Annotated in this window: 111 protein-coding genes, 1 tRNA gene, 1 pseudogene and 2 riboswitches (2 of these 115 cut by a window edge); of the genes and pseudogenes, 59 read left to right on the top strand and 54 right to left on the bottom strand. The window is 62.4% G+C overall.

Annotated elements, in window-relative coordinates; all coding sequences use genetic code 11:
* The 5 genes from rlmH to ASD02_RS34315 form a co-directional block, all read left to right on the top strand.
* Positions 1–32: the 3' end of a 23S rRNA (pseudouridine(1915)-N(3))-methyltransferase RlmH gene (gene rlmH, locus ASD02_RS34295; protein WP_025425128.1), read on the top strand. Its footprint begins 451 nt before the window's first position; 32 of the gene's 483 nt are visible here — the last part of the coding sequence; its start codon lies beyond the left edge, outside the window; its stop codon occupies positions 30–32.
* 222 nt (positions 33–254) lie between these two features.
* On the top strand, positions 255–1,673 hold the full coding sequence (locus ASD02_RS34300) for a murein hydrolase activator EnvC (RefSeq protein ID WP_025425129.1): 1,419 nt from the start codon (positions 255–257) through the stop codon (positions 1,671–1,673).
* Complete coding sequence (locus ASD02_RS34305; protein WP_025425130.1) at positions 1,663–2,985, top strand: S41 family peptidase; 1,323 nt, start codon at positions 1,663–1,665, stop codon at positions 2,983–2,985. The genes ASD02_RS34300 and ASD02_RS34305 overlap by 11 nt, the downstream gene beginning before the upstream one ends.
* A 137-nt stretch (positions 2,986–3,122) precedes the next feature.
* The gene (locus ASD02_RS34310; protein ID WP_057210852.1) at positions 3,123–4,340 is read left to right on the top strand and encodes a divergent polysaccharide deacetylase family protein; all 1,218 of its coding nucleotides are present in this window, start codon (positions 3,123–3,125) and stop codon (positions 4,338–4,340) included.
* A 238-nt stretch (positions 4,341–4,578) separates the two neighbouring features.
* Positions 4,579–5,106 (top strand): RNA pyrophosphohydrolase, encoded by a 528-nt coding sequence (locus ASD02_RS34315; protein ID WP_025425132.1) that lies wholly within the window; start codon positions 4,579–4,581, stop codon positions 5,104–5,106.
* A 634-nt stretch (positions 5,107–5,740) separates the two neighbouring features.
* On the opposite strand, the gene bfr is transcribed toward ASD02_RS34315, so the two are convergent.
* From bfr to ASD02_RS40270, 5 genes are all read right to left on the bottom strand, one after another.
* Positions 5,741–6,232 (bottom strand): bacterioferritin, encoded by a 492-nt coding sequence (gene bfr, locus ASD02_RS34320; protein ID WP_025425133.1) that lies wholly within the window; start codon positions 6,230–6,232, stop codon positions 5,741–5,743.
* Entirely contained in the window at positions 6,198–6,611 is a 414-nt protein-coding gene (locus tag ASD02_RS37855) for a (2Fe-2S)-binding protein (RefSeq protein WP_239637581.1), read from the bottom strand. Before ASD02_RS37855 ends, bfr begins: the two co-directional genes overlap by 35 nt.
* A 242-nt stretch (positions 6,612–6,853) precedes the next feature.
* Positions 6,854–10,210 (bottom strand): error-prone DNA polymerase, encoded by a 3,357-nt coding sequence (locus tag ASD02_RS34330; RefSeq protein ID WP_038575756.1) that lies wholly within the window; start codon positions 10,208–10,210, stop codon positions 6,854–6,856.
* A complete protein-coding gene (locus ASD02_RS34335) occupies positions 10,207–11,724 on the bottom strand; it encodes a DNA polymerase Y family protein (RefSeq protein WP_239637582.1) in 1,518 nt (505 codons plus the stop codon). Before ASD02_RS34335 ends, ASD02_RS34330 begins: the two co-directional genes overlap by 4 nt.
* Positions 11,675–12,634: a hypothetical protein gene (locus ASD02_RS40270; protein WP_025425136.1), complete on the bottom strand. Its 960-nt coding sequence runs from the start codon at positions 12,632–12,634 to the stop codon at positions 11,675–11,677. Before ASD02_RS40270 ends, ASD02_RS34335 begins: the two co-directional genes overlap by 50 nt.
* 170 nt (positions 12,635–12,804) lie before the next feature.
* On the opposite strand from ASD02_RS40270, the gene ASD02_RS34345 reads away from it, so the two are divergent.
* Positions 12,805–13,239, top strand: a complete 435-nt coding sequence (locus ASD02_RS34345; protein ID WP_025425137.1) for a metallopeptidase family protein — start codon at positions 12,805–12,807, stop codon at positions 13,237–13,239.
* Between the two features lie 88 nt (positions 13,240–13,327).
* On the opposite strand, the gene ASD02_RS34350 is transcribed toward ASD02_RS34345, so the two are convergent.
* A complete protein-coding gene (locus ASD02_RS34350; protein WP_025425138.1) occupies positions 13,328–13,534 on the bottom strand; it encodes a DUF1737 domain-containing protein in 207 nt (68 codons plus the stop codon).
* Positions 13,531–14,436, bottom strand: a complete 906-nt coding sequence (locus tag ASD02_RS34355) for a CoA ester lyase (protein WP_025425139.1) — start codon at positions 14,434–14,436, stop codon at positions 13,531–13,533. The genes ASD02_RS34350 and ASD02_RS34355 overlap by 4 nt, the downstream gene beginning before the upstream one ends.
* Before the next feature lie 111 nt (positions 14,437–14,547).
* Here ASD02_RS34355 and ASD02_RS34360 point away from each other — a divergent pair, with 111 nt between their 5' ends.
* The 9 genes from ASD02_RS34360 (at position 14,548) to ASD02_RS34400 (ending at position 21,865) form a co-directional block, all read left to right on the top strand.
* Positions 14,548–14,793 (top strand): hypothetical protein, encoded by a 246-nt coding sequence (locus ASD02_RS34360; protein ID WP_025425140.1) that lies wholly within the window; start codon positions 14,548–14,550, stop codon positions 14,791–14,793.
* 249 nt (positions 14,794–15,042) lie between these two features.
* On the top strand, positions 15,043–15,474 hold the full coding sequence (locus ASD02_RS34365) for a glyoxalase/bleomycin resistance/extradiol dioxygenase family protein (RefSeq protein ID WP_025425141.1): 432 nt from the start codon (positions 15,043–15,045) through the stop codon (positions 15,472–15,474).
* A gap of 215 nt (positions 15,475–15,689) precedes the next feature.
* Entirely contained in the window at positions 15,690–16,295 is a 606-nt protein-coding gene (gene leuD, locus ASD02_RS34370) for a 3-isopropylmalate dehydratase small subunit (protein WP_025425142.1), read from the top strand.
* 8 nt (positions 16,296–16,303) lie between these two features.
* The gene (locus tag ASD02_RS34375) at positions 16,304–16,684 is read left to right on the top strand and encodes a RidA family protein (protein WP_025425143.1); all 381 of its coding nucleotides are present in this window, start codon (positions 16,304–16,306) and stop codon (positions 16,682–16,684) included.
* 121 nt (positions 16,685–16,805) lie between these two features.
* Positions 16,806–17,645: a MoxR family ATPase gene (locus ASD02_RS34380; RefSeq protein WP_025425144.1), complete on the top strand. Its 840-nt coding sequence runs from the start codon at positions 16,806–16,808 to the stop codon at positions 17,643–17,645.
* Positions 17,642–18,094 (top strand): NUDIX domain-containing protein, encoded by a 453-nt coding sequence (locus ASD02_RS34385; RefSeq protein WP_025425145.1) that lies wholly within the window; start codon positions 17,642–17,644, stop codon positions 18,092–18,094. The genes ASD02_RS34380 and ASD02_RS34385 overlap by 4 nt, the downstream gene beginning before the upstream one ends.
* 192 nt (positions 18,095–18,286) lie before the next feature.
* A riboswitch (SAM riboswitch) is annotated at positions 18,287–18,364 on the top strand.
* Between the two features lie 63 nt (positions 18,365–18,427).
* Positions 18,428–19,354 carry a homoserine O-succinyltransferase gene (metA, locus tag ASD02_RS34390; RefSeq protein ID WP_025425146.1) on the top strand — a complete coding sequence of 309 codons (927 nt, stop codon included), beginning with the start codon at positions 18,428–18,430 and terminating at the stop codon, positions 19,352–19,354.
* A 14-nt stretch (positions 19,355–19,368) separates the two neighbouring features.
* On the top strand, positions 19,369–20,553 hold the full coding sequence (locus ASD02_RS34395) for a VWA domain-containing protein (protein WP_025425147.1): 1,185 nt from the start codon (positions 19,369–19,371) through the stop codon (positions 20,551–20,553).
* A 289-nt stretch (positions 20,554–20,842) separates the two neighbouring features.
* Entirely contained in the window at positions 20,843–21,865 is a 1,023-nt protein-coding gene (locus tag ASD02_RS34400; RefSeq protein WP_025425148.1) for an aldose epimerase family protein, read from the top strand.
* Between the two features lie 112 nt (positions 21,866–21,977).
* Here the strand turns inward: ASD02_RS34400 and ASD02_RS34405 are convergent.
* Positions 21,978–22,052, bottom strand: a tRNA-Gly gene (locus ASD02_RS34405).
* 255 nt (positions 22,053–22,307) lie between these two features.
* On the opposite strand from ASD02_RS34405, the gene ASD02_RS34410 reads away from it, so the two are divergent.
* The 5 genes from ASD02_RS34410 to ASD02_RS34430 all read left to right on the top strand — a co-directional run bounded on the left by ASD02_RS34410 (position 22,308) and on the right by ASD02_RS34430 (position 25,337).
* On the top strand, positions 22,308–22,817 hold the full coding sequence (locus tag ASD02_RS34410; protein WP_057221805.1) for a prolyl-tRNA synthetase associated domain-containing protein: 510 nt from the start codon (positions 22,308–22,310) through the stop codon (positions 22,815–22,817).
* 58 nt (positions 22,818–22,875) lie between these two features.
* The gene (gene trxA / locus ASD02_RS34415; protein WP_025425150.1) at positions 22,876–23,853 is read left to right on the top strand and encodes a thioredoxin; all 978 of its coding nucleotides are present in this window, start codon (positions 22,876–22,878) and stop codon (positions 23,851–23,853) included.
* Between the two features lie 124 nt (positions 23,854–23,977).
* Positions 23,978–24,658, top strand: a complete 681-nt coding sequence (locus ASD02_RS34420) for an LON peptidase substrate-binding domain-containing protein (RefSeq protein WP_025425151.1) — start codon at positions 23,978–23,980, stop codon at positions 24,656–24,658.
* Positions 24,659–24,668: 10 nt separating this feature from the next.
* On the top strand, positions 24,669–24,857 hold the full coding sequence (locus tag ASD02_RS34425) for a Trm112 family protein (protein ID WP_025425152.1): 189 nt from the start codon (positions 24,669–24,671) through the stop codon (positions 24,855–24,857).
* 87 nt (positions 24,858–24,944) lie between these two features.
* The gene (locus ASD02_RS34430) at positions 24,945–25,337 is read left to right on the top strand and encodes a hypothetical protein (RefSeq protein WP_025425153.1); all 393 of its coding nucleotides are present in this window, start codon (positions 24,945–24,947) and stop codon (positions 25,335–25,337) included.
* A 4-nt stretch (positions 25,338–25,341) separates the two neighbouring features.
* On the opposite strand, the gene ASD02_RS34435 is transcribed toward ASD02_RS34430, so the two are convergent.
* Positions 25,342–26,556 carry a ubiquinone biosynthesis hydroxylase gene (locus ASD02_RS34435; protein ID WP_057210855.1) on the bottom strand — a complete coding sequence of 405 codons (1,215 nt, stop codon included), beginning with the start codon at positions 26,554–26,556 and terminating at the stop codon, positions 25,342–25,344.
* Positions 26,557–26,641: 85 nt separating this feature from the next.
* Here ASD02_RS34435 and tesB point away from each other — a divergent pair, with 85 nt between their 5' ends.
* From tesB to ASD02_RS34470, 7 genes are all read left to right on the top strand, one after another.
* Entirely contained in the window at positions 26,642–27,532 is an 891-nt protein-coding gene (gene tesB, locus ASD02_RS34440; protein ID WP_025425155.1) for an acyl-CoA thioesterase II, read from the top strand.
* A gap of 231 nt (positions 27,533–27,763) precedes the next feature.
* Entirely contained in the window at positions 27,764–28,102 is a 339-nt protein-coding gene (locus ASD02_RS34445) for a P-II family nitrogen regulator (protein WP_025425156.1), read from the top strand.
* 27 nt (positions 28,103–28,129) lie between these two features.
* Complete coding sequence (locus ASD02_RS34450) at positions 28,130–29,494, top strand: ammonium transporter (RefSeq protein WP_057210857.1); 1,365 nt, start codon at positions 28,130–28,132, stop codon at positions 29,492–29,494.
* Positions 29,495–29,736: 242 nt separating this feature from the next.
* The gene (locus tag ASD02_RS34455) at positions 29,737–32,409 is read left to right on the top strand and encodes a DNA translocase FtsK (RefSeq protein WP_025425157.1); all 2,673 of its coding nucleotides are present in this window, start codon (positions 29,737–29,739) and stop codon (positions 32,407–32,409) included.
* Between the two features lie 136 nt (positions 32,410–32,545).
* Positions 32,546–33,208 (top strand): outer membrane lipoprotein carrier protein LolA, encoded by a 663-nt coding sequence (locus ASD02_RS34460; RefSeq protein ID WP_025425158.1) that lies wholly within the window; start codon positions 32,546–32,548, stop codon positions 33,206–33,208.
* A 231-nt stretch (positions 33,209–33,439) separates the two neighbouring features.
* Positions 33,440–34,246, top strand: a complete 807-nt coding sequence (locus ASD02_RS34465; protein ID WP_025425159.1) for an exodeoxyribonuclease III — start codon at positions 33,440–33,442, stop codon at positions 34,244–34,246.
* A 315-nt stretch (positions 34,247–34,561) separates the two neighbouring features.
* Positions 34,562–36,736 carry a TonB-dependent siderophore receptor gene (locus ASD02_RS34470; RefSeq protein WP_057221806.1) on the top strand — a complete coding sequence of 725 codons (2,175 nt, stop codon included), beginning with the start codon at positions 34,562–34,564 and terminating at the stop codon, positions 36,734–36,736.
* A gap of 39 nt (positions 36,737–36,775) precedes the next feature.
* On the opposite strand, the gene ASD02_RS34475 is transcribed toward ASD02_RS34470, so the two are convergent.
* Together ASD02_RS34475 and ASD02_RS34480 are read right to left on the bottom strand one after the other, a co-directional pair.
* Entirely contained in the window at positions 36,776–37,231 is a 456-nt protein-coding gene (locus tag ASD02_RS34475; RefSeq protein WP_025425161.1) for a cyclic nucleotide-binding domain-containing protein, read from the bottom strand.
* 114 nt (positions 37,232–37,345) lie between these two features.
* Positions 37,346–38,029 carry a response regulator transcription factor gene (locus ASD02_RS34480; protein ID WP_025425162.1) on the bottom strand — a complete coding sequence of 228 codons (684 nt, stop codon included), beginning with the start codon at positions 38,027–38,029 and terminating at the stop codon, positions 37,346–37,348.
* A gap of 143 nt (positions 38,030–38,172) precedes the next feature.
* Here ASD02_RS34480 and ASD02_RS34485 point away from each other — a divergent pair, with 143 nt between their 5' ends.
* From ASD02_RS34485 to ASD02_RS34495, 3 genes are all read left to right on the top strand, one after another.
* Positions 38,173–38,721, top strand: a complete 549-nt coding sequence (locus ASD02_RS34485) for a L,D-transpeptidase family protein (RefSeq protein ID WP_025425163.1) — start codon at positions 38,173–38,175, stop codon at positions 38,719–38,721.
* A 156-nt stretch (positions 38,722–38,877) separates the two neighbouring features.
* Positions 38,878–39,528 carry a DUF6875 domain-containing protein gene (locus ASD02_RS34490; RefSeq protein WP_128090482.1) on the top strand — a complete coding sequence of 217 codons (651 nt, stop codon included), beginning with the start codon at positions 38,878–38,880 and terminating at the stop codon, positions 39,526–39,528.
* Positions 39,529–39,594: 66 nt separating this feature from the next.
* Positions 39,595–40,719 carry a GNAT family N-acetyltransferase gene (locus ASD02_RS34495; protein WP_025425165.1) on the top strand — a complete coding sequence of 375 codons (1,125 nt, stop codon included), beginning with the start codon at positions 39,595–39,597 and terminating at the stop codon, positions 40,717–40,719.
* A 25-nt stretch (positions 40,720–40,744) separates the two neighbouring features.
* Here the strand turns inward: ASD02_RS34495 and ASD02_RS34500 are convergent, their stop codons facing one another.
* From ASD02_RS34500 to rplS, 5 genes are all read right to left on the bottom strand, one after another.
* On the bottom strand, positions 40,745–41,281 hold the full coding sequence (locus tag ASD02_RS34500; protein ID WP_025425166.1) for a histidine phosphatase family protein: 537 nt from the start codon (positions 41,279–41,281) through the stop codon (positions 40,745–40,747).
* A 271-nt stretch (positions 41,282–41,552) separates the two neighbouring features.
* The gene (gene leuC, locus ASD02_RS34505) at positions 41,553–42,962 is read right to left on the bottom strand and encodes a 3-isopropylmalate dehydratase large subunit (RefSeq protein ID WP_025425167.1); all 1,410 of its coding nucleotides are present in this window, start codon (positions 42,960–42,962) and stop codon (positions 41,553–41,555) included.
* A gap of 243 nt (positions 42,963–43,205) precedes the next feature.
* On the bottom strand, positions 43,206–44,027 hold the full coding sequence (locus tag ASD02_RS34510) for an amino acid ABC transporter permease (RefSeq protein ID WP_025425168.1): 822 nt from the start codon (positions 44,025–44,027) through the stop codon (positions 43,206–43,208).
* A gap of 9 nt (positions 44,028–44,036) precedes the next feature.
* Positions 44,037–44,846: a transporter substrate-binding domain-containing protein gene (locus ASD02_RS34515; RefSeq protein ID WP_057221807.1), complete on the bottom strand. Its 810-nt coding sequence runs from the start codon at positions 44,844–44,846 to the stop codon at positions 44,037–44,039.
* A gap of 127 nt (positions 44,847–44,973) precedes the next feature.
* On the bottom strand, positions 44,974–45,516 hold the full coding sequence (gene rplS / locus ASD02_RS34520) for a 50S ribosomal protein L19 (RefSeq protein ID WP_025425170.1): 543 nt from the start codon (positions 45,514–45,516) through the stop codon (positions 44,974–44,976).
* Positions 45,517–45,843: 327 nt separating this feature from the next.
* Here rplS and ASD02_RS34525 point away from each other — a divergent pair, with 327 nt between their 5' ends.
* Complete coding sequence (locus ASD02_RS34525) at positions 45,844–46,590, top strand: sulfite exporter TauE/SafE family protein (RefSeq protein ID WP_025425171.1); 747 nt, start codon at positions 45,844–45,846, stop codon at positions 46,588–46,590.
* Here the strand turns inward: ASD02_RS34525 and trmD are convergent.
* The 6 genes from trmD to ASD02_RS34555 all read right to left on the bottom strand — a co-directional run bounded on the left by trmD (position 46,572) and on the right by ASD02_RS34555 (position 51,038).
* Positions 46,572–47,264, bottom strand: coding sequence for a tRNA (guanosine(37)-N1)-methyltransferase TrmD (gene trmD / locus ASD02_RS34530; protein WP_025425172.1), 693 nt, complete (start codon positions 47,262–47,264; stop codon positions 46,572–46,574). The two genes, ASD02_RS34525 and trmD, sit on opposite strands and share 19 nt — an antisense overlap.
* Positions 47,265–47,275: 11 nt before the next feature.
* Positions 47,276–47,836, bottom strand: a complete 561-nt coding sequence (gene rimM / locus ASD02_RS34535; RefSeq protein WP_025425173.1) for a ribosome maturation factor RimM — start codon at positions 47,834–47,836, stop codon at positions 47,276–47,278.
* Between the two features lie 92 nt (positions 47,837–47,928).
* Complete coding sequence (gene rpsP, locus ASD02_RS34540) at positions 47,929–48,303, bottom strand: 30S ribosomal protein S16 (protein ID WP_025425174.1); 375 nt, start codon at positions 48,301–48,303, stop codon at positions 47,929–47,931.
* Positions 48,304–48,340: 37 nt separating this feature from the next.
* Positions 48,341–48,676 carry a chorismate mutase gene (locus ASD02_RS34545; protein ID WP_025425175.1) on the bottom strand — a complete coding sequence of 112 codons (336 nt, stop codon included), beginning with the start codon at positions 48,674–48,676 and terminating at the stop codon, positions 48,341–48,343.
* 13 nt (positions 48,677–48,689) lie between these two features.
* Entirely contained in the window at positions 48,690–50,252 is a 1,563-nt protein-coding gene (gene ffh / locus ASD02_RS34550) for a signal recognition particle protein (protein ID WP_025425176.1), read from the bottom strand.
* 303 nt (positions 50,253–50,555) lie between these two features.
* Entirely contained in the window at positions 50,556–51,038 is a 483-nt protein-coding gene (locus tag ASD02_RS34555; protein WP_025425177.1) for a MarR family transcriptional regulator, read from the bottom strand.
* A 129-nt stretch (positions 51,039–51,167) separates the two neighbouring features.
* Between ASD02_RS34555 and ASD02_RS34560 the strand changes: the two genes are divergently transcribed.
* The 6 genes from ASD02_RS34560 (at position 51,168) to ASD02_RS34585 (ending at position 57,595) form a co-directional block, all read left to right on the top strand.
* Positions 51,168–52,181, top strand: a complete 1,014-nt coding sequence (locus ASD02_RS34560) for an MBL fold metallo-hydrolase (RefSeq protein ID WP_057210863.1) — start codon at positions 51,168–51,170, stop codon at positions 52,179–52,181.
* A 106-nt stretch (positions 52,182–52,287) separates the two neighbouring features.
* The gene (gene dapF / locus ASD02_RS34565) at positions 52,288–53,193 is read left to right on the top strand and encodes a diaminopimelate epimerase (RefSeq protein ID WP_171520372.1); all 906 of its coding nucleotides are present in this window, start codon (positions 52,288–52,290) and stop codon (positions 53,191–53,193) included.
* Positions 53,190–54,464, top strand: coding sequence for a tRNA (N(6)-L-threonylcarbamoyladenosine(37)-C(2))-methylthiotransferase MtaB (mtaB, locus tag ASD02_RS34570; protein WP_025425180.1), 1,275 nt, complete (start codon positions 53,190–53,192; stop codon positions 54,462–54,464). The genes dapF and mtaB overlap by 4 nt, the downstream gene beginning before the upstream one ends.
* A gap of 18 nt (positions 54,465–54,482) precedes the next feature.
* Complete coding sequence (ftsY, locus tag ASD02_RS34575; protein WP_025425181.1) at positions 54,483–56,174, top strand: signal recognition particle-docking protein FtsY; 1,692 nt, start codon at positions 54,483–54,485, stop codon at positions 56,172–56,174.
* 198 nt (positions 56,175–56,372) lie between these two features.
* Positions 56,373–57,005 carry a septation protein A gene (locus ASD02_RS34580; protein WP_025425182.1) on the top strand — a complete coding sequence of 211 codons (633 nt, stop codon included), beginning with the start codon at positions 56,373–56,375 and terminating at the stop codon, positions 57,003–57,005.
* Entirely contained in the window at positions 57,002–57,595 is a 594-nt protein-coding gene (locus tag ASD02_RS34585) for a DUF2585 domain-containing protein (protein WP_025425183.1), read from the top strand. The genes ASD02_RS34580 and ASD02_RS34585 overlap by 4 nt, the downstream gene beginning before the upstream one ends.
* Positions 57,596–57,879: 284 nt before the next feature.
* Here ASD02_RS34585 and ASD02_RS34590 read toward each other — a convergent pair whose 3' ends face one another.
* From ASD02_RS34590 to ccmA, 5 genes are all read right to left on the bottom strand, one after another.
* A complete protein-coding gene (locus ASD02_RS34590) occupies positions 57,880–58,488 on the bottom strand; it encodes a DsbE family thiol:disulfide interchange protein (protein WP_025425184.1) in 609 nt (202 codons plus the stop codon).
* The gene (gene ccmD, locus ASD02_RS36605) at positions 58,485–58,661 is read right to left on the bottom strand and encodes a heme exporter protein CcmD (RefSeq protein ID WP_171520373.1); all 177 of its coding nucleotides are present in this window, start codon (positions 58,659–58,661) and stop codon (positions 58,485–58,487) included. The genes ASD02_RS34590 and ccmD overlap by 4 nt, the downstream gene beginning before the upstream one ends.
* Positions 58,662–58,666: 5 nt before the next feature.
* Positions 58,667–59,428 carry a heme ABC transporter permease gene (locus ASD02_RS34595; protein ID WP_025425185.1) on the bottom strand — a complete coding sequence of 254 codons (762 nt, stop codon included), beginning with the start codon at positions 59,426–59,428 and terminating at the stop codon, positions 58,667–58,669.
* Positions 59,429–59,605: 177 nt separating this feature from the next.
* Positions 59,606–60,265, bottom strand: coding sequence for a heme exporter protein CcmB (gene ccmB, locus ASD02_RS34600; RefSeq protein ID WP_025425186.1), 660 nt, complete (start codon positions 60,263–60,265; stop codon positions 59,606–59,608).
* A gap of 39 nt (positions 60,266–60,304) precedes the next feature.
* Positions 60,305–60,955 carry a heme ABC exporter ATP-binding protein CcmA gene (gene ccmA / locus ASD02_RS34605; protein WP_025425187.1) on the bottom strand — a complete coding sequence of 217 codons (651 nt, stop codon included), beginning with the start codon at positions 60,953–60,955 and terminating at the stop codon, positions 60,305–60,307.
* Positions 60,956–61,225: 270 nt separating this feature from the next.
* On the opposite strand from ccmA, the gene acnA reads away from it, so the two are divergent.
* From acnA to ASD02_RS34620, 3 genes are all read left to right on the top strand, one after another.
* A complete protein-coding gene (gene acnA, locus ASD02_RS34610; protein ID WP_025425188.1) occupies positions 61,226–63,916 on the top strand; it encodes an aconitate hydratase AcnA in 2,691 nt (896 codons plus the stop codon).
* Positions 63,917–64,099: 183 nt separating this feature from the next.
* The gene (locus tag ASD02_RS34615; RefSeq protein WP_025425189.1) at positions 64,100–64,873 is read left to right on the top strand and encodes a thioredoxin family protein; all 774 of its coding nucleotides are present in this window, start codon (positions 64,100–64,102) and stop codon (positions 64,871–64,873) included.
* A 413-nt stretch (positions 64,874–65,286) separates the two neighbouring features.
* Positions 65,287–65,691 carry a DUF2794 domain-containing protein gene (locus ASD02_RS34620; protein ID WP_038576579.1) on the top strand — a complete coding sequence of 135 codons (405 nt, stop codon included), beginning with the start codon at positions 65,287–65,289 and terminating at the stop codon, positions 65,689–65,691.
* Positions 65,692–65,758: 67 nt separating this feature from the next.
* Here the strand turns inward: ASD02_RS34620 and ASD02_RS34625 are convergent, their stop codons facing one another.
* From ASD02_RS34625 to ASD02_RS34640, 4 genes are all read right to left on the bottom strand, one after another.
* The gene (locus ASD02_RS34625) at positions 65,759–66,316 is read right to left on the bottom strand and encodes a GNAT family N-acetyltransferase (protein WP_025425191.1); all 558 of its coding nucleotides are present in this window, start codon (positions 66,314–66,316) and stop codon (positions 65,759–65,761) included.
* Between the two features lie 121 nt (positions 66,317–66,437).
* On the bottom strand, positions 66,438–67,175 hold the full coding sequence (locus tag ASD02_RS34630) for a Bax inhibitor-1/YccA family protein (RefSeq protein ID WP_025425192.1): 738 nt from the start codon (positions 67,173–67,175) through the stop codon (positions 66,438–66,440).
* A gap of 221 nt (positions 67,176–67,396) precedes the next feature.
* A complete protein-coding gene (locus ASD02_RS34635; protein ID WP_025425193.1) occupies positions 67,397–69,949 on the bottom strand; it encodes an ABC transporter permease in 2,553 nt (850 codons plus the stop codon).
* A complete protein-coding gene (locus ASD02_RS34640) occupies positions 69,946–70,671 on the bottom strand; it encodes an ABC transporter ATP-binding protein (protein ID WP_025425194.1) in 726 nt (241 codons plus the stop codon). Before ASD02_RS34640 ends, ASD02_RS34635 begins: the two co-directional genes overlap by 4 nt.
* A 67-nt stretch (positions 70,672–70,738) precedes the next feature.
* On the opposite strand from ASD02_RS34640, the gene ASD02_RS34645 reads away from it, so the two are divergent.
* Together ASD02_RS34645 and thpR are read left to right on the top strand one after the other, a co-directional pair.
* Entirely contained in the window at positions 70,739–71,380 is a 642-nt protein-coding gene (locus ASD02_RS34645; RefSeq protein WP_025425195.1) for an arylesterase, read from the top strand.
* 114 nt (positions 71,381–71,494) lie between these two features.
* Positions 71,495–72,085, top strand: a complete 591-nt coding sequence (gene thpR / locus ASD02_RS34650) for an RNA 2',3'-cyclic phosphodiesterase (protein ID WP_025425196.1) — start codon at positions 71,495–71,497, stop codon at positions 72,083–72,085.
* On the opposite strand, the gene ASD02_RS34655 is transcribed toward thpR, so the two are convergent.
* Positions 72,022–72,498, bottom strand: coding sequence for a low molecular weight protein-tyrosine-phosphatase (locus ASD02_RS34655; RefSeq protein ID WP_025425197.1), 477 nt, complete (start codon positions 72,496–72,498; stop codon positions 72,022–72,024). The two genes, thpR and ASD02_RS34655, sit on opposite strands and share 64 nt — an antisense overlap.
* Before the next feature lie 86 nt (positions 72,499–72,584).
* On the opposite strand from ASD02_RS34655, the gene ASD02_RS34660 reads away from it, so the two are divergent.
* From ASD02_RS34660 to ASD02_RS34690, 7 genes are all read left to right on the top strand, one after another.
* Positions 72,585–72,902 (top strand): 4a-hydroxytetrahydrobiopterin dehydratase, encoded by a 318-nt coding sequence (locus ASD02_RS34660; RefSeq protein ID WP_025425198.1) that lies wholly within the window; start codon positions 72,585–72,587, stop codon positions 72,900–72,902.
* Between the two features lie 61 nt (positions 72,903–72,963).
* On the top strand, positions 72,964–73,341 hold the full coding sequence (locus ASD02_RS34665) for a YkvA family protein (RefSeq protein WP_025425199.1): 378 nt from the start codon (positions 72,964–72,966) through the stop codon (positions 73,339–73,341).
* A 408-nt stretch (positions 73,342–73,749) separates the two neighbouring features.
* A complete protein-coding gene (locus tag ASD02_RS34670; RefSeq protein WP_025425200.1) occupies positions 73,750–74,253 on the top strand; it encodes an invasion associated locus B family protein in 504 nt (167 codons plus the stop codon).
* A 234-nt stretch (positions 74,254–74,487) separates the two neighbouring features.
* A complete protein-coding gene (gene rlmN / locus ASD02_RS34675) occupies positions 74,488–75,723 on the top strand; it encodes a 23S rRNA (adenine(2503)-C(2))-methyltransferase RlmN (RefSeq protein WP_025425201.1) in 1,236 nt (411 codons plus the stop codon).
* 215 nt (positions 75,724–75,938) lie between these two features.
* On the top strand, positions 75,939–76,892 hold the full coding sequence (locus ASD02_RS34680) for an ABC transporter substrate-binding protein (RefSeq protein ID WP_025425202.1): 954 nt from the start codon (positions 75,939–75,941) through the stop codon (positions 76,890–76,892).
* Between the two features lie 224 nt (positions 76,893–77,116).
* Positions 77,117–77,995, top strand: a complete 879-nt coding sequence (locus ASD02_RS34685; protein ID WP_025425203.1) for an ABC transporter permease — start codon at positions 77,117–77,119, stop codon at positions 77,993–77,995.
* Positions 77,992–78,786: an ABC transporter ATP-binding protein gene (locus tag ASD02_RS34690; RefSeq protein WP_025425204.1), complete on the top strand. Its 795-nt coding sequence runs from the start codon at positions 77,992–77,994 to the stop codon at positions 78,784–78,786. The genes ASD02_RS34685 and ASD02_RS34690 overlap by 4 nt, the downstream gene beginning before the upstream one ends.
* 266 nt (positions 78,787–79,052) lie before the next feature.
* Here ASD02_RS34690 and ASD02_RS34695 read toward each other — a convergent pair whose 3' ends face one another.
* Positions 79,053–79,694, bottom strand: coding sequence for a LysE family translocator (locus ASD02_RS34695; protein WP_025425205.1), 642 nt, complete (start codon positions 79,692–79,694; stop codon positions 79,053–79,055).
* Positions 79,695–79,869: 175 nt separating this feature from the next.
* Here ASD02_RS34695 and ASD02_RS34700 point away from each other — a divergent pair, with 175 nt between their 5' ends.
* Complete coding sequence (locus ASD02_RS34700) at positions 79,870–81,087, top strand: argininosuccinate synthase (protein WP_025425206.1); 1,218 nt, start codon at positions 79,870–79,872, stop codon at positions 81,085–81,087.
* A gap of 66 nt (positions 81,088–81,153) precedes the next feature.
* Here ASD02_RS34700 and ASD02_RS34705 read toward each other — a convergent pair whose 3' ends face one another.
* The 5 genes and pseudogenes from ASD02_RS34705 to ASD02_RS34725 all read right to left on the bottom strand — a co-directional run bounded on the left by ASD02_RS34705 (position 81,154) and on the right by ASD02_RS34725 (position 85,996).
* On the bottom strand, positions 81,154–82,392 hold the full coding sequence (locus tag ASD02_RS34705; RefSeq protein WP_025425207.1) for a multidrug effflux MFS transporter: 1,239 nt from the start codon (positions 82,390–82,392) through the stop codon (positions 81,154–81,156).
* Positions 82,389–82,868 carry a MarR family transcriptional regulator gene (locus ASD02_RS34710; RefSeq protein WP_025425208.1) on the bottom strand — a complete coding sequence of 160 codons (480 nt, stop codon included), beginning with the start codon at positions 82,866–82,868 and terminating at the stop codon, positions 82,389–82,391. The genes ASD02_RS34705 and ASD02_RS34710 overlap by 4 nt, the downstream gene beginning before the upstream one ends.
* 77 nt (positions 82,869–82,945) lie before the next feature.
* On the bottom strand, positions 82,946–84,772 hold the full coding sequence (locus tag ASD02_RS34715; RefSeq protein ID WP_025425209.1) for an ABC-F family ATP-binding cassette domain-containing protein: 1,827 nt from the start codon (positions 84,770–84,772) through the stop codon (positions 82,946–82,948).
* 3 nt (positions 84,773–84,775) lie between these two features.
* Positions 84,776–85,426 carry a thiamine diphosphokinase gene (locus tag ASD02_RS34720; RefSeq protein WP_025425210.1) on the bottom strand — a complete coding sequence of 217 codons (651 nt, stop codon included), beginning with the start codon at positions 85,424–85,426 and terminating at the stop codon, positions 84,776–84,778.
* An 86-nt stretch (positions 85,427–85,512) separates the two neighbouring features.
* Positions 85,513–85,996: pseudogene (locus ASD02_RS34725) on the bottom strand (GNAT family N-acetyltransferase).
* A gap of 134 nt (positions 85,997–86,130) precedes the next feature.
* A riboswitch (TPP riboswitch) is annotated at positions 86,131–86,248 on the top strand.
* A gap of 49 nt (positions 86,249–86,297) precedes the next feature.
* Here ASD02_RS34725 and thiB point away from each other — a divergent pair.
* The 4 genes from thiB to ASD02_RS34745 all read left to right on the top strand — a co-directional run bounded on the left by thiB (position 86,298) and on the right by ASD02_RS34745 (position 91,584).
* Positions 86,298–87,326 (top strand): thiamine ABC transporter substrate binding subunit, encoded by a 1,029-nt coding sequence (gene thiB / locus ASD02_RS34730; protein ID WP_057221808.1) that lies wholly within the window; start codon positions 86,298–86,300, stop codon positions 87,324–87,326.
* Positions 87,327–87,357: 31 nt separating this feature from the next.
* The gene (gene thiP, locus ASD02_RS34735) at positions 87,358–88,962 is read left to right on the top strand and encodes a thiamine/thiamine pyrophosphate ABC transporter permease ThiP (protein ID WP_025425212.1); all 1,605 of its coding nucleotides are present in this window, start codon (positions 87,358–87,360) and stop codon (positions 88,960–88,962) included.
* Positions 88,959–89,675: an ATP-binding cassette domain-containing protein gene (locus ASD02_RS34740; RefSeq protein WP_025425213.1), complete on the top strand. Its 717-nt coding sequence runs from the start codon at positions 88,959–88,961 to the stop codon at positions 89,673–89,675. The genes thiP and ASD02_RS34740 overlap by 4 nt, the downstream gene beginning before the upstream one ends.
* 397 nt (positions 89,676–90,072) lie before the next feature.
* Positions 90,073–91,584, top strand: a complete 1,512-nt coding sequence (locus ASD02_RS34745) for a M48 family metalloprotease (protein ID WP_025425214.1) — start codon at positions 90,073–90,075, stop codon at positions 91,582–91,584.
* A 293-nt stretch (positions 91,585–91,877) separates the two neighbouring features.
* Here ASD02_RS34745 and ASD02_RS34750 read toward each other — a convergent pair whose 3' ends face one another.
* The 8 genes from ASD02_RS34750 to ASD02_RS34785 form a co-directional block, all read right to left on the bottom strand.
* Positions 91,878–92,744, bottom strand: coding sequence for an RNA polymerase factor sigma-32 (locus tag ASD02_RS34750; protein ID WP_025425215.1), 867 nt, complete (start codon positions 92,742–92,744; stop codon positions 91,878–91,880).
* Between the two features lie 348 nt (positions 92,745–93,092).
* Positions 93,093–93,662, bottom strand: a complete 570-nt coding sequence (locus ASD02_RS34755) for a CarD family transcriptional regulator (RefSeq protein ID WP_025425216.1) — start codon at positions 93,660–93,662, stop codon at positions 93,093–93,095.
* A 412-nt stretch (positions 93,663–94,074) separates the two neighbouring features.
* Entirely contained in the window at positions 94,075–94,413 is a 339-nt protein-coding gene (gene fdxA, locus ASD02_RS34760) for a ferredoxin FdxA (RefSeq protein WP_025425217.1), read from the bottom strand.
* Between the two features lie 201 nt (positions 94,414–94,614).
* A complete protein-coding gene (locus ASD02_RS34765; protein ID WP_057210875.1) occupies positions 94,615–95,028 on the bottom strand; it encodes an RNA-binding S4 domain-containing protein in 414 nt (137 codons plus the stop codon).
* Positions 95,029–95,035: 7 nt separating this feature from the next.
* A complete protein-coding gene (locus tag ASD02_RS34770; RefSeq protein ID WP_057221816.1) occupies positions 95,036–98,044 on the bottom strand; it encodes a DEAD/DEAH box helicase in 3,009 nt (1,002 codons plus the stop codon).
* A gap of 685 nt (positions 98,045–98,729) precedes the next feature.
* Entirely contained in the window at positions 98,730–99,455 is a 726-nt protein-coding gene (locus tag ASD02_RS34775) for a beta-ketoacyl-ACP reductase (RefSeq protein WP_025425220.1), read from the bottom strand.
* 17 nt (positions 99,456–99,472) lie between these two features.
* Positions 99,473–99,832: a hypothetical protein gene (locus ASD02_RS34780; protein ID WP_025425221.1), complete on the bottom strand. Its 360-nt coding sequence runs from the start codon at positions 99,830–99,832 to the stop codon at positions 99,473–99,475.
* Between the two features lie 13 nt (positions 99,833–99,845).
* Positions 99,846–101,027, bottom strand: coding sequence for an acetyl-CoA C-acetyltransferase (locus ASD02_RS34785; RefSeq protein WP_025425222.1), 1,182 nt, complete (start codon positions 101,025–101,027; stop codon positions 99,846–99,848).
* A 223-nt stretch (positions 101,028–101,250) separates the two neighbouring features.
* On the opposite strand from ASD02_RS34785, the gene phaR reads away from it, so the two are divergent.
* Complete coding sequence (gene phaR / locus ASD02_RS34790; protein WP_025425223.1) at positions 101,251–101,829, top strand: polyhydroxyalkanoate synthesis repressor PhaR; 579 nt, start codon at positions 101,251–101,253, stop codon at positions 101,827–101,829.
* Between the two features lie 67 nt (positions 101,830–101,896).
* Here the strand turns inward: phaR and ASD02_RS34795 are convergent, their stop codons facing one another.
* The 4 genes from ASD02_RS34795 to mtgA all read right to left on the bottom strand — a co-directional run bounded on the left by ASD02_RS34795 (position 101,897) and on the right by mtgA (position 104,382).
* Complete coding sequence (locus ASD02_RS34795) at positions 101,897–102,298, bottom strand: hypothetical protein (protein WP_025425224.1); 402 nt, start codon at positions 102,296–102,298, stop codon at positions 101,897–101,899.
* Between the two features lie 166 nt (positions 102,299–102,464).
* Positions 102,465–102,650 carry a 50S ribosomal protein L32 gene (gene rpmF, locus ASD02_RS34800; RefSeq protein ID WP_025425225.1) on the bottom strand — a complete coding sequence of 62 codons (186 nt, stop codon included), beginning with the start codon at positions 102,648–102,650 and terminating at the stop codon, positions 102,465–102,467.
* 159 nt (positions 102,651–102,809) lie between these two features.
* Complete coding sequence (locus ASD02_RS34805) at positions 102,810–103,457, bottom strand: glutathione S-transferase family protein (protein WP_025425226.1); 648 nt, start codon at positions 103,455–103,457, stop codon at positions 102,810–102,812.
* 178 nt (positions 103,458–103,635) lie between these two features.
* Complete coding sequence (gene mtgA, locus ASD02_RS34810; protein WP_025425227.1) at positions 103,636–104,382, bottom strand: monofunctional biosynthetic peptidoglycan transglycosylase; 747 nt, start codon at positions 104,380–104,382, stop codon at positions 103,636–103,638.
* 172 nt (positions 104,383–104,554) lie between these two features.
* Between mtgA and ASD02_RS34815 the strand changes: the two genes are divergently transcribed.
* The 3 genes from ASD02_RS34815 (at position 104,555) to ASD02_RS34825 (ending at position 107,269) form a co-directional block, all read left to right on the top strand.
* Positions 104,555–105,469 carry a polyprenyl synthetase family protein gene (locus ASD02_RS34815; protein ID WP_025425228.1) on the top strand — a complete coding sequence of 305 codons (915 nt, stop codon included), beginning with the start codon at positions 104,555–104,557 and terminating at the stop codon, positions 105,467–105,469.
* Between the two features lie 3 nt (positions 105,470–105,472).
* Positions 105,473–106,528, top strand: a complete 1,056-nt coding sequence (hisC, locus tag ASD02_RS34820; RefSeq protein WP_025425229.1) for a histidinol-phosphate transaminase — start codon at positions 105,473–105,475, stop codon at positions 106,526–106,528.
* A gap of 99 nt (positions 106,529–106,627) precedes the next feature.
* The gene (locus tag ASD02_RS34825) at positions 106,628–107,269 is read left to right on the top strand and encodes a LysE family translocator (RefSeq protein WP_025425230.1); all 642 of its coding nucleotides are present in this window, start codon (positions 106,628–106,630) and stop codon (positions 107,267–107,269) included.
* Positions 107,270–107,372: 103 nt separating this feature from the next.
* Here the strand turns inward: ASD02_RS34825 and ispG are convergent, their stop codons facing one another.
* From ispG to ASD02_RS34845, 4 genes are all read right to left on the bottom strand, one after another.
* Positions 107,373–108,626 carry a flavodoxin-dependent (E)-4-hydroxy-3-methylbut-2-enyl-diphosphate synthase gene (gene ispG, locus ASD02_RS34830; protein WP_025425231.1) on the bottom strand — a complete coding sequence of 418 codons (1,254 nt, stop codon included), beginning with the start codon at positions 108,624–108,626 and terminating at the stop codon, positions 107,373–107,375.
* A gap of 188 nt (positions 108,627–108,814) precedes the next feature.
* On the bottom strand, positions 108,815–109,999 hold the full coding sequence (locus ASD02_RS34835) for an MFS transporter (protein WP_025425232.1): 1,185 nt from the start codon (positions 109,997–109,999) through the stop codon (positions 108,815–108,817).
* 30 nt (positions 110,000–110,029) lie between these two features.
* A complete protein-coding gene (locus tag ASD02_RS34840) occupies positions 110,030–110,416 on the bottom strand; it encodes a glyoxalase/bleomycin resistance/extradiol dioxygenase family protein (protein ID WP_057221809.1) in 387 nt (128 codons plus the stop codon).
* A complete protein-coding gene (locus ASD02_RS34845; RefSeq protein ID WP_057210877.1) occupies positions 110,413–111,195 on the bottom strand; it encodes a DeoR/GlpR family DNA-binding transcription regulator in 783 nt (260 codons plus the stop codon). The genes ASD02_RS34840 and ASD02_RS34845 overlap by 4 nt, the downstream gene beginning before the upstream one ends.
* Before the next feature lie 272 nt (positions 111,196–111,467).
* Between ASD02_RS34845 and ASD02_RS34850 the strand changes: the two genes are divergently transcribed.
* On the top strand, positions 111,468–112,161 hold the 5' portion of the coding sequence (locus ASD02_RS34850; RefSeq protein WP_025425235.1) for an amino acid ABC transporter substrate-binding protein. The gene runs 80 nt beyond the window's last position; the window shows 694 of its 774 coding nt (coding positions 1–694); the start codon lies at positions 111,468–111,470; the stop codon falls past the right edge of the window.

Genomic DNA, 112,161 nt, shown 5'->3' on the forward strand with positions numbered 1-112,161 from the left:
TCCTTTCCGGACATCCCTATCACCGTGTCTGAGACGCGCCATGCACCGGCGATAACGAGAATATGTGTTGGTCGCATCCGCCAAATCAGATTAGGCTTTTTGAGGAGAGCGTCACGCACCGGGGAAAGATGCCCGGCGAGCGCTCAGAAACGTTGAAACTGCGCATGACGCTTTCCGAAAATCGGTTCCGGTTGGCGGAAGTAAGCGCGAAGCATTTCCAGTTGGATGCATAGGGACGAATGACGCGCCGAAGCATGATGAGCGCTTTCAGCAAGATCGGTGGCGAAGCATGGCGGCCCGGCCGCAGTGCGGCGCTGCTGGCGCTTGTGCTTGTTGCTGCGCTTCCGGCAGCCGCCCAGGATGCACCGGCGACGCCAGCGGCATCAGCGGCGGACCAGCAGCAGGGGCCGCCCGATCCGGCGGCAAACCTGACGCTTCGTCGAGACAGCACCCGCAGCGAGCTCGATGCGCTGTCGAAAACCATCACGCTGTCGCAGGAGCGCGCCGACGAGCTGGCGGCGACCATCGCCGAGATCGACAAAAACAATGAGGCATTGCGCGCCGCCATCGTCGATTCTGCCAGGAAGCGGCAGGGTCTGGAGCAGCAGATCGTCGATGGAGAGAAGAAGCTGAGCGAGTTGCGCTCCAAGGAAGATACCGTGCGCCGATCGCTGCGCGCCCGGCGTGGGGTGCTTGCCGAAGTGCTCGCCGCACTTCAGCGCATGGGCCGCAACCCGCCGCCGGCGATCCTGGTGACGCCTGAGGATGCGCTCGGCTCCGTTCGCAGCGCCATTCTGCTCGGCGCTGTCGTACCCGGAATTCGCGAGGAAACGGACAACCTCGTCGCCGACCTGAAGGCGCTCGCCGATATCAGAACCGGCATCGGCAAGCAGCGCGAAGAGCTGACGGCAGCGATGACGGCCAATGCCGAGGAAGAGCGTCGCATGTCGATGCTCGTGGCCGAAAAGGAAAAACTGCGCCAGAAAAGTGCGGCCGAACTCGCCGCCGAACAGCGCAAGGCGCAGGAACTCGCCTCGCAGGCGACCAATCTCGAAGGCCTCATCGGTTCGCTCGAAAATGACATCGCTTCGGTGCGCGACGCGGCTGCCGCCGCACGCGCGCAGGAAGAGGAACGCCTGCGCATGAGCGAGGCCGAGCGCGAAGCGGCGCGGGAGCTCGCCCGGAGCGCCGTGCCCGACAAAAACCGCATTGCGCCAGCATACGTGTTCTCGGAGCTGAGGAATAAGCTTGCCTATCCGGCCGCGGGATCGCTTTTGCGAAAGTTCGGTGATGCCGATGGTACAGGGCACTCCCTGCAAGGGATCATGTTGGAAACCAACCCCGGCGCGCTGGTGACTGCGCCGTCAGATGGCTGGATCGTCTATGCAGGCAATTTCCGCAGTTATGGGCAGATGATCATTCTCAATCCGGGCGACGGCTACCATGTTGTGCTGTCGGGCATGGAGAAGGTGAGCGTACAGACCGGACAATTTGTCGTGGCGGGTGAACCGCTTGCGACGATGGGTGCGAAAAGAGTCGCAAGTGCTGCGGCCTTGGCGCTGGAAACCGACCGGCCGACGCTTTACATTGAATTCCGAAAAGACGGAAAACCGGTTGATTCCCGACCATGGTGGACCGCAGCAGAGGTTGGAAAGGCGCGAAATGATACGTAGGGCTTCACTTGTTCTGGTCGGGGCGCTGATGGGTGCGACCGCTATGGGCGTCATTTATTCGGCTGTCGTTCCGGCCGTCGCGGCCAATACCTCGACTTATCGCGAGCTGGCGATTTTTGGTGACGTGTTTGAGCGCGTGCGCGCGCAGTACGTCACCCCTCCGCAGGATGACAAGCTGATCGAGAATGCCATCAATGGCATGCTCTCTTCGCTTGATCCGCACTCGAGCTACATGAACTCGACCGACGCCGAGGACATGCGCACCCAGACCCGCGGCGAATTCGGCGGCCTCGGCATCGAAGTGACGATGGAAGACGACCTCGTCAAGGTCACGAGCCCGATCGACGACACGCCCGCGGCCCGCGCCGGCGTTCTCGCCGGTGACTTCATTTCCAAGATCGACGGCCAGGACGTTCGTGGCCTGAAGCTTGAAGATGCGGTCGAGAAGATGCGTGGCGCCGTCGGCACCCCGATCAAGTTGACGATCCTGCGCAAGGGCGCCGACAAGCCGATCGAACTGTCGATCGTGCGTGACGTGATCGCCGTTCGCGCCGTCAAGTTCCGCACCGAAGGCGACGTCGGCTATCTTCGCGTGATCTCGTTCACCGAGAAGACCTACGACGACCTGAAGAAGGGCATCGAGAAGATCAAGTCCGAAGTACCGGCCGACAAGCTGAAGGGCTATGTCCTTGACCTGCGCCTCAACCCGGGCGGTCTGCTCGACCAGGCGATCAACGTTTCCGACGCCTTCCTGGAGCGTGGCGAGGTCGTTTCGACCCGCGGCCGCAATCCGGACGAGACCCGCCGCTTCAACGCGACGCCTGGCGATCTGACCGACGGCAAGCCGGTGGTCGTTCTCGTCAATGGCGGCTCGGCTTCCGCATCGGAAATCGTTGCCGGCGCCCTGCAGGACCTGAAGCGCGCGACCGTGCTCGGCACGCGCTCCTTCGGCAAGGGCTCGGTACAGACGATCATTCCGCTCGGCGAAGCAGGCGCTCTGCGCCTGACGACGGCGCTCTACTACACGCCGTCGGGCAAATCGATCCAGGGAACGGGCATCACGCCCGACATCAAGGTCGAACAGCCACTGCCGCCGGAACTGCTTGGCAGGGTCGAAGCCCAGGGCGAATCCGATCTGCGTGGCCACATCCAGGGACAGAGCGAAACCGACGAAGGTTCCGGCTCGGTCGCCTATGTACCGCCGGAAACCAAGGACGACCTGCAGCTCAACTACGCGCTTGACCTCTTGCGCGGCAAGAAGACCGATCCGGCCTTCCCGGCAAGCCCGGAGCAGGCAGAGCTCAAGAAGTAAGCCATTGAAGGCGCCGGGCTGGTCAACCCGGCGCCTTTATACTATGTGGGCTGCAGGTGCTGCCGGAAACCGCCGATTCTCTTAAAAACGGCGCATCCCTCACCGGCAACTCTCCTTCAGGTCGACCGAGGCTCCGTTTGGGAACAGATCTCAATGCCCCCCTTGGCCAGAACCGCCGGGAAAAGACCGCGCCAAGACGCGACCGTCGTCGCCTTCTCAGCTATTCCCTTGTCGGCATCTTTGCCCTTTCCATAATCGGCCTTTCCGTCTGGAACGCCGTCGCTCCGGATGGGTTGCGCAGGCAGGCGTCCGAACCGGGTATGGTTGGGCCGGAACCGGCCGAAACGGCACAAAAGACACCCAATTCCACAAGCGGGCAAGCATCGAACACCAGCGGCGGCACGCTGAAGCCGGGCACCGCCTTCTCCGGCGCTCATGTCGAGGAAACCCTGACAAACGACGGCGCGACCGTCACCAAGTTCACGCCGCGCCAACGCGACGGCAGCGGGCCTGCGCTGATCAATGTCGGCCCGATCCGCGGCCAGGACCCGCGCATGGCCGCCCTTCCGAATGACGACCTGCTGGAAGACAGCGCTGAGGGCCGGCTACCGATCACCGCCGCCGACGGGCTGCGGCCGATGGATCAATATGCCCGACCCTGGTCGGGTGCACGCGGCACCCGTATCGCGCTTGTGATCGGCGGCCTTGGCCTCAGCCAGACCGGCACGCAGAAGGCCATCCGCGACCTGCCGCCCGACGTCACCCTCGCCTTTGCCGCCGCCGGCAACAGCCTGCAGCGCTGGATGCAGGAGGCAAGACGCAGCGGCCATGAGATCCTGCTGCAGATCCCGATGGAGCCTTTCGATTACCCCGACAACGATCCGGGACCGCGCGCGCTCCGCCTCTCGCTTGGTTCGACGAAGAACCTGGCCGAACTGCACAAGAACATGGCGCAGATCACCAACTACACCGGCATCATGAACTATCTCGGTGGGCGCTTTCTCTCCGATGCCGATGCTCTCGAACCGGTGATGCGCGATCTCGGCAAACGCGGCGTGCTTTTCCTCGACGACGGCACGTCGGCGCAATCGCTGTCCGGCAAGCTTGCCGATGCCTTTGACGTTCCGCATGGCTTCGCCGACATGACCGTCGACAGCGAGCTCAGCCGCAGCGCCATCCTGAAAAAACTCGACGAGCTGGAACGCATCGCCCGGCGCAACGGTACAGCCATCGGTGTCGCCTCCGCATTCGACGAGAGCGTGGCCGCCATCGCCCAGTGGGCCGGCGAGGCGGAAGGGCGCGGCATCGAGATCGTCGGCGTTTCAGCACTCGTCAAGGACCCGCAGCAGAGATAGGTCAAGCGTGCCTTGAGCGCCGCGCGTCTTATTGGACGCGCAAAGGTCGCTGTAGCACTTTGAATTGCTGCATGTAGGGCGCCATGTCAGAAGCCCAGCGCCTCAGGCGAGGCGCACGAAATCATTGCGAACCCGAAAGATGGGTGCGATGAGACTTCACAAAGGTTCGAACACTTCAGGGCCATACGCTGCCGTGCGCGAGCAGTGGGTCACGCCTTGAGCCAGGAGAGGACAGCGGATGAGCAAGCATAACGACAAGAACCTACGGGCCGAAGACCTGCCCTATCGCCCCTGTGTCGGCGTCATGGTGCTGAACCGCGCCGGCCTCGTCTGGGCCGGCCACCGGATCGCCGTCGGCAATTCCGAATATGACGGCTCGCCGCAGCAATGGCAGATGCCGCAGGGCGGCATCGACAAGGGCGAGGATCCGCTGAAGGCCGCCTATCGCGAGCTCTATGAAGAGACCGGCATGCGCACGGTTTCGCTGCTCGCCGAGGCACCGGGCTGGATCAACTATGACCTGCCTTCACACCTGATCGGCATCGGCCTCAAGGGCAAATTTCGTGGCCAGACGCAGCGCTGGTATGCCTTCCGCTTCGAGGGCGACGAGAACGAGATCGCCATCAACCCACCGCCGGGCGGCCACGAACCGGAATTCGACGCCTGGGATTGGAAGCCGATGCGCGACCTGCCGGAGATGATCGTACCGTTCAAGCGCAAGGTCTATGAGGAGGTCGTTGCCGCCTTCGCCCACCTGGCGCCGTAACTACGCCTTTCGCAACAGGGGCCGGGTCTGCGCTGACATCGACCTTTCGCGGGGGACCCAGCCGACAACACGCACACCGCAAAGCGATGCCCTGGCATCCGTCGCAGATTGCGAGCTGCCAGCGGACGATAGGCGGCCGCTCGCAGCGCGCGCTTTTGGTCTTGCGATTGCCGCGGCAACCCTCACCGACCGCCTGGTTCCGGTTGAGGTTTTAACCTGCCCGGCAGCAATGCCACTCTGGGGCCGATCGCCAATATCCGGCAGGTTGGTATCGAGCAGGCGCCGGCCGGCCCGATACCAATTCGGTGCAGGGCGCATCGCCGTTTGAAGACGCATGGAGAAATGCGCTCGAGCCTGAGGGTTCACAGACCCCCACCGGGCTCTTTGAGGGTCTGCATGCGGGCGAACCGTCAGCCCGCGCGCCCATTCTTTAGAGCGTTTCCGATTTAGACGGAACCGCACAAACGCTCTATCTCTTTGTTTTTACGCATTTCCTGACGGAAAACCGCTTCGCACTTTTCCTGGAAATGCTCTAAGCGCGTCAGGCAACGGGGCGCCATAGATCGTCTTGGCCCGAAAACCAGAAAGCCGCCGAGGTGATCGGCGGCTTTCTCGTGTGAATGGTGCGAGACGCTCAGTCGATCTCGGCTTCGTTGGCCGGTGCTGCGTTGAGCTGGCCGTATTTCGCTTCGCCGATGGTTTCGAGCAGTTCGAGTTGGGTCTCGAGGAAGTCGATATGACCTTCCTCATCAGCAAGCAGCTCTTCGAACAGCTTCATGGAGACGTAGTCTCCGGCGTCATGACAGATGTCGCGTGATTTCTTGTAGGCCGTGCGGGCATCGTATTCGCCGGCGAGATCCGCCTTCAGCACTTCCTTGACGTTCTGGCCGATGCGCAGCGGTCCGACCGTCTGCAGGTTCGGATGACCTTCGAGGAAGATGATGCGCGCGACGAGCTTGTCGGCATGATGCATTTCTTCAATCGACTCGGCACGTTCCTTCTTGGCAAGGAGCGTGTAGCCCCAATCTTCGAGAAGGCGGAAATGCAGCCAGTATTGGTTGACGGCGCCGAGTTCGAGATAGAGCGCTTCGTTAAGCTGCTCGATGACCTTTTTGTCGCCTTTCAAAATCCGCCCTCCGGTTGTCTTCATGGAATTGTTTGAGGCGGGCCATGAAATCAAATATCTCGACATCCGTCGAGTCGCGACGGCCGTGATATTGCTCGGTGGTGCGGATGATGATGTCGACGACGTTGGGGAAACAGCCGCAGCAGCGACCGCGTTTTTCCATCGCGTGATAGACTTTCGCCGGCACGATCAGCTGCCAACAGTCTTCATCGAGAAGGCTGACAATCATGTCCTCGATCTCTTTTTCCGTGATGAAATTGCAGCTGCAAACCAGCATGTCGTCTTGCCTGTGAAACGCAACGTCCTGAATTCGCTCATAAAGCAAAAGAGGACATTTATTGTCAACAAAAAACTCCACAAGCGGAACTTGCACGCAGATTAGAACGAATCTAAACATGACAAAAAACATCGTATTTTCAGAATATTAGCGTAGCATTGATGACCTTTCTTTCTGTGGATTTCCCGGCGATTGCCGCAGGATACTGCGACATTTTTACGCAGGAAGACCAACGTGAGTGGCCGAAATCCGGTACGGCAAGCCCAGCTCCGGAAGGACGGGTCATGAAACGGCTGTGAGGGACCGAGCCTTCGAAGCCAAGCCGAGCCCATCGTGTCTGTTCATCAATGGAAGTTGCGGCCTTTCGGCATGACGTCGGCAATTTCGGTCGCGACGGCCTGATGATCGGCGCCGGCGGCACGGCGGGCAGCCGCAAGGCGCAGTTCCTTCAGCACCTTCTTATCGCGCGCGTCGGCCGTCGGTCGCAGCACCTCGTCGGCACGATCGTTGGCGCCGAAGCGGCGCTCCTCCTTGCGCAACAGCCCGAGCATCGGGGTCATATCCTCGATATACTCCGCCACCACGTGGATGACCTCGCTTTCACGCTGGAGCCGGCCGCGGATCTTGACGAGACGCGCACCCATGATCACCGGCCGGTATTTTTCAAAAACCTTCGGCCAGACGATGGCATTGGCGACGCCGGTCTCGTCCTCGATCGTCATGAAGATCACGCCCTTGGCCGAGCCTGGACGCTGGCGAACGAGCACCAGCCCGGCAACCGTCACTCTTCGGCCGACGGGTGCCGTGGCAAGCGCGCGGTTTTCGACCAGCCCCTGCCCCGAAAACTCCGCCCGGAGGAAAGAAACCGGATGCGCCTTCAGCGAGAAGGAGAGATAGCGGTAATCGTTGATGACCTGCTCGCCCTCCAGCATCACCGGCAGCGAAACTGCCGGCTCCAGCTGGAATTCGTCCTGCGTCGCCTGCTCGAAGAGCGGCAACCGCTCGGCAGCACTTTTCTCATCCAGCGCCTTTACCGCCCAAAGCGCGTTGCGGCGATCGAGCCCGATCGAACGGAACGCATCCGCATCGGCAAGCTTCTCCAGCACGGAGCGCGGCAATCCCGAGCGCAGCCAGAGATCGCGAACCGAGGTATAGCCCCGGCCGCGATGGGCGATAAGCTTGTCCACGATCTCCATCTCTCTCAGCCCCTTGACCTGGTTGAAGCCGAGGCGGATGGCCTTTTCCGTCTTGATCACACCCAGCATGTCCCGATGGCGCGGCTCCACCGCACCACGATCATGCCCGCCCCTCTCGAGGTCCGCATCCCAATTCGAATGGTTGATATCGACAGGCAGCACCCGCACGCCATGTTCGCGCGCGTCCCGCACCAATTGGGCGGGAGCGTAAAAGCCCATCGGCTGTGAGTTCAGAAGTGCTGCGCAGAAGACATCGGGATAATAGGTCTTCAGCCATGAAGAGACATAGACGAGCAGCGCGAAGGACGCAGCATGGCTTTCGGGAAAGCCGTATTCGCCAAAGCCTTCGATCTGCTTGAAGCAACGTACGGCGAAATCTCTGTCGTAGCCATTGTTGACCATGCCCTCGACCATCCTTTGCTCGAAGGTGTGGATGGTGCCGGTTCGCTTGAAGGTCGCCATTGCCCGCCTGAGCTGATCGGCCTGGCCCGGCGTGAAATTTGCCGCGGTAATAGCGATCTGCATCGCCTGTTCCTGGAACAAAGGCACACCAAGGGTCCGCTCCAGAACCACTTCCAGCTCCTTGCTCGGATATTCGATGGGTATGTTGCGATTGCGCTGCTCCCGCCGCTTCAGATAGGGATGCACCATGTTGCCCTGGATCGGTCCGGGCCGCACGATCGCCACCTCGATGACGAGATCATAGAAGACACGAGGCCTGAGCCGCGGCAGCATGCTCATCTGAGCCCGGCTCTCGATCTGGAAGACGCCGATCGTATCGGCCCGGCAGATCATGTCGTAGACGTCATCCTGCTCATCCTTGAACAGCGTGTGCAGGTCTTTCCTCACGCCGTAATGCCGCTCCATCAGCTTGAACGCCCGGGCGATGCAGGTCAGCATGCCGAGCGCCAGCACGTCGATCTTCAGGATCTTCAGCGTATCGAGGTCGTCCTTGTCCCACTCGATCATGTAGCGGTCGGGCATCGCCGTGTTCATGATCGGCACCACCTCGTCGAGCCGATCGCGGGTGATGACGAAACCGCCGACATGCTGAGAGAGATGGCGGGGAAAGCTCATCAGCGCGGTGGCATAGTCGAGCACTCGCACCGTCGTTGGATCCTTGACATCGAGACCGGCGGCCTTGGCCTCCCGTTCCGACAGGTCGGCGGCCGACCAACCCCAGACCGAACCGGCAAGCGCCGATTGCACGTCCTCGGAAAAGCCGAAGGCTTTGGCCGTTTCGCGACCGGCCGACCGCGCCCGGTAGCTGATGACGGCGGCCGTAAGCCCCGCATGCTCCTTGCCGTACGTCCTATAGATATGCTGGATCACCTCTTCCCGCTTCTCGTGCTCGAAATCGACATCGATATCCGGCGGCTCGTCACGCTCCGTCGACAGGAACCGGTCGAAAAGCAGCGTCGTCGAAAGCGGATCGACCTCGGTGATGGCAAGGCAGTAGCAGACCGTCGAATTTGCCGCCGAGCCGCGGCCCTGGCAGAGAATGTCGACGCTTCGCGCATATTCCATGATGTTGCGCACGGTGAGGAAGTAGGGCTCATAGCGCTTGCTGGCGATCAGCTCGAGCTCGTATTCGATCTGGGTCGAGACCTTCGCGGGAATGCCTTCGGGATAACGCACATGGGCGCCTTCCATCGTCAGCCGCCTGAGGGTCTGTGTCGTCGTCTCGCCTGCAAAACTCTCATCGGGATATTGGTATTCGAGTTCCGCCAAAGTGAAATTCAGCCGGCGGAAAAAATGCCCGGTATTGGCGATCGCCTCGGGGTAGTCGCGAAAGATGCGCGCCATTTCCGCCGGTGGTTTCAGATGGCGTTCGGCATTCGCCTGAAGCCGGAACCCCGCCTGCGCCACCGTCACATGCTCGCGTATGGCGGTGACGATATCGGCCAGCGGCCGGCGCGCCGGCGCGTGAAACAGCGGACTGTTGGTGGCGATCAGCCTCGTGCCCACGTTGCGGGCGATGGTCGCCAGCCCGGCAAAGACAAGCTGATCGAAACCGTCATAGCGCGGCACCAGCGCCAGATAGAGCCGGTCGGCAAAATGCGGCTTCAGCCGCTTGAGAAATTCCGCAAGGTTTTTAGCCTCCGACGCCCCGATCACCGGGTCGGGCAGGACGGCAATCAGGATATCCTCGCCCCATTCGACAAGGTCGGTCTCGTAGAGCGTACAGGTGCCTTTCTTCGCCCGCAGGTTTCCAGCACTCAGCATGCGGCAGAGATTGCCCCAGCCCCGACGGTTGCGCGGATAGGCGAGCACATCCGGGATGTCTTCGGCAAAGGAAAGCCGGGCGCCGGGCTGGAAGGAAAACGCCTCCACCTTGGCCTGCGCATGAGCGCGCACCACGCCCGCCACCGTATTGCGATCGGCAACGCCAAGGCCGGAAATACCAAGGCGGCTGGCGGCAACGATCATTTCGCCCGGATGGGAGGCTCCTTCGAGGAAGGAGAAATTCGACCAGGCGCCGATCTCGAAATAGGGCGTGCTCATGCGAAGACCCCATGCATGAACCAGCGCGGCTGTGCGGGCCCGCCATAATGCCCTTCTCGAAACAGCCAGAAGCGCCGGCCTTTTTCATCCTCCACCCGGAAATAATCCCGCTCGGCCGCCTTTTCGCCATCGACCCACCATTCGGCCGCGATCCGTTCAGGACCCTCGGCGCGCGCTATGCGATGAAGGCTCCGCCGCCAGCGAAAGCTTCTGGGCGGGCCCTCCGGCACCTCGGCCACCGCCTCCACCGGCTCCGGACTTTGGAACAGCCGCTGCGGTCGAACGGAAGCCATCCTAAGGCAGGCCGGAACAGTGGAAGCGGCTTCCTCGACCGTCTTCAGCATTTCCACATCCGCAAGCGGCTGAAAGGCGGCGGCACGCTCCGGCACGTGGCTCTGCGACAGGACGGGCAGAAACAGGCTTTCTGCGCCCAGCCGCGCCATGACCCTGTCGGCAAAGGCCGCAAGCGGCTGCTGCCGATCCGGCGTGCCGGAAAAATCCTCCTGCATCACCTCGTATTTTTCGCTTTTGGGAACCGACAGCCGCAGGATCTCGAAACCGAAACCGGCATCGAGATCCTCGTGCACCGCCTGCAGCCGCTCGCGGAAAAGGCCGGCAATGCGGCTCGGTTCAATCAGCGGCGAAGACGTTCCGGCAGCGATGCGAAAGACCCGGCCGTCGACGCGAAACAGCAGCAGTTCGAACAGCCGTCCGCCTTCGCCGCGCTTTTCCAGCTCCGGCTTCAGCCTTGCTGCCAGCTCCTGCGTCAGGCCGAGAATATCGTCCTCACCCTGGACCGGCTCGGAAAGCCGCCGCTCGGCCGAGAGGCTGGCAACGGGGAGCCGCGGCGAGAGCGGCTCGTCCTCCAGCCCCATGGCCTGATCGAGGCGCAGGAGCAGAATGGATCCGAAGCGGCGGGCAAGCGGCGCCCGCGGCGCCTCGATGATATCGCCGACCTGCTTGAGCCCGACCCGGCCGAGCGTTTCGATCATGTCGACTGGAAGCCTGAGGGCAGCCATCGGCAGTGGCGCAAGCACGCGTACGGCCTCCTCCGGAGCGATCACGCTTTGCGAGCCGAAGCGCGCCACCGCCCAGGAAAGCCCTGCCGAAGACGAGATCGCCGCACGCGCCTCGATGCCGAGATGAAAGAGCCGGGCGAGCAGGTCGTCGAGAAGCGATTTCTCGCCGCCGAGAAGATGGGCGCAGCCGGTAATGTCGAGATAAAGGCCGCTTTCGCCGTCGAGCGCCACCAGCGGCGTGTAGCGGCTGCACCAGTCCGCAAGCCCTTCCAGAAGGGCGCGATCCGCCGCCCGGTCGGCGGGCAGCACATCGACCTCGGGACACATGGCCCGCGCCTCGGCAACGCCCTGGCCCAACTGGAATCCTGATTTCTCGGCAAGGCCATCGAGCGCGACGAGGCGCATCGCATTCCTGACCCGGTCGGCAAAGACGACAGGCGGATGATCAGGACGCCCGCGGGAAAGCCAGGAGGTTCCCCAGCGGCTCCGCGCCACCCGGTCGGCCGGAAGATGCGGAAAGTCGAGCGACAGAATGCGCTGGTTGTGGGTCTGCCGCAGCAGCGGCTGGTAGGGGCTCGACGGGGTAAAAGCGGCGGTCATGGGGGTTCCACTCCAGGAAGAGGCCGACGGGAGCAGGAGACCTGCTTTTTTCGGCAATGACGTGAAAGACGGGATGGCCGATGCTGCCGCAAAGCATCGAACCGTCAGGGAGGGCGCGCTCGCGGGCGGGCGCCGGTTCGATATGAAGCCGGAAGAAGGCGCTGCTCGCCTCCTCGTGACCGGACTGACGCAGAAGAAGAAGAGGAATGCGTCCGGCGCGCGCGCGAACATGCAGGCGCCGGCTTTCGCTCAAGGCCAGCGATGCCGGATTGCCGCGAATTTCGAGAATGACGGCACAGAAGGCCGGGACGGAAAGCGCCGTCTCGGCGATCCACAGCGCGTCCTTCACCGTGCGCGGCAGGCTGAGGATCAGGCTTCGAATGTCGAGCCCGTAAGCCTTGAGACCAAGACCGTAGGGCAGGCCGGCCTCGGTCGAGGCCAGCGACTGGCTGACCCACAGAACCGGTGCCCCGGCATCGCCCTTTTGCTGGCGCGCCTGCTGACAAAGGGCGCTGAGCGCGGTTGCAAAACCGGCCGCAGCGCCGGCATCGCGCGTCTCGGAATTGCGGATCTCGGTCATACCCTCGAGCGGCAGGCCGCCCTCGAGGATATCGTCGAGTTCGGGAATGCCGAGCGGCAGGACCTTGCGGCCGGAGGACTGGTGACCTTCTTCCTTGCGCCGAAAGCCTGCGGGATCGGCCGCCTTGACCGCCTTCACGACGCCCGCAAGCCTGCGATTTTCGATCCTGGCTATGGTTTCGCGAAGCGAAAGAACGGTCTCCCGCTGCACGGCGTTCTCGGCCATGACGGTCAACTCCCATTTAAGATGTTCCTGTTATGTTCTTATAGATTCCAGAGCTGACCACATGAGTCAACAGCCAAGTTTAAGAATTTATTCCTCGCCCACCCCAGCCGGAATTCAACACTCGAAAAACAAAGGCAAAATCGCTATATGGAGGGCAACAAGGAGTGCCTATGGCCCGCATTGACCAGACCGATGATTGGCGGGAACGCCACGCACCGACGCTCACGACATTCGAACAACTCGCAGTGGAAGCCTACAGCCACCTGCCGCAGGAGTTCCGCCAACTGACGACCGACCTCATCATCGAGGTTGCCGATTTTCCAAGCGACGACGTCTTCGAGGACATGGCGCTGGAGACGCCGTTCGACCTGCTCGGCCTGTTCGAAGGCCGTGGCATCAGCGAACGTTTCACCATGGAGACAGGTGAGTTTCCGAACCGGATCATCCTTTATCGCCGCCCGATCATCGACTATTGGGCGGAAAACGAGGAAACGCTGGGCGACATCATCACCCATGTGCTGATCCACGAGATCGGCCACCATTTCGGCCTCTCCGACGACGATATGGAACGGATCGAGGCGAGCGTGGAGCACGTGGGCAACTAAGCCCCCATCCGCTCCGAGGCAGAGCCCCCGAAAAACAATCGGAAAACAAAAAAACGCTCCGGCCGGAAAGTCGAAGCGTTCCTGCTTTTTACTGTTCCGACAGCTTGATGTCGGGGTGGTAGTCCTTGCCTTCGACTTCCTTGAATACGGCCTGTCCGCATTGCATGTGCTGCGTATCCGCATTGAAGGCGTAGGTCGGTGAGCCGTGCAGGGACCAACCCTGGTTCAGTGCCGCCGTCACCTTATGGCAGAAGGACGCATCGTCGGGGCCGGTGAGGAAGCGGTAAAGTTTCAAAATCTTGCCTTTCGTTTTTCAATCATCTCCGCCTTGGCGGCGAGCTTCAGGGCCTGATCGAGATGCAGCCGCTCGATCATTCGGCCATGAAGATTGATGACACCTTTTTCCGCGTTCTCCGGCAGCGCGAAGGCGGCGATGATGGCGCGCGCCTCGTCGACGGCCGCCTGCTCGACGCCGAAGCGTTCGTTGGCCGGGCCGATCTGCAGCGGGTGGATCAGCATCTTGCCGTCATAGCCCATGTCGCGCCCCTGCCGGCACTCCTCGTCGAAACCGTCGGCGTCACGGAAATCGTTGAACACCGCATCGATGACGTCGAGACCGCTCCCGCGTGCGGCCAAAAGGATCTGCATCAGCCAGGGGATGAGGTACGGACGGCCGGGCCGGTCGGGAACACCGGTTTCCTTGCGCAGGTCGTTGAGGCCGACGACGAAACAATCGAGCCTGCCGCCGAAGGTGCGGCCGGTCTCGGCGATAACAGGCGCATTGACGACACCGCGCGGCGTTTCGATCATCGCCCAGAGACGCAACGCCTCCGGCGCATCGTTATCGGCCAGCCAGTCGGCGACGATCTGGATATCGGCCGGACTTTCGACCTTGGGCAGCAGGATTGCGTCAGGCTTTGCCGAAACGGCCGCCGCCAGATCCTGCTGGCCGAAGCCCGATCCGAGCGCATTGATGCGGATGATGACCTCACAATCCGGCCTGTTTTCGACGAGGTGGCGAACGAGGCCGTCCCGCGCCTCGGCCTTGCGCTCCGGCGCCACCGCATCCTCAAGGTCGAAGATCGCGGCATCGGCCGCAAGTTCCGCAACCTTGGCCAGTGCGCGGGCATTGTCGGCCGGCACTGAAAGCACCGAACGGCGCAGGCGAACGGGGTGATGTTCGATCGATTTTGTCATGCGGCCAGTTGTGCCCGCCTTTCCTTTTTTCCGCAAGACGAGGCGAACGGCCGCACCCCTCTTGCAAGCGGCGGCGGCAACACCCACATCCCGAGCAGAAAGGTGACGATCATGCAAAGCATACGTTCTGTTCTTTTTACGGCTCTCGCCATCACCATTACGCTGGCAGCCTTCGTCTTCACCGCATCGCTTGCGCTTGCGCTCGCCGGCATCGCCGCCGTTGTCGCGATCGGCAGCGCCATTGCCGCCCGGCTGAACCTGAAGCAGGCTCGAGCAACGGCCCGCCCGACCTCCGGCGCCGCCCCGCGCGAAATGCGCATCTGGAACGACGGTCGCGGCACGATCATCGATCTCTAGGCATCGATCTCCAGAGCGTTTCCGGTTTAGACGACGTCGCGGAAGCGCTCTATCTCCTTGTTTCTACGCACTTCCTGACGGGAACCGCTTCGCATTTTTCCCGAAATGCTTGAGTCTGCCCGACGCGGCAGCCCAATCTCGCTCGATTTTTTTGCGACACCCGTGTCGGCAAGACCCGCTTGCGTTCGTCCTTGGGTCAGGCCAGCAAAGGTCATGGCCACTGCATCATTCCCTCAACAGGAGCATGACATGGACAGCACGACGCAGAAAACAGACGCAAACCAGCTGCCGAAGGCCCTCAACGGCCTGGTGCCTTATCTCCAGGTCGACGGCGCGGCCAAGGCGGCGGAATTCTACAAGCACGCCTTCGGCGCAAAGGAAGCCTATCGGCAACCGGTCGACGACCAGGGCCGGACGATGCATATCCATCTCCACATCAACGGCAGCTCGCTGATGCTCAGTGACGCCTATCCGGAATACGGCCATGCCCTGGAAAAGCCGCAGGCCTTCAGCCTGATGCTGCCGGTCGACGACATCGACGCGTGGTGGAGCCAGGCGGTCGCCGCCGGCGCCGAAGTCGTGATGCCGATCGAATTGATGTTCTGGGGCGATCGCTACGGGCAGCTGCGCGACCCCTTCGGCGTGCTCTGGGCGCTGAACGCCCCAGTAAAAGCAGGCTAGAGTCAAGACAGGCTGAGACCGAAGCCAGACACCGGCCGATTTCGGCAAAACCCTCGGGCAAGGCGCCCAACGGATAAAACAACCGCGACAACACTTGCCGGGCAGGCGATTTCACCCGCCCGGCAAGCATCTTCGGGATAGATTTTCCTTCATTTCGGCGCAAAACTGATCTAAACGCTTACGCAACATTTCGCTGAAATCGAAGGCCTGAAGTTATGGAAAAGTTCGTCAAGCTCACCGGCGTCGCCGCTCCCCTCCCCGTCGTCAACGTCGACACGGACATGATCATTCCGAAGGATTACCTGAAGACGATCAAGCGCACCGGCCTCGGCACCGGACTTTTCGCCGAAGCGCGCTACAACGAGGACGGCTCGGTCAACCCGGATTTCGTGCTCAACAAGCCCGCCTACCAGAACGCCAAGATCCTGGTCGCCGGCGACAACTTCGGCTGCGGCTCCTCGCGCGAGCACGCACCGTGGGCGCTTCTCGACTTCGGCATCCGCTGCGTGATCTCGACCTCGTTCGCCGACATCTTCTACAACAACTGTTTCAAGAACGGCATCCTGCCGATCGTCGTCAGCCCGGAGAACCTGGACAAGCTGATGGACGACGCCTCGCGCGGCTCCAACGCCATCCTCTCGGTCGACCTGGAATCCCAGGAAATTACTGGTCCGGACGGCGGCACGGTCAAGTTCGAGGTCGATGCCTTCAAGCGCCACTGCCTGCTGAACGGCCTCGACGACATCGGCCTGACGCTGGAGAAGGCAACGGCCATCGACAGCTTCGAAAAGTCGACCACCGCCTCGCGCCCCTGGGCGTGAGCGACGGGATGACGCGCAAGCTCATCTCTTCCGGTTCGCCCTTCGAGAAGACGGCAGGCTATTCGCGTGCCGTCGCCAAGGGCGACTGGTGTTTCGTCTCCGGCACCACCGGCTACGACTACGCCACCATGACCATGCCGGAAACGGTGGAAGAGCAGGCGCACAATTGCCTGAAGACGATCGAGGGCGCGCTGAAAGAGGCGGGCTTCTCGCTCTTAGACGTGGTGCGCAATCACTACTACGTCACCGATGCCAGTTTCGCCGACCGGGTTTTTCCGATCTTCGGCGAGATGTTCGGCGAAATCCGCCCTGCCGCCACCATGATCGTCTGCGATCTCATCCGCCCGGAAATGCTGATCGAGATCGAGGTTACCGCCTTCCGCGGCTGACGTCTGACGGGTCGCAGCCAGCGGCAGTGACACCTGCACCGCTTATGCGCTACTGCAGAAGCATGACGACGGCCCTCGCCCGCAGGACCGTTTTCCGCATCACTATGACCGGAAGAAGCCCATGCAATTCGAAGGCACCGCCGACTATATCGCCGACAAGGACCTGATGATCGCCGTCAACGCCGCGATCCGGCTGGAACGGCCACTGCTCGTCAAGGGCGAGCCCGGCACCGGCAAGACCGAGCTTGCGCGGCAGGTTGCAGCTGCTCTGGGACTCGACCTGATCGAATGGAACGTCAAGTCGACGACCAAGGCGCAGCAGGGACTTTACGAATATGACGCCGTCTCGCGCCTGCGCGACAGCCAGCTCGGCGACGAGCGCGTCAACGACGTCAAGAACTACATCCGCAAGGGCAAGCTTTGGCAGGCCTTCGAGGCCGGGAAGCGTGTGGTGCTCTTGATCGACGAAATCGACAAGGCCGACATCGAGTTTCCGAACGACCTGCTGCAGGAACTCGACCGGATGGAGTTCCACGTCTACGAGACCAACGAGACGATCCACGCCCGCCAGCGGCCGATCGTCGTCATCACCTCCAACAACGAGAAGGAACTGCCGGACGCTTTTCTGCGCCGCTGCTTCTTCCACTATATCCGCTTTCCCGACGCAGACACGCTCGCCCGCATCGTCGAGGTGCACTATCCCGGCATCCGCAAGACGCTGCTTTCGGCAGCCCTTGCCGCCTTCTACGATATCCGCCAGGTGCCGGGGCTGAAGAAGAAGCCCTCGACCTCCGAAGCGCTCGACTGGATCCGCCTGCTCGTCGCCGACGAGATCGACCCGGCCGACCTGCGCGCCGATCCAAAGACCATGCTGCCGAAGCTGCACGGCGCGCTTCTCAAGAATGAGCAGGACGTCCACCTTTTCGAGCGCCTGGCCTTCATGGCACGCCGCGACGGATGAGACCGGACGCCAACAAGGTCCTGATCTACGCCACCTGGCGAGGGCATCTGCTCGTCTTCGACGAGCCGGACTTTCCCGATGTAGATCTGCAGGTCCCGGGCGGCACGATAGAACCGGGAGAAAGCCCTGAAGCGGCGGCCTTCCGCGAATTTGTCGAGGAGACCGGGCTGACGCCGCCGCCGGCATTATTGCCATTTAAAACGCAGGACTATCACTTCACGCAGAACGGCCGGAAAATCTGCCATCGCCGGCACTATTTCCATGGGCCGTTAGCCGGCGAACAAAAGGAACCCTGGCTGCACCGCGAAATGACGCCGGAGAGCGGTGGCCCGCCGATCCGCTTTCGCTTCTTCTGGCTCAGTCAGAGCGAGGCCGGCAAGCGGCTGGGATATGGCATGCAGAACGGTCTGGACTTGCTGCACCTAGCAACAGATTGCCCCTCACCCTAACCCTCTCCCCGCAAGCGGGGCGGGGGAACGCGGCGACCGCAACCTCATCACCTGCTGTAAGCCTGAAAGGGAGCCGAACGGCCGCGGCAATGTCCCTTCTCCCCGCCTGCGGGGAGAAGGTGGCGGCAGCCGGATGAGGGGCCAACCCACACGAATCGTTTTTCATTGACCCCCGCGGCCTTGCCGCGCTATCAAACAATCCGTGGTGATTTGGCCGGCCGGCTTGCAGCCACGTTAAACAAATCGCTAAAGGGCCGAGGAAACGTGGATTTTCCGAGGACCGGTCGCGATCAATCGCCGCCGGTTTTTTTGTATTGATCGAGTGGAAGCCCCATGCCCATCAAGATACCCGATACGCTGCCCGCATTCGAGACCCTCGCGACCGAGGGCGTGCGGGTGATGACCGAGACCGTGGCGATCCGTCAGGATATCCGCCCGCTCCAGATCGGGCTGCTGAACCTCATGCCGAACAAGGTCAAGACCGAGATCCAGATGGCGCGCCTCATCGGCGCCTCGCCGCTGCAGGTCGAGCTGTCGCTGATCCGCATCGGCGCGCACCGCGCGAAGAACACCTCCGAGGAACACCTGCTTGCCTTCTACGAGACCTGGGAGGAGGTGAAGGCCCGCAAGTTCGACGGCTTCATCATCACCGGCGCCCCGGTCGAAACGCTGGAATACGAGGACGTCACCTATTGGGACGAACTCAAGCGCATCCTCGACTGGACGACGACCAACGTGCATTCGACGCTGAACGTCTGCTGGGGCGCGATGGCGGCGATCTATCATTTCCATGGCGTGCCGAAATATCCGCTGAAGGAGAAGGCTTTCGGCGTCTACCGCCACCAGAACCTGCAGCCCTCCTCCGTCTATCTCAACGGCTTTTCCGACGATTTCGCCGTGCCGGTGTCGCGCTGGACCGAAGTGCGCCGCGCCGACATCGATGCGGTGCCCGACCTTGAGATCCTGATGGAATCGAAGGAGATGGGTGTGTGCCTCGTGCACGAGAAGAAGGGCAAGCGCCTCTACATGTTCAATCACGTAGAGTATGATTCCACTTCGCTATCGGACGAATATTTCCGGGATGTGGATGCGGGCGTACCGATCAAGATGCCGCATGACTACTTCCCGCACAATGATTCAACCCTGCCGCCGCAGAACCGCTGGCGCAGCCATGCGCATCTTTTCTTCGGCAACTGGATCAACGAGATGTACCAGACGACGCCCTACGAAATGGACCTGATCGGCAGGAACGAAAGCTAGGGCCGGAGCCGCGGATGTTCATCCCCTTCTTCCTCGAATTGAAGGCCGCGAAGATCCCGGTGACGCTCCGGGAATTCCTGTCCTTGATCGAGGGCATGGAGGCGGGCATTGCCACCTTCGATATCGAGGCGTTCTATTTTCTCGCACGCACGGCATTGGTGAAGGATGAGCGCCATATCGACCGCTTCGACGGCGTATTCCGGCATTGTTTTTCCGGCCTTGAGGCCATCAATCCGCCAGACGAGTTCGCGCAGGGTGAAATCCCCGAAGAGTGGTTGCGCAAGCTTGCCGAAAAATATCTGACCGAGGAAGAGAAGCGCCTGGTCGAAAGCCTTGGCGGCTTCGAGACCCTGATGGAGACCTTGCGCCAGCGGCTCAGCGAACAGGAAGGGCGCCACCAGGGCGGCGCCAAATGGATCGGCACCGCCGGCACCTCACCCTTCGGCGCCTATGGCTACAATCCCGAAGGTGTGCGCATCGGCCAGGACGGCTCGCGGCACCGGCGCGCGGTCAAGGTGTGGGACCGGCGCGAATTCAGGGATTACGACGACACGGTCGAACTCGGCACGCGCAACATCAAGGTGGCGCTCAAACGGCTCAGGCGCTGGGTGCGCCAGGGTGCTGCCGACGAACTCGACCTCTCCGGCACGATCCGCGCCACCGCCGAGCACGGCTATCTCGATGTCGTCACCCGGCCGGAACGGCGCAATGCTATCAAGCTCTTGATGTTCTTCGACGTCGGCGGTTCGATGGACGACCATATCCGCATCGTTGAGGAGCTGTTTTCGGCGGCACGCGGCGAATTCCGCCACATGGAGCACTTCTACTTCCACAATTGCGTCTACGAAGGCCTGTGGAAGGACAATCGCCGCCGGCGCGCCGACATCACCCGCACGGCGGAGCTGCTGCGCACCTTCGGCAGCGACTACCGCGCGATCTTCGTCGGCGACGCATCGATGAGCCCCTATGAGATCAGCCACCCCGGCGGTTCGGTCGAGCATTGGAACGACGAGGCCGGCGGGCTCTGGCTCTCGCGTATCGCCGCCCATTTTCCCCGGTCTATCTGGCTCAATCCGGTTGCCGAGCAGCATTGGGGCTACACTCAGTCGATCGGCATGATCAGGAGCCTCGTAGGCGGACGGATGTTTCCCTTGACGCTTGCCGGACTGCAGGACGCGACGAAACAACTATCACGCTGAATCTACCGCAGAAAATCTCGATTTCCGGTTGCCGATCCACCTGAAATGACGCAGGTTGCTTGTCGTGAGGACTGCATGTTTCCGTAAATCGTAGAGCATCCCGCTTTCAAGTGGAATCACTGAAAGCGGATAAGATGCTCTAGAATCAAAGTGCTAGAGCGTCCTTTGTGTGTTCATCTGAACGCACGGCGCTCTAGCCGATTTAAGGATACAACATGCAGCAGTTCTAGAGTGTACAGCGACCTTTGCGCGTCTGCTAAGACGCGCGGCGCTGTGGGGGAGCCAGGCGATGGACAAGCATGCGGATACGGAAATCTTCGGACACCTGCCATCGGGTGAGCCGGTTCATCGTGTCGTGCTCTCCGGTGGTGGCCTTACTGCCTATATCCTCACCTGGGGCAGCGTGATCCAGGATCTGCGGCTGGATGGCCATGAGCCGCCGCTGGTGCTCGGGTTCACCGATCTCGAAAGCTATCTCGACCATTCCCCCTATTTTGGCGCGACGCCCGGCCGCTGCGCCAACCGTATTGGCGACGGTCGCTTCACGCTCGACGGCAAAACCTACCAGCTCGAATGCAATGAAAAAGGTGTGACCCACCTGCATGGCGGCAGCGACAACATCGGCAAGCGCAACTGGACGATCGTCAGCCACACACCGGACAGCGTCACGTTGGCGATCACCGACCCGGACGGCCGCGCCGGCTATCCCGGCAGCTGCCAGATCCGCTGCACCTACCAGCTCAAAGCCGGCGGCGTGCTCAGTGTCGTCTACGAGACGGAGACCGATCGGCCGACACTCGCCAATGTCTGCCAGCACAGCTATTTCAATCTCGATGGCGGCACGGACGCGCTTGGCCACGACATCATGATCGCCGCCGACCATTATCTGCCGACCAACGAGTTCCAGGTCCCGACGGGCGAAATCCGCCCGGTCGAAGGCACCGCCTTCGATCTCAGGGAAATGACCTCGCTCAAGCGCCAGACCGAGGGCGAACGCATCGCCTACGACCACAATTTCTGCCTTTCGCCGGAGCGCATGGCAAAACACTCAGTCGCCTTTGCCCGCAGCCTCAATTCCGGCGTGACGATGGAAGTGCTGACGACCGAGGCTGGCGTCCAGCTCTATACCGGCTTCAAGCTCGACGTGCCGGTGCCCGGCCTCGAAGGACGCCGCTACGGCGCCTTTGCCGGTTTCTGCCTTGAAACCCAGGTGTGGCCGGACGCGGTCAATCACGAGGGCTTTCCGAACGCGGTTCTGCGCCCCGGCGAACTCCGCCGCCAGGAAACCGACTATGTCTTCATGAAGAGCTGACAGGCGAGCGCATCGGCGCTGACAGCAGAGACAAGACGGCTGCTGCGTTTCGCCCGGGGCGAATGCATTGGCCGAAGCCAAAAGCATTTACAAGTAAAATGGTTGGGAAAATTGGAGCGGGTGAGGCGATTCGAACGCCCGACCCCAACCTTGGCAAGGTTGTGCTCTACCCCTGAGCTACACCCGCTCATTACCTCGGTCCGGGGGTAGTCGGTGGACCGTGGGTGCCGCGCTGTCTTGCGGCGACGGGCGCTATATGGCCTAAGCGATTTTGGAATGCAACAGGGAAATGTCGAGAAAGCGAATATTTTTTGGAAGCCTCCCCGGGAAGCCCGCAAATGCCGCGTTTTCGCGCCGCGCCGCCGTCTCTGAGATTGCACGCCGCGGCCGTTCTCCCCTAAAGCAGACTGGAAAAAAACGGAGCGGCAGGAGAATCACCCTCATGAACGAAGCGCAGCCGAAGACCGCGGACGAACTTTTCCGCTTTCTCGACGACCTCGGCATCGAATACAGCACCAAAAAACACGAGCCGGTGTTCACCGTGGCCGAATCGGTGGCATTGCGCGACGAAATCCCCGGCGGTCACACCAAGAACCTGTTCGTGAAGGACAAGAAGGACAACTACTTCCTTTTGACCGTAGAGGAACACGCGACCGTGGATCTGAAGACGGTACACCAGGTCATCGGTGCTGCGAGCAAGGTTTCCTTCGGCAAGCCGGAGAAGCTGATGGAATATCTCGGCGTCATCCCGGGAGCGGTGACCGCACTCGGCGCCATCAACGACACCGGCGGCAACGTCAAGGTGATCATCGACGAGGAATTGATGAAGTTCGATGTGATCAACTGCCACCCGCTTTCCAACGACGCGACGACCTCGATCGGCTCGAACGACCTGTTGCGCTTCATGGAAGCGACGGGACATGAACCGCTTGTCTTGAAAGTGACAGCCTGACATACGATCTTTGGCGCGAATGCAGGAAGCCGGATCACGAGCCGGCGAGGAGAGAAGAATGACGGGCAACGACAATCCCTATGCAGGGTCCTTCGGCAACCAGATGACCGCTTCGGCTTCCTTCGGCGGCCAGCCGGCCGCGGCCGCCGCACCGGGCGGCGACCTGATCAAGGAAACGACGACCGCCAACTTCAGCAAGGACGTGCTGGACGCCTCGCGCCAGCAGCCTGTTCTCGTCGATTTCTGGGCGCCCTGGTGCGGACCGTGCAAGCAGCTGACCCCCGTGATCGAAAAGGTCGTGACGGAAGCCGCCGGCCGCGTGAAGCTCGTCAAGATGAACATCGACGACCATCCGTCGATCGCCGGCCAGCTCGGCATCCAGTCGATCCCCGCCGTCATCGCCTTCGTCGGTGGGCGACCGGTCGACGGTTTCATGGGTGCCGTGCCTGAAAGCCAGATCAAGCAATTCATCGAAAAGATCGCCGGCCCCGCCGTCGACGACAGCAAGGCCGAGATCGAGGCAGCACTTGCCGACGCCAAGGGGTTGCTCGAAGCGGGCGATGCCGAGAACGCCGCCGGGCTCTTCGGCGCCGTGCTGCAGGCAGACCCGGAGAATGTGGTGGCTATTGCCGGCATGGTCGATTGCATGATCACGCTTGGCCAGATCGCCGAAGCGCGCGAAGCGCTTACGAGCCTGCCGGAAGATCTTGCCAAGGATGCCGGCATCAGCGCGATCGCCAAGAAGCTTGACCAGATCGAAGAAGCCCGCAAGCTCGGCGATCCGAACGCCCTGGAACAGCGGTTGGCGGCAAACCCTGACGACCATGAGGCGCGCATGATGCTCGCCAAGATCCGCAACGTGGAAGGCGACCGCAATGGCGCGGCCGACCACCTGCTGACGGTCATGAAGCGCGACCGGGCTTTCGACGACGATGGCGCACGGCGCGAGCTCGTCTCGTTCTTCGAAGTCTGGGGCCCGAAAGACCCGGCGACGATCGCCGCCCGCCGCAAGCTGTCGTCGATCCTCTTTTCCTGAGCAGAGCAGCAAGATCGGTGCGTTTTTCCCTTGAGATTTTCGAAGGGCGCACCATTTCTTGGTCTGGTTGGCTATGCCTATGGGCGTGGCGGGGCAGAACCGGACATCTGCAAGGTCAATTGGAATGCATGTCGGAAATGCACGTTATCTTGGTCCGCAGGACTTGCCGGAGATCATTCCGGTGTTTCCGCTGACCGGTGCGCTGCTGCTCCCGGGTGCCCAGCTGCCGCTCAACATCTTCGAGCCACGCTACCTGGCGATGCTCGACGACGCTCTTTCCGGCAATCGGCTGGTCGGGATTGTCCAGCCCTCCTTCTGCGAAGGCCGCAACGACATCGGCGTCGGGCCGGTGCCCGCGCTCTGCGAGGTCGGCTGCATCGGCCGCATCACCTCCTTTGCCGAAACCGGCGACGGCCGCTACATCACCTCGCTGACCGGCGTATGCCGCTACCGACTGTTTAACGAGGTGGCCGGCACACGCGGCTATCGCCGCTTCCGTATCGGGCCCTTCACGGCCGATCTCGAAAATCGCGACGATGAAAGCCTTGTCGATCGCTCGGCGCTGCTGGCAGCCTTCAGGGCCTATCTGGAGGCCAACAAGCTGAAGGCCGACTGGGAGAGTGTCGAGCGCGCCAGCAACCGCACGCTGGTCAACTCCATGGCGATGATGTCGCCCTACGGACCGGCAGAAAAACAGGCGCTGCTGGAGGCCCCCGACCTCAAGACCCGCGCCGAGACGCTGATTGCCATTACCGAGATCGTGCTTGCGCGCAATTTCGGCGATGTCGACAACATTCTGCAGTAAGCGAGGGGTCATGGACGTCAACGCCAGCAAGGTCGATCCGAAACTGCTCGAACTGCTCGTCTGCCCGTTGACCAAGGGCCGGCTCAGCTATCGCGCCGAAGCCAATGAGTTGATCTCGGAAAAGGCACGGCTCGCCTATCCCATCCGCGACGGTGTGCCGATCATGCTGATCTCCGAGGCACGCAAGATCGAGGACTGACGCCAGCGGCCGATCCCACATCCTTTGACGATCAGTCAAGGAATAGCCCGTAAGTTGCCTGGACTATCGGTAGCTCGGCGGGACACGATGAACATCTGGCACTACGTCGTCGCGATCGTGACTCTGACCGCGCTTGGCGCGGCGGTCCATGTCTTCCGCTCGTCGTTCAATTTCATTCCCGATCGCTTCAATGCCGCGCCCGGCCAGTTCTGGCGCAATCACGCCATCGACGACATGCTGAGTGCGAACTACGGTTTCTGGGACATGGTCGCCGGGACCGAATACGACGAGGACGGATTTTACGAGTTCTTCAGCCGCAGAAATCTACGCATCTGCTTCACGTGGACGATCGCGATCGGCATGACATTGCTGTTGTCGTACCAGGATCTGCAAGACAAATTCACTGCCGTCGTCGATGTCGCGCCCGGCTGGCTCTGGGCGCTTTTCGTCTACCGGATCGAGAATCTCACCATCTTCTGACCCCTCAGATCGGCTGGCCGGAAAGCAGCCGCGGGTCCGCGTCGCCGGCAACGCCGGCCGCCTGGCGGATGAAGAAGCTTTTGAGGGACGGCAGCCGATCGACAAGACCGAGACCGAAGTCGCGGGCGATCCTGACGGGTGTAATGTCGTTCGAAAACAGTCGGTTGAGCACATCCGTGGTCACCCCCATGCGGAAGGTGTCGAACCGGCGCCAGCTCTGGTAGCGCTCGAGGATAGCAAGCGAACCGATATCGAGCCCGAGACGATCCGCCTCGACGATCGTCTCGGCCAGCGCCGCCACGTCCTTGAAGCCGAGATTGAGGCCCTGGCCGGAGATCGGGTGGATCCCGTGGGCGGCATCGCCCGCAAGCGCAAACCGCGGTTTTACGAAATCGCGCGCAAGGGTCAGGCCGAGCGGAAAGGCGCGACGGCCGCCGACAACCTTGAGATGGCCAAGCCTGTGGCCGAAGCGGCGCTCCAGCTCTTCTTCGAAGAGGAAATCGTCGCCCTTGACCAGGCGCTCCGCGTCCGCAGTGCGCTCGGTCCACACCAGCGACGAGCGATTGTTCTTGAGCGGCAGGGTGGCAAAGGGGCCGGCCGGCAGGAAATGCTCCTCGGCCGTGCCTTCGTGCGGGCGCTCATGCTCGACGGTGGTAACGATGCCCGACTGGCCATAGTCGAATTCGACCGTCTTGATGCCGGCCGCATCGCGCAGCTTCGAGCGCACGCCATCGCAGGCAACCAGCAGACGGGCCTCCAACTGCTCGCCGCCGGTAAGCGTCACCGCAACCGCATGATCGCCGCTCTCGAAGGTTTCGACCATGGTCGACTGCCGCACGGTTACACCAAACTCCTCGCAGGCGGCGCGCAGCGCGCCGACCATGGCCGTGTTCGGCACCATATGGGCAAAGGGCCGCCCCTCCTCCCCCTCGCCGTCGAAGGTGAGGAAAACCGGGCGCACCGGATCGGATGTCTTCGAATCGGTGATGACCATGCGCCGGATCGGCTCGGCCTCCGGCACAATCGCCTGCCACACGCCGAGAACATCGAGCATGCGCTCAGCTGCCGAGGCGACGGCAGAGGCGCGCTCGTCGCGCTTCCAGGCGCCTTCCGGCGCACCGTCTATGACGGAAACTTCGAGATGCGGTGCCGCCTTCTTCAGCGATACCGCGAGCGAAAGGCCGACATAGCCGCCACCGGCAATCAACACATCGATCATCCGCTTTCTCCCGTCGCACTTGAGCATCGTTTCATGCCTATATAGATCAATGCCATCGCCGTTCCTACCATCGGAGACAGCCGAAATGTCGCGCCCCACTGAGACCGCAACGCCCATGGATGCGCTGCTTGCCACACTCGACCTCGAAAAGCTCGAGGAGAACCTGTTCCGTGGCCGCAGTCCCCAGGTCGGCTGGCAGCGCGTGTTCGGCGGCCAGGTGATCGGGCAGGCGCTGGTCGCAGCCCAGCGCACTGTCGACGAAGGCCGCTACGTGCACTCGCTGCACGCCTATTTCATGCGCCCAGGCGATCCGTCCGTGCCGATCATCTACGAGGTGGACCGCATCCGCGACGGCTCGAGCTTCGCCACGCGGCGTGTCGTCGCCATCCAGCACGGCAAGGCGATCTTCTCAATGTCGGCGTCGTTCCAATATGACGAGGACGGCTTCGAACATCAGATCGACATCCCCAACGTGGCGATGCCGGAAACCCTGCCGGGCGAGCAGGAGCTGAAGGACAAGTTCCTGGCGCACGCCCCCGAAGCGATCCGCCGCTACTGGGAGCGGCCACGGCCGATCGAGATCCGGCCGGTCTCGCTCACCCACTATTTCGCCCGCAACGATGGTAAGCCGACCCAGGACGTCTGGGTCAAGGCCGTCGGCCATGTGCCCGACGAGCGCCACCTGCAGGCGGCCGTGCTTGCCTACCTCTCGGACATGACGCTGCTCGACACGTCGCTCTATGCCCATGGCACGTCGGTGTTCGATCGCAACCTGCAGGTTGCAAGCCTCGATCACGCCATGTGGTTCCATCGCCCCTGCAAGATGGACGACTGGCTGCTCTATACCCAGGACAGCCCCAGTGCCCATGGTGCCCGCGGCATGACCCGCGGCAGCCTTTTTGACCGTTCCGGCGTGCTGATTGCCTCGGTGGCGCAGGAAGGCCTGATCCGGAAAAAGGCAGCTGAACAGGAATAGGGCACTTATTCTTTTCTGCCTATTTTTTAATCTTCTAAAGTGACGATTTTTTAGCGCGTCGCGGCACCGTCGCTGTGCGTGATAATTTTCCCATGCCTTTTCATAGGTTTAGCGTGCCACGACGAATCTGGCACGCCCCTTGAATGTAGCTGTCCGGTTGCACGGCGCTTTCAGCGTTCCGCAGCGAGGAGAGATGGCCTCCGACCGGAGGCGAACAAGGATGGGAAACCGATGAAAATTGTGATGGCCATTATCAAGCCGTTCAAGCTCGATGAGGTTCGCGAAGCCCTCACTGCTGTTGGCATCCAGGGCCTGACCGTAACCGAGGTTAAAGGCTACGGCCGCCAGAAGGGACATACTGAAATCTATCGCGGCACCGAATACGCCGTGAGCTTCCTGCCAAAGCTGAAGATCGAGATCGCGGTCGCCTCGGAGGTCGTCGACAAGGCCGTGGAAGCGATCGCCGTTGCCGCCAAGACCGGCCAGATCGGCGACGGCAAGATCTTTGTCTACTCCATTGACCATGCCGTGCGCATCCGCACCGGCGAAACCGATTCAGAAGCGTTGTAAGCCACGCCGTTCAGGGAGCACTACTCGATGTCGTCAAGCAAACTTTCCACCTCTCTGGTCAGGATCGGCGCAGCCTCTGCCGCCCTTCTTGCACCGGTCGTCGCCTTTGCCCAGGAAGCCGCACCGGCAGCCGCCGCTGCCACCACCGCAGCACCCGTTCCCGACAAGGCCGACACGGCCTTCATGTTCATCTCCACGCTGCTCGTCTTCTTCATGCTGATCCCAGGCCTCGCGCTGTTCTACGGCGGCCTCGTTCGCGCCAAGAACATGCTGTCGGTCCTGATGCAGTGCACCGTCATCGGCGCAACGATGATGATCGTCTGGGTCGTCTATGGCTATTCGTTCGCCTTCGGCGGCTCGACCAACCCCTATTTCGGCGGCTTCGCCAAGATGTTCCTCGCAGGCGTCTCGGTTGACAGCACGTCGGCCACCTTCTCCCAAGGCGTGGTCATTCCGGAATACATCTTCATGCTGTTCCAGATGACGTTTGCAGCGCTGACGCCGGCCCTCATCATCGGCGCCTTTGCCGAGCGCATCAAATTCTCGGCGGCCGTGCTCTTCTCCGTCCTCTGGGCAACCTTCGTCTACTTCCCGATCGCCCACATGGTCTGGGACGGCAACGGCCTGCTCTTCGGCATGGGCGCCCTCGACTTCGCCGGCGGCACCGTCGTGCACATCAATGCCGGTGTTGCGGGCCTCATCGGCGCGATCATGGTCGGCAAGCGCACCGGTTTCGGCAAGGACATGATGGCACCGCATTCGATGACGCTGACGCTCGTCGGCGCAGCGATGCTGTGGTTCGGCTGGTTCGGTTTCAACGCCGGCTCCAACCTCGAGGCATCAGGCGGCGCGATGCTCGCAACCGTCAACACCTTCCTCGCGACCGCAGCAGCCATCCTTTCCTGGTCGGTCGTCGAAACCTTCACCCGCGGCAAGGCCTCGATGCTCGGTGCAGCCTCGGGCATGATCGCCGGCCTCGTCGCCATTACGCCTGCCGCCGGCATCGCCGGCCCGATGGGCGCGATCGTCATGGGCCTGATCGTTTCGCCGCTGTGCTACTTCTTCGTCTCGGTGGTGAAGAACAAGTTCGGCTACGACGACACCGCTGACGTCTTCGGCGTTCACGGCGTCGGCGGCTTCTTCGGTGCGCTGGCGACCGGCATCTTCGCATCGTCATCGCTCGGCGGCATCGGCTATGCCGACGGCGTCACCATGGGCGGCCAGTTCATGACCCAGCTCACCGCCGTCGCCATCACCATCATCTGGTGCGGCGTGGTCTCGGCCATCCTCTACAAGGTGGTCGACGCGATCGTCGGGCTCCGGGTCTCGGTCGAAGCCGAACGCGAAGGTCTCGACCTCTCGTCCCACGGCGAAGCCGCCTACCACAGCTAAGCCAATCGCGGCGCCGTCAACAGGCGCCGCTCAACGTCCCGTCGCGGTCCGTCTGATACGGATCGCCTTTGGCCCGGATCGACTGATCCGGGCTTTTTTTCCCTTTCATGCGGATTGCACGCCTCGCCCACCGGTATTTTAGCGGCATACACGCATGGTTAATGTCGCATTAACCGTGCTTCGCTTAGGTTGATTCCATGGCACGCAATGTGTCTTGAAGATCGAGACGGGCAGCAGGCAACATGAGCAGAAGCAATCCGGCAACGCTTGACAGCCGTTCCAACCGGTTCGTGCTAACCACATTCGTATGGCGACAGATCGCGTCGCTGGCGGGCTTTGCGCTGTTTGGCGCACTGGCGCTGGCAATCGCGGCGCTATCGACATGGAACGTTGCCGACCCGAGCTTCTCCTACGCCACCTCCGACGAGCCGACCAACGTGCTCGGTTATGCCGGCGCGGCCTTTGCCGACATCTTCATGCAGTTTTTCGGGCTTGCAAGCGTCGTCGCCCTGCTTCCGGCCGTTGCCTGGGCGCTGGTGCTGATCGGCGGCAAGCGCTTCGACAAGATCTTCAAGCGCCTCGGCCTCTGGTTCGTCGGATCGGTGCTTGCAGGCGCGGCCTTGAGCTGCGTCCCGGCGCCGATCACCTGGCCGCTGCCCAACGGCCTCGGCGGCGTCTTCGGCGACATGATCCTGCGGTTTCCCGCGCTGTTCACCGGCGCCTTCCCGACCGGCACCTTCGCTACCGTGCTTGCCTGCATCTTCGCCGCTCCTGCCGCCTGGTGCCTGATCTACAGCGCCGGCCTGATCGGTGTCGGCGAGGAGGAGGACGAAGACGAGATCGAGGCGCCGACGCCGAGCAAGGCGCGCACCGTGCGCGACGAACTGGACGAAGACGACAGCGAAGGCCCCTTCACCCTGCTGATGGGCTCTTTCGCCCACTTGCGCTACACCGTGCAGGCACGCGTCCGCCGCATCTTCGGCATGAGCGGTACCCGCACGCCGACGAAGCGCCAGTACGATGAGCCCTACGATTTCAACAATGACGAATTCGGCACGCTGAACGAGCCGGTCCGGCCGAAGCCGATGGCCGGCGACCGCATCGAACCTTCGCTCGACCGTTCCGAGCGCCGCATCGTCACGCCACCGCCGATCATGGCTGATGACGATGACGACATGCCCTTCGACATGGACGAGCGCCGCCCCGCCGGCATTCTGTCCGATGACGAGGACGACGATCTTGACGCAGCAGCCGACTGGGCGCCGAAAGCAGCACCGCCGAAGCAGGGTCTGCCGAAGGCCGGCTCGCGTGTTGCCACCCCGCCGCCTCGCCCGAAGACCAGCCAGCGGCTCGAGCGCGAGGCGCAGCGCTCCTTCGTCGAGGACGATGACGGCGATTTCGCGCTGCCGCCAATGCATTTCCTCGCCGAGCCGAAGAACGTCACCCGCGACGCTTCGCTCTCCGCCGACGCGCTGGAGCAGAACGCCCGCATGCTCGAAGGTGTGCTTGAGGACTTCGGCGTCAAGGGTGAGATCATCCACGTCCGCCCGGGCCCGGTCGTTACCCTTTATGAACTGGAGCCGGCGCCGGGCATCAAATCCTCCCGGGTCATCGGCCTTGCCGACGACATCGCCCGCTCGATGAGCGCCATTGCTGCCCGCGTCGCCGTCGTGCCGGGCCGCAACGCCATCGGCATCGAATTGCCCAACCAGCGCCGCGAAACCGTTTATCTGCGCGAACTGATCGGCTCGCGCGACTTCGAGACCAGCAAGGCGCGCCTGGCCATGGCGCTCGGTAAGACCATCGGCGGCGAACCGGTGGTCGCCGATCTCGCCAAGATGCCGCATCTGCTCGTCGCCGGCACCACCGGCTCGGGCAAGTCAGTGGCGATCAACACCATGATCCTGTCGCTGCTCTACCGCCTGCGTCCCGACCAGTGCCGCCTGATCATGATCGACCCGAAGATGCTCGAACTCTCCGTCTATGACGGCATCCCGCACCTGCTTTCGCCCGTCGTGACCGACCCGAAGAAGGCGGTCGTCGCGCTCAAGTGGACGGTGCGCGAGATGGAAGAGCGCTACAAGAAGATGTCGAAGATCGGCGTGCGCAACATCGACGGCTTCAACACCCGCGTCGAGCAGGCGCTGGCCAAGGGCGATGCGATCACCCGCACGGTGCAGACCGGCTTCGACCGCCAGACCGGCGAGGCGATCTACGAGACCGAGGAATTCGATCTGTCGCCGATGCCCTATATCGTCGTCATCATCGACGAAATGGCCGACCTGATGATGGTCGCCGGCAAGGACATCGAAGGCGCGGTGCAGCGGCTGGCGCAGATGGCGCGCGCTGCCGGCATTCATGTGATCATGGCGACGCAGCGCCCGTCGGTCGACGTCATCACCGGTACGATCAAGGCCAACTTCCCGACCCGCATCTCCTTCCAGGTGACGTCGAAGATCGACAGCCGCACCATCCTTGGCGAACAGGGTGCCGAACAGCTGCTCGGCATGGGCGACATGCTCTACATGGCCGGTGGCGGACGCATCCAGCGCGTCCACGGTCCCTTCGTCTCCGACACCGAAGTCGAGGAAGTCGTCGCCTATCTCAAGACCCAGGGCACACCGCAATATCTCGACGCGATCACCGAAGATGACGACGAGGACAATGACGGCGGCGGCCCCGCCGGCACGTCCAATCTTGCCGATTCCGACGACCCCTACGACCAGGCGGTGGCGATCGTTCTGCGCGACGGCAAGGCCTCCACATCCTATGTGCAACGTCGCCTCGGGATAGGCTATAATAGGGCCGCTTCACTGATCGAGCGCATGGAACAGGAAGGCATCATCGGCCCGGCAAACCATGCCGGCAAACGGGAAATCCTCGTGCCGACCGAAGCGGAAATCACTGGCCGGTAAACCCGGCTTTCGTCCCGGGCGATGATCCATGCCCGGTAACGGTCATGTGAGAGCGCGGCCCGCCGAAGGCCATGAAAAACGCCTTGAAGGTGCCGCACTTGCGCTCCAGATGATTCAGGAAATGAAGGAGACTGTGATGACAGAGACGAAAACCACCCTGGGCAGCAATCCGGCGATGTCGCGCCGTGTATTCGTTTGCGGCCTCGCGGCGCTCGCGGGCATGGGTGGCGCCGGTCTTGACGTCACCAAGGCCTTTGCCCAGGCCCCGGCCTCCGCCCAGAAGATCGCCGATCATTTCTCGTCGGTGAAGACCATGTCCGGCGAATTCGTGCAGTTCGGCCCGCGCGGCGAGCAGACCGGTGGCAAGTTCTACATCCGCCGCCCCGGCCGCATCCGCTTCAACTACGAGGCGCCTTCGCCGATGCGCGTGATTTCCGACGGCAAGTCGGTGGTCATCGGCAATATGAAGCTGAAGACCTGGGATATCTACCCGCTCTCCAAGACGCCGCTGAACCTGTTGCTCAGCGAGCGGATCGACCTGACCGGCAAGATGGTGCGCGACGTCAAGGAAGAATCAGACCTCATCACCATCGTTCTCGGGGATCGCTCGATCTTCGGCGATTCGACCATCACCATGATGTTCGATCCGAAGACCTACGACCTGCGCCAGTGGACGATCACCGATGCGCAGAAGAAGGACACGTCGGTGATGATCTTCAACGTCCGGACCGGCATCGCGCTCGACGACAAGGTGTTCAAGATTCCTTACGACGAGGTTCGCAACAAACGGGGCGGCTAAGACCGCCTCAGCATAGGCATTGTGGACATCGGCCGCCCACTGCATGTGTCCTCGGATCCGATCTAAGGATAAAACATGCAGCGCGTCAAAGTGCGCAGCGACCTTTTCATGCATTCCTTGTCCCGACGCGCCAGACCTGCTTAAACCTCCCCGACATCGAAAACATATCCGTCCTGAGCCGGCTTTCCATTCGTCGAACGCCCGGACCTACCCAATCATGGGGAATGAGCAATGGCCCTTTCCGTCGCCACGTGGAATATCAACTCCGTTCGCCTGCGCATGCCGCTGATCGAACATCTGCTGAAGACCTGGCAGCCCGACATTCTCTGCCTGCAGGAAACCAAGTGCCCGAACGACCAGTTTCCGTCAAAGCCACTCAAGGCACTCGGCTACAACCATATCGAGATGCACGGCCAGAAGGGCTATCACGGCGTCGCGACGATCTCGCGTCTGCCCCTGCACGAGCTTAGCGACCGCCGCGACTATTGCGGCGTCGGCGATGCGCGCCACCTTTCGGTGGTGTTCGAGGCGGGCGGCAAGAAGATCCGCCTGCACAATTTCTACGTTCCCGCCGGCGGCGACGAACCGGACAGGTCGATCAACCCGAAGTTCGGCCACAAGCTCGATTTCGTCGATGAGATGAAGCTGCTGCACGCCGAAGCCGAGGCGGGCATCTCCTCCATCCTCGTCGGCGACCTCAACATCGCGCCGCTCGAGGACGACGTCTGGTCGCACAAGCAACTCCTGAAGATCGTCAGCCATACGCCGATCGAAACCGAGGGCCTCAACACGGTGATGAACGGCGGCGCCTGGGTCGACCTGATGCGCCAGCATGCGCCGGCGCCGACCAAGCTCTATACCTGGTGGAGCTACCGCGCGAAGGATTGGGAAGCGGCCGACCGCGGCCGACGCCTCGACCACATCTGGTCGTCGGCCGACCTCGCGCCGAAGCTGACGCAGGTGGATATCCTGCGGGAAGCGCGCGGCTGGGAGCGGCCGTCGGACCATGTGCCGGTGATCGCGCATTTCGATATTTAGAGCGGCAACGCTCTACTGCGTGTTTCCTTAAATCCTATTCGATTTAAGGATAAAAACATGCAGCAATTCAAAGTGCTACAGCGCCGCGCGTCTAATAAGACGCGCGGCGCTGTAGCACGATCAGCTGCATCAAGAAAAGATGAGTAAAAATCTCATATTTTTCTTGATCCTGTTTTTCGAAGCGATTATCCCTTTTTGCGAGCGGCGGGGACACCGCCTCCGGCGGCTAAGCAGCCGTCGTTTCCATTGATTTTCGGGTGCTTCGCTCCGGGCCAGTCCGGAGGGCTTTCGTGCGCCCGCAAAAGGGGCCAGATCATGCGCAAGATTTTTCCGAACAGACCCGTTCGCACCTCGCTTCGTTCCCTTTCGGCAACAACGGCACTACTCGCGATCACGATCGGACTGCTATCAAATTCCGCCACCGCGCAGACGGCCACGAGTGAGAAGACGACGCGGCTGCAGAAGATCGAGGTTTCGGCCGCACAGGCGGCCACCAGCATCGCCGAGGACAATGATACCATCGCACCGTCGCGCAATATCACGGCGCTGAAGACCGACACGCCACTGGTCGAGACCCCGCGCTCGGTCTCCGTCGTCACCCGCAAGGAACTGGAGGAGCGTGGCGCCCAGGACATGATCCAGGCAACCCGCTATGCCGCCGGTGTTACCACCGGCGCCTTCGGCTTCGACCCGCGCTTCGACCAGATCTACATTCGCGGCTTCGAGACGACCACAACCGGCGACTTCCGCGACGGCCTGCGCCAGCCCTATATGAACTACGGCACCTTCCCGACCGAGATCTACGGTCTCGACCGCATCGAGATCATCAAGGGACCGGTGTCGGTGCTGTACGGCGCCGCCGGTGTCGGCGGCATCGTCAACCGCATTTCCAAGATGCCGCAGGACGACACGCACCGCGAGGTCGAAGTTCAATACGGCACGATCGGCCGCGCCCAGACGGCCTTCGATTTCGGCGGCCCGGCGACCGCCGAAGGCGACTTTCTCTATCGTATCGTCGGTCTGCTGCGGAACGGCGAAACCAGCTACGACGTTGCCGACGACCGCTACCTGCTGCAGCCCTCCTTCACCTGGAAGCCGGACGAGGCAACGTCGCTGACCGTCTACGGCCTCGGACAGAAGGGCGAGAGCGATGCCAGCCCGCGGGTGTTCGAATATGGCGGCAAGCTGCTGCGCTACAGCGATCCGGAATACGATCACCAGAAGGTGCGGCAGTATCAGGCTGGCTTCAAGCTCGAGCACGAATTCGACAATGGCCTGATCTTCCGTCAGCACGCCCGCGTCAGCGACATGGATTTGGACGCCCGCTATCTCGAGTTCGGCACGGCAACTGGCAATGTCTACGAGCGGTCGCCGGTCGCGATTACCGACAATCAGCGCGCCTACCAGATCGACAACCAGTTGCTGGCGACCTTCGATACCGGCGCCATCTCGCACACACTGCTGACCGGCCTCGACTATACCTGGATCACGTCAGACTTCGGGCTCGGCTTTGGCGCCAGCGATCCGGCCTATCGCTTCGACCTCGACAATCCGACCTTCGGCATCACCGGCCCGACGCCCGCGCTCACCAGCTTCAGTGGCCGCGATCTGCGCCAGACCGGCATCTATGCTGAGGACCAGGCGGAATTCGGCAACTGGCGCGCCGTCGCCGGCCTGCGCCACGACTGGGTGGACCAGACGAGCACCAACAAGAACACCGGTGCAGTCGACCGCAAGGACGACGGTGAAGTCACCGGCCAGGTGGGCCTGCTCTACCTCTTCGACAACGATATTGCGCCCTACGCCAGCTACGGCACGTCCTTCGTGCCGAGCACGCAGCTCTCGGCAGATGGTACGGTTCTGGATCCGACGACGGGCGAGCAGATCGAACTGGGCATCAAATACCAGCCGGAAGGCGAGGCCTATTCGCTGAGCGCCGCCGTCTACCGGATCGTCGAAACCGGGGCGCCGCAATATGTCGCGGACGCGTCGCTGCCCGTCGGCTACTACTACAAATCTTCGGGCGAGGTGACCACCAAGGGCTTCGAGGTCGAGGCGCGACGCGAATTCGACAATGGCTTCAGCCTGATCGCCGCCTACACCTACAACGACGCCGAGATCACCGGGAACGTCAATCCCGCACTGATCGGCAACGTGCCCTCGACCAAGCCGCGCAACATCGCATCCCTCTGGGTGAACTACCTCGTGCCAGACGATACGCAGCTCGCCGGTCTCAGCCTTGGCGGCGGTATCCGCGCCACCTCCAAGTCCTTCACCTCCGACGACAATACGGCGGAAAACGGCGGCGCCGTCTACTTCGACGCGTCGATCGCCTATGATTTCGGCGTGAAAAATCCCGATCTGAACGGATTGTCGCTGGCCGTCAGCGCAACCAACATTGGCGACCGGCGCGAAGAAGTCTGCACCGACGGTTACTGCTACTTCGGCCAGGGCCGCACCGTGCTCGGCACGCTCAAGTACAAATGGTAGGTGAAAACGCCTGGCGTGCGACCGTCTATCGGGAGTGCGTCAGGCGAAACGGCCGGCCAGTGCGCCTGCGCGGCGGATCATCGCCTGCAGGTTCTCGCGGATGCGCGCCTCCACGAGGGCGGCAACTTCCGGGTATTCTTCCAGCATGCGCCGGAACAGCGGGCGATTGATGCGGATCACTTCGCTGTCTTCGTCCGCGGTCGCGGTAAACTTGCGTTCCACCATCGAGATCAGCGCCAGTTCCGAGAGAAGCGCGCCGCGGCCGACGGTGGTGACATCCTCCATCGCGCCGTCGGCATTGGCTTTCGAAAGCGAGAGGCTGCCGCTGGCAATGGCAAAGGCGCAATCGGCCGGAGCGCCCTCGCGAAACAGCTCCTGCCCTTTGAACACGCGTCGACGTTCGGCGCCAAAGGCAATCAGCCTCAGCTTGTCCTCGCTGATATCGGCAAAAAGCGGCACATTGGACAGAAGAACGATGTCGTCGTTGAGCGCCAAACGGCTAACCTCCCTGAATCACGATGCTCCGGGGTTCGAAACCCAAGAGCATAGCAATCGATGCAAATAGTCCGAAGCAGCTGACGTGCGGAGAAATCATCGGACGTCGCCGCCTCACGGAACGATCTTGTAGCCGCCGTTCTCTGTCACCAAAATCTCGGCATTGGAAGGGTCTCGCTCGATTTTCTGGCGGAGCCGATAGACATGTGTTTCGAGCGTATGCGTCGTCACGCCGGAATTGTAACCCCAGACTTCTTCGAGCAGCACGTCGCGCGTCACCACCTTCTGGTCGGCGCGATAGAGATAGCGGATGATCGCCGCTTCCTTTTCGGTCAGCCGGATCTTCTGGCCGTTTTCGAGCGTCAGCAGCTTCTGGCTCGGCTTGAACGTGTAGGGACCGACACTGAAGGTCGCATCTTCGCTCTGTTCGTGCTGGCGCAGCTGCGCGCGGATACGGGCGAGGAGGACGGCGAAGCGGAACGGCTTGGTGACATAGTCGTTCGCGCCGGCTTCCAGACCGAGGATCGTATCCGAATCCGTGTCATGACCGGTGAGCATGATGATCGGCGCCTTGAAGCCGCCCTTGCGCAAGAGCTTGACCGCCTCGCGCCCGTCCATGTCGGGCAGACCGACATCCATGATCAGCAGATCGACCTGCTGGGCGCGCGCCGCCTGTATCCCCTTGCCGGCAGTCGCTTCCTGAAGAAGATCGAACTCCTCGTACAGCGAAAGCTGTTCGACCAACGTTTCGCGCAGGTCATTGTCGTCGTCGACAAGAAGAATGGTACGGGTCGCCATGGGACAATTCCTGTTTGCTTCCGGTTTCAAACTAGCTCAAATGCCCGTGTTGGCAAGCGAACCGGTTTTGGAACCTCGTTATATATGCAACCGTGCTTATGGTGCCCGCCAAATCACGGACAATTCAAAAATCTGTGAGAGAGATGCGCAAGAAAACGTCGGGAAGAAGGCCAGTCAAATCCGTCATCACCGTCCGGCCTGCCCCGCTTGATCGCAGGCGTGCACTGGTTACCTTCGATGGCCGCACGGAGCAAGCGGCCATCGGCCGCAGCGGCATTACCAGCCGCAAGCGCGAGGGCGACGGTGCCACGCCGCGCGCCGCGATGAAACTCATCGGCGGCTATGTCAGGCGCGACCGCATCCTGCTGCCGCCGACGCCGCTGCCGATGCGGGCCACGCGTAACGGCATGCTCTGGTGCGACGCTCCCAGTCATGCCCGCTACAACCGTCCAGCCAATGCGCCCTTCGCGCCGAGCCACGAGGACATGATGCGCACGGACAGGCTCTACGACATCTGCCTGGTGATGGACTGGAACCTGACCAGCCGGCGCCGTTATGCCGGGTCGGCAATATTCTTTCACCTCATCCGCCCCGGATACGAGCCGACCGAGGGCTGCGTCGCCATAAGCCTTGCCGCCATGCGCCGGCTGATCCCGCATCTGCGTCGCGGCACCGTCGTCAAAGTTGTCTAATGTCGACGCTGCAATATGAGGCATGACCGGCGATCGAAAGAAGAATTCGGAAAGCATAGATCACGCGAGAAACCTCACCGGCCACAACCATCAACACTTCCGCAAGCTCTGGTGTCTATGTAGCCTCAAGCGAGATTTGCAGGACGAGTGCTGCCGATGCTGACCAAGACGGCCAAAGCGATACCGGCGACCGACGGACGGTTCTTCGGGATAAAAGAGGTTCGTGATAGCGCGGACGGCGTCTCGCAAGGTTCCGACATTGCGCAGCTGCTCGACTGGGTCGAATCCTATCTGATGGCCGGCCATTCCGATCTCGGACGAACCGGCGCTGTCTGCCCCTTTACCCGCCAGGCCGCCAAGATCGATACCGTCCGGTTGGCGATTTCTGACGCGCGCGCCGAGGACGAAGACACGGTCTTTGCGCTCATCCGTGGCGCATTCGGCGAACTCGAAGCCATCCCCTGCAAACCCGCGATGAAGCATTTCCGCACGGTGATCGTTGGCTTTCCTGACTGCGCCGATGCGGATGGGATCGCGATGTTGAAGCGCATCCAGCGGCGGCATCGGTTCTATTCACTCGCCCGCGCCCGGATGATCGGCATGATGCATGCAGGCTCCGAGGATCGCGGCCTGTGGAACCCGGACTTCCGACCACTGCGCTCGCCGATGCCGGTTCTCGCGATCCGGCATCTGGTCGAGAACGATGCCCCGTTCGCCGCTCTCCACCCCGCCCTCATGGTTGCCTATCTTGCCCGTTTCCCGATCAGAGGAACGCGGCGGCTCGTCAATCACTTCCGAAGCGGCTGAGCCATGCCCGGCCGAGCGACGTCGCCGATCGCCGACGCAGTTGAGATAACTCCGAGCTCTCAGCTTTTGGGCGACAATCTCCAAATCAGTTGCGTCACAAGTCTCGAAGGCTTCGAGGCCCTGCACAAGGAATGGGACGACCTGTTCGAGCGGACGGCGGAGCCTCAGCAGGTGTTCCAGCGTCATATCTTCCTGCGACACTGGGCGCGGCACTATCTCGATCCAAAGACGCAGCTCTGCATCCTCATCGGTCGTATCGACGGGCGTCTCGTCACCCTCTGGCCACTGGTGCGCCGGCGCAAGCTTGGTTTTGATGTGCTTGGTTTCATGGGAGCGCCGGTGACCCAATTCGGCGACGTGCTCGTCGAGGCCGGCGAGAACAGACACGCCTTGCTCGAAGCCGGCTGGAACGCCGTCGCATCGCTCGGCGCCGATCTCTTCGAAGCACGGCGGGTAAGAGCGGATGCTGCCCTATGCGGATCGGTGATCCCAAGCGGCGCCTCCTTGCCTGGCGACGTGCAGGCGCCTTTCGCAAGCCTGTCACGGCGGGTGACAGCCGATGGCCCCGGCATCGCCTATTCCGCACGCGAGCGCTCGAACTATCGGCGCCGGCTGCGAAGGCTGCGAGAGCACGGCGACATCACCTTTACCGAGCCGGAGCCGGGGTCAACAGCCGCAACGGCCGCAGCCGCTGCCATCACCATCAAGAAGAACTGGCTGCTCGAAAACGCGATCCTGTCGCCGACCGTCATGGACAGCCGCTTCCAAGCGTTCTTCGAGGACCTGGCCGGCGATCCCGGCGCCGGCCTCTGCGCCTCGACGATCGCCTGCGATGGGCGGCCGATCGGCGTCGATCTGTCCTTCGATTGCAAGGGCCACACCTTCGGACACGTGCTGGCAACCGACCCTGGCTATGACCGCGAGGGCCTCGGGCGGCTGCTGATCCACCGGACATTCGCGGCCGCCGCCGATCGCGGCAGCCGTGTCTTCGACCTGCTGGCGCCAGCGGATGGCTACAAGATGCAGCACGCCGACGGGCTGGTTGCCGTCAGCGACTATGCTTTCGCGTTCTCCTGGCGCGGCTGGCTGCTGCGCGAGCTTGTCATGGCGCGGCTGCAACCGGCGGCCAAGGTCTTGGCAAAGCGCCTTCCGTCCGCCCTTGTGCGCAGGCTGGCAAAACACAAGATCTGATCCAATCAGGCAAGCCGGCGCGGCCTCAGGCGAGTTGGCGCGGCGTGACGAAATCGATGAGACGGCACCGGCCCGATGCCAGGTCCTCCCAACTGGAGCCGTCGAACGCGAGTACGGCAAGCGCCGCTGTCGGAAACTTCTCCCGCATGCGCGCGAGCGCCTCCTGCCTGCCCGATCCGGCCAGCAGATGCGCAAGTTCCTCCATGCCCGGATTGTGGCCAACGACAAGCAGGTTACGGATATCAGGGTCAACGGCGCGAATGGTCGCCAGAATGGCGGGTGCCCCAACTTCGTAGATGTCGCGCGTCTCACGGGTGGGGATTGGCGGCGGCAGGTTATCCCGAACCAGCGCCCAGGTTTCCCGCGCACGTCGCGCAGTGGAAACGATCGCGAGCCCCGGGATCAGCCCTTTGCGCTTCATATCTGCGCCGATCAGTGGCGCCGCCTTGCGGCCGCGCTCGCCGAGCGGCCGGTCGTGATCCGGCACGCCGTCCGGCCATGCGGACTTGGCATGGCGCAACAGCATCAGGCGGTATGTTTTCGCCCCGCGATCCCCGGCCATCACGTCCTCCTTCGCAGCGAAGTACGATCTACTCCGTCAGGTCCATTCTGGCATCGCTTCGACGTTTTGTCCCCGTACTGCATAATTCCTTAAATCGGAATCGATTTAAGGAGGAAATTATGCAGCAGGTTTAATGCGCTACAGCGTCCTTTGCGCCTCATATCTGACGCGCAAAGGACGCTGTAGGAGTGAACCACAAAAAAGGCCGCCCCGAAGGGCGGCCATCAACGCCGGAAAGCTCAGGAACCGGCTTATTTCCACTCGCGCCAGCTTACTTCCACTCACGAATGTCGACGAAATGTCCGGCGACCGCTGCGGCCGCCGCCATTGCCGGCGATACCAGATGTGTGCGTCCCTTGAAGCCCTGGCGGCCTTCGAAGTTACGGTTGGAGGTCGAGGCACAGCGCTCGCCCGGCTTCAGCCGGTCGTCGTTCATCGCCAGGCACATCGAGCAGCCCGGCTCGCGCCAGTCGAAGCCCGCTTCCCGGAAGATCTTGTCGAGGCCTTCGGCTTCCGCCTGCTCCTTGACGAGGCCGGAGCCCGGAACAATCATCGCCGAAACGGTCGGCGCAACCTTGCGGCCTTCGACGACAGCGGCAACGGCGCGCAGATCCTCGATGCGGCCGTTGGTGCACGAGCCGATGAAGACGCGGTCGATGGCGATGTCAGTGATCTTGGTGCCGGGCTTCAGGCCCATGTAGTCAAGCGCGCGCCACTTGGAGGTGCGCTTGTTTTCTTCCGGGATCTCGTCCGGGTTCGGGACGATGCCCTGAACCGAGATGACGTCCTCAGGCGACGAACCCCAGGAGACGATCGGCGGCAGATCGGCAGCGTCGAGCACGACGACGCGATCGTAATGCGCGCCTTCGTCGGTGTGCAGCGTCTTCCAATAGTCGAGCGCCATTTCCCAGGCCTTGCCCTTCGGCGCGCGCGGCTTGTCCTTGATGTATTCGAAGGTCGTTTCGTCGGGCGCGATCAGGCCGGCGCGGGCACCGCCTTCGATCGTCATGTTGCAGATGGTCATGCGGCCTTCCATCGACAGCGAGCGGATCGCTTCGCCGGCAAACTCGATGACGTGTCCGGTGCCACCGGCGGTACCGATCTCACCGATGATGGCAAGGATGATGTCCTTGGCGGTCACACCTGGCGGCAGCTGGCCGTCGACGCGCACCAGCATGTTCTTGGCCTTCTGCTGGATCAGCGTCTGGGTCGCAAGCACGTGCTCGACTTCCGACGTGCCGATGCCATGCGCCAGCGCGCCGAAGGCACCATGCGTCGAGGTGTGGCTGTCGCCGCAAACGATGGTCATGCCCGGCAGCGTGAAGCCCTGCTCCGGGCCGACGATGTGCACGATGCCCTGGCGCTTGTCGTTTTCCGAGTAGTATTCGACACCGAACTCGGCTGCGTTCGTGGCGAGCGCCTCGACCTGGATGCGGCTCTCCTCGTTCTTGATGCCGAGATGGCGATCAGGTGAGGTCGGCACGTTGTGGTCGACGACGGCGAGCGTCTTTTCCGGAGCGCGGACCTTGCGGCCAGCCATGCGCAGGCCCTCGAAAGCCTGCGGGCTCGTCACCTCATGAACGAGATGACGATCGATGTAGAGAAGACAGGTGCCATCGTCCTGGCTGTTGACCAGATGGTCGTCCCAGATCTTGTCATAGAGAGTACGCGGTGCGCTCATGGCGATATATCCATCGAATTTTCAGAAGTAAGGGAAAAGCCGGCAGCAAGGCAGCCGGAAACACTGATCAAGGGATCAGGATAGGAGGCTTGTCAGCGCCCCGGATACGCGCGCAAAAAAGCGTGCCGGCAGACGCTTGTGGTCCTGCAGCACGACGATTTTTTGCTCTCGACATCCGAACTTGGATTCCATGAGGCCGTACATATCAATTTTTTGACACTTCGGCAATCGGTGGAAGCAGCCTCAACGCTGCTCGGCGCGCCGCAACCGCCGCTCGATCCCCCGCAAGCCCAGCGACAGGCCAATGGTCAGGACGAGATAGACATAGGCAACGATCGAATAGGTCTCGAAGAAGCGAAAGGAACCGGAGGCGTAGACCTTGCCCATCTGGGTGATGTCGGCGACGCCGAGCACCGAGACCAGCGAGGAGTCCTTGACCATGGCGACGAAGTCGTTGCCGAGCGGCGGCAGGATCACGCGGATCGCCTGCGGGAAGATCACCAGGCGAAACCGCTGGTAGCGCGTCAGGCCCAGCGCCTTGGCTGCCTCGACCTGACCCTTGTCGACCGAGAGGATGCCGGCCCGAAAGACTTCGGCGATGAAGGCGGAATAGCCGATCATCAGCGCCATGATCGCCCGCCACATCAGCGAGATGTCGCGCACCACCACCGGCTCCATCCAGCCGGCCGATATCAGCGGCGCGGTGATGAAGTTGGCGACCGTGACGAGCGTCGGCGCGCCGACGAAGGCGATGTAGAACAACAGGACGAGGATCGGCACGCCGCGGATGACCTCGGTGTAGAAGCGTGCGATCTGGCGAAGTGCCGCGTGCTCCGACAGCGCCATCAGCGCAATGCCGAGACCGAGCGTCGTCGCCAGCACGAAGCCCATCAGGGTCACGAAAATGGTGACGCCAATGCCCTTGAGGACGACGTTGAAGACTTCGGTGTAGATGTCATTGGTGACGATAACAGCGGCGAGCGCCACGGCAATCACCAGAAGGGCGACCAGCCACCAGGGATAGTCGCCCTTTCCGGACTTATCAGTCGATTGTGGGGAGGCCATGGCCTGCGATCAGCCGCCCATCTTGTAGTCGAGGAACCACTTCTTATCCAAGGCGTCGAAGGTTCCATCTTCCTTCAGCGCCTTGATCGCGGCGTTCACCGGGCCGACCAGGTCCGAACCCTTGGGATAGATGAAGCCGAAATCCTCGGTGCCGAGCGGGCCGCCGACGACCTTCAGCTTGCCTTCGGACGAATCGACATACCCCTTGGCGGCAACGCTGTCGGTCAGGACGACGTCGACGTCGCCGGCCTTGAGCGCCTGCACGGTGGCACCGAAGGTTTCGAACAGCTTGATGCGCGGGTTCTGCTCGTTGCCATCGAGCATTTCGTAGACGGCGGTGTAGAACGGCGAGGTGCCCGGCTGTGCGCCGACCAGACCGTCGGCGAAGGCGCCGAAGCTCTTGCCGTCGTTGAAGCGGTTCTCGTCGCCGCGCACCAGCATGAACTGCTGCGAGCGCATGTACGGATCGGAGAAGTCGACCTTCTCCTTGCGGTCGTCCTTGATGGTAATGCCGGTCATGCCGATCTGGTACTGGCCGTCGTGAACAGCCTGGATCATCGCGTCCCAGCTGGTGTTCTGGTACTCGACCTTGAAGTTCAGACGCTTGGCGATCTCGTTCATCGCATCATATTCCCAGCCGATCGCCTCACCGGTCTTCGGATCGACGAACTGCAGCGGCGGGTAGGCATTTTCCGTGACGACGACAACCGCCTTGCCACCGAGATCCGGCAGGTCGCTGGCGAAAGCCGGTGCAGAAAAAGCAAATGGAACGGCAAGTGCGGCTGCGATGCCCGCAAGCACATGGCGACGGATTGTCATTGGAAGAGCTCCCGAAAAGTGTGGCAGCGAAAAATGTCACGGATTGCTAAGAAAAGACAAGCGCATAGTACCAAAAAAGAAAGGCGGCCCGAGGCCGCCTTCCCTACAATCCCAAAGGATTGAAATCTTATTCCGCTGCGGCTTCAGCTGCCTTGGCTTCGGCGGCTTCTGCTGCTGCCTTGGCTTCTGCGGCTTCGGCTGCTGCCTTTTCGGCTGCAAGAGCCTGAGCTGCTGCGATCTTTTCAGCTTCGATCCGTGCCTTTTCCTCGACAACGGCCTGGCGCTCGGCGTCGTTCAGCTTGCGGGCGCGCGTACCGGTGTTTTCAACGATACGAGCCGACTTGCCGCGACGATCGCGCAGGTAGTAGAGCTTGGCGCGACGGACCTTACCGCGGCGAACCACTTCAACGCTCTCGACGAGCGGCGAGTAAACCGGGAATACGCGCTCAACGCCTTCGCCGTAGGAGATCTTGCGAACGGTGAAGCTTTCGTTGATGCCGCCGCCCGAACGAGCGATGCAAACGCCTTCATAGGCCTGAACGCGGGTACGCGTGCCTTCGACAACGCGGACGTTGACGCGCAGCGTGTCGCCTGCGGAGAAATCGGGGAGCGTGCGCTTGGCGGCAATCTTGGCGGCCTGTTCGGCTTCCAGCTGCTGGATGATGTTCATCGGGTTAACCTTTCAAGTTCTTCTGAAACAGCCAGAGCGCTCTCGATCGACCTGTCGGACGTACCTTCAGATGTTGCCGGACCCCGGCAGGAGCGGATTCACCATTCTTTGTTGGTGGTCGACGGGCAAACAACCCGAACCGGGGCGGCACTTACACGAAGAAAACCCGCTTGTCATCCCCGCAAGCCATATTTTCCGGGCCATGGAGGCGTTCGGCGCGAATTCTATCAGAGATTTCGAAATAACGCGCATTGAAATGCATTCAATCGCGGGCTTGCGGCTGCAAAGCCCGCGGGCTATGCCGAGCTGGGGGCGATGGGGGAGACCATGCATTTCTTCGAAGTACTTCTGCTTTTCGTCGCCGGTTTCCTGTCGGGCGTGGTCAATGCGATTGCCGGTGGCGGAACCTTCCTCACCTTCGGCGCCATGACCCTTGGCGGGTTGCCGCCGATTGTCGCCAATGCCACGTCGTCGATCATCCAGCTTCCCGGCTATATCACCTCGACCCTTGCCTATGCCAAGGAGATCCGCGCGGACCGCCGCCAGGCGATCCTGCTTGGCGTCATTTCGGCGGTCGGCGGACTTGCCGGCGCGGTGTTGCTGATCTCCCTGTCGAACGCCTCGTTTCGTGCGCTCGTCCCCTGGCTGCTGATCGCCGCGACGGCGATCTTCGCCGCCGGGCCGCTCCTGAAGCCCAAGGCCCGCATCGACGAGCATGCGATCAGCCCGGCCGGTGTCGTCAGCCAGTTCGCAACCTCGATCTATGGCGGCTTCTTCGGCGCCGGCATGGGCATCATGATGCTGGCGGTGTTGGGACTTGCCACCGGTGGCGGCTATCACCGCCTGAATGCGCTGAAGAACTTCATCTCGATCGTCATCGCCACCATCGCCATCGTGGTCTTCGCCGCCGGCGGGGTCGTGTCGTGGCTGCATGCGGCGATCATGGTTCCCGGTGCCGCCCTCGGCGGTTATCTCGGCGTCTGGGCGGCACGGCGCGTGCCGCAGGCGGTGATCCGCGCCTTGGTCGTCGCGGTCGGCTTGCTGCTCGCCGCCTATTACTTCTTCACGGGTTGAGGAAGCAGGTCCGGCCGACGCGCCTCGGTCAGCCGACGGGCTTCCGCCTCGCGCCACTTGGCGATGGCGCCGTGATTGCCCGAGGTCAGCACGGCCGGGATCTCCCTGCCCTCGAAGACCTGCGGACGGGTATAGTGCGGATGCTCCAGCAACCCGCCTTCGAAGCTTTCGTGAACGCCCGACAGCTCGTTGCCCATCACCCCGGGCAGGATGCGCACGACGGCATCGAGCAGCGTCAGCGCTGCCGGCTCGCCGCCCGAGAGGATATAGTCGCCGATCGACACTTCCTCGAGCGCGCGCCCGTCGATGACGCGCTGGTCGACACCTTCGAACCGCCCGCAGACGATGACCACGCCGGGACCGTCGGCAAGTTCGCGCACGCGCTTCTGCGTCAAGGGCCTACCGCGCGGGCTCATCAGCAGCCGCGGGCGATGATCGTCCTGCGACACCGCGTCGATCGCACGGGCGAGGACGTCGGGCCTCAGCACCATGCCGGCGCCGCCGCCGGCCGGCGTATCGTCGACGGTCCGGTGCTTGTCCTCCGCAAAGTCACGGATCTGCACGGCATCGATCGACCATTGGCCGCGCTCCAGCGCCCGGCCGGAGAGCGAGGCGCCGAGATGGCCGGGAAACATTTCGGGATAGAGCGTGAGAACCGTTGCGCGGAAGGACATTGCCTTGGCGCTCACTTGCGCTTGGCCGAAAACGGGCTGCCGGGCTCGTCCTTGTCGTCGATGAGGCCGGCGGCCAGCGGATCGACCAGCAGCTTGCCGCCTTCCAAATCGATCTCCAGAACGGACCATTCAGTAAAGGGAATGAGCACGGGGCGCTTGCCCGGCCCCTTGAGCTCCAGCAGGTCGCCCGCGCCGAAATCGAACACGCCCGTCACGGTGCCGTAGCTCTTGCCGCTGCCGTCGATGGCCTCGAGGCCCTCGAGGTCGGCATAGAAGAATTCGTCTTCGTCGAGATCGTCGTCGGGCAGATTGTCGCGATCGACGAACAGTTCGAGGCCATTCAGCGCCTCGGCGGCCGTGCGGTCGTTGACGCCGCGAAAGCGGACGACGACCACGTTCTTGGCCTCGCGGATTTCCAGCACCTCGAACACGCGCCCATCGGCGCTATGGAGATGGCCATAATCGCCGAGTGCCGTCGGGTCGTCGGTGAAAGACTTGACCCTGACCTCGCCGCGCAAACCTTGCGCCGCGCCGACAGTCGCCATCAGAACCGGGTTTTCGAGTTTGCTCATCATCCGTATCCGTTTGGGGATTTCAGGGTGCACATAACGGAAAACGGGCGGCATGGAAATGCCGCCCGTCTCCTTCATCCGTTTGCCGGATATTATTCCGCGGCACCTTCGGCAGCGGCAGCAGCGGCGTCTTCGGCCTTCTGCTTGGCTTCAGCAGCGCGCTCCTGAGCCTTCTTGCCCGGCAGACCCTTGTTCGGGTTGCTGCGAGCCGGACGCTGAGCGATACCGGCCTGGTCGAGGAAGCGCATGACGCGGTCGGTCGGCTGGGCGCCCTGGGCGATCCAGTGGCTGATGCGCTCGGCGTTCAGCTCGACGCGCTTTTCGTCGTCCTTGCCGAGCATCGGGTTCCAGGAACCGATCTTCTCGAGGAAGCGGCCGTCACGCGGGCTGCGGGCGTCGGCAACGACGATCTGGTAGTAAGGACGCTTCTTGGAACCGCCACGGGCGAGACGAATTTTCAGTGCCATTTGAGTAACTCCTTGCAGGCTTTCTTGACCGCTTCGTTCAAGCGGAATGGGTGGTGCCGACGGTGCCCGCGGAATGCGTGCGATCGGCGGCGATGGCTTCATGATGCCGGATGACTTCCTTGATGATGAAGTTCAGGAACTTCTCGGCGAAATCCGGATCCAGATTGGCATCCTTCGCCAGGTGGCGAAGACGTTCGATCTGGTATTCTTCGCGCGCCGCATCGGCCGGCGGCAGATTGTGCTTGGCCTTGAGAACGCCGACCGCCTGGGTGCAGCGGAACCGTTCGGCCAGCATGTGGACGAGCGCGGCATCGATGTTGTCGATCGACTGCCGGTAACCCGCCAATTCCTTTTTGATTTCGGGATCAATCATCTCTCACCGATCCTCACTTCTTCTTGGGTAGGCCCGGAAGGCCGGGGAAACCGCCAAGGCCCGGAAGCTTGGCGCCGCCGAGACCGGGCAGGCCGCCGCCGCCAAGGCCCGGCATGCCGCCGGGCTTGAGGCCGGCTGCTTCCGCCTGCTTCTGCAACGCTTCGAGCTGCTTGGGGTCGAGGCTCGACAGATCGGGCATGCCGCCGCCACCAAGGCCGCCGAGGCCCATCTTGCTGGCAAGGCCGCCCATCATCTGCTTCATCATGCCGCCTTTGCCCTTGCCGCCCATCATCTTCATCATGTCCGCCATCTGGCGGTGCATCTTCAGAAGCTTGTTGATGTCGGCAGCATCGGTGCCGGAACCGGCGGCGATGCGCTTCTTGCGGGAATGCTTCAGCATGTCCGGGTTGGCGCGCTCGGCCCTGGTCATCGAGGAGATGATGGCGATCTGGCGTCCGAACAGCTTGTCGTCGAGACCGGCCGAGGCCATCTTGTCCTTCATGCCGGCCATGCCGGGCATCAGGCCCATGATACCGCCCATGCCGCCCATCTTCTGCATCTGACGCAATTGGTCGGCGAGGTCGTTCAGGTCGAACTTGCCCTTGGCCATCTTGGCGGCCATTGCGGCCGCCTTTTCGGCGTCGATGTTCTCGGCAGCCTTTTCGACCAGCGAGATGATGTCGCCCATGCCGAGGATACGGTCGGCAACGCGGCGCGGATGGAACTCTTCGAGTTCGCCCATCTTTTCGCCGACGCCGATGAGCTTGATCGGCTTGCCGGTAACGGCGCGCATCGAAAGTGCTGCACCGCCGCGGCCGTCGCCGTCCATACGGGTGAGCACGAGGCCGGTGATGCCGACGCGTTCGTCGAAGTTGCGGGCGAGGTTGACGGCATCCTGACCGGTCAGCGCATCGGCGACCAGCAGGATCTCATGCGGATTGGACTTCCGCTTGATTTCCGCCATCTCGATCATCAGCGGCTCGTCGATATGCGTACGGCCGGCGGTGTCGAGGATGACGATGTCGTGGCCGCCGAGCTTGGCGGCCTGCACGGCGCGCGCGGCGATATCGGTCGGCGACTGGCCGGCGATGATTGGCAGCGTATCGACGCCGGCCTGAACGCCGAGCTGGCGAAGCTGCTCCTGGGCGGCCGGACGACGGGTGTCGAGCGAAGCCATCAGGACCTTCTTTTTGTCCCGCGTCTTCATCCGGCTGGCGATCTTGCCGGTGGTCGTCGTCTTGCCCGAGCCCTGCAGACCGACCATCATGATGACGACCGGTGCCGGCGCATTGAGGTCGATAGTGACGCCCTCGGAGCCCAGCATCTCGACCAGCTCGTCATGGACGAGCTTGACGACCATCTGCCCGGGCTTGATCGATTTCAGGATCTCGGCGCCAACGGCCTTCTCGCGAACCTTTTCAGTAAAGGAGCGCACGACGTCGAGGGCGACATCGGCTTCGAGCAACGCACGGCGAACCTCGCGAAGCGCCGCGGAAACATCTGCTTCCGACAATGCGCCGCGGCCGGTCAGTCCATTCAATATGGAACCAAGGCGGTCCTGGAGGCTCTCGAACATTCTCACTTCCTTCTGGTTTCCGGTGGCATGGAGACTAGCCGGAAACGTGGGTTCCTTCGCCTGAAAAACAAGGCGCAAAGCCAAAAACCACCCGAGGGCGCAACGCGCTGTCGGATGTTGACCTCCGGGCTCTCTTTATACCTTTACGGGGCCTGGTCGGTGGCTTCGAAGTCATCAACTTGCGAAGGAATTTGCCGCGATAAACAGGAAAGCGGCCGAAAAGTCAAGAACGGCCGGCAAATCCGGCAGCAGGGATTTCAGGCACGGACTGCGCCGCGACGCTCACAGCACCAATCCCGGCGGTCAAGAGCCTTCCTTGTCATCCGCTGCGCCAAGTTCACGTGCCAGCTCATCGAACGCCGTCGCGACGCGGGTCATGACCCTGAGTGCCGCAACCACTTCGGTCTGGTTGATATCGCCCAGAACCGCGTGCAGCAATTCGAGTTCGCGCCGGTGGATGGCCTCGAACAGGTCGCGACCGACAACGCTCGGCGCACAGAAATAGGCGCGTCGATGTTCCGGGTTGGGTTGCTTTTCCAGAAGTCCCTTTTCCAGCAGTCCGACGACGACGCGCAGCACGAACTGCCGTTTCATCGACAACCGCCGCGCCGCCTCCGGCACTGTCAATGGCTCCACGCAGAGAAGCTCGAGCACCGCCCTTTCGGCGACGGATATGCCCGAACCTTCCAGCATGTGCTCGATCGAACGATGCACATTGAGATGGATCGGCCGGACCAGTTTGATGGCCTTGTACAGACGTTCCTGTTTGTCGAAGCGAACCAGCATGAGGCACGATAGCAATCAAGTTGCTATTTTCAAGAATTTCTTAAACCTTGTCCCCTCACCCTGTCACGACGCATCGCAAGCGCCTATCTTTTTCAGACACCGCCACCAAACAATCGCCGGAAAGCGACGATGCCGAAGGTCAATCCTTATTATCGGGGGCCCGCCTCCGACCACTTCGACGGAACGCGGTTCTTCAACCCCAATGGCCGGCAGCCGCGGGGCATGGGCGACCTTCTGCGCTGGCAGCTCGGTCGAGGCAAGGTGAGGTGGCCGACGCATTATCCAAGCCCGTTTCAGCAGGCAAAGCCGGAGCTGAGCATCGAGGCCGACCGCCTGCGGGTGACGATGATCGGCCACGCGAGCCTTTTGATCCAGGTGCATGGCTTCAACATACTGACCGACCCGGTCTGGGCACACAGGGTGAGCCCGTTTTCCTTCGTCGGCCCAGCACGGCGCAATGCGCCAGGCATCGAGATGGACGATCTGCCGCCGATCGACCTCGTGCTCGTCACCCACAACCACTACGACCATCTCGATCTCGATACGCTGGCAGCCCTCAACGAAGAGCACAGTCCGCTGATCGTCACGCCGCTCGGCAACGACACAATCATCCGCCGCGCCGTGCCGGACGCGACCATATCCGTTCTCGACTGGGGCGACCGGCTGGACCTTGAAGACGAACTGGTGATCCATGCCGAGCCCTGCCATCACTGGTCGGCGCGCGGCTCCGGCGATCGCCGCATGGCGCTCTGGGCGGCCTTCGTCATCGAAACCCCTGTTGGCAAGATTTACCACGTCGGCGACACCGGCTTTCACGGCGGCATCAACTATCGCGCCGCCCGCGAAAAACATGGCGGCTTCCGCCTCGCCAACCTGCCCTTCGGCGCCTACGAGCCGCGCTGGTTCATGCAGGATCATCACCAGAACCCGGAAGAGGCGGTGCAGGGCATGATCGACTGCGCCGCCGACCACGTGGCTGGGCACCACTGGGGAACCTTCCGCTTGACCGATGAAGGCGTCGATGCACCGGTCAAGGCGCTCGAACAGGCGCTTGACGAGGCCGAGATTGCCCGCACGCGCTTCAGGGCCATGCGCCCGGGCGAAATCTTCGATGTGCCGCCTTCGTCGTCGACGCGCCAATGAAGCCGGCACTGGGAAGCCGGCACTGGTAATTTCCGGGCTTTTCCGCCATATACAGCCCAAATGAAGGGTGCCTCCGCTTGGCGAGGCTGGTTTGGACAATCGCGACATGGTCGACAACGTGCAATTTGCCAGAATGAACGGGCTTGGAAACAAGATCCTGGTCGTCGACATGCGCGGCCGCCGCGACCGCGTGACGCCGCAGGCTGCCATATCGCTCAACGCCGATCCGGCCACCGCCTTCGACCAGATCATGGCGATCCACGATCCGAAGGCCGCCGGCACCGACGCGTGGATCGATATCGTCAATTCCGACGGCTCGATGGCCCAGGCCTGCGGTAACGGCACGCGCTGCGTCGTCCAGGCGCTTGCCGCCGAAACCGGTAAGAAGGCCTTTCTCTTCCATACGGTTGCTGGCCTGCTCGAAGCCAAGGAGCACGACGACGGCACGATCTCCGTCGACATGGGAAGCCCGCGCTTCGGCTGGGACGAAATCCCGCTGTCGGAAGAGTTTCACGACACGCGCCGGATCGAGCTGCAGATCGGCCCGATCGACAATCCCGTGCTGCATTCGCCGTCGGTTGCCTCGATGGGCAATCCGCACGCGATCTTCTGGGTCGACAACGACGTCTGGTCCTATGACCTCGAACGCTTCGGGCCGCTGCTCGAAAACCACCCGATGTTCCCGGAGCGGGCCAACATCTCGATTGCGCGCGTGCTTTCGCGAAATGAACTGGACCTCAGAACCTGGGAACGCGGGGCCGGCCTGACGCTTGCCTGCGGTTCTGCTGCCTGTGCTGCGGCCGTCAGCGCCGCCCGGACCGACCGCACCGACCGCAGGGTGATCGTCAACGTGCCCGGTGGCCCACTGTCGATCGAGTGGCGTGAAGCGGACGACCATGTCGTCATGACCGGCCCGGCCGAATGGGAATGGTCGGGAACCGTCGACCCTGCGACCGGCGCCTGGCAGCGCGATGAAACCCAACCGGGAACCGCCGAGGCCCGGGCGCTTTGAGCGGCGTCGAGGTCATAACCTTCGGCTGCCGTCTCAATACCTACGAATCCGAAGTGATGCGGGCGGAAGCCGAAAAGGCGGGGTTGAACAACGCCATCCTCGTCAACACCTGTGCGGTGACCGGCGAGGCCGTGCGCCAGGCGCGCCAGGCGATCCGCCGCGCCCGCCGCGACAACCCGCATGCCCGCATCATTGTCACCGGCTGCGCCGCCCAGACGGAGAAGGAAACCTTCGCCGGTATGGCCGAGGTCGACGCCGTGCTCGGCAACGAGGAGAAGCTGAAAAGCGCCTCCTACCGATCGCTGCCCGATTTCGGCGTCTCGGCGGAAGAAAAGCTGCGCGTCAACGACATCATGAGCGTGCGGGCCACAGCACCACAGATGGTCAAGCATATCGACGGTCACGTACGCGCCTTCATCCAGGTGCAGAACGGCTGCGATCACCGCTGTACCTTCTGCATCATCCCTTATGGACGCGGCAATTCCCGCTCGGTACCGATGGGTGCGGTGGTCGACCAGGCACGCAGGCTCGTCGAGGGCGGCTACAGCGAGATCGTGCTCACCGGCGTCGATGCGACGAGCTACGGCGCCGATCTGCCGGGAACCCCGACGCTGGGACTGTTGGCAAAGACGCTTCTCAAACAGGTGCCGGATATCCGCCGCCTGCGCCTTTCCTCGATCGACGGCATCGAGGCCGACGGCCATCTGTTCGATTTGATTGCCGACGAAGCGCGCTTCATGCCGCATCTGCATCTGTCGCTGCAGCATGGCGACGACATGATCCTGAAGCGCATGAAACGTCGCCATTCGAGCGCCGACGCCCTCGCCTTCACGGACAAGGTCCGGCGCTTGCGCCCCGATATCAGTCTCGGCGCCGACATGATCGCCGGCTTCCCGACGGAAACCGAAGAGATGTTTGAAAATGCCGTGCGGCTTGCCAAGGATTGCGGCATCGCCCATCTGCACGTCTTTCCCTATAGCCCCCGTCCCGGCACGCCGGCAGCGCGTATGCCGCAGCTTGACCGGGCGCTGGTCAAGGATCGCGCCGCCCGCCTTCGCGCGACGGGCGCGGCCCTTTATGCCCGCCATCTCGAAGGCATGGTCGGCAGCGCGCAGACGCTGCTGGTCGAAAACAACGGCCTCGCTCACACCGAAAACTTCACGCTCGTCGACGCCGCCGGCCTCAAACCCCGTGCGCTTGTGCCGGTCACGATCACCGGCCACAATGGCAAGCATCTGACGATGCAGGTAAAACAGATGGCTGCGGCCTGACTCATGCGGAATCCCTGAATGGCAATCGGTTTCATCAAGAAGATCTTCTCCTTCGGCAAGGGCACTGTCGAGGAAACCAAGCCGCAGGATGCCGCGCCGGAAGCGGACGTCGCAGCAGCGGTACCGGCCGAAGTGCCGCCGGCGCCGGAGCCCGTTATCCCCGAGGCGATCGCCCCGGTCGACGTAGAAATCGACGAGCCCGTTGCCGAGCAGTCCGCGGCCGAAGAAGCCTCTGAAGAACTGCTTGAGCCGCTGTCTGATATCGAAGCCCTGCCGCTTGCCGTCGAGGACCCGATCCTGCCGGCCGAGATCGAGACCGCGGGCGGACCGGCATCGGACGAGGCGCGCAACGACGAGAATACCTCTGTCAGCGAAGACGCGGTCGTGCCCGTGGATGCAGCGGCAGAACAGGGAGAACTGTCGCCCACAACGCAAGAGGCGCTTGAGGCCTACGCCGCGCTTCAGGAAACAGCACCGGAAGAGCCGCCTGTCGAGCCAGAGGATCTGGCCGAGCAGGAGGAAATCGCAGCCGTCGAAGATCAGCCGATCGGCGACGATGCGAGCGATGAACTGGCTGCAGATGCGGCACCTGTCGAGGATGTCGTCGAACAAGACGACAGTGTTTTCGAGGCGCCAGTTTCAGAGGCAGCGGTCCCCGAGGAGCCGGTCCTCGGAACGCCGCTGCCCGAAGCACCTGCCCCCGAAGCTGTTATTGCCGCCAGCCTGCCGAAGGGTTTTGCCAGCGCTGCCGAGCGCGCGCAGGAAGAGCCCGTTGCCGCGCCACAGCCCAAGCTTACCTGGTATCAGCGCCTGCGCCGCGGGCTTGCCCGCACCTCGTCGCAACTGACCGGCCAGATCGCCAGCCTCTTTACCAAGCGCAAGCTCGACGAGGCGACGCTGCAGGACCTGGAGGATCTGCTGATCCAGGCCGATCTCGGCGTCGAGACTGCCATGCGCATCACCGATACGCTCGCCTCCGAGCGCTACGGCAAGGACGTGTCCGGCGAGGACGTGTCGCGGATCATGGCCGGCGAAATCACCAAGGTGCTTTCGCCCGTCGCCAAGCCGCTGGAACTCGACCTCAGCCACAAGCCGCATGTCATCCTGGTCGTCGGCGTCAACGGCACGGGCAAGACCACGACGATCGGCAAGCTCGCGGCCAAGTTGTCGGGCGCCGGCCTCAAGGTGATGCTCGCCGCCGGCGACACCTTCCGCGCCGCCGCCATCGAGCAGCTGAAGATCTGGGCCGATCGCACCAAGTCCGACATCGTTTCATCGAAGCTCGGCGCCGATGCCGCCGGCCTTGCTTATGAGGCCTTCCAGCAGGCGCGCGAAAAGAAGGCCGACGTGCTGATCATCGACACCGCGGGTCGGCTGCAGAACAAGGCCGAGCTGATGGCCGAACTGGAAAAGATCGTGCGCGTGCTCGGCAAGCTCGACCCGGACGCACCGCACACGGTGCTGCAGACGCTTGACGCCACCACCGGCCAGAACGCGCTGCAGCAGGTGGAGATCTTCCGCAACGTCGCCGGCGTCAGCGGGCTGATCATGACCAAGCTCGACGGCACGGCCCGCGGCGGCATTCTCGTCGCCATCTCCGCCAAGCACAAGCTGCCGGTCTATTTCATCGGCGTCGGCGAAGGCATCGACGATCTCGAACCATTCGAGGCCAAGGATTTCGCCGAGGCGATCGCGGGCGTCGCCGCGTGACGGCGGATGTCCGCCACGTCTTGTTCGAGGCAATGCGCCATAAGAGGCAATCTTTGATCGGCAGCATGATTTGCCCGTAAATCGGTTCCGATTTACGGAAATGTCCGGTGGCGTTTGCGCAAGCCGGCTGCCTTGATATGGTTTTGCCGCAAAGCTGGTGTTATGAGCGGCAGGCACATGCAAAAACAGGATCCCGAAATGTCGACGATCGAGGCTACCAAGCCGCAGAAGGAAGTCAGCCCGCTGTTGAAGCTGGTGCTGGAGCTCGGACCCCTGATGGTCTTCTTCTTCGCCAATTCCCGCGGCGAGTGGCTGGCCGGACATTTCCCGACGCTCTCCGAACTCGGCGGCCCGATCTTCATCGCGACCGGCCTGTTCATGGCCGCCACCGCGATTGCGCTCGTGGTCTCCTGGATGCTGACGCGCACGCTGCCTATGATGCCACTGATCTCCGGCATCGTCGTCTTCGTCTTCGGCGCGCTGACCCTCTGGCTGCAGAACGATACCTTCATCAAGATGAAACCGACGATCGTCAACACGCTGTTCGGCACGATCCTGCTCGGCGGGCTTCTCTTCGGCAAGTCGTTGCTCGGCTACGTCTTCCACTCCGCCTTCAAGCTCGATGAAGACGGCTGGCGCAAGCTGACGGTGCGGTGGGGCATTTTCTTCCTGGTGCTGGCCGTACTCAACGAGGTCATCTGGCGTTCGTTCTCCACCGATTTCTGGGTGGCGTTCAAGGTCTGGGGCACGATGCCCATCACCATCCTGTTTACACTGGCGCAAATGCCGTTGATCATGAAGCATTCGCTGGATCAGGATAGCGCCAAGTGAGCACAGCCATCGACGGCAATGACAGTCAGAACCGGCGGGCGCTGCTCTGGTTCGTGGCCTGTGTCGGCGTTCTCGCGATCCAGGTCATCACCCAGCATCTGATGGGTCGCATCTGGATCTGCGACTGCGGCTACGTCAAAATCTTCGAACCCGTCGTCAAATCGAGCGGCAATTCCCAGCACATTGCTGACTGGTACACGCCGTCGCACATCATCCACGGCTTCCTGTTCTATGGCCTCGGCCACCTGCTTCTGCGCGGCAAGCCACTGACCGCCAAGCTGTTCCTGGCGATGGTCATCGAATCCGCCTGGGAGATCGCCGAAAACACCCCAATGGTGATCGACCGCTACCGCTCGGCGACGATCTCGCTCGACTATTTCGGCGACAGCATCCTCAATTCGACGATGGACACGCTGGCCATGGTCGCCGGCTTCCTGTTTGCCGCCCGCATGCCCGTCTGGCTGACCGTTTTGATCGCCATCGGCTTCGAACTCTTCACCGGCTGGCTGATCCGCGACAACCTCACCCTCAATGTGCTGATGCTGGTCTGGCCGCTGGATGCAATTCGCGAGTGGCAGGCGGCGATTTAAGGCGGCGGTTCGCTCATCCCCGCCCCCGGAAAGTTGGCTGGAGGCGAACAATCAACCTCCTTCATCCCTGTGCTTGTCACAGGGATCCAGCAGCGCCGCGTCGGCGGCGCGCGAGACTCCGCCCTGACTGCAAGGCGAACTTTCTTGGAAAATTAAGCAGCCCATGGTCATTCACGGTGCGGACGCACCGTGGCTGGATCCCTGTGACGAGCACAGGATGAGGCGCGAATCGTAGCCGTTGCACGAAACGTTACGAGGTCAATTGCGGACTTGGCCTGAACCGCTCAAGAACCAGCGGCAGCCTTCTCGATCGCCGGCATCAGCCCTTCCTTCACGCTCTTCTCGTCGAACGGACCGACGCGCTTGTAAAGGATCGTGCCGTCGGCGCCGACGAGATAGGATTCGGGAATACCGTAGACGCCCCAGTCGATCGCCGCCTTGCCGCGCGGATCAACACCGACGGCTGCAAAGGGATTGCCGAGTTCGCCCAGGAACCGGAGGGCGTTTTCGTTCTGGTCCTTGTAGTTGATGCCGACGACCGTCAGACGCTCGTCCTTCGACAGTTCGAGAATGAACGGATGCTCCTGCCGGCACGGCACACACCAGGAAGCCCAGACATTGACCAGCGTCAGCTTGCCCTTGATGGCAGCGTCGGTCAGCGCCGGCATCGGCTGGCCGTCCCGGGTCGCGCCTTCGAGCGGCGACATGTCGAGCATCGGCGCCTTGGTGCCGATCAGCGCCGAGGGGATTTCGCTGACATCCTTGCCGGAATTGAGCTGGCTCCAGAAGATGGCGGCAAGCGCCGCGAAGATCGCCAGCGGCAGCAGCGCAAGGCCGACACGCAGGGCTCCGGGCTTGCGCTCCTCGCTACCGGGTGCGGGGCTGCTTGTCATCGCGGCTCTCCGGTTGCTGCTTCCGCCGAACGCCGGCGTACCCCTGCCGCTTCGAGTTCGCGCAGCTCACGCTGGCGCGCGCGCCCGTCGGCGATCACCCAGAGACAGAGGCCGACGACGGTCAGCGTCGCGATCCCGTAGCTGGCAAAAACATAGGCAGCGTGGCTCATCATTTGGATCAGACCTCCCGGCCGGCACTTCGGGCCGCCAGACGGCGAAGCGACGTCACACGCCGGCGCCAGATCTCGTTGCGCATGGCGGCGATGTGCAGCGTGAAGAACAGAAGCGTGAAGGCGATGGCCATGACGACGAGCGGGCGGAGAAACTCCGGGTCGATCGTCGGGCCATCAAGCCTGAGTACGCTCGCCGGCTGATGCAGCGTGTTCCACCATTCGACCGAAAACTTGATGATCGGAATGTTGACGAAGCCGACCAGCACCAGCACGGCCGAGACGCGCGACGAACGCGCCGGGTCGTCGATGGCGCGGTTGAGCGCCATCAGCCCGAGATACATCAGAAACAGCACGAAGACCGACGTCAGTCGTGCATCCCAAACCCACCAGGCGCCCCACATCGGTTTGCCCCACAGCGAGCCGGTGACGAGCGCCAGGAAGGTGAAACAGGCGCCGATCGGCGCTGCGGCCCGCGACGACACGTCGGCCAGCGGATGCCGCCAGACGAGCGTGCCAATGGCAGCGAGCGCCATCACCGAGTAACACATCATCGACAGCCAGGCGGCCGGCACATGCACATACATGATGCGCACCGTCTCGCCTTGCTGATAGTCGCCTTCCGTCGTGAACGACAGCCAGAGGCCGAGGACGAAGAAAAGCGCCGTCAGCGCCGCAAACCACGGCAGGACGCGATCGGCCAGCGCCAGAAACCGCGTCGGGTTGGCGAGATCGCTGAATTTGCGGATAGCAAGGCTGTTTTCGCTCATGATGGCTCTTTAACGCCTAAGGCCCTTTGCTGCAATTGATCCCCGTCAATCACGAGATCACGATGGTTCTTCTGTCGCATCAACCCAACGATCATAAACGTCATCGATTTTAACAGGTTAGAGCGGGAGACAGACGGAAAACCGCAAACAGTTTATCGGTTTCCCGCACCATCCGCGTCAGTCGGACGCATGGCGAAGCGCCGCGGCGGCGGCAACCGGCCCGATGACGGCAAAAAACAGGGTGATTGCCATCAATATCATCAAGGGCGGCAGAAACGGGGCCGGGTCCTCGATCGCCGCATAGACGGCGCTGACGCCGAAGATCAGCACCGGAATGGCAAGCGGCAGCACCAGGATCGACACCAGCAGACCACCGCGCGGCAGCGACACGGCAACGGCCGCACCGACGGCACCGATGAAGGTGATCGCCGGCGTTCCGACAAGCAGCGTCAGCATGGTGGCGCCGATTGCAAGCTCGTCCATGTTCATGAACAGGCCGAGCAGCGGTGCAGCGATCACCAGCGGCAGGCCGGTGGCGGCCCAGTGGGCCGCGCATTTGACGAACACGGTGGCGAGCAGCGGCGTTTCCTGCATCAGCATCAGATCGAGCGACCCGTCTTCGCGCTCCGCCTGGAACAGCCGGTCGAGACCGAGCAGCGACGCGAGCAGCGCCCCGATCCACAGGATGGCAGGCCCGATCCGCGCGAGAAGATTAAGGTCAGGGCCGACACCGAAGGGGATGACGGCGACGACCGTCATGAAGAACAAAACGCCGATCATCGCGCCGCCGCCGGCGCGGATGGAAAGCTTGAGGTCGCGGAGGAAGAGCGCGATCACCTGCACGCCCCTTTCATCTCTTTGCCCGCGATCGCCAGATTACGCGTCATGCCACATGCCTCCGCCGACTCCGGCAAAGCCGGTCATCCGCAATTCCCCAGTGCGCTCGAGCCCGAGCGGCTGATGCGTGGCCGCAACGACGATGCCGCCCTGATCCAGATGCGCGTTGACCAATCCGGCAAAAAGCCTGTCGGCACCGGCGTCGAGCGCCGCCGTCGGCTCGTCGAGGATCCAGATCGGACGGTGGGCGACAAGCAGCTTGGCCATCGCCATGCGCCTCTGCTGGCCGGCCGAAAGATAGCCGAAGGGTAGGTGCGCGATCCCAGGAAGGCCGACGGCTTCCACCGCTTCGACCAGGTCCCTGCCCGAGCCACCGGGCGAATCACCCATGAAGTTTTTCCAGAAGGAAAGATTTTCCGCGACGGTCAGCTCGCGTTTCATCGCATTTCGGTGGCCGAGATAGTGGCTGAGCTCTGACGGATGGCGCATTTCAGGAGGGCCATTCTCAAGTTTGAGACTGCCCTTTTCAGCCATGAGAAGACCGGCCAGAACACGCAGCAAAGTCGATTTTCCCGACCCGTTCGGACCCGTCACCACAAGGGCTTCGCCGGCACTAAGAGCAAAGGAAATATCGTTAAAAATCAGATCCTCGCCTCGCCTCGCACTCAGACCTTCAGCCAGCAGGCGCATGAATTTTCAGTTTCCCTTTACACTCTTTGCCGCAGGGCAAAAAAAAGTCCCGATTGGACCTTGGTTGGTCTGGCACGATTTGGAGAAATTATCTATAAGGCGGCCAACACGCCAGCGGTCGGCGTGAATTTCATCCTAGCGCCGAACATGGAATGAATTTCCACGTACGGACAGCGGAAATGGCCGCACCCGCATCCCAATTCGCGCTTCATTGCGCTCGGGCGTTCGTACGTCAGTTTTTGGCGATCAGACGGAACGGGGTATTATCCAGTGTCCAAGTCCCTAGACAGTTTCAATTGTCGCTCCACGCTCACCGTCAACGGTGTCGACTACGTCTATTACAGCCTGCCCAAGGCTGAGGCGAACGGTCTTGCCGGCGTTTCGAAGCTCCCCTACTCGATGAAGGTGCTGCTCGAAAACCTGCTGCGCAACGAAGACGGCCGCTCCGTCACCAAGAAGGACATCGAGAACGTCGCAGCCTGGCTGAACGACAAGGGCACCGCCGAAAACGAAATCGCCTACCGCCCGGCCCGCGTTCTGATGCAGGACTTCACCGGCGTTCCCGCCGTTGTCGACCTCGCTGCCATGCGCGACGCCATGGTGTCGCTTGGTGGCGATCCGGAAAAGATCAACCCGCTGGTGCCCGTCGACCTCGTCATCGACCACTCGGTTATCGTCGACGAATTCGGCACTCCGAACGCCTTTGCCCGCAACGTCGAGCTGGAATACCAGCGCAACGGCGAGCGTTACCGCTTCCTGAAGTGGGGCCAGCAGGCGTTCAAGAACTTCCGCGTCGTGCCGCCCGGCACCGGTATCTGTCACCAGGTCAATCTGGAATATCTGGGCCAGACTGTCTGGACCCGTGAAGAAGACGGCGAAATCACGGCCTACCCGGACACCTGCGTCGGCACCGACAGCCACACGACGATGATCAACGGCCTCGGCGTTCTCGGCTGGGGCGTCGGCGGCATCGAGGCTGAAGCCGCGATGCTCGGCCAGCCGGTCTCCATGCTGCTGCCCGAGGTCATCGGCTTCAAGCTCACGGGCAAGCTCAAGGAAGGCGTGACGGCGACCGACCTCGTGCTGATGGTCGTGCAGATGCTGCGCAAGAAGGGTGTTGTTTCGAAGTTCGTCGAATTCTTCGGCCCCGGCCTCGACAACATGACGCTCGCCGACCGCGCCACCATCGGCAACATGGGTCCGGAATACGGCGCCACCTGCGGCTTCTTCCCGGTCGACAGCGAAACCATCAACTACCTCACCATGTCCGGCCGCGAAGAACAGCGCATTTCGCTGGTCGAAGCCTACTCCAAGGCTCAAGGGATGTGGCGCGATGGTGACGGCTCCGAGCTGGTGTTCACCGACACGCTCGAACTCGACCTCGGCGACGTTGTTCCGGCCATGGCCGGTCCGAAGCGTCCGGAAGGCCGCATCCCGCTGGAAAGCATTGCATCCGGTTTCGCAACCGCCCTCGAAGGCGACTACAAGAAGCCGGGCCAGCTTTCGAACCGCTACGCTGTCGAAGGCACCGACTTCGATCTCGGCCATGGCGACGTTGCCATCGCTGCGATCACGTCGTGCACCAACACGTCCAACCCGTCGGTTCTGATCGCCGCCGGCCTTCTCGCCCGCAACGCCGTTGCCAAGGGCCTGAAGTCCAAGCCGTGGGTCAAGACCTCGCTTGCACCGGGATCGCAGGTCGTCGGCGAATACCTCGCCAAGTCGGGCCTGCAGAAGGACCTCGACGCGCTTGGCTTCAACCTCGTCGGCTTCGGCTGCACCACCTGCATCGGCAACTCCGGTCCGCTGCCGGCCCCGATCTCCAAGACGATCAACGACAAGGGCCTGATTGCCGCCGGCGTTCTCTCCGGCAACCGCAACTTCGAAGGCCGTATTTCGCCGGACGTTCAGGCCAACTACCTCGCCTCGCCGCCGCTCGTCGTCGCCTATGCACTCGCCGGAACGGTTCAGAAGGACCTGACCAACGAGCCGCTCGGCGAAGATCGGGACGGCAACCCGGTCTTCCTCAAGGACATCTGGCCGACCTCCAAGGAAATCCAGGAGTTCATCTTCAAGTACGTGACCCGCGAACTCTACGCGACCAAGTACGCCGACGTGTTCAAGGGCGACGAAAACTGGCAGGCCGTTCAGGTTCCTCCGGGCCAGACCTACGCCTGGGACGATGGTTCGACCTACGTGCAGAACCCGCCCTACTTCGTTGGCATGGGCAAGTCCGGCTTGGGCATCTCCGATATCAAGGGTGCTCGCGTTCTCGGCCTGTTCGGCGACAAGATCACCACCGACCACATCTCGCCGGCCGGTTCGATCAAGGCGGCTTCGCCGGCCGGTTCGTACCTCATCGACCATGGCGTCGGCGTCGCCGACTTCAACCAGTACGGTACGCGTCGCGGCAACCATGAGGTGATGATGCGCGGCACCTTTGCCAACATCCGCATCCGCAACCACATGCTCGGCCCGAACGGCAAGGAAGGTGGCTACACCATCCACTATCCGTCGAAGGAAGAGATGTCGATCTACGATGCGGCCATGCAGTACAAGGAAGAGGGCGTTCCGCTCGTCATCTTCGCCGGCGTCGAATACGGCAATGGCTCGTCGCGCGACTGGGCTGCAAAGGGCACCAACCTGCTCGGCGTCAAGGCCGTGATCGCCCAGTCCTTCGAGCGTATCCACCGCTCGAACCTGGTCGGCATGGGCGTCATCCCGTTCGTCTTCGAACAGGGAACGACTTGGGAATCGCTGGCCTTGAAGGGCGACGAGATCGTCACGATCGACAATCTCGCCAACGTTCAGCCGCGCGAAAAGCGCGTCGCCAAGATCACCTATGGCGACGGCAGCGTGAAGGACGTTCCGCTCGTTTGCCGCATCGATACGCTCGATGAAGTCACCTACGTCAACAATGGCGGCATCCTGCAGACGGTTCTGCGCGACCTCGCCGCCTGATCGCTCTGGTTGCTTGAAACATTGAAAGGCCGGGATACCGCAAGGTGTCCCGGCCTTTTCACGTTTCCTATAGGTTGCCTGCCCATATCCTCACTCCAACGTGACTTCCCGTTGAAGCATCGGCGTCGTATGTAATGGACTTCCCCGTGAAGTAGGCCTGTCGGCCGCCAATGAAGTGACGCCATGACATTCGCAGACAGATATTTCCTTCGCCCCGTTGCAATGGCTTTCGGGCTTTTTGCTGCAGCGTCGGTTCCGGCTATGGCTGAGGATGGCAAGGTTATCAAAGGCGTCGTCGAACTCTTCACCAGCCAGGGCTGTTCCTCCTGCCCTCCAGCCGATGCCGCCTTGAAGAAGCTGGTCGATGACGGCGACGTGGTGGCGCTGTCCTATCACGTCGACTACTGGAACTATCTCGGCTGGAAAGACACGCTCGCCTCGACAGAGAACACAGACCGGCAATATGCCTATGCCCGCATGCTGGGTCGAAATGGCGTCTACACACCGCAGGCGATCCTCAACGGTCGCGACCACGTCAACGGCGCCAATCTGCAGGCGATCAAATCCCGGCTCGACGCCATGAAGACCGCCGGCAAGGGGCTTGCCGTTCCGGTTGACGCGAAGATCAACGGCGAGGAGATTTCGATCAAGGTCGGCGCGGGTGACGGCAAGGCAAATGTCGTCGTCGTCTATTTCGACCGGGCGAAGATCGTCAATGTCGAGAAAGGCGAAAACAGCGGCAAGAAGATCGCCTACTGGCACGCAGTGCGCGATATCCAGACCATTGGCATGTGGGATGGCAAGCCTGCGACCTTCACCCTGCCTGCAACCGTCCTGACGGAGCAGCGTGGCAAAAGCGGCTGCGCGGTGCTGTTGCAGTCGATGAAAGATGCTGAAACCCCGGGCGCGATCATCGGCGCGACTGCCGTGCTCGCCGGCCCGCAGGGCAAACTGTGAGCGGCTGCAGGACGCTTTAAGTCGGAATCGATTTAGGGAAAATAGGCGGCATGCCTGAACCATTACAGCGTCCTTTGCGCGTCATACTTGACGCGCGGCGCTGTAAGGGGTGGTTCGGCCCGGCAGCATCGAGGGGCTGGGGCTGAGGGTTCGAAGTTACCGGACCGAACCGGCCATGACTGCGTTCTTTGAAGGTCACGCAGCATGACGATCTGACCGGACATACGGTGGCAACGACTCTGTCCGTCAGCGCCCGCGAGTTTTGCGGTGAATTGGGGCGGCGATTTGACTGAAATGGGGCAGAGGCAAGAAATGCCATCTGCACCCAGCGGCTCCGGCCGGTTCCGGCTTGCTTTTCGGCTCGTGTCAGGCAAACTGTTATCGTTCTGTCACAACAGAAGGCCGGATTGCCGATGACCGATGAGCCGGATTTGCCGCGAGGCGAGGCGCGACATCAGCGCCAGACCACTTCTGAAGTGGTCGTCGATCTCTCGGAATACAAGAACGCCCGGAATGCTCCTCCCATCACCTTTCACCGCCGAGAACTCGACCAGATCCTGTGGGTCTACGGCCGCATGGTCGGCGAAGGCGAATGGCGCGACTACGCCATTGACCACCTGAAGGACCGCGCCGTCTTCTCCGTTTTCAAGCGCGCGGGCGAGATGCCTCTCTTCCGCATCGAAAAAAACCCGAAGCTGGCGGCCAAGCAAGGTGCCTTTAGCGTGCTCAACGTCCACGGCACGATTCTGAAGCGCGGGCACGAGCTCGGACAGGTCCTGAAGGTTTTCGACAAGGCGCTCAAGCTGGTCGAAACCTGAGACGCCACATCGGAACGATCGGAGAGTCAGGCCCACATGCCGGCTCTGGCTTCGCTGACATCTGCCCTCAGGCTTGATAAAGCGTATCCGGGTAGACGCCCTCGGGCGGATCGCTCGTCGCTCGATCGCCCAGCGCAAGCTGCATGATCGCGGTATCGAGCCACCGTCCATGCTTGAAGCCGGTCGCCTTCATCAGCCCATGATGTTCGAAACCCAATGATTGATGGACCGCGATCGATGCGGGATGGGCACCGCCGATGACCGCCACCATCTGGCGAAATCCAAGCGCCGTGCAGCGGCGAACAAGCTCGGCGAGCAGCATCCTTCCTGCCCCCTTCCCCCGTGCCGAAGGCGCCAGGTAGATCGAATCCTCGACCAGGAAGCGATAGGCCGTCCGCGTGCGGAAGGCCGAGGCATAGGCGTAGCCGATGATCATGCCCGCCGCGTCGATCGCGACGATGTAGGGATAACCATGGCCGACGATGGTGGAGAAGCGCGCTGCCATTTCCGCCTGCGACGGAGGCGCGACCTCATAGGTCGCCACGCCGTTCAGAACGGATTCGCGATAGATCTCGGCAATGGTGGGCAGATCGGAGACGGTGGCGTCGCGCAGGGTCAGGGACATGGAAGGATCTTGACGGTTGGATTTTTTCATTCAGTCACATGGATCGCACCCGTGGATCAAGCCCTTTTCCGGGCAACAAAAAAGGCGGCCGAAGCCGCCTTTTCCGTCAATCTCTTCAGGCTTAGTTGTTCCGGTTGCCCATGAACTGCAGCATGAACATGAACAGGTTGATGAAGTCGAGGTAGAGCGTCAGCGCGCCCATGATCGCCTTGCGGCCAGCAACGGTGCTGTCGTCGGCATCGTAGTACATTTCCTTGATCTTCTGCGTGTCGTAGGCGGTGAGGCCTGCGAAGATCAGCACGCCGATCACGGAGATTGCGAAGCCGAGTGCCGAAGAGCCGAGGAAGATGTTGACGATCGACGCGATGATGACGCCGAACAGACCCATGATCAGGAACGAGCCCATGCCGGACAGGTCCTTCTTCGTGGTGTAGCCGTAGAGCGACAGTGCACCAAACGAGGCGGCGGTCACGAAGAACGTCTGCACGATGCTCTGGCCGGTAAAGACCATGAAGATCGACGACAGCGAAACGCCCATCAGGGCCGCATAGACCCAGAACGTCATCTGCGCGGCAGAAACGCTCATGCTATTGATGCGGAAGCTCATGAAGAACACGAGACCCAGCGGAGCGAGCATGACGACCCATCTCAGGGGCGACGCATAGAGAAGTTGGGCGAATGCCGGATTGGAGACGGCAAGCGCGAATGTTCCGTAAGCTGCCAGGCCGGTGATCGCCAGGCCGAGGGCCATCAAGTTGTAGACCTTCAGCATGTAGGTGCGAAGGCCTTCGTCGATCACGGCACCCGCCTGAGCGCCGGCGGGCGACATTCGGGTTTGGTAGTTTCTCAGATCAGCCATTGTTTCCTCATTTAAGCCCCGGTTGAACTTACGGTGTCGGGCGGATGACCTGACCGATCGGCCATCATCCCATGCCCAGGCGCCGCTGCGGGGCTCCAGCATGCCTGTGGATAAATATGATGCCGAAAGCCCTTGCGTACAAGACCTTCAGACCCGTGATTCGGCACAGCCTGGGCGTTTATGGCCTTGTATGACAGGGATTTACGGTTAACTCCGTCCGCTCAGAGCTCCCGCAGGACCGGCGCCGCCTTCTGACCCAGCACACGCCAGGTGCCGGCAAGCCCGATGCCAACAGTCATCACCAGCGCAATGACGACCGTGGCAACCGCAACATCCGGCAGGAAACTCGACGGCAGCTTCATGATCCGGCTGACGACGTACCAGGCGGAGACGCCGCCCGCAAACAGCGCAAAGACCGCGGTTGCAAGGCCAAGGATGATGTATTCGTAGCTGAAGGCACGGATCAGCGTGGCGCGCGTGGCGCCCAGCGTCTTCAGCACCACCGCATCGTGGATGCGCGCCCGATTGCCGGCAGCAAGCGCGCCGGCCAGCACCAGGACGGAGGCGACGAGCGCGACGGCGGCGGCAGCACGGATCGCCGTTGCCAGCTGCCCGAGAAGCGCGTTCACAATGTCGAGAGCATCCTTTACCCGCACGCTGGTGATCGTCGGATAGGCGTTGGTCACGGCTTTCAGCACCGTCGCCTCCTCCTCCGGCGTCGCGCCGGGATCGATCACCGTTGCGAGCCACGCATGCGGAGCGCCGGCAAAGGTGTTGGGCGAGAATACCATCACGAAGTTGATCGACAGCGATTCCCATTCGACATTGCGGAAGTTGGCGATCTTGGCGGTGATGTTGCGGCCAAGCACGTTGACCGTCACCATGTCGCCGATCTTCAATCCGAGCTCGCGCGCCTCTTCCGCCGAAAACGACACCAGCGGCTCGCCGCTATGGTCGGGCGCCCACCAGCTGCCTTCTGCAAGCGTCGAATTCTCCGGCTTGTTCTTGGCATAGGTGATGCCGCGGTCGCCGCGCAGCACCCACTGGCCACTCGGCGGGACGTTGCGACTGTTCACGTCCTCGCCGTTGAAGGCGACGATACGGCCGCGCAGCATCGGCACTTCGATGACCTTGCCATCAGGCATCGATCCGTTGAGCAGCGCGCGGAACCCCTCGATTTCGCTTCCCTGGATATCGACGAAGAAGAAATTGGGCGCCCGCTCGGCCATGCTGCCGGTCAGTTCGCGCCGAAGATTGCCGTCGATCAACGCAAGCGTGACGAGAAGCGCAAGACCGAGGCCGAGCGACAGCACCACCGAAGGCGTGAGCGCGCCCGGTCGATGGATGTTGCCGATCGCCAGCCGTAACGACGGCGAGTTGACGCGCGGGCTACGGCGCGCAAGCCATGAGATCAGCAGCGAGACGAGACGCAGAACGATGAAGGCGAAGGCGATCGCGCCGAGGAACACGAGCGAGATGTAGCGGTCATAGGCGGTCCAGATGGCAAGTCCTGCAAGCGCGCCCAGGCAGGCGAACGCGCCGACCAGATAGGGCCATGCGGGAAAGCCCGAGGGGTCGAAGCCCTGCTGGCGAAAGAGCGCTGTCGCCGGGATGCCGCGTGCGCGGCCGAGCGGAAGGATGGCGAACGCAAGCGCCGTCAACACGCCGAACAGGGCGGCGATGCCGAGCGCACCGGGATAGAGCCTGAACTCCGTCGAAATCGGTAGCAGATCGGCAAGAAACTGTGCGGCGACGAAGGGAATGAGCGCACCGAGAACAAGCCCTATGGCGATGCCGATCAGAGCGATCAGGAGGATCTGCGACAGATAGATCATCGCCACCAGCGAGGCAGGCGCACCCAGGCACTTGAAGGTGGCTATGACGCTGCGCTTCTGGTCGAGATAGGCGCGCACGGCATTGGCGACACCAACGCCGCCGACGATCAGGGCCGTCAACCCGACAAGCGTCAGGAACTGCGAAAAACGGGTGATATTGGCGGTCAGCGACGGGGCCGCGTTGGAGCTGGTGCGGATCGACCAGCCGGCCGACGGAAAGCGCGTCTCGGCGTCGCCGCGGACCGCGTCGACCCGGGTCGGATCGCTCACCTTCACCTTGTAGCCGTGTTCGACAAGACTTCCCGTCTGCACGAGACCCGATGCGTTGAGCGTTTCATCCGAAACCATCAGGCGCGGTGCGAAGCCGAATCCGTCGGAGAGCGCATCCGGCTCGCGCACGATCTTGCCTGAAATCTTGATGCGGGCATTGCCCAGCAGGATTTCATCACCGACGGAAATGCCGAGGCGATCAAGCAACAGCGGTGCGGCCACCGCACCGAACACGTCGCCCTGCCGCGCCAGCAGACTGCCAAGCGGCTGATCCGGTTGGCTTTCCAGCTTGCCATAGAGCGGATAGGCTGCATCGACGGCTTTCAACTCGACGAGTGCCTGGTTCGATCCATCGGGCAAACGCGCCATGGAGCGAAGGCCCGCTGAAACCGAGACGGGTCCGAGCCCGTCGAGGAACGCGCGCTCCTCTGTCGTTGCCACCCGGTTGTTGAGCTCGAAGCGGATGTCGCCGGCAAGCAGCTCGCGCCCCTGGGACGCGATCGTCGCGGTGATCGATTGCGACAGCGAGTTGACGCCGGCGATCGCCGCCGTGCCAAGCGCGATGCAGGCGAGGAAGATATAGAACCCCTTGAGGCCGCCGCGCATTTCGCGCAACGCCAGCCGCAGGGCGAGCAGTGGGCGCAGTCGGATCGCGAGGGCCTCGCTCATGCGGATGCCGCTTCCTGGCGCTGCGTTTCGACGACCGGTTCGAACGCGCCACTGGAAATGATCTCGCCGGAGCGCACCCGCACCTGCCGCGAGCAACGGGCCGCGAGCGCTGCGTCATGGGTGACCAGCACCAGTGTCATGCCCCGGTCACGCTGTTCGGCGAAAAGCAGATCGGCGATCTGCCGGCCCGTCTCGTCATCGAGATTGCCGGTCGGCTCATCGGCGATCAGCAGCTTCGGCGACGGCGCGAGTGCACGGGCGATCGCCACGCGCTGCTGCTCGCCGCCGGAAAGCTGGCCGGGATAGTGGCTCAAGCGCTCGCCGAGGCCGACGGCCACAAGCTCCTTGCGCGCGATCTCGAAGGCGCCGGGAACATTGGCGAGTTCGAGCGGCACGGCAACGTTTTCGAGGGCTGTCATGTTGGGGATGAGGTGGAAGGATTGGAAGACGATGCCGATGTTGCGCCCGCGGAAGTCGGCGACCCTGTCCTCGTTCAGCCGGTGCAGCGGCGTGCCGTCGATAATGATTTCGCCGCGGTCCAGCCGTTCAAGGCCAGCCAGCACCATCAGCAGCGTCGACTTGCCCGAACCGGAAGGCCCGACGATGCCGACGGACTCGCCGGCGTCGATTGTCAGGCTCATGCCTTTCAGCACATGCACCGAGGCCGCGGCTTCGCCGAGGGTGAGGTCGGCATTTTTGAGCTCGATGATGGTACTGGCCAAGCGAAACAATCCTATATGAAACGGAAAGGGAATAAGAAAACAGCACCCGCGATTTAGGAACAGACCCATGGCATTAAAAGGATTTCAACGGTTTTTCTTGGGGCTCGCAATGACAATTGCGTTATCGGCGGCAGCACGGGCCGAAACGATCAGCCTCGTCGGCTTCGGCGACAGCCTGATGGCGGGTTATCAGCTGCCTCCCGAGGATGCCTTCCCGGCCCGGCTTGAAAAGGCGTTGAAGCAAAAGGGCCTCGATGTCACGGTGGCGAACGCCGGCGTTTCTGGCGACACCAGCTCAGGCGGCCTTGCGCGCATCGACTGGTCGATACCCGACGGCACCAAGGGTGTCATCCTGGAGCTTGGCGCCAACGACGCGTTGCGCGGCATTCCGCCGGAAGAAACCCGCAAGAACATCGAGGCGATGATTTCACGATTGAAGGAGCGCGGCATCGCCGTGCTGCTCGCCGGCATGATGGCGCCGCCGAACATGGGTGCCGACTATGCCGCCCGGTTCAATCCGATCTATCCGGAACTCGCAGAGAAATACGGGCTGCAGCTCTACCCCTTCTTCCTCGACGGCGTTGTCACCGACGCAGCACTCAAGCTTGAGGACGGCATGCACCCGAACGGCAACGGCGTCGGCACGATGGTCGATAAGGCGCTGCCCGTGGTCGAACGTTTCATTGCAACATTGTCAAAGGCGGAGTGAACAAATCATCCACAGTTAAGAGAGTGTTAATATTCGCAAGCGTCAAATAGTAGTTGCCTGCAGACTCGATGCGTGATTCGCTGAGACATCTGCAAGAGATTCGGGGAGCTCGCCATGCCGAGACTATTCACCGCCCTCGAAATTCCGCGCAATGTTGCGATGAGTCTTTCATTGCTGCGCGGAGGTCTTCCCGGAGCTCGCTGGATCGATGTGGAGAACTACCACATCACCTTGCGCTTCATTGGTGACGTCGACTGGCGCACCGCAGACGAGATCATCGACAAGCTTGACCGGATCGAAAGACCGGAATTCCAGCTGCAACTGACCGGCACCGGCGCCTTCGGCTCGAAGAAGCCACACTCGGTCTGGGCTGGGGTCAGCAATCACCCGGAAATGTACGCGCTGCAGGCCGAAATCGAGCGCATCTGCCAGAGGCTGCGGCTGCCGGCCGACCCGCGCAAGTTCACGCCGCATGTCACGCTTGCAAGGCTGCGCTCCAGCCGCGTCGAGGATGTGGTCGAATATCTCTCCGGACGCGGCAACTTCATGGCCTCACCCTTCACCGTCTCACGTTTCGTGCTTTTGTCGTCGCGCGATTCCGTCGGCGGCGGCCCCTACCTCACCGAAGAGGTGTTTCCGCTTCACGAAGTCCGCTCTTCGAGCCTTTCCAGCAACGACGAGCATCCGGCCTCCAACATCTGGTAAAGGCGTTTGAACGCTTCGGGACCGTCATAATAGGGATCAGGAACGTCCTGGTCCCGCCCCGAAGCGTAGCTCAGAAACAGATCGATCCTGTCTTCAAGCCCCGCCGGCGCGAGCTGGCGAAGCGTCTTGACGTTCTCCCCATCCATGCCGAGGATCAGGTCGAACGCCGCAAAGTCGGCCTTTGAAACCTTGCGCCCGCGAAGGCCGGAAATGTCGATGCCGTGCCGGCGCGCCGCCTCGATCGACCGGCGGTCCGGTGGATCGCCGATATGCCACCCACCCGTACCGGCAGAATCGACAGAAATCTGTGACGCCAGACCCTTTTGCGCCGCGAGCTCGCGCAGCACGCCTTCAGCCAGAGGTGACCGGCAGATATTGCCGAGACAAACAAAAAGAATTCGGACCGGTTTCATGCTATCCATTTCAAGGAGATAAGAGGCCAGCCGACTTATACGCGGCGGCACAGCCTTGGAACAGACGCGGTGAAAGGGAGGAACGGATGAGGCCGGAGAAACTCGACGAGGCGGCAATCGCCGAGCATTTGCACAAGATGGAAGGGTGGGTGCGCGCCGAAGACGGCGCCTCCATCTGGAAAGCTTTTCGCTTCAAGAATTTCGTCGAGGCTTTCGGCTTCATGACGGAGATGGCGATCGTTGCCGAAAAGCTCGATCATCACCCGGAATGGTTCAACGTCTACAACCGCGTCGACGTGACGCTCACGACGCACGACGCCAGCGGCCTCACCGAACTGGACTTCAAGCTGGCTGCCAGAATGGACAAGGCTGCGGCCGGCCGCATGCCCGACCATTTGAAATAGATTTTGAAATGGATCTGGCACTTCCCATATTGTTGAGCGTTGCAACATCGGAAGCGAGGCGATGGACGACGTAAAGATTGGTGAAATTCTCCTGCCCGGCGAAGAATCCGAACAGGAGCGCAGGGAAAAGCGCGTCAAGCGACGCTTCTGGCCGACCTTTCGCCGCGCCGCCCGGCAGATACCGTTCAGCCGGGAACTCGTGGCTGCCTATTATTGCGCGATCGACCCGAAGACGCCGACGCGCACGCGCGGCATCCTGCTGGCGGCACTGGCCTATTTCGTGCTGCCGCTCGACTTCCTTCCCGATGTGCTCGCCGTCGTCGGATTTTCCGATGATGTCGCGGTTCTGACTGCCGCCTTTGCCGCCATCAGCGGGCAAATCAAGGAAGCCCACTACCTCAAGGCCGACGAGACGCTGGCCGACAATCCCGAGGAATGACCGCGGAAAATGCGGTCCGTCCGTGTGTCCGCCGTATTCCTGCCCAAAAGTCAAACTCTTGCCCAATTCTTTGTGGCATAGACATTTTGGAACGACACGCATCGAAACGTCTTGGTTGAGACGCGCGTTGTTTGGAATGGCATGGGGCAGGAAACGATCCGGAAGAGCTGTTCGAGGCGCCGAACACTCGACGCCGGAAGAGCGCTCCAAAAAATTGACGGACGGCAGATCTGCGGATGCTGGAGCGAAGGCGACAAATGCTTCGTTTCGGGGCTGAAACCAGCGGATTTTGGCCCTCGTTGACGGTTTGGTAACCTGAATTAAGTCACAACAATTGAAATCATGACTACGCGTCGCCCGTCTGACCTGTTTCGGGTGATCGAAAAGCAAGAAAAGCGGCAGGACCTCATGTTTGTAAGAAAGATCGCAACCGCAATCGCACTCGTTCTGGCAACCGCCAGCATGGCTGCCGCCCAGTCTCCGACGCGCATCCAGCAGTTCAACGCCTGGGGCGCCTATTCCTACAATTCCGGCGGCGGCAAGGTCTGCTATGTCCTGTCGGTTCCGAAGGAAAAGAGCCCGGCCGGCGTCGACCACGGCGACATCTTCTTCCTCGTTTCCCAGCGCCCCGGCCAGAACATCAGCTACGAGCCGCAGGCCATGATGGGCTACCCGCTGCAGGAGAACTCGAAGGTCAACGTCGTCATCGACGGCCGCACCTTCGTGATGTTCACCAAGGGCAACTCTGCCTGGGTCGAGAACGCCGCTGAAGAGCCGGCGCTCGTTGCCGCGATGAAGACCGGCAAGGCGATGTCGGTCAACGCCAAGTCGCGCAAGGGCACCACGACCACCTACGCCTATTCGCTGTCGGGCATCTCGGCTGCACTGAAGCAGATCGAAGCCTGCAAGTAGGCTCTCGCCACTTTGGCAGAACACAAGGCCGGCGCCTGACGCCGGCCTTTTTGCATTCAGGATTGACGCCTGCGCGTGACTCTTGAGCAAAACAATGCTACAGCCCCGGCAAATTAAGAGCCCCCGCGCCCTATTGGCCGCGCTTGAAGGCTCGACCGATTTCAATTCGAGCATCAGGACAATCTCCGGACCCTTCTCCGGACGGGCGTTTTCTGTACGACAGGACACCAGAGCATGGCAGCCACTGAAATCTTGAACCGGGTGGATACCGTCAAGGCACCGCAGGCGCGCATCGCACCGCAGGCCGAGAAGCCTTCGCTGATCGGGCTGTTGCGCGAGGACATGGCCAAGGCCCTGGTCGAAAAAGGTATTCCCGAGCGTCAGGTGAAGATGCGCGTCAGCCAGCTCTGGCACTGGCTCTACGTGCGCGGTGTTTCCGACTTCGACGAGATGCTGAACGTCTCGAAGGACATGCGCGAGATGCTGAAGCAGCATTTCACCATCGCCCGGCCGGAGATCGTCGAGGAGCAGACCTCGGGCGACGGCACCCGCAAGTGGCTGCTGCGCTTTCCCGCCCGCGGCGCCGGCCGCCCGGTCGAGATCGAAACGGTCTACATCCCCGAAGAGGGCCGCGGCACGCTCTGCATCTCCAGCCAGGTCGGCTGCACGCTCACCTGTTCCTTCTGTCACACCGGCACGCAGAAGCTGGTGCGCAACCTGACGGCCGAGGAAATCCTGGCGCAGCTGCTGCTCGCGCGCGACCGGCTCGGCGACTTCCCGGAGCGCGACACGCCCCAGGGCGCGATCGTGCCGGCGGAAGGCCGCAAGATCACCAACATCGTCATGATGGGCATGGGCGAGCCGCTCTACAATTTCGAGGAGGTCAAGACCGCCCTGTTGATCGCCTCCGACGGCGAGGGCCTGTCGCTCTCCAAGCGCCGCATCACGCTTTCGACCTCCGGCATCGTGCCCGAGATCTATAGGACCGGCGACGAGATCGGTGTCATGCTGGCGATCTCGCTGCATGCGGTGCGCGACGACCTGCGCGACATGCTAGTGCCGATCAACAAGAAATATCCGCTGAAGGAACTGATGGATGCCTGTCGCGCCTATCCGGGCCTGTCGAACGCGCGCCGCATCACCTTCGAATATGTGATGCTCAAGGACGTCAACGACAGCCTCGAGGACGCCAAGGAACTGGTGAAGCTCTTGAAGGGCGTGCCGGCGAAGATCAACCTCATTCCGTTCAACCCTTGGCCGGGCACCAACTACCAGTGTTCCGAGTGGGAGCAGATCGAGAAATTCGCCGATTTCATCAACCAGGCGGGCTACGCCTCGCCGATCCGCACGCCGCGCGGCCGCGACATCCTGGCCGCCTGCGGCCAGCTGAAGTCCGAATCCGAGCGCATGCGCAAGGTCGACCGGCTCGCCTTCGAAGCAATGATGATTGCCAATCACGGCGAGGACTGAGCCATCAGGTGGGTGCGGCGCGGTTTTCCGCCCGCATTTCACCTTTCACGACTCAAAGACGATCGCAACGCCCTCGGATTGTGTCGATCCGCACCATCTCAACCGCAGGCATGTCGTGATCGATGAAGAACTTTGATGGGTGATGCAGTTCCTATCGATTGATTTCATGTCACCGGTTTCCTAAGAAAGCGGGCAATCAATCTAGGAGGACACCCATGCGCTCACTTCTCGTCGCCCTTGCCGCCACGGTGGCATTTACCCTGCCCGCACGCGCCGATGAGGTGACCGTCGCCGTAACCGCGATCGTCGAACACCCGGCTCTCGATGCCGCACGCGACGGTGTGAAGGACGCGCTGGCCGCAGCCGGCTACAAGGAGGGCGAAAACCTCAAGTTCCTCTACGAGTCCGCCCAAGGCAACCCGGCGACCGCAGCACAGATCGCCCGCCAGTTCGCCGGTGAAGCGCCTAATGTCATCGTTCCGATCTCGACCCCGTCGGCCCAGGCCGTCGTTTCCTCGACGCGCGATATTCCGGTGGTCTTCACCGCCGTGTCCGACCCGATCGGCGCACAACTGGTCAAGGACATGGACAAGCCGGGCGGCAACGTCACCGGTCTTTCCGACATGTCGCCGGTCGCCGAGCACGTCGCGCTGATCAAGGAAATCCTGCCGAACGCCAAGTCGATCGGCTACCTCTACAACTCCGGCGAAGCCAACTCCGTGTCGCTTCTGGCAGTCTTGAAGACGGAAGCCGAAAAGGCCGGCCTGACCGTGGTCGAATCCGCGGCAACGAAGTCGGCCGAAGTCCAGGGTGCGGCCCGCGCACTCGTCGGCCGCGCCGACGTGATCTACGTTCCGACCGATAACACGATCATCTCCGCGCTCGAAGGTGCGATCGCCGTGGCTGAGGAAGCCAAGTTGCCGCTCCTCACCGCTGACACGGATTCGGTCGCGCGCGGCTCGCTCGCGGCTCTCGGCTTCAACTACTACGATGTCGGCAAGCAGACCGGCGAAATCGTCGTTCGCATCCTCAAGGGCGAAAACCCGGGTGATATCGCCGTCAAGGTTGCCGCCGGTTCCGACCTGGTGATCAACAAGAAGGCCGCTGAAAAGATGGGCGTCACCCTTCCGGAAAGTGTCGTCAAGCGCGCTACACGCGTTGTCGAATAAGGCTTTGAGCCTTTTCAGGTTCAAGTTTATTGCGTTTTGGCCGCCCTCGTTCCATACGAGGGCGGTTCGTTATTGGAGCACGGCGTTTCCCTCGGGGCACGCAAGATGCGCTCTGACAGTTTGAAGCTGCGCCGACGCCGGATCTCTGGACGTCATGGCCAACCGGAGACGCCGCGCTGATAGAACAAGCTTAAGGCGCGCGGCAAAAAAAGAGGGTCGGGGGTTTGAGTCAAATCGCTTTCTGGGGAGCCGTCGAACTGGGGCTGGTCTACGCCTTTGTCGCCGTCGGCGTCTTTCTCGCATTCCGGGTTCTCGACTTCCCTGACCTGACGGTCGACGGTTCGTTCCCGCTCGGCGCCGCGGTGACCGCGGTGCTGATCATCGCCGGCGTCAACCCGTGGATCGCGGCCTGTGTCGCCATGGTGGCGGGTGCCGCCGCCGGCATCGTCACGGCGATGCTCAACGTGCGCTTCAAGATCCTCAATCTGCTGGCCTCGATCCTGACGATGATCGCGCTGTTCTCGGTCAATCTGCGCGTGATGGGCAAACCCAACGTCGCGCTGATCAACGCCGACACCATGCTCTCGCCGTTCTTTGGCCTGGGGCTTCGTGATTTCTACGTTCGCCCGCTGTTCATCGGCATCCTGGTGCTCGTTGCCGTCATCGTCGTCTGGCGCTTCCTCGAAAGCGATGCGGGTCTTGCGATGCGGGCAACCGGCGCCAATGCGCGCATGGCCCGTGCGCAAGGGGTCGACACCAACCGGCAGATCTATCTCGGTATGGCGATCTCGAACGCGCTCGTTGCCTTCGGCGGCGCGCTCTTTGCCCAGACCAACGGCTTTGCCGACGTCACTTCCGGGGTCGGTACCATCGTCGTCGGCCTTGCAGCCGTCATTATCGGCGAGACGCTGCTCGGCGCCCGCGGCATCCTGATCGCGCTGATCGGCTGCGTGCTCGGCTCGATCCTCTATCGCATCGCCATCCAGCTGGCGCTGTCGACCGACATGCTCGGCTTGCAGGCCTCCGATCTCAATTTCGTGACCGCCGTGCTCGTCACCTTCGCCCTCATCCTTCCCCGACTTCGTCGCGGAGGTGCGGCATGATCAGCGTCAAGAACATCCAGGTCGTCTTCGGCAAGGGAACGCCGCTGCAGAAGCAGGCGCTGAACGGCGTCGACCTCACAATCGAGCAGGGCTCCTTCGTCACCGTCATCGGCTCCAATGGCGCCGGCAAATCGACGTTGCTCGGCGTTCTCGCCGGCGACGTGCTGCCGAGTGCGGGCCAGGTGACGATCGGCAAGACCGATGTGACCCGCAAGGGCACCGCCGCTCGCGCCGGCCTTGTCGCCCGCGTGTTTCAGGATCCGCTGACCGGTAGCTGCGGTGCGCTTTCGATCGAAGAGAACCTGGCGCTCGCCGCCAAGCGCGGCGAGAAGCGTGGCCTGATGGCAGCGCTCGGGCCGAAGCGCCGCGAACATTTCCGCGAGCGCATCGCCGAGCTTAATCTCGGCCTCGAAAACCGCATGGGCGACCGCATGGACCTGCTTTCGGGCGGCCAGCGCCAGGCGGTCTCGCTGGTCATGGCGACACTTGCCGGCTCCGAAGTGCTGCTGCTCGACGAACATACCGCCGCCCTTGATCCCGGGATGGCCGAGTTCGTTATGAACCTCACCCAGAAGATCGTTTCCGAGCGCAGGCTGACGACGATGATGGTTACCCACTCGATGCGCCAGGCGCTCGACTATGGCCATCGCACCGTCATGCTGCATGGCGGCGAGATCGTGCTCGACGTTGCCGGCGACAGCCGCAAGGAATTGCAGGTCGAGGACCTCATCGCCATGTTCCGCCGCATCCGCGGCCAGACGCTCGACGACGACGCGCTGCTCATCGGCTGACCCCGTCGCTTACGGGGCGATCAGAGCTTGCCCCTCATCTGCCTGCCGGCATCTTCTCCCCGTAAAGACGGGGAGAAGAGACAAGTGGCAATCTCTCAGCCGTTCTCCGGCAAACGGCGTGAAGTGCCATCTACCGTTTCACACGTCTCCCCATGCTGCTCCGGCGATCGCCGTTGCCGCCGAACGATGCAGCACGTGCTCTTCTCCCCACATGCGGGGAGAAGATGCCGGCAGGCAGATGAGGGGCGAAACCCTCCGAAGACGCCCTATCGCGCCGTCGTCATGAAGATCTTCACCGCAAAGACAGGGAAGACGCCGGCAAAACTGTAGTCGAGCGCCCGCATGAACCCCTTGTTGCGCTGCAGCCAGGAGGACAGCCAGTCGGCGGTAAATACCACCAGCATGTTTACAGGCATGCCGATGACGATGAACATCGCGCCGAGGAACAGAAGCTTGCCCGTCACCGATGCATCGTTGGCGCTGACGAACTGCGGCAGGAAAGTCATGAAAAAGATGATGACCTTGGGGTTGAGCAGGTTTACCCAGAAGCCCGACGAGACGTTGGAAAGAGCCGTACCGCCGGAACCTTCGACGGTCTTGACCGAAAGCGTCGATCCGTGGCGGATCGCCTGAACCGCAAGCCAGAGCAGATAGGCGGCACCTCCGGTCTTCAGCACCATGAACGCAGCAGGCGAGGCCGTGATCAGCGCCGAGATGCCGAAGGCGACCAGTAGGGTGTGAACGACGATGCCGAAGCTCGTCCCGAGCACCACGAATAGGGCGGCCTTCTTGCCTTGCGACAGCGCGCGGCTGATCGAAAGCGTCATGTCCGGCCCCGGCGTTGCCGCAAGCAGCAGCGTGGCGGCAGCAAAGCCGAACAGCGTGGGCAGGCTGGGAAGGAAGTCCATGTGCGCGATTCCTGGAACACTCGGTGACCTCGTCTATTCCGGAGCGTCGGCTTTTGCCAGCGGATTTGGGTGTCGCAGCGTTCTTCCGCTTGTATCCAGGCGTGTTCCGGATAAAGTGCCGCAGAATTTCCAAGGCGGCACGCCGCCCTCTTCCAAGACCAGACGGACGGAAACCATGGCATCGCATAAAGACGTGAAAAAGGTCGTTCTCGCCTATTCGGGCGGTCTCGACACCTCGATCATCCTGAAGTGGCTGCAGACCGAACTCGGCGCCGAAGTTGTGACGTTTACGGCAGACCTCGGCCAGGGCGAAGAACTGGAGCCGGCGCGCAAGAAGGCCGAGATGCTCGGCATCAAGGAAATCTACATCGAGGATGTGCGCGAAGAGTTCGTGCGCGATTTCGTCTTCCCGATGTTTCGCGCCAACGCCGTCTATGAGGGCGTCTACCTGCTCGGCACCTCCATCGCGCGTCCGCTGATTTCCAAACACCTGATCGACATCGCCAAGAAGACCGGCGCTGACGCGATCGCCCACGGCGCCACCGGCAAGGGCAACGACCAGGTTCGCTTCGAGCTGTCGGCATACGCGCTCAACCCCGACATCAAGATCATCGCTCCATGGCGCGACTGGTCGTTCAAGAGCCGCACCGACCTGCTCGAATTCGCCGAGAAGCACCAGATCCCGGTCGCCAAGGACAAGAAGGGCGAGGCTCCCTTCTCTGTCGACGCCAACCTCTTGCACTCCTCCTCCGAGGGCAAGGTTCTGGAAGATCCGTCGCAGGAAGCCCCGGAATACGTGCACATGCGCACGATCTCGCCGGAAGCGGCTCCCGACAAGGCAACCGTCATCAAGGTCGGTTTCGAGCGCGGCGACGCCGTCTCGATCAACGGCGTGCGCCTTTCGCCGGCAAACCTGCTGGCAAAGCTCAACGACTACGGCCGCGACAATGGCATCGGCCGGCTCGACCTCGTCGAAAACCGCTTCGTCGGCATGAAGTCGCGCGGCGTCTACGAGACCCCCGGCGGCACCATCCTGCTGTCGGCACACCGCGCGATCGAATCGATCACGCTCGACCGTGGCGCCGCCCACCTCAAGGACGAGCTGATGCCGCGCTACGCCGAGCTGATCTATTACGGCTTCTGGTTCTCGCCGGAGCGCGAGATGCTGCAGGCGGCGATCGACAGGAGCCAGGAGCATGTCGAAGGCGAAGTGACGCTGAAGCTCTACAAGGGCAATGTCATGGTCACCGGCCGCGAAAGCCCGAAGTCGCTCTATTCCGACAAGCTGGTCACCTTCGAAGACGACCAGGGCGCCTACGACCAGAAGGATGCTGCCGGCTTCATCAAGCTGAATGCGCTGCGCCTGCGCACGCTGGCTGCACGCAACCGTTAAAAGCGGCAAGCACCTGACAAGAAAAAGCCTCCGCGACCCGGGTCGCGGAGGCTTTTTCGTTTCGTCTTATTCAGCCGCTTCCGGCAGGGGCTGCGTGCCATCGACTGGCGCCGCCAATGGCGTCAGGCGAACGGTGCGGCGATACCAGAGATAGCTGAACACGCAGAGAAGGCCGAAGCTCGGAATGATCGTGCCGAGCGCCAGCACCGGCACGCCGACAACGGCCGCCAAGGCGCCGCCGAGAAGGCCGGCGCCCATCTGGATGAAGCCCATCATCGCCGACGCCGTACCGGCGATATGCGGGAAAGGCGCCATGGCCGCCGTCATCATGTAGGGCATGACGAAGGCGATGCCGAAGGCGTAGACGCCGACCGGCGCCATCACCGCCAGGAAGCTCGGTTCGAGCGCGTGCATGGTGTAGGCGAGCGCCACACTGCCGAGCGCGATGAAACAAAGACCGACCGGCACCAGCGCCTGCGGCGTGAACCGCCGCATTAACAGCCGCACCGTGACCGTGCCCGAGAAGAAGAAACCGGATTGCATCAGCATGCCGACGCCGAATTCGGTCGGCGTCAGCCCGACCGTGCCGATCAGGACGAAGGGCAGCATCGTCGCTTGGGCGTAGAGCGCGCCGACGGCGCCGGCAATCACCAGGGTCGAGGAGACGAAGCGGGTATCTGTCAGAAGCTCGCGATAGGCGGCAAGGATCGGCCGCAGATGGCCCTTGGCCGGATCGGGCGTCGCGGTTTCGGCCATGAAGAACTGCACGCAAACGCAGGCCATCAGCGCAAAGCCGACCATCAGGAAGAAGATAGACTGCCAGCCGAAGAGGCCAAGCGCCAGGCCGCCGAGCGTCGGCGACACCGCCGGCCCGATGGCCAGCATCATGCCGATCATGTTCATGATCCGCGCCGCCTGAAGGCCGGTGAACTGGTCGCGCACGATGGCGCGCGCAACCGTCATGCCGACGGAGGCGCCGATGCCCTGCACCAGGCGCCCGGCGAGCAGGACCGCGACCGATGGGGCAAAGGCTGCCATCAGGCTGCCGGCGAGGTAGATGGTCATGAAGATCAGCGTCGTGCGCCGGCGGCCGATGACGTCGGAGAGCGTGCCCGAAACCAGCTGTGCGAAGGCGAAGCCTGCGAAGTAGAGCGACAGCGTCATCTTGATCGCCGCCTCGCTGGAGGAGAAGGCGCGGACCAGTTCGGGCATTGCCGGTGTATAGAGCGCCATGGAAACGGGGCCGAGCGCGACAAGGAAGGCGCCGATGATGCTGGTGCGCCGTTCGCTCATGCGGCGCGTCATGGCTTTGCACCCTTCTCCTTGCCGGCGACGCACGGATCGAGGCCGCGCAAATTTTCGCGCAGGATACGCAGGTTGGCGCAGAGCATGTCGCGCGTCGCCTCGTCGAGCCCTTCCGTATAGGCATTCATCATCTCGCGCAGCCCCGCCATCAGCTCGGCGAGCAGCGGATCGGCCTTGTCGGTGATGACGACGTTCTTGGCGCGGCGGTCGGCCGGGTCGGGCAGACGGGCAACCAGCTCCATCGCCTCCAGCCGGTCGAGATAGGCCGACAGCGTCATCGGCTCGATGCCCATGCGCGTGGCGATTTCCGCCTGCTTGATGCCCTCGGTCAGCGCCACCTGGATCAGCGTGCGCGCTTCACCGGGCGTGATGCCGAGATCCATGGCGTTGACCTTGCGGTCAAAAGCGCCACGCAGAAGGCGGGAGACATCGGTCAGCAACATGCCGATGGTTTCGGATTCGAGTTTTGTCGGCATCAGGATCGTTCACGAGAGATATAATAAGTTTTCCTTATCATACCCCTTGCCAACTTTCAACGCGGGAGCGGCGAGGCTCAGCCCTCGAGCTCCTCGCGCAGCATCTCCAGTTCCAGCCATTCCTCTTCCATGCGGGCGAGATCGCCGCGAAGCTTTTCCAGCTCCTTCGCCAGTTTCGCAAACGTATTCGGGTCCTTGGCAAAGAGGTTGGGGTCGGCCATCCGCTCCTCGCGCTTGGCTGCCTCCGCCTCCGCCTTGGCGATTTCCTTCGGCAGGTTTTCGAGTGCAAACTTCTGCTTGTAGGAGAGCTTGCCCTTGGCCTTCGGTGCCTCGGCTGCGGGGGCAGCGGCATCGGCCACCTTGGCCTTTTCCGCCTTCTCCGTCTTGCGCCGCTCTTCGATCGCGCCCTTGCGCTGCGCCATCATGTCGGTGTAGCCGCCGGCATATTCGATCCAGCGGCCGTCAGGCGCTTCGGGATTGGCCGGCGCGATGGTCGAGCTCACGGTGCGGTCGAGGAAGTCGCGGTCGTGGCTGACGAGGATGACGGTTCCGGCAAAGCCGGCGACGACCTCCTGAAGCAAGTCCAGCGTCTCGATGTCGAGATCGTTGGTCGGCTCGTCGAGGATCAGCAGGTTGGTGGCGCGGGCGAGAATGCGTGCCAGCATCAGCCGGGCGCGCTCACCGCCCGACAGTTCGCGGATCGGGGTGCGCGCCTGCTCCGGCTGGAACAGGAAGTCCTTCATGTAGCCGGTGACATGGCGCTGCTCGCCGTTGACAATCAGGCTCTCGCCCCGGCCGTCGGTCAGGTAGTGGGCCAGCGTATCGTCGAGGTTGAGATCCTCGCGCTTCTGGTCGAGCGTCGCCATCTCAAGATTGGTGCCGAGTTTCACCGTGCCGGTATCCGGCTCGATCTGCCCGGTCAGCATCTTCAAAAGCGTCGTCTTGCCGGCACCGTTCGGGCCGACAAGGCCGATCCGGTCGCCACGGTGCACGCGAATGGAAAACGGCGCAACGATCGTCCGCTCGCCGTAAGCCTTGGTGATCTTCTCCGCCTCGATCACCAGCTTGCCCGATTCCTTGGCGTCGGAAGCCGCCGCCTGAACGGAGCCCTGCGGCCCCTTGTGGCCGCGATGGCGCGAGCGCATGTCCTGCAATTCGCCGAGACGACGCATGTTGCGCTTGCGCCGGGCGGTAACGCCGTAGCGCAGCCAATGCTCCTCGCGCTCGATCGCCTTGCCGAGCTTGTGCTGCTCCAGCTCTTCCGCCTCCAGCACCTCGTCGCGCCAGGCCTCGAAATGGCCGAAGCCGCGGTCGAGCCGGCGGGATTGGCCGCGATCGAGCCAGACCGTCGCGTTCGAGACCTTTTCGAGGAAGCGCCGGTCGTGCGAGATCAGCACCAGGGCCGAACGGCTGCGGGTCAGCTCGTCTTCGAGCCATTCGATCGTCGGCAGATCGAGATGGTTGGTCGGCTCGTCGAGCAGCAGGATATCCGGCTCCGGCGCCATCACCCGGGCAAGCGCTGCGCGGCGCGCCTCGCCGCCGGAAAGGCGTGCCGGGTCTTCTTCGCCGGTCAGACCCAGGTGCTGCAGTAGGTAAGCGACGCGATACGGGTCGTCGCTTGGGCCAAGGCCCGACTCGGCATAGGCCTGCACCGTGTCGTAGCCTTCGAAATCCGGTGCCTGGGGCAGGTAGCGAACGGTCGAGGACGGATGGCGGAAGACCTCGCCCGATTGCGCTTCGGCAAGACCGGCGGCGATCTTCATCAGCGTCGATTTGCCGGAACCGTTGCGCCCGACAAGGCAGATGCGATCCCCCGGCTCCACCTGCAGGTTGGCGCCGGCCAGAAGCGGCGTGCCACCGAAGGTCAGGAAGATATCGTCGAGTTTCAGAATGGGAGGCGCCAAGGCTCAGGCTCCGGAAAGGTCATAGGGGCGGGCGAGAACGATCGCCCGGCCGGTGTCGAGGGAAATGCGAAGGGGACCCTCCGCGACATTGGAAACGGTGCGCGAAGACCCGAACGGCAACGTGAAATCGGTGAGCGGATAACGCGCGTTGACGATCGTAAGCCCGATGAGATCGGTCAGTCCGAGGATCGAGAATAGGCTGCCCTTCGGCAGATCGATTTCGATCTCGCCTGCAAGCAGCGGATAGGCCTCCTCCTCACCCGAGGTCATGAACACCGGCAACCCACGTTCGGCCAGCGAAGCAGCCTGAAGCAGGTGCAGGAAGGCATGGTCGCTGCGTGATCCTCCGAGCGCGCCGGCAAAGATCAAGGCTTCGGCGCCACGCGACAGCGCCGCCTCGACAGCGATTTCGCCATCGGTCGCAGCCTTGGCGGCGGGATAGGGCTCGCGCGGGACATCGGCAAATTCCGCGAGCAGCGCCTCCTCGGTCGAATCGAAATCGCCCACCCAGACGTCGGGGGTCACGGATAGCACCCGCGCATGCCGCATGCCGCCATCGGCCGCAACGAAGCGGCTGCCTGCGAGCTGGCGCGCAAGGCGATCGGTCGGGGTCAGTGCACCGCCGAGCAGAATGGTGAAGGTGGATCGGGCCATGGCAAAGCCCATAGCGCAAAGGCACGGGCAAGGAAAAGCAAGAAAACCGAACAAGGGCGCGATCCGGCGATTTTGCGTCCTCGTTGTCAGTGATCTTCGGGCAAGGTATCGGGAAACAGCATCTCCGCATAGATCCCGGGGTTGGAATCGGGGATCTCGATGGCGCCGACCGTGCGTCGGTAGAATTCGGCCGGGCCGACGCCGCCGATGATGGCGTAACCGTAGCCTGCGTCACGCATCGCCGTCAGGCTCACGCGCAAGAGCGCCTCGCCGATCCCCGTCCGCGCATGGCCTCGTCGACGCCCGTCGGCCCGAAGAAACCGAGCGCTGTGACATCGTGGCAGGCAAAGCCGACGATCCGGTCCTCGAACACCGCGATGTGCATGCACGTCGGCGTCGATCTGAAGGCCGCCTCCGCCTCGCCCGCCCAGCCGGAGCCAAATGTCTGCTCGATCCAGGGAACAACAAGCTTCGTTCGGGTGCCATTGCGCGGTGAATGCCGATACCGTCAGCAAGCGGTGATCTCGCTTGTGCCGGCAGTGCATAAAGGCGAACGAGCATGTCAGTCATCGCAGGCTCCTTCGGCGTCTGCAAACTCTGCCGACGATTTTACCCCATGCGCCGCGGCGCGAAAATGCGGGGCGGGCGCTTTTGCCGTCCTCAAACTTCGCTTGCCATCAAACCGGCTCGGCGGTAAATCTCTACCCGCTCTAACGGGGTGCCTTCCGACCGCATGGCGGCCGAAGGCTGAGAGGCGTTGAACGCCAACCCGCGGAACCTGATCCGGCTCATACCGGCGGAGGGATTAGACGCGATCGGATCGATACGCCCTTTTCCCATGCAACATCATTTTTAGGGAGAGGTGCCTGCCATGTCCAATTCATCGCAACTCAAGGTTCTTAGCCGGCTAGCGCTTGCCGCGACGGCAGGACTTGTCTTCGCGGCCAATGCCGTTGCTGCCGACAAGACGCTGACCGTCTACACCTATGAAAGCTTCATCACCGAATGGGGGCCGGGTGCCAAGGTCGCCGAAGCTTTCGAGAAGACCTGCGAATGCAAGGTCACCTATGTCGGCGTCGCCGATGGCGTCGAGCTTCTGACCCGCCTCAAGTTCGAAGGCGCGGCCTCCAAGGCCGACATCGTGCTCGGCCTCGATACAAACCTCGTCGCCGAGGCCAAGGCCACCGGCTTCTTCGCGCCGCACGGCATCGAGCCTGCCAACGTCAAGGTACCCGGCGACTTCACCGACGACACCTTCCTTCCCTATGACTACGGCCATTTCGCCGTCGTCTACGACACCCAGACCTTGAAGACGCCGCCGAAGAGCCTGAAGGAACTGGTCGAAGGCGACGCCTCTCAGAAGATCGTCATCGAGGATCCGCGCACCTCGACGCCGGGCCTCGGTCTGCTTCTCTGGGTCAAGGCCGTCTATGGCGACGAAGCCGGCGCCGCCTGGGCCAAGCTCAAGGACAGGGTACTGACCGTAACGCCGGGCTGGTCGGAAGCCTATGGCCTCTTCACCAAGGGCGAAGCGCCGATGGTGCTTTCCTACACCACGTCGCCCGCCTACCACATGGTGGCGGAAAACACCGACCGCTACCAGGCGGCCGAATTCTCGGAAGGTCACTACATCCAGATCGAAGTTGCCGGCATGACCAAGAGCGCCAAGGAGCCGGAGCTTGCCAAGCAGTTTCTCGCCTTCATGACCGGCCCGGAGTTCCAGTCGATCATTCCGACGACCAACTGGATGATGCCGGTCGCGGCGACCAAGGAGCCGCTGCCGGAGGCTTTTAGCAAGCTGGTCAATCCGGAGAAGACTTTCCTGCTGCCGTCGGAAGAGGTGGCGGCGAACCGCAAGGCCTGGATCGACGAATGGCTGGCCGCCATTAGCAAGAACTGAGGCGCATTTGTTCGCGCCTGCCGAAAATCGCATCACGATGACCGCCGGGACTTTAAGTCTCGGCGGTATCCTGCTGTTTGTCGGCCTGGCGATTGCAGCCCTTTTGCTCCAGAGCGGTGACTTCGGCAACAGCGTGCTGTTCGATGCCTATATCTGGCGGGTAACGCGCTTCACCTTGCTGCAGGCGAGCCTTTCGACGCTGCTTTCCGTTGTTCTTGCCATCCCGATCGCACGGGCGCTTGCGCGCCGGCCGAGCTTTCCCGGCCGCGTCTGGGTTCTGCGGGTGATGGCCCTGCCGCTCGGCCTGCCCGTGCTTGTCGGCGCGCTCGGGCTGATCGAGATCTGGGGCCGGCAGGGCGCGCTCAACACCGCCCTCGCCGGCCTCGGGCTGCAGCAGCCGATCAGCATCTACGGCCTTTTCGGCATCCTGCTCGCCCACGTCTTCTTCAACATGCCGCTTATCGCACGTCTCTTTCTCGCCGGGCTCGAGCGCATCCCTTCGGAATACTGGAGAACCGCCGCCAATCTCGGCATGCCGCCAGCCGCACTCTTCCGCTTTGTCGAGTGGCCGGTCCTTCGGGGATTGCTGCCAGGTGCTGCCGGCCTCGTCTTCATGCTCTGCGCCACCAGCTTCACGCTGGTCCTGACGCTCGGCGGCGGGCCTGCCGCCAGCACCATCGAGGTCGCGATCTACCAGGCGCTGCGCTTCGATTTCGACCCGCCGCGGGCGATCGCCCTGTCCGCCCTACAGATCGTCATGACCGGAGCCCTGCTCCTGGCTCTAACGCGTGTCGCGACCGAACCTGCACAAAGCGCAACCGCGGGCAAAATCTCCAGACGCTATGATGCAGGAACCGGCCTCTCCCGGACGTCCGACGCCGGCTGGATCCTGTTCTCGCTGCTCTTCATCGGCGCACCGCTGATCGCCGTCGTCGGTTCCGGCCTGCGTGCGGATCTGGTGAAGCTTGCCGGCGACCCGACCGTGCATCGTGCTCTCGTCACCAGCATTGTCATCGCCGTCCTCTCGGCATTCTTTTGCGTCACCATGGCCGCCGCGATGATCCGCGCCGCCGGCATCGTCGTGGCGCGTCGCCACGCCCCGACCTTGGCCAGGGCATTTGCGGGCACTGTCACCGCCAGCACGTCGCTGGTGCTGCTGGTGCCGCCGGTCGTGCTCGGTGCGGGATGGTTTCTGCTCCTGCGCCCCTTCGGCGATGTCGCCCGTTTCGCCCCCGCCATCGTCGTCGCCATCAACGCATTGATGGCGCTGCCGTTCGTGCACCGGATCCTGGCACCGGCGATGGCAACACATGCCGCACGCACCGACCGACTGACAGCAAGCCTCGGCATCCGCGGCTTCCATCGCCTGCGATGGATCGACTTGCCGCCGCTCCGGAAACCGTTGCTGATGGCGTTCTCCTTCGCCATGGCGCTGTCGCTCGGCGACCTTGGTGCAGTGGCGCTGTTCGGTTCGCAGGACATGGTCACGCTTCCATGGCTGCTCTACAGCCGGATGGGCAGCTATCGCACCGCGGATGCAGCCGGTCTGGCGCTCTTCCTCGGCCTCATCTGCCTGATCTTCACCATGCTCGGCACGGCCGGCGACAGGCGAGTGCCGGAAGGACGAAACGCATGAATTCCCAGGCGGCGGTAGAACTTGTTGGCGTCGACGTTCGTTACGACACCACCGCACTGCACTTCGATTGCGCCATTCAGCCAGGTGGCATCGTCGCAGTTGCCGGGGCCTCCGGGTCGGGAAAGTCGACCCTCTTTCATGTCATCGCCGGTTTCGAGGAGCCGGACCGGGGCGAGGTTCGCATTCTCGGCAAGACGATGTCGGGACAGGCGCCGGCAGAACGACCCGTCTCCGTGATCTTTCAGGACAACAACCTGTTTGCACATCTCGACGTCGCGACCAATGTCGGCTTCGGCATCAGCCCCTCGCTTCGCCTGTCGGTCGCTGATCGCGCACGGATAGACGATGCCCTCGGCCGCGTCGGGCTCGACAGCTTCGGCAAGCGCCTGCCGCCGACGCTGTCCGGCGGCGAACGACAGCGTGTGGCGTTGGCGCGCGCCTTGGTGCGACATCGCCCGCTGCTGCTGCTGGATGAGCCTTTTGCCGCTCTCGATCCCGGCATGAGGGCCGGTATGCGGGCACTGCTGCAGGACCTGCATGATCAGGAAAACAACACGATCCTGATGATCACGCACCATCCCGATGACGTGAGGGCGCTGGCCGATAGCGTGCTTTTTCTGGACCAGGGGCGTATCATCGCCCATGACCCGGTCGAGCGCTTTCTCGAACGGCGCGATATGGCGTCCATCAACCGCTTTCTCGGCAACGCGTGATGCGACGTGGAATCTTGGAGCATTTCCAGGAAAAGTGCGAAGCGGTTTTCCGTCAGGAAATGCGTGGAAACAGGCAGATAGAGCGTTTCCGCGACGTCGTCTAAACCGGAAATGCTCTAGCGCGCGTGGTACTCCGCCACAATTTGACCGCCGCGCCATGCGACGCGCGGATTGTCCGGCCGGAGCGTCACGAATATTCGCGTATCCGTTGCCGTGATACCACGGGGCAACTATTTCTACCGGGGTAAACTAGGCAGGTGGCGCTGAAATCAGATACAGCAAGACCAGGGCTGGAATACTCTTGCCGGATCGGACGTATCCGGCTGAAAAAGTAAGACTTTCAACGCCGCCCGAGTCCCTGTTGTGGGGTGGCGTTGGACGGGAAACGGGCTGAGGCATGGAAAGTCATACAGTCAGAAACGACCGGTTCCCGCCCAAGCGCGGAGGCCTCCGGACACGTGCTGTGGTTGCATTGCTTGCGACGACGCTGCTTTCCGCCTGCCAGTCGGTGATCGAGCAGACCTACGAGCCGACCGTATCGCCGTCCTCCAATCCGCAGATCGTCGACGAAGTCCAGAAGAACGACCCCCGTGCCCAGCTCGGCGCGCGCGAACACCCGCGCATCGTCGCGAGCTACGGCGGGGAGTACAAGGACGCAAAGACGGAGCGGCTGGTCGCCCGCATCGCCGGCGCCCTGACGGCCGTCTCGGAAAACCCGCAGCAGTCCTACCGCATCACCATTCTCAATTCCCCGGCGATCAACGCCTTTGCGCTGCCCGGCGGCTATCTCTATGTCACCCGCGGCCTGCTTGCGCTTGCCAATGACGCGTCCGAGGTTGCGGCCGTGCTGTCGCATGAAATGGCGCACGTCACCGCCAACCATGGCATCGAGCGCCAGCAGCGCGAAGAGGCGGAAGTCATCGCCAGCCGCGTCGTCTCCGAGGTGCTGTCCTCGGATCTCGCCGGCAAGCAGGCACTGGCGCGCGGCAAGCTGCGTCTGGCCGCCTTCTCCCGCAACCAGGAGCTCCAGGCTGACGTCATCGGCGTGCGCATGCTGGGCGAGGCCGGTTACGACCCCTATGCGGCGGCACGCTTCCTCGATTCCATGGCCGCCTACAGCCGCTTCTCCGCGGTCGATCCGGAAGCAGACCAGAGCCTCGACTTCCTATCGAGCCACCCGAATGCCCCGCAGCGCGTCGATCTCGCGCGCCGGCACGCGCGCGCGTTTGGCGCCGAGGGCACCAGCGGCGACCGCGGGCGCGACTATTATCTCGCCGGCATCGACGGCCTGCTCTATGGCGACAGCCCGCAGGAAGGCTATGTCCGCGGCCAGACCTTCATGCATGGCCAGCTCGGCATTCGTTTCGACGTGCCGACCGGCTTCCAGATCGACAACAAGGCAGAAGCGGTCCTGGCAACCGGCCCCGGCGACGTGGCGATCCGTTTCGACGGCATCGCCGATACGGCCCGCAAGAGCCTGACGGATTACATCGCCAGCGGCTGGGTGACCGGCCTGCAGCCCGATACCATCCGTCCGATCAGCGTCAACGGTCTTGAGGCCGCAACGGCCCGCGCGTCTGCCGATCGCTGGGACTTCGACGTCACGGTCGTGCGCATCGACAACCGCATCTACCGCTTCCTGACTGCCGTTCCAAAAGGGTCGCGCGCGCTGGAGCCGACGGCAAACCAGCTGCGCGCAACGTTCCGCAAGATGACGCCGGCCGAAGCACAGTCGCTGAAGCCGCTGCGCATCCGCGTCGCCGTGGTCAAGCCCGGAGAGACGATCGCCATGCTGTCGGCCCGGATGATGGGTACCGACCGCAAGCTCGATCTGTTCCGGCTGATCAACGCCATGCAGGTGACCTCGACCATCAAGCCGGGCGACCGGGTGAAGATCATTTCCGAATAAACGCCAACGGCGCCGCACCATTCAGTCCGACGCCGTCTTATGTCTTCGTGTCAAAGATGCGAAATCGCTTGCCGTGCCCGACGCGCGTTTGACGCGTTGAGGTTTCCGGCGCGAACGTGCAACTGCGTCATCACGTGTTCACCCGTCCTATGGACGGGATGGCCACCCACTGCATGTTTCCTTAAATCCTATTCGATTTAAGGATAAAAACATGCAGCAATTCAAAGTGCTACAGCGACCTTAGCGCGTCTAATAAGACGCGCGGCGCTGTAGGCACGTCTCCCGAAAATGCTTCAGTGCACGACCGATGTCAGCGCCGGAGCCTTGGTTGCCAGCGCCGCCCTGAGCTTTTCAAGCGCCCGCGTCTCGATCTGGCGGACCCGCTCCTTGGAGATGCCGAGGTCGAGCCCGAGCTCCTCCAGCGTTGCGCCTTCCTCTGACAGACGTCGTGCGCGGATGATCCGCATCTCGCGCTCGGTCAGCGCACCCATGGCGTCGTGCAGCCAGATGCGGGCACGCTCGCCGTCGATCATGTCGCTCACCTGTTCGTCAGGCAGCGGCGCGTCGCTTGCGAGAAAGTCGAGGCGCTCTCCCCCATCGGAATCCGCCCCACCGACCGGTGCCTGCAGCGAGGTGTCGCTGCCGGAAAGGCGGGCATCCATGGTCTGGACGTCGGCAATGCTGACCCCGAGTGCGGCGGCAATTTCCTCATGCATAGCCTGCGATGTGAGCTGACGATCGCCTTGGGCAAGCCGCGCGCGCAGCCGGCGAAGATTGAAGAACAGCGCCTTCTGCGCCGAACTGGTGCCGCCACGAACGATCGACCAATTGCGCAGAACGTAGTCCTGCATCGAGGCACGGATCCACCAGGTCGCGTAGGTCGAGAAGCGCACTTCACGGCTGGGCTCGAAGCGCGCGGCGGCTTCGAGCAGGCCTATATGCCCCTCCTGAACGAGATCGCCCATCGGCAGGCCGAAATTGCGGAATTTTGCCGCCATGGAAATGACCAGCCGCATATGCGACATGGCGATCTTGTTGCGGGCGTCCTGATCGTGATCGTTTCGCCAGGCCGTGGCCAGGGCGTGTTCTTCTTCACGCTCGAGATAAGGCGCCTCCATCGCAATCTTGATCATGCGCCTGTCTGCTGTGAGAGTCCTCATCGATCGCTCCATGGCGGGCGCCTGGACGCCGCTAACGGGTGAAGTCCAAGGGCCGGACGGAAGGACCCGACCGACGCCGACGGCGGCTGGTGCGACGACACCGAAGCTTGAAGAACCGGTGCAGCGCCCTACTTCCAAACTACGAAGCTGAATTCTGACAGAAGATCAGAGCACCCAGATCGCCCCGGCAGGAAGGCGGCGCATCCCTGCCGGCTTTGATAAATGCGCGCCGGCGAGAAAAGTTCCCTCGCCCCGACGAAAAAGCTGCAAGCAGGAATGGTGCAAACGAAAAAGCCCGGCGCGATGGCCGGGCTTTGTCTTGTCGTGATGGTATGGGACTGGCGCTCTTTAAGCTGCCTCGTCCTGGGCGTCGTCTTCTTCGATCGCCTTGCCGCGCTTCGGACCCTTGTTAAGATTGGCTTCGACCAGGCGAACAGCCTCGGTCTCGGACATCTTGTTCACGGCCGCGATTTCGCGCGCCATGCGGTCGAGGGCAGCTTCATAGAGCTGGCGTTCGGAATAGGACTGCTCCGGCTGGTTTTCTGCGCGGTAGAGGTCGCGCACGACTTCTGCGATCGAGATCAGATCGCCGGAATTGATCTTGGCATCGTATTCCTGTGCGCGGCGCGACCACATGGTCCGCTTGACGCGAGCCTTGCCCTGCACAACCTTCAACGCGCGATCGACGAAATCGGTCTCCGAGAGCTTGCGCATGCCGATGCTGACGGCCTTGGCGACCGGCACCTTCAGGCGCATCTTGTCCTTTTCGAAATCGATGACAAAAAGCTCAAGCTTCATGCCGGCAACTTCCTGCTCCTCGATAGCGACGATCTGTCCGACGCCATGGGCCGGATAGACAATCGATTCACCGGTCTTGAAGCCGTGGCGTGTCGAAGATTTTTTCTGCTGGGTCGTCATTCGTTTCAAAAACTCCCTGTTTCGCACCCGGCCATTCTTGGCCGGGGCCGGGTCAGTGAGGCCCGGGATAGACGGGGATACCGCCGGGTGGGTCCATCCTGGTCCGTCCAAAGGAACCCAAACAATCCCATCAAACGCGGTCACAATAGAGAGACGCAACGGTGCGTATCTGGAAAAACCGCGCTGTGGAGATCGTTTGCTTTCGTGAGGTTTTCGGGCGCGCAAAAACACCCTCTGTGGATCAGTAGAAGGACCCTATCACAAAAAACTGCGGAAATCAATAATTTGCTGCATGGCAGCCATCAAGCCGCCATTCTCGCAGATGCGAGGGCGGAGCCTGATTTTCCCCAGATTTGACGCCGGGGTCATTATCGTCTCGCCAGCCTCGGCGCACGGACCGAGGCCGAGCGCCTCAGTCGCCCTGGCCGGGTTCGGCAGAGAAGTACTTCTCGTACTTGCCTTCGACCCCGTCCATTTCCTTGGCTTCCGGCATCGCGTCGCGCTTGATGGTGACGTTCGGCCACTTGGTGGCAAAATCAGCGTTCACTTTCAACCACATATCGAGGCCCGGCTCGGTGTCTGGCTTGATGGCCTCGGCAGGACATTCCGGCTCGCAGACGCCGCAATCGATGCATTCATCGGGATGAATGACGAGAAAATTCTCGCCTTCGTAGAAGCAGTCCACCGGGCAGACTTCAACGCAATCCATGTACTTGCAGCGAATGCAATTGTCGGTCACGACATACGTCATGAGGTACTCCAGCCAATGCTCACGTTTGATGGCGGACCGCAATCAATGGTGATGCTCATGTCCGCGCATGCTAGGAATGTCCGGCGCGCATAGCTGCCGAAGCAAGACCGATGCACTCAACGTGGGTTGTCAGGTAAAGGCTTTATGGACCCTTTGCAAGAATATTCAATGCGCAAAACGCCGCGCTGAAGGCAGAGTTTTCTAATCGTCGAGCGGATTGAAACCGGGCTTCAACCGGTCGGTTTCGCGCCGCTCTTTCTTGGTGGGTCGCCCCGCCCCCGGCTCACGCGTCGCGAGGTCAAAAGCCGAGAGCTTTTCCCGCGGCTCCGCCGGCGTCAGGTCCTCGTAGAGCAGCCGCGCCTCATCGAAAGGGCCGCGTCGTTCGCCGGGCAGAAGCACACGCACGATCACGTCGCGCCGCTCGAGCGACACAGCGAGCACATCGCCCGCCTTCACCTGGAAGGAGGACTGCTTGACCCGTTCGTCATTGACAGTGACGTGCCCCGCCTCGATCGCCTTTTGGGCGAGCGAGCGGGACTTCAACAGGCGCGTGAAGAACAGCCATTTGTCGAGACGCTGGCGCGATGCCGGGTTGGACGCAGACTGTTTCTCCATGGCGTTCCTACTTCTTCATCTGCTCCTTGAGAGCGGCAAGCTTGGCAAAGGGCGAATCCGGATCGATCGGCTTCTCCTTGCGCGGCGGGCGCGCCTCGAACTTGGCCGCGTTCGGCTTGCCGCCGCGATCGTGACGATCATGGCGATCCTGCCGCTGGCCACCCTCGGGCTTGCCGTCGTGCCGCTTGCCGCGGGCCGGTGCGCCGGCCTTGCGGCCGCCTTCGCGTCCCTCGCCCTGGCCTTGGCCTTGCCCCTGGCGCGGACCGCCACGGCGCTGATCGCCCTGGTGACGGCCACCCTGGCGCTGATTGTCCTGGCGGGTGCCCGGACGCCAGAGGAGAACCGGCTTGGCTTCGGCAGCCTCGGCACCCTCTTCCGCGGTTGCCTGGGGAGCGGCAGCTTCGCCTTCGGCAGTCGCCGGCTCGACGGAGGCAGGTGCCTCGGTTTCAGCCGCCGGTTCGCCTTCACCGCTTGCATCCGCATCGTCGTGGTCGGCGGCAGCTTCCGTGGACGCCTCGGCCGGGGCTGCAGGCGCCACGCCCTGGCTTGCCAGGAACGCTGCGGCATCCTCGGCCTTCACGCTATCGGCGCGGTAGCCAAGCCCCTTGAGAATTTCTTCCATATCGTCAGGCGTTGCGCCGAGAATGGAGAGCATGGAGGTCGTCGCGGTGAAGCGACGGCCGTCATAGGCGCCTTCGGGACGCGGCTGCGCACCCGGCTTCCACTGCAGCAGCGGACGGATGAGATCCGCCAGACGCTCGAGGATGTCGATGCGAACGGCACGCTTGCCGAGGAAACGGAAGCCCGCGAGCTTGTAGAACGTCCGCTCAAACGAGGGATCGGTAACGACCGAGGTGCGGCCAGCGGCCAGCATCGGGATCAGATCGCCATAGCCAGCCTTGTCGAGGCCATCGTTCTTCAGCGCCCAGAGCAGCGTAATGAGCTCGGCCGGAGCCGGCTTCAACAGCGCGGGCAGGAAGATGTGATAGGCGCCGAAGCGGACGCCATACTTGCGGATCGAGGCGCGACCGTCCTGGTCGAGCGACTTCACCTCTTCGGCGACGTCGCGGCGGAACAGCACGCCGAGATTTTCGACGAGCTGGAATGCCAGCCCCTTGGCGAGGCCTTCGAGATCCTCGGCGCGCGAGATATCGTCAAGCGGTTTCAGCACCGTGCCGATATGATGGTTCACGAAACGCTCGATGCGGGCGACGACATGCTCGCGCGCATTGGCCTGCAGCTGCTCGTCGGCAAGCAGGATGACGCGCGGACGCATGACATGGTCGCTGGCCGCAAGCCGAGCCACGGGATCGCCGAGCCAACGCACCAGTCCGTCGGACGATAGCGCAAGGTCGCCATTGCCGGAGGCGTGCAGACGCGCCGCACGCGCTTCGAACTCGAGCGCCAGCGCCTTCTGCGCAGCACCCTGCACGGCCTTGGCATCCGGTCCGTCTCCGCCGGTCGCCAGCGTAAACCGGAAACCGGTTAGTTGTCCTACGTGATGGCCTTCAACGAAGACGTCACCATTCACACTGATTTCAGCTTCCAGCATAGCATTCTCTCTCAGGCGCTTCATGAGCACAGATGTCCTGCGATCAACAAAGCGTTTCGTCAACCGTTCATGTAGTGCGTCGGACAATCGATCTTCAATTTCCCGCGTCTTTTCTTGCCAGTGTGTCGGATCGGCAAGCCATCCGGGCCGGTTCGACACATAGGTCCAGGTTCTGATCTGCGCGATTCGCGCCGAAAGTGTGTCGATCTCACCATCGGTATAATCCGCCCGACGGACTTGCTCGGCCATGAAATCTTCGTTCACGGCGCCACGTCGGACAAGATCGGCGTAGATCGTGGAGATCAGATCGGCGTGTTGAGCCGGTGTAATGCGGCGATAATCCGGCAATGCACAGGCTTCCCACAATTTTTCGACCCGGTCCGGCGTCGTCGCCAGATCGGCCACTTCGGGATAGCGCGACAAATGTTCGAACGCCTGCTGATCCACCGCAGGTAGAGCGCGCGCAAGCCCCGGAATTGTCGGGGCGGCATCCAGGCTTCGCTTCAACGCGGCAAGCGACGCATAGTCAAACGCCTTGGAGCGCCATTGCAGCACCTTGAGCGGATCGAATTCATGTGACTCGATGCGATGCACCAGCTCGTTGTCGAACGGATCGACCCGGCCGGTGACGCCGAACGTGCCATCGCGCAGGTGCCGCCCGGCACGCCCGGCGATCTGCGCCAGTTCGGCCGGATTGAGGTTGCGGAACTGGTAGCCGTCGAACTTGCGGTCCTGTGCGAAGGCGACATGGTCGACGTCGAGGTTCAATCCCATGCCGATCGCATCGGTCGCCACCAGAAACTCGACGTCGCCTTCCTGATAGAGCGCGACCTGGGCATTGCGCGTGCGCGGCGACAGCGCCCCGAGCACGACGGCAGCGCCGCCGCGCTGACGGCGGATCAGCTCGGCAATCGCATAGACTTCGTCTGCCGAAAAGGCGACGATGGCCGAGCGATGCGGCAGGCGGGTGATTTTCTTCGACCCGGCATAGAGCAGCTGCGACATGCGCGGGCGTTCGACGACGGTGATGCCCGGCAACAATTGTTCGAGGATCGGCCGCATCGTCGCGGCCCCGAGCAGCAGCGTCTCGCCGCGGCCGCGCAGATAGAGCAGCCGGTCGGTGAAGATGTGACCACGCTCGAGATCGCCGGCGAGCTGCACTTCGTCGATCGCCACGAAGGACGCCGTCGTTTCGCGCGGCATCGCCTCGACCGTGCAGACCGAGTAGCGGGCGCGATGTGGGGTGATCTTTTCCTCGCCGGTGATCAGCGCAACGTTGTGATGGCCGACCTTTTCGACAACACGCGTATAGACCTCGCGCGCGAGCAGCCGCAGCGGCAGCCCGATGACGCCGCTATCGTGCGCGATCATGCGCTCGATCGCATAATGCGTCTTGCCGGTATTGGTTGGCCCGAGCACCGCGGTGACGCCGCGGCCGCTCAGGATCATGGGGTGAACGGACACGTCATCGATCCCGGGCATTCAAGAACATAAAAGGCGCCTTTACGCGCCGGCGGCAAACACATGCCCACGCACCGCGGCAAACGCAAGGGGCGCCGGCAACTAAAACCATTTCCCGGCAAACCAGCGCCTGCCCGCACCACCATATCTGGACGTGCGAAATTAAGGTTCGGAACAGCCACGGAACGAATCGGCGACGAATCGCTGACTCCACTCGATTCACTGTATGTTCACGGCTACATATAGATTGCAACTGCCAATATTGCACCACATGCTGAATCAGGTCTCTGGCAGCGCGTGCGCCGTGCACCCCGAGCGTTAATCTGGGTTGCCGAAGCATTAAAGGTGGCAAAGGATTCGGAATCCAAGACTCTGGAAAGTTTAGGAAATTTTAACCGAAGAATCAGGCTGATTCGCCGGAATCAGGGAATGGGAATCGCTGCGTTAACACATCGACCAAAGCCGGAACGAATCGACGACGAATCACAGACATCACTGCGTTCCACATTCGTTCTCCACAACATATGGTATGTCGACGCACGGCAAACAACAGGCCAGAAACCGGCTTTCTCCAACTTGCGGACAGATTCCGGTGCGCCATTAACCTTCTGTCTTTGAACCGAGCAGGCAATAAAAATGAAACGGCGCCCCAAACGGAGCGCCGTCGAAAGTGCGGGCGATAACAGGATCAGACGAAGAACTGTCCGCCATTGGCGGAGATCGTCGACCCCGTGATGAAGCCGGCATCGTCGGATGCGAGGAAAACCACGCAGCGGGCAATCTCCTCCGGCTCGCCCAGACGACCGACCGGGATCTGCGGAATGATCCGCTCGTTGAGAACCTTTTCCGGTATCGCCCGCACCATCTCCGTGCCGATGTAGCCCGGGCAGATGGCATTGACAGTGATGCCTTTGGCAGCCCCTTCCTGGGAGAGTGCCTTGGTGAAGCCGAGATCACCGGCCTTGGCGGCCGAGTAGTTCGCCTGCCCCATCTGGCCCTTCTGGCCGTTGATCGACGAAATGTTGATCACCCGCCCGAAGCTGCGGTCCCGCATGCCGGTCCAGACCGGATGGGTCATGTTGAACAGGCCGGTCAGGTTGGTGTTGATCACCTCGCCCCATTGCTCCGGGGTCATCTTGTGGAACATGGCATCACGGGTGATGCCGGCATTGTTGACAAGCACTTCGATCGGCCCAAGGTCGGCCTCGACCTTGGCAATGCCGTCGACGCAGGACTGATAGTTGGAGACATCCCACTTGTAGACCGGGATGCCGGTTTCCTCCTTGAACGCCTGCGCCTTCTCGTCATTGCCGGCGTAGTTGGCAGCAACCTTGTATCCTGCATTCTTCAGCGCGATGGAAATCGCGGCGCCAATGCCGCGTGACCCGCCCGTAACCAATGCTACCCTGCTCATGCTCGCCTCCCACTTGATTAATTCAGTTTATCAAAGGCCTTCTTCATCAATTTTTCGCCCATATGCTGCCCGTAGATCCTGGCCGCAGCCTGAAATTGCGGATCAGCGAGCATGGACATTCCGACCTCGCACTTGGTCAGCGCGAGGTTCATCAACAGACTGCTCATCTGGACGACGTAGGATTTGACACTGCCGCTGTCGTCGTTGAGGGCAGCGATCATCAGGTTCTTGAAAACGGTCTCGTCATCGACAGTCGTGTGGTCCAGCATGCACTGGACCACTTTTGCCTGTTCGAACGGCGGAGATGTCGCATGACCCTGGTTCGCCGACGAAGCGACAAACAGGACCGAAAAGATCAACCCGCTGACATGACGCATGCGGTCGGGCCGGTCAGAGACGCTCGACGCACATGGCGACGCCCATGCCGCCACCGATGCACAAGGTCACAAGGCCCTTGGAAACGCCGCGGCGCTTCATTTCGAACAGCAGCGTGTTGAGAACGCGGGCGCCGGACGCGCCGATCGGATGTCCGATCGCAATCGCGCCGCCATTGACGTTGACGATCGACGGATCCCAGCCGAGGTCCTTGTTGACCGCGCAGGCCTGTGCCGCGAAGGCCTCGTTGGCTTCGACGAGTTCGACATCACCGATCGCCCAGCCGGCCTTCTCCAGCGCCTTGCGCGATGCCGGGATCGGGCCTGTGCCCATCACCTGCGGATCGACGCCGGCCGTGGCCCAGGAAACGATGCGCGCGAGCGGCTGAATGCCGCGCTTGGCGGCCTCTGCCTCGGTCATCAGCAGGGTGGCGGCGGCACCGTCATTGAGGCCGGATGCGTTGCCGGCGGTCACGGTTCCCTCCTTGTCGAAGGCCGGACGCAGCTTGGTCATCTGGTCGATGGTCGCGCCATGGCGGATATATTCGTCCTGATCGACGATGACGTCACCCTTGCGGCCCTTGACGACGAACGGAACGATCTCGTCAGCGAAGCGGCCCGCCTTCTGCGCGGCCTCGGCCTTATTCTGCGACGCCAGCGCAAACTGATCCTGCTCCTCGCGGGTCAGCTGCCACTGACGGGCGACATTCTCCGCGGTGATACCCATGTGGTAGCCGTAGAAGGCGTCCGTCAGGCCATCCTTGATCATCGTGTCGATCATCTTGAAGTCGCCCATCTTCACGCCGCCACGCAGGTGCGAGCAATGCGGTGCCATCGACATCGACTCCATGCCGCCGGCAATGATGATTTCTGCATCGCCGGATGCGATCTGCTGCATGCCGAGCGCGACTGCGCGCAGGCCCGAGCCGCAAAGCTGGTTCATGCCCCAGGCGGTCTTTTCTGGCGGAATGCCCGCCTTCATCGCGGCCTGGCGCGCCGGGTTCTGGCCTTCGCCTGCCTGCAGCACCTGCCCGAGGATCACTTCATCGACCTCGTTCGCCTCGACGCCGGCGCGTTCGAGTACCGCCTTGATGACGGCGGCGCCAAGCTCGTGGGCCGGTGTGTTGCCGAAGGCACCGTTGAAGGATCCGACGGCGGTACGTGCCGCGCTGGCGATCACGATGGAGGGATTGCTCATGGGGGACGTTTCCTCAGATTTTCTTGCGTGACGACAGCAGACTGGCAAAGCGCGGGGCGCAAGTCAAACGCCTTGATGCACTGCCGCAAAACCGTCATCCCCTGCCGACCGCGAGATTTCGCACTTGCGTCGCCGCATCGCACAAAGACATTGTCAGCGGCATTCGTTTGCGGATACTCTGAAAAGTAGAAAAAGACGGACCGCGGGTAATGAGGAGAGCCTGATGGCGAAGAACGACGGCCAGATCGTAATCAAGAAATATGCGAACCGGCGGCTCTACAACACCGGGACCAGCACCTACGTCACGCTCGACGACCTGGCCGTGATGGTGAAGAAGGGCGAGGAGTTTACCGTACAGGACGCCAAATCAGGCGAAGACATTACCCATTCGGTTCTGACGCAGATCATCTTCGAGCAGGAATCCAAGACCGGCAACACGCTGCTGCCGATTTCGTTCCTGCGCCAGCTGATTTCCTTCTACGGCGACCAGATGCAGATGGTCGTGCCGAGCTATCTCGAGCACTCGATGCAGGCCTTCACCGAGCAGCAGGTGCAGATGCGGGAGCAGATCAACAAGGCCTTCGGCGACACGCCGCTCGGCAAGAACCTGCAGGCGCCGCTGCAACTGGTCGAGGAGCAGGTTCGGCGCAACACAGAGATGTTCCATCAGGCGATGCAGATGTTTTCGCCGTTCATCGCCTCGCCTCCGGTCAAGGAGACCAAGAAGGCGGAAGCCAAGGATATCGACGAGTTGAAGGAGCAATTGCGCGCCCTTCAGACCAAGCTCGACAATCTCGGCTGAGCGTATCGCGACGGCGCCGCGGTCCTCATCGGCACGCGGCGATGTGAGCGTTCTTCTTCAGTCCGCTTCAAAGACCGATTGAAACGTCCCGGCCGGCCGATCGCATCGACACGGAGAAGCCGGCGATGACGTCGATGAAGCTGATCGTCATCAGGATGAAGAAGATTTGTGTGGCCGCCGGGGCGACCAGTAGGAACTCGACCAGGAACGCGATGAAGAGCACCATCGACAACAGATGGTCCATCAGCGCCCGCGTGCCGGTGCGGGTCGCCTTGAGAATTTCCACGAAAAGCAGAAGCAAGGCCACGACGATCAGGAGATCGCCGAAGCTCATGGCCCATGTCGCGCCGGACAGCATGGACAGCGACATCACGCCGGCACCGAGGCCAGCCGTGCCGCCGAAAAGGCCGAGCATGGCAAGGTTGTAGATGGCAAAGGGCAGGATCAGCAATGGAATGGCGGCAAGCATGAACAAATGCGCTCCCTCTTCAATGAGTGATCGCTACATGCGCCACGTGACGCCAGAGATCACCACGCCGACTTAATACCAACCTCTCCGTCGAGAAGATGTCAGGCATGCAAAAGAAAAGGGCTGGCAAAGCCAGCCCTTTAACTCGGTCCGCCAATGTCAGCGCTTATGCGCTTTCCTTCGGGGTCAGAACCTGACGACCACGGTACATGCCGGTCTTCAGGTCGATGTGGTGCGGGCGACGCAGTTCACCGGAGTTCTTGTCTTCGATGTAGGTCGGCGTCTTGAGGGCGTCAGCAGAACGGCGCATGCCACGCTTGGACGGGCTCGTTTTTCTTTTAGGTACAGCCATTTCATTCTCCACTTATCGGGCAAAACACTGTTCAGCAGCCGAAATGGCCGTATAAAACAGATGTTAATCACGGAAATTTGGCGCGCTTATACATGGCGAACTGCCGCTTGACCAGTCCCCGAGCGCAATTTTTCGACTCCTCCTCGCAAGGAAGTCGAATCAGACTTCTTCCTCGGCAACGATCCACGGTTCCGCTCGTGCGGCCGCTTCCCATTTCCGGGATGCCGGATGCGCCTTTACTCGCTCCATATATCCCAACGTCGTGGGGTCGCTAACGAGATTGTAGACGTCGAAGCGGTTAACCACAGGCGCGTACATCGCATCCGCAGCCGTGAACGACCCGAAAAGGAACGGACCGCCGGAGCGCGCGAGCGCGTCGGCCCAGATCGTCTCGATGCGGGCGACATCGGCGCGCACGTCGCCCGAAACCCCAAGCGTCTGTTTCTGCCGGCGAATGTTCATCGGGCAGGCGCTGCGCAAGGCACGAAAGCCGGAGAGCATTTCGCAGGCATAGCTGCGCGCCCGCGCCCGGTCCTGTTGGTCTGCCGGCCAAAGCCCGGCATCCGGAAACAGTTCGGCGACATATTCGATGATCGCCAGCGACTCCCAGATCTTGACGTCGCCATGCTCGAGAAGCGGCACACGCCCGGTCGGCGAGATTTCCCGCAGCTTCGGGTTTCCGGCCGCAAAATCGAAGGGAATGACCACGTCCTCGAAGGCAATGCCTGAGGCTTCGAGCGCCAGCCACGGTCGCAGCGACCAGGACGAATAGTTCTTGTTGCCGACGTAAAGGACGAGTTTGTTCAAGATTGGATCTCCCTATGCACCCTGCTGCAACCATTACAGCGCCGCGCGTCTTATTAGACGCGCAAAGGTCGCTGTAGCACTTTGAACTGCTGCATGTTTTTATCCTTAAATCGAATAGGATTTAAGGAAACATGCAGTAGGCCACGGCGAGCATCAGGACCAATGAATAGGCGTCATCTCAATCATAAAGGCAGGTGATGTATCCGCCCGATCGGCTGGCCCGGCGCTCGATCAGTGATGCCAGGCGTTTCAGTCCGCGCCCCGGTTTTCCGGCGTTGCGCTCTTTCGGGTTGGGCAGCGACACGGCGAGAAGAGCGGCCTGGCGCCTGGAAAGCTTGGCGGCGGAAACGCCGAAATGGTGGCGGGCGGCAGCCTCGATGCCGTAGATACCGTCACCCCATTCGGCGACATTCAGGTAGATCTCCATCATCCGCTGTTTGCTCCAGACGAAGTCGGCGGCGATGGCGAGCGGCAGTTCCATCGCCTTGCGCACGAAGGAGCGGCCGTTCCAGAGGAAGAGGTTCTTCACCGTCTGCATCGGGATGGTGCTGGCGCCGCGCGTCGATTCCCCATCGAGCGCATCCTCAACCACGCCCCGCATCTGCCCCCAGTCGACGCCGTCGTGGATGCAGAACTGGCCATCCTCCGACATCATCACCGATTGCACCAGCACCGGCGCTATCTTGTCGAACTCGACCCACTGTCGGTCATAGCCGCGCAGCAGCACGAGGTCGCGCAGCATCAGCGTCGAAACCGGGCGAATGAAGTCGATGAGATAGAGCGCAATCAGCGCATAGGGCAGAAGCAACAGGCCAAGAACGACGAAAATGATGCGACGGCGATGCAGGCGCCACGTCCGACGGAGGGACGACCAGCGACTGGCGGGCATATCGCCCTCCTCACGCGCCTCGGGAACGATGTCCACGGCCTGACTGTCCACCTCTCTGTCCATCCGTTTCTCTTAGTGCATGGGCTGGCAAAGTTGAACGGGCTTTCTGGCAAAAGGCAAGGCACTCACAGGTCTGTCCTCGACAAAGCGCACTGCCGCGACACGAAAGCCCGTTGAAAGCGCCTTTCGCGCATGTCAAAGAGCGCTCATGAGACAGGAAACACCGACCTTCGAGACCCAACTGAAACGCAACGCGCTCGCGATCGAGACGCTGCTGGGGCGCCTGCTGGGTTTGAGCATCGAACCCGACGAGATCGGCCGCCCGGAAAACCTGCTCGGCGCGATGCGTCACGGCGTCCTCAACGGCGGCAAGCGGTTGCGCCCGTTTCTGGTGATCGAATGCGCCAGCCTGCTGGGCGGACGCTTCGATGCAGCGCTGCGGGTCGGTGCGGCGCTCGAATGCGTCCACTGCTACTCTCTGGTCCATGACGACCTGCCGGCGATGGACGACGACGACATCCGGCGCGGCCAGCCGACCGTACACAAGGCTTTCGACGAGGCGACTGCGATCCTTGCCGGCGACAGCCTGCTGACCTTCGCCTTCGACATCATCGCATCGCCGGAGACGCCGCTTGCCGACGCACAGAAGGCGGCGCTTGTCCTCGCGCTGGCGCGTGCTGCCGGCCATGGCGGCATGGCCGGTGGACAGGCGCTCGACCTTGCGGCGGAGAAATCCACTCCCGACGAAGCCGGCATCGTCACCCTTCAGGCGATGAAGACAGGCGCGCTTCTGCGCTTTGCCTGCGAGGCGGGCGCGATCGTCGCCGGAGCAGACGCGAACGACCGTCACCGTCTGCGCAGCTTCGGCGAAAAGATCGGCCTTGCCTTCCAGCTCGCCGACGACCTGCTTGACCTCACCGCCGACGCCGAGACCATGGGCAAGGCAACCGGCAAGGATGCCGCACGCGGCAAGGGCACGCTCGTCGCGCTCCACGGACAGGCCTGGGCCGAGACCCGGCTGGAACAACTGGTGGCGGAGGCAGAGGCGCTGCTCGAACCCTATGGCGAGCGCTCGTCGATCCTTGCCGAAACCGCCCGCTTCATCGCCAATCGCAGGAATTGAATCGTGAGCAAATACTGGTCGCCCATCGTTTCGACGCTCAAGCCCTATGTGCCAGGCGAACAGCCGCGCATCGCCAACCTCGTCAAGCTCAATACCAACGAGAGCCCCTACGGCCCTTCGGACAAGGTTCTGAGCGCAATCACCGCAGCGGCCAACAGCGATCTCAGGCTCTACCCCGACCCCCTGGCGCTCCGCCTGCGTGAAACGATCGCGGCCCGTCACCGGGTCACCGCCGGCGAGGTCTTCGTCGGCAATGGTTCGGACGAGGTCCTGGCCCACATCTTTGCCGGGCTGTTGAAGCACGACGCCCCGCTGCTCTATCCCGACATCTCCTACAGCTTCTATTCGACCTACGCCCGGCTGTTTGCGATCGATGCCGTCGAAGTCCCGCTCGACACTCAATTCCGCATCGATCTAGCCGATTACGACAGGTCCTGCGGCGCCATCATCCTGCCAAACCCGAATGCGCCGACCGGCATCGGCCTGCCGCTTGCCGAAATCGAGCGGCTCGTTGCCGCCCACCCGGATCAGCCAGTTGTCATCGACGAGGCCTATATCGACTTCGGCGGCCAGTCGGCGATCGCGCTGGTGCCGAAATACGAAAACCTGCTGGTCGTCCAGACCTTCTCCAAGTCGCGTGCGCTCGCGGGCCTGCGCGTCGGCTTCGCCATCGGTCAGCGGCCGCTGATCGAGGCGCTGGAGCGGGTGAAGGACAGCTTCAACTCCTATCCGCTTGGCCGCCCGGCCCAGGCAGGAGCGACCGCTGCGATCGAAGACGAAGCCTGGTTCGAAACGACCCGCAAGAAAATCATGGCATCCCGTGAACGCCTCACCGGTCAACTCGCCGAGCGCGGTTTCGAGGTCCTCCCATCGCAGGCAAACTTCGTCTTCGCCCGCCATCCCGGCCATTCCGGCGACGCGCTGATGCAGGCGCTGCGTGAGCGTGCCGTGCTCGTGCGCCATTTCGCCAAGCCCAGGATCTCCGATTTCCTGCGCATCACCATCGGCACCGATGCCGAATGCGCCCGGCTGATCGAAGCGCTCGACGACATTCTCTGAGATCTGGTCCCGAGACGGGGGCTCTCAGACTTGGCTCAGGCACTTGGCCGCGAAAGACACATTCGCTAAGGTCCGGCGATCCACGCCGGAGCCCTCTCCATGTTCGACCTGTCGCCATACCTTTCGCAACTCGCGGTCGCCTGGACGGCCTATATGATTGCGACCGCATCGCCAGGTCCGGCGGTGCTTGCAATCATCACCACCTCGATCAGCCAGGGGCGCAAGGCGGGCCTGGCGCTCGCCTTCGGCGTACTGTCCGGCAGCTACACCTGGGCGATGCTAACGGCATCCGGCCTTTCTGCGCTCATCGGCGCTTACGGACAGGCGCTGATCGTCCTGAAGATCGCCGGCGCCTGCTACCTGTTCTGGCTCGCCTACAACGCGCTACGCGCCGCCATGCGCGGACATGCGCCCCCAAAGGCGATGCCGGGCCAACCACAGGCGTTGCTGAAGAAGCACTATCTCAAGGGGCTCGGCATCCACCTGACCAATCCCAAGGCGATTTTCTCCTGGATCATGCTGGTCTCGCTCGGCATGCCCGCCGGCGCGCCGACGGCCGTGACCGCCGCCTTCATCGCCGGATGCATGCTGCTCGGTCTCGTGACCTTCTGCGGTTTTGCGATCGTGTTCTCGCTGCCGCCGGTGCATCGCGGCTATCTCAAGTCGCGACGCATCATCGAGAGCCTGATGGCAGGCTTCTTCGCTTTCGCAGGATTGAAACTGCTGACGACGCGGCTCTGAGCTAGAGCATTTCCAGGAAAAGTGTGAAGCGGTTTTCCGTCAGGAAATGCGTAGAAACAAAGAAACAGAGCACTTGTGTGATTCCGCTTAAACCGGAAACGCTCTATTCGGCCGCGGCCTGACCCTGGCCGTAACGCTTTTCGATATAGTCGGAAACGAGCGTCTCGAAATCGCCGGCAATGTTGGGGCCGCGCAGCGTCATCGCCTTCTGGCCGTCGATGAAGACGGGTGCGGCCGGCGTTTCGCCGGTGCCGGGCAGCGAGATGCCGATATCGGCATGTTTGCTTTCGCCGGGGCCGTTGACGATGCAGCCCATGACCGCGACCTTGAGGCCTTCGACACCCGGATATTTCTCGCGCCAGACCGGCATGTTGCGGCGGATGTCGTCCTGGATCTTCTGGGCGAGCTCCTGAAACACCGTCGACGTCGTGCGGCCGCATCCGGGACAAGCGGCAACGACGGGAATGAACTGGCGGAAGCCCATGACCTGCAGCAGTTCCTGCGCCACCTGCACCTCGCGGGTGCGGTCGCCGCCGGGCTCCGGCGTCAGCGAAATACGGATTGTGTCGCCGATGCCCTGCTGCATGAGAATGCCGAGCGAGGCCGACGAGGCAACGATGCCCTTGGTGCCCATGCCGGCTTCGGTGAGGCCGAGATGCAGCGCATGGTCCGAGCGCGTCGACAGCATGGCATAGACGGCGATCAGGTCCTGAACACCCGACACCTTGGCCGAAAGAATGATGCGGTTGCGCGGCAGGCCGATGTCTTCGGCAAGTTCGGCCGAAAGCAGCGCCGACTGCACGATCGTCTCGCGCGTCACCTGCTGGGCCGTCAGCGGAAACCCGTTCGCCTGGTTCTCATCCATCAGCCGCGTCAGCAGTTCCTGATCGAGCGAGCCCCAGTTGACGCCGATGCGCACCGGCTTGTCGTAGCGGATCGCCATCTCGACGATCTCGGCGAACTGCTTGTCCTTCTTGTCCTTGAAGCCGACATTGCCCGGGTTGATGCGGTACTTCGCCAGCGCCTCGGCGCAGGCCGGATGGTCGGCAAGCAGCTTGTGGCCGATATAGTGGAAATCGCCGACGAGCGGCACGTCGAGGCCGAGGCGCTCGAGCCGATCGCGGATCTTCGGCACCGCAGCCGCACTTTCGTCGCGGTCGACGGTAATGCGCACCAGCTCCGAGCCGGCCTTGTGAAGCGCCGCCACCTGCGCCACCGTTCCGTCGATATCGGCGGTGTCGGTATTGGTCATCGATTGGACGACCACCGGCGCACCGCCGCCGACTATGACTCCGCCGACATCGACGGCGACGGACGCGCGGCGGGGCTGCGGATCAAAATCAAAGGCGGCAGACATGAAGGCCTCTTGGTCCCCCAGGTCACGCCGGTGACCTGGTCTCATCGTTTCAGCGCGGGATGCAGACGGAAACCCGCATGGGTTTTCCCGTTCCGCTCCTGCTTTTCGTCCATCAGGTGGATGAGGAAAGCATCGTTGTCAACGGCGACATCATGCCCTGACGGCGATTTGATGGCAGGCGCCCGACCTCAATGGCCCTTTCCATGGTCCGCATGAACGGCATGGTGCGACAGCATCAGCACGACGATGAACAGCACCGGCACCGAGGCGAAGATGATCGCAAAGCCTGTATGTTCGGCGACGAAGCCGATCAGCGACGGTGCGAACAGCATGCCGGAATAGCCCATGAAGGTTGCGACCGAGAGGCCGATACCCGGCTGCAGGCCCGGCATGTTGCCGGCGGCCGAAAACGCGATCGGCACCATGTTGGAAATGCCGATCCCGGCAATCGCAAAACCGAGGATGGCGAGGTAGGCATTCGGCGCGAGGCCCGCCAGCACCATGCCGACAAGCGCTGTGACCGTGCAGATGCGCAGCGTCCGCTTGGCGCCGAAACGATCACGCACATGGTCTCCGGCAAAACGCATCGTCGCCATCGTCGCAGAGAAGGCGGCAAAGCCGAAGCCGGACAGTTCGACCGAAGCGCCGAGTTCGTTGCGCAGATAGAGCGCACCCCAATCGAGCACGGTTCCTTCCGGCACCATCGAAAACAGCGCCATGATGCCGATCAGCCAGGGAAGCGGCGTCATCGGCAGGCGCAGCTTTTCCTTGGTGGCGGCGGGGTGCGGCTTGTCGGCCAGGATCATCGGCCAGGCGATCGCGAGCACTGCCAGGCTGAGCAAGGTCACGACGATGACGTGCGGCAGAACGCCGAAGCGCGCCATCAGGAAGCCGCCAATGCCGGCACCGATCAGGCCGCCGAGGCTCCAATAGGCGTGGCAGGAGGACATGATGGCGCGGCGCATCGATTTTTCGACCTCGACCGCATTGGCGTTCATCGCCACGTCCATCGCGCCGACGAAGCCGCCGAGCAGGAACATGCCGACGGCAGCGGCCCAGACATTCGGCAGCAGCGTCAAAAGCAGGAGCAGCGGCGACAGCAGGATGGCGGTGACCTTGACGACCTTCTGCGAGCCGACCCGGGCGATAAAGCCGCCGGCGATCGGCATCAGCACCAGCGAGCCGACGCCGAACATCAGGATGAGCAGGCCGAGCACGCTTTCGCTGATGCCCAGCCGATCCTTGAATTCGGGGATCTTCGGTGCCCAGCTTCCGGTGACGAAGCCGTTCATCAGGAAGAGCAGCGACACGGCAAGCCGGTCGCGGGTCATGTAACCCTGCCGAACGGCGGTGGGAGCGGAACGTTGGTCCATGATTGTGCCTCTATGCCGGAAGCCGCCGGCTCAAATGGTAATTTCGATCAGATTGCCGTCGGGGTCGCGAAGCACCGCCTCGTAGAAGCCGTCGCCCGTCCACCGCGCCTGCGATACCAGAATGCCCTCAACCGAGGCCCGGGCCGCCATCGCGTCGACCGCCGCTCCGCTGCCGAGCGACAGGGCTACATGCGCGAGCCCCGTACGCTCGACGCCTTCGGGCTCGGCCGGAGCCACCCAATGCCCCTCCATGATTTCGATTGCCGGCCCATCGCCAAAGGTCAGAAAGCGGGAGCGAAACCCCGGACGACGCCGGCTCTCATAGGCGTCTCCGACGCTCGCGCCGAAGAAACGCGACCAGAAGGACGCGACCCCCTCCAGATCCCTGGTCCAAAGAGCCACATGCGCGATGCTCATCGTTCGCTCCCTCCAGCCATGATCACGGTCGTCCCAGATGCCTCGAAGGCGGCGACGTGGTGCGCCGGCGCGTCGGCCTCCAGCACCAGCGTCGTCACCTGGTCGATGCCGACAACCGCGTGGGATGCGGCCGTGCCGAGTTTGTCGTTGGTAACGGCGACAAGCAGGGCGCGGCTGCGCGATGCGATCAGCCGCTTGAACTCGGCGTCCTCGAAAAAGATCGCCGTCAGGCCGGCATCAGCATCGGCGCCGCAGGTGCCGAGGATGCAAAGGTCGGGCCGAAGCTGTTCGATATCCCGTTGCGCCCGCGCGCCGACGGCAGCACCAACGGCGCGGTTGAGTGGGCCGCCGACGAGAATGAGGTCGATGCCCGGCTTCTCCATCAAGGCGGCGGCGATCAACGGCGTGTTGGTGACGATGGTCGCCTTCAGGTCCGGCTCGATAAGCTGGGCGATAGCAAGATTGGCCGAGCCGGCGTCGAGGAATACCGTGCTACCGGGCGCTATGAAGCCGACCGAGGCGCGCGCCAGCGCGGCCTTGCGCTCCGGCGCCATCGCCACGCGCTGGCTGAGCGACAGGGCGCTTGGCGCAAGCGGCAACGCGCCACCATAGACCCGCTCGCACAGGCCGGCCGCGGCCATCTCGCGCAGATCGCGCCGGATCGTGTCTTCGGAGACCCGGAACTCGGCGGCAAGGTCGGCCGCCAGCACCCGGCCGTCGGCCTTCAGCCGTTCCTGGATGAGTGTCTTTCGTTCGCGAAGAAGGAGTTCCGTGGACATTTGGCCAATCGTGCATAAACGTGCATGAATCGATGTAAATGTGCATAGCGAATTTTGAAAGCGATTTCAACCGCGATCCGGCGACAAAATCGAAAAGGGCCAGATTTGCCGACAGGCGCGTGTTTCGGATGAAAATTCTACCGGTCCGGGGAAAAATCTTCACAAAAACGCTCAGCAATTGGAGTTTTATGCGCTCAAGCGGCGATTTTTTTATGAGATTCTCTCCTCAATCCGGACGACGGGCCGGAACACAAAAAAGATGGAAAGACACGATGAAACTCCTCCCCACGCTTTTCGCCGCCGCCCTCCTGCAGGTTGCCGCCTTCGTCCCCGCTATGGCCGGTGAGAACCTCGACCAGATCAAGTCCGCCGGCGTGCTGAAGATCGGCACAGAGGGCACCTATGCGCCCTTCACCTATCACGACAAATCTGGCGCGCTCGTCGGCTTCGACGTCGAGATCGGCCAGGAAGTGGCCAAGAAGCTGGGCGTCAAGGCCGAGTTCCTGGAAGGCAAGTGGGACGGCCTGATCGCCGGCCTCGACGCCAACCGTTACGACGCGGTGATCAACCAGGTCGGCATCACCGAGGAGCGCAAGAAGAAGTACGACTTCTCCGAGCCCTATATCGCCTCCAAGGCCGTGCTGATCGTCAAGGGCGACGACGCCGAAATCAAGGACTTCGCCGACCTCAAGGGCAAGAAGTCCGCCCAGTCGCTGACGAGCAACTTCGGCAAGCTTGCGCAGGCTTCCGGCGCCGAGCTGGTCGGCACCGACGGCTTCGACCAATCGATCCAGCTGGTTCTGACCGGCCGCGCCGATGCGACCATCAACGACAGCCTTTCCTTCCTCGACTTCAAGAAGCAGAAGCCTGATGCCAACGTGAAGATCGCCGCCGAACAGGCCGACGCCGACTATTCCGGCATCATCATCCGCAAGGGCGAGCCGGAACTTCTCGAAGCCGTCAACA

The organism is Ensifer sp. Root1252 (genome assembly GCF_001425885.1).
GTDB classification, from domain to species: Bacteria; Pseudomonadota; Alphaproteobacteria; order Rhizobiales; family Rhizobiaceae; genus Ensifer; species Ensifer canadensis.

Bases quoted from the DNA above. Each gene is read 5' to 3' on its own strand.
- thpR (WP_025425196.1), top strand. From the start codon at position 71,495: ATGCCGAGACTATTCACCGCCCTCGAAATTCCGCGCAATGTTGCGATG.
- ASD02_RS34665 (WP_025425199.1), top strand. From the start codon at position 72,964: ATGGACGACGTAAAGATTGGTGAAATTCTCCTGCCCGGCGAAGAATCC.
- rplS (WP_025425170.1), bottom strand. From the start codon at position 45,516: ATGAACATCATCCAGCAGCTGGAAGCCGAACAGGCCGCCAAGATTGCC.
- trmD (WP_025425172.1), bottom strand. From the start codon at position 47,264: ATGTCCTTCCGCGCAACGGTTCTCACGCTCTATCCCGAAATGTTTCCC.
- ASD02_RS34480 (WP_025425162.1), bottom strand. From the start codon at position 38,029: ATGGCGACCCGTACCATTCTTCTTGTCGACGACGACAATGACCTGCGC.
- ASD02_RS34750 (WP_025425215.1), bottom strand. From the start codon at position 92,744: ATGAGGACTCTCACAGCAGACAGGCGCATGATCAAGATTGCGATGGAG.
- ASD02_RS34655 (WP_025425197.1), bottom strand. From the start codon at position 72,498: ATGAAACCGGTCCGAATTCTTTTTGTTTGTCTCGGCAATATCTGCCGG.
- ASD02_RS34375 (WP_025425143.1), top strand. From the start codon at position 16,304: ATGACGCGCAAGCTCATCTCTTCCGGTTCGCCCTTCGAGAAGACGGCA.
- ASD02_RS34470 (WP_057221806.1), top strand. From the start codon at position 34,562: ATGCGCAAGATTTTTCCGAACAGACCCGTTCGCACCTCGCTTCGTTCC.
- ASD02_RS34700 (WP_025425206.1), top strand. From the start codon at position 79,870: ATGGCATCGCATAAAGACGTGAAAAAGGTCGTTCTCGCCTATTCGGGC.
- ASD02_RS34500 (WP_025425166.1), bottom strand. From the start codon at position 41,281: ATGGCCGGGGATCGCGGGGCGAAAACATACCGCCTGATGCTGTTGCGC.
- ASD02_RS34555 (WP_025425177.1), bottom strand. From the start codon at position 51,038: ATGCTGGTTCGCTTCGACAAACAGGAACGTCTGTACAAGGCCATCAAA.
- ASD02_RS34430 (WP_025425153.1), top strand. From the start codon at position 24,945: ATGAACATCTGGCACTACGTCGTCGCGATCGTGACTCTGACCGCGCTT.
- ASD02_RS34360 (WP_025425140.1), top strand. From the start codon at position 14,548: ATGCAAAGCATACGTTCTGTTCTTTTTACGGCTCTCGCCATCACCATT.
- leuD (WP_025425142.1), top strand. From the start codon at position 15,690: ATGGAAAAGTTCGTCAAGCTCACCGGCGTCGCCGCTCCCCTCCCCGTC.
- tesB (WP_025425155.1), top strand. From the start codon at position 26,642: ATGTCGCGCCCCACTGAGACCGCAACGCCCATGGATGCGCTGCTTGCC.
- ASD02_RS34710 (WP_025425208.1), bottom strand. From the start codon at position 82,868: ATGCCGACAAAACTCGAATCCGAAACCATCGGCATGTTGCTGACCGAT.
- rlmN (WP_025425201.1), top strand. From the start codon at position 74,488: ATGGCAGCCACTGAAATCTTGAACCGGGTGGATACCGTCAAGGCACCG.
- ASD02_RS34455 (WP_025425157.1), top strand. From the start codon at position 29,737: ATGAGCAGAAGCAATCCGGCAACGCTTGACAGCCGTTCCAACCGGTTC.
- ASD02_RS34780 (WP_025425221.1), bottom strand. From the start codon at position 99,832: ATGCGTCATGTCAGCGGGTTGATCTTTTCGGTCCTGTTTGTCGCTTCG.
- leuC (WP_025425167.1), bottom strand. From the start codon at position 42,962: ATGAGCGCACCGCGTACTCTCTATGACAAGATCTGGGACGACCATCTG.
- ffh (WP_025425176.1), bottom strand. From the start codon at position 50,252: ATGTTCGAGAGCCTCCAGGACCGCCTTGGTTCCATATTGAATGGACTG.
- ASD02_RS34720 (WP_025425210.1), bottom strand. From the start codon at position 85,426: ATGGCCCGATCCACCTTCACCATTCTGCTCGGCGGTGCACTGACCCCG.
- ASD02_RS34660 (WP_025425198.1), top strand. From the start codon at position 72,585: ATGAGGCCGGAGAAACTCGACGAGGCGGCAATCGCCGAGCATTTGCAC.
- ASD02_RS34740 (WP_025425213.1), top strand. From the start codon at position 88,959: ATGAATTCCCAGGCGGCGGTAGAACTTGTTGGCGTCGACGTTCGTTAC.
- ASD02_RS34400 (WP_025425148.1), top strand. From the start codon at position 20,843: ATGGACAAGCATGCGGATACGGAAATCTTCGGACACCTGCCATCGGGT.
- ASD02_RS34845 (WP_057210877.1), bottom strand. From the start codon at position 111,195: ATGTCCACGGAACTCCTTCTTCGCGAACGAAAGACACTCATCCAGGAA.
- ASD02_RS34705 (WP_025425207.1), bottom strand. From the start codon at position 82,392: ATGACGCGCCGCATGAGCGAACGGCGCACCAGCATCATCGGCGCCTTC.
- ASD02_RS34420 (WP_025425151.1), top strand. From the start codon at position 23,978: ATGCATGTCGGAAATGCACGTTATCTTGGTCCGCAGGACTTGCCGGAG.
- ASD02_RS34560 (WP_057210863.1), top strand. From the start codon at position 51,168: ATGCCGAAGGTCAATCCTTATTATCGGGGGCCCGCCTCCGACCACTTC.
- ASD02_RS34510 (WP_025425168.1), bottom strand. From the start codon at position 44,027: ATGGCCTCCCCACAATCGACTGATAAGTCCGGAAAGGGCGACTATCCC.
- ASD02_RS34795 (WP_025425224.1), bottom strand. From the start codon at position 102,298: ATGCTTGCCGCCATTCCATTGCTGATCCTGCCCTTTGCCATCTACAAC.
- ASD02_RS34305 (WP_025425130.1), top strand. From the start codon at position 1,663: ATGATACGTAGGGCTTCACTTGTTCTGGTCGGGGCGCTGATGGGTGCG.
- ASD02_RS34425 (WP_025425152.1), top strand. From the start codon at position 24,669: ATGGACGTCAACGCCAGCAAGGTCGATCCGAAACTGCTCGAACTGCTC.
- ASD02_RS34745 (WP_025425214.1), top strand. From the start codon at position 90,073: ATGGAAAGTCATACAGTCAGAAACGACCGGTTCCCGCCCAAGCGCGGA.
- ASD02_RS34525 (WP_025425171.1), top strand. From the start codon at position 45,844: ATGCATTTCTTCGAAGTACTTCTGCTTTTCGTCGCCGGTTTCCTGTCG.
- metA (WP_025425146.1), top strand. From the start codon at position 18,428: ATGCCCATCAAGATACCCGATACGCTGCCCGCATTCGAGACCCTCGCG.
- ASD02_RS34490 (WP_128090482.1), top strand. From the start codon at position 38,878: ATGCTGACCAAGACGGCCAAAGCGATACCGGCGACCGACGGACGGTTC.
- ftsY (WP_025425181.1), top strand. From the start codon at position 54,483: ATGGCAATCGGTTTCATCAAGAAGATCTTCTCCTTCGGCAAGGGCACT.
- ASD02_RS34755 (WP_025425216.1), bottom strand. From the start codon at position 93,662: ATGACGACCCAGCAGAAAAAATCTTCGACACGCCACGGCTTCAAGACC.
- ASD02_RS34615 (WP_025425189.1), top strand. From the start codon at position 64,100: ATGACATTCGCAGACAGATATTTCCTTCGCCCCGTTGCAATGGCTTTC.
- dapF (WP_171520372.1), top strand. From the start codon at position 52,288: ATGGTCGACAACGTGCAATTTGCCAGAATGAACGGGCTTGGAAACAAG.
- ASD02_RS34765 (WP_057210875.1), bottom strand. From the start codon at position 95,028: ATGGAGAAACAGTCTGCGTCCAACCCGGCATCGCGCCAGCGTCTCGAC.
- ASD02_RS34775 (WP_025425220.1), bottom strand. From the start codon at position 99,455: ATGAGCAGGGTAGCATTGGTTACGGGCGGGTCACGCGGCATTGGCGCC.
- ASD02_RS34365 (WP_025425141.1), top strand. From the start codon at position 15,043: ATGGACAGCACGACGCAGAAAACAGACGCAAACCAGCTGCCGAAGGCC.
- ASD02_RS34835 (WP_025425232.1), bottom strand. From the start codon at position 109,999: ATGGACCAACGTTCCGCTCCCACCGCCGTTCGGCAGGGTTACATGACC.
- ASD02_RS34695 (WP_025425205.1), bottom strand. From the start codon at position 79,694: ATGGACTTCCTTCCCAGCCTGCCCACGCTGTTCGGCTTTGCTGCCGCC.
- ASD02_RS34380 (WP_025425144.1), top strand. From the start codon at position 16,806: ATGCAATTCGAAGGCACCGCCGACTATATCGCCGACAAGGACCTGATG.
- trxA (WP_025425150.1), top strand. From the start codon at position 22,876: ATGACGGGCAACGACAATCCCTATGCAGGGTCCTTCGGCAACCAGATG.
- ASD02_RS34485 (WP_025425163.1), top strand. From the start codon at position 38,173: ATGCGCAAGAAAACGTCGGGAAGAAGGCCAGTCAAATCCGTCATCACC.
- thiB (WP_057221808.1), top strand. From the start codon at position 86,298: ATGTCCAATTCATCGCAACTCAAGGTTCTTAGCCGGCTAGCGCTTGCC.
- ASD02_RS40270 (WP_025425136.1), bottom strand. From the start codon at position 12,634: ATGGCCGAGAACGCCGTGCAGCGGGAGACCGTTCTTTCGCTTCGCGAA.
- ASD02_RS34355 (WP_025425139.1), bottom strand. From the start codon at position 14,436: ATGACAAAATCGATCGAACATCACCCCGTTCGCCTGCGCCGTTCGGTG.
- ispG (WP_025425231.1), bottom strand. From the start codon at position 108,626: ATGTCTGCCGCCTTTGATTTTGATCCGCAGCCCCGCCGCGCGTCCGTC.
- ASD02_RS34515 (WP_057221807.1), bottom strand. From the start codon at position 44,846: ATGACAATCCGTCGCCATGTGCTTGCGGGCATCGCAGCCGCACTTGCC.
- ASD02_RS34630 (WP_025425192.1), bottom strand. From the start codon at position 67,175: ATGGCTGATCTGAGAAACTACCAAACCCGAATGTCGCCCGCCGGCGCT.
- ASD02_RS34690 (WP_025425204.1), top strand. From the start codon at position 77,992: ATGATCAGCGTCAAGAACATCCAGGTCGTCTTCGGCAAGGGAACGCCG.
- ASD02_RS34315 (WP_025425132.1), top strand. From the start codon at position 4,579: ATGAGCAAGCATAACGACAAGAACCTACGGGCCGAAGACCTGCCCTAT.
- ASD02_RS34450 (WP_057210857.1), top strand. From the start codon at position 28,130: ATGTCGTCAAGCAAACTTTCCACCTCTCTGGTCAGGATCGGCGCAGCC.
- ASD02_RS34645 (WP_025425195.1), top strand. From the start codon at position 70,739: ATGGCATTAAAAGGATTTCAACGGTTTTTCTTGGGGCTCGCAATGACA.
- ASD02_RS34815 (WP_025425228.1), top strand. From the start codon at position 104,555: ATGAGACAGGAAACACCGACCTTCGAGACCCAACTGAAACGCAACGCG.
- ASD02_RS34625 (WP_025425191.1), bottom strand. From the start codon at position 66,316: ATGTCCCTGACCCTGCGCGACGCCACCGTCTCCGATCTGCCCACCATT.
- ASD02_RS34460 (WP_025425158.1), top strand. From the start codon at position 32,546: ATGACAGAGACGAAAACCACCCTGGGCAGCAATCCGGCGATGTCGCGC.
- fdxA (WP_025425217.1), bottom strand. From the start codon at position 94,413: ATGACGTATGTCGTGACCGACAATTGCATTCGCTGCAAGTACATGGAT.
- ASD02_RS34680 (WP_025425202.1), top strand. From the start codon at position 75,939: ATGCGCTCACTTCTCGTCGCCCTTGCCGCCACGGTGGCATTTACCCTG.
- rimM (WP_025425173.1), bottom strand. From the start codon at position 47,836: ATGAGCAAACTCGAAAACCCGGTTCTGATGGCGACTGTCGGCGCGGCG.
- ASD02_RS34345 (WP_025425137.1), top strand. From the start codon at position 12,805: ATGGCCCGCATTGACCAGACCGATGATTGGCGGGAACGCCACGCACCG.
- rpmF (WP_025425225.1), bottom strand. From the start codon at position 102,650: ATGGCTGTACCTAAAAGAAAAACGAGCCCGTCCAAGCGTGGCATGCGC.
- rpsP (WP_025425174.1), bottom strand. From the start codon at position 48,303: ATGGCACTGAAAATTCGTCTCGCCCGTGGCGGTTCCAAGAAGCGTCCT.
- ASD02_RS34840 (WP_057221809.1), bottom strand. From the start codon at position 110,416: ATGAGCATCGCGCATGTGGCTCTTTGGACCAGGGATCTGGAGGGGGTC.
- ASD02_RS34590 (WP_025425184.1), bottom strand. From the start codon at position 58,488: ATGACAAGCAGCCCCGCACCCGGTAGCGAGGAGCGCAAGCCCGGAGCC.
- ASD02_RS34545 (WP_025425175.1), bottom strand. From the start codon at position 48,676: ATGATTGATCCCGAAATCAAAAAGGAATTGGCGGGTTACCGGCAGTCG.
- ASD02_RS34465 (WP_025425159.1), top strand. From the start codon at position 33,440: ATGGCCCTTTCCGTCGCCACGTGGAATATCAACTCCGTTCGCCTGCGC.
- ASD02_RS34785 (WP_025425222.1), bottom strand. From the start codon at position 101,027: ATGAGCAATCCCTCCATCGTGATCGCCAGCGCGGCACGTACCGCCGTC.
- ASD02_RS34385 (WP_025425145.1), top strand. From the start codon at position 17,642: ATGAGACCGGACGCCAACAAGGTCCTGATCTACGCCACCTGGCGAGGG.
- ASD02_RS34435 (WP_057210855.1), bottom strand. From the start codon at position 26,556: ATGATCGATGTGTTGATTGCCGGTGGCGGCTATGTCGGCCTTTCGCTC.
- ASD02_RS34300 (WP_025425129.1), top strand. From the start codon at position 255: ATGATGAGCGCTTTCAGCAAGATCGGTGGCGAAGCATGGCGGCCCGGC.
- ccmD (WP_171520373.1), bottom strand. From the start codon at position 58,661: ATGATGAGCCACGCTGCCTATGTTTTTGCCAGCTACGGGATCGCGACG.
- ccmA (WP_025425187.1), bottom strand. From the start codon at position 60,955: ATGCGCCTGCTGGCTGAAGGTCTGAGTGCGAGGCGAGGCGAGGATCTG.
- ASD02_RS34620 (WP_038576579.1), top strand. From the start codon at position 65,287: ATGACCGATGAGCCGGATTTGCCGCGAGGCGAGGCGCGACATCAGCGC.
- phaR (WP_025425223.1), top strand. From the start codon at position 101,251: ATGGCGAAGAACGACGGCCAGATCGTAATCAAGAAATATGCGAACCGG.
- ASD02_RS34635 (WP_025425193.1), bottom strand. From the start codon at position 69,949: ATGAGCGAGGCCCTCGCGATCCGACTGCGCCCACTGCTCGCCCTGCGG.
- ASD02_RS34410 (WP_057221805.1), top strand. From the start codon at position 22,308: ATGAACGAAGCGCAGCCGAAGACCGCGGACGAACTTTTCCGCTTTCTC.
- ASD02_RS34670 (WP_025425200.1), top strand. From the start codon at position 73,750: ATGTTTGTAAGAAAGATCGCAACCGCAATCGCACTCGTTCTGGCAACC.
- ASD02_RS34825 (WP_025425230.1), top strand. From the start codon at position 106,628: ATGTTCGACCTGTCGCCATACCTTTCGCAACTCGCGGTCGCCTGGACG.
- ASD02_RS34395 (WP_025425147.1), top strand. From the start codon at position 19,369: ATGTTCATCCCCTTCTTCCTCGAATTGAAGGCCGCGAAGATCCCGGTG.
- ASD02_RS34580 (WP_025425182.1), top strand. From the start codon at position 56,373: ATGTCGACGATCGAGGCTACCAAGCCGCAGAAGGAAGTCAGCCCGCTG.
- ASD02_RS34595 (WP_025425185.1), bottom strand. From the start codon at position 59,428: ATGAGCGAAAACAGCCTTGCTATCCGCAAATTCAGCGATCTCGCCAAC.
- ASD02_RS34445 (WP_025425156.1), top strand. From the start codon at position 27,764: ATGAAAATTGTGATGGCCATTATCAAGCCGTTCAAGCTCGATGAGGTT.
- ASD02_RS34330 (WP_038575756.1), bottom strand. From the start codon at position 10,210: ATGAGCACGCCCTATTTCGAGATCGGCGCCTGGTCGAATTTCTCCTTC.